The following is an 86538-nucleotide window of genomic DNA, read 5'->3' as shown; positions in this document are numbered from 1 at the left end:
CTCGCTTGATTAAAGCTTGGTTATACGAGGACCAATTGGTTGTACGATAGATTTTAGGTGTAGGCTTCTTCATCTGGAAATTATATTACTGAAGAAGCCTTCAAGAATAGCTTTGTGCAACAAAGCCATTGCAAAGTTAAACTCATATGAAAAAAGTATTATTGAAAAATATATTCGTAGAGAAATACCTTATCTCGTTCTTGAAGGACTCAATATTAAAAAGTTAGATCGTAGTAAAATTGATATTACTCAATCAACACAATTACCGTCACTTGAATTACTTGAAACAGATATAGATATATTAACACTCGCTTCTTCTGAACAAATCATATTGGCAATTCTCGAGGAAGATGCTTTCGCATTTGATATAGATAATTTAGGCAAAATCGTTAGAGTTGTCGCAAACTTAAAAGGTGGTGGAGTCACAAAAATTGAAAATGAAAATCCTGACAAGAGTTCACATTCAGGTATAGCACTAACTGCGCACACCGAAGCTCCTTATCATACAGTGACTAAAGTTGTTAATAATCACTCACCAGCTCCCTCTTCTTTAATTTTAACAGCAAGATGGAATCCCCTGAACGAACCTACTAGTTTAATTCCAATCTCAAGAATATTAAGTCAATTAACTCTTGAAGAGACAATGGCTTTAACAACAGAAAGTTTTAACTTTACTAGAAGTGAAACTTTTAATGAGGGCCAAGGATCTGGTGGAGAAAACGTTTCTATTTTAGAAGTAGATAAGCATGGTTATATAGCCATGAAATATAATTCCTATAGATTCACTCCAAACGAAAATGCTTCTTTAAAAATTAAAAATGCTTTTTATAAATTTGAATCAATTGTTCGACAAGCTCATATTGTTGATTCAATTAATTTAAATCCTAATACAGTTTTAATTATTAATAATAGTTTATGCTTACATTGCCGAGATATTATTAAAGATAACCGTAGAACATTAGTTCGATTACTTGGTTATAGAAAAAACCTTGATTATATTGTGCTGCAAAAAAATCCACTTATTGTGAAAGGCTAATAAATTGAATTTTGAACTCCTCCTTATCTTAGGCTTAGTAGCTATGGTAGCTGGATTTATTGACGCTATTGCAGGTGGAGGAGGTTTAATCACTCTACCTGCATTGCTTTTATCAGGTGTCCCTCCCGTATCTGCAATAGCAACCAATAAATTACAAGCAGCCTCTGCAACACTTTCAGCAACTATTAGTTTTGCAAGAAAAGGGCTCATCGAATGGCGTAAAGCAATCCCTATCGCTTGTATGTCTTTTTTAGGGGGAACATTAGGGGCTCTTTCAGTTACCCTCATGCCTAAAAATGTTCTTTTAACTATCGTACCAATACTTTTAATTTTGGTTGCTTTATATTTTATTTTTTCACCAAAGCTCAGTGATGTAGATAAAAAACCTCTTATTCCTTATTTTTTATTTGCACTTCTAGTGGCGCCGTTACTAGGGTTCTATGATGGCGTTTTTGGTCCCGGGGTTGGTTCATTTTTCATCGTTGCATTTGTACTGTTATTAGGATTTAAGTTAGTAAGCGCTTTATCTTATACCAAGTTAGCAAATGTGGCTTGTAACCTAGGTTCGTTATCTATATTTATCATTAAAGGATACGTCATTTTTCCAATAGCTTTTGTGATGGCTGGTGGAGCTTTTATTGGTGCCTCGATAGGCGCAAAATTTGCAGTAAGATTTGGCTCAAGAGTGATCAAGCCCTTACTCATAATCATCAGCTTATGTATGGCTTTAAAGTTACTTTTAGACCCTAAAAACCCAATTTTTATATATTTAAGCCATTTCTTTTAAGTTGTTCCTTCAATATTTGCAGATCAATAGTATGTTTCCTTGAGGTTCTTAAATCTGGTAAGAACCTCTTACTACAGGACACAACAAATAATTTCACACTGCTACATTTAGAAAAACTTGATTTCTTTTTATTTTTTTAATAATAAAGTTTAATAATTGAACTATAAAATAGAACTAAATATGGAAAAAAAAGATGATGCTACAATCATTGTAGAAGAAAAATCAGATCAACAAAAATACGAAGTACTAAAAGAAAAGCTGAGATATAAACAGGCACTTAGAGCCAACACACAAAAAATTGATCACAAAAATGTTCGCTTAAATATTCAAGCCGATGCTTTACCTAGTAAGACTTTTTTTATAATGAATGCACTTGCTGCGATCATAGCTGGATATGGTCTTCTTGCAGATTCATCCGCTGTAGTCATTGGTGCAATGTTGGTAGCAATGATGCTTGGCCCTATTTCAGGAATAGCTCTTTCATTTATTGATAATAGATGGATTTTATTTAGAACGTCATTCATCACCCTTATCTTGGGCTTAGTAATGATTTATTCGATTGGTATTATTCTGGGACTCATTAATATAAATATACCAATCACTGGTGAAATTTTAGCTCGAACACAACCTACAATAATGGATCTTATGATTGCACTCGCTGGTGGAGCAGCAGGTGCTTTCGCCGCTATATCACCTCGACTCTCTGTTGCTGTTGTAGGTGTGGCTGTAGCGACTGCTTTAGTTCCACCATTAGTTGCAAGTGGTATCTTAATTGCTCATTTAGAATGGAGAAGTGCTGCAAATGCTTTGATTTTAGCTATAACGAATATTATAGCGATTCAAGTCAGTTCCTCATTAGTTCTTTGGATTGCAGGTTTTAGACGAGGTTCTGATACTGAAGTAAAAAGTAATGTCTTTGAATTTATAAAAAGAAATATCATTAGTTTATTGTTTTTAGTGGGTTTAGCGATTTACTTAACTCTAAATTTTATACACATGCTAAATAAACAAATTTATGAGAACGAAGTAAAATCAGATGTTAATCAATATTTTAATATTAACAATAATATTGTCGATACAATCCAATTCGATAAACGAGATGCTTTTACGCTCGTTCGTATTGTAGTGCGTGGAGACACCACTCCAACAGCATTAGATATTCAAAAGCTTAATCAACTATTACCAAAAGATTCAAATGAGAAATCCACTATTGCTCAAATTAGATTTATTCCAGTAGAGATAATTGAAGCACCAAACAGTCCAAGTAATACAGTGATTCAGCATAAAGAAGCAGAACGTTTAGTTAAATAAATATTAAAAAAAGCTAAGCCCCGATTAGCGGGGCTTAGCTTTTATAAAGTAGTTCTAATTAAAAAATTACTTATTTGATGTCTGCAAATTCAGAAACAGGTTTGTTCACTTCAACTTTTGTGCCACCGAATTTTTCACTTACGAATTTTTGCACTTTCGGTAAGTGGTAAAGTTCACCAAGTTTCGTATAGATCGGGTCATTTTTGTTTGCTTCAGCTACGCCCAATAAATTGACATAAAGCTTAGTAGACTGGTCAACAGGCTCACGGAAGATAGCGTCTTTCATTACATTAAGACCACCCTCAAGTGCCAATGTATTACCAAGTACAATTGCATCTACATCGTTTTTAACACGAACTGCTGTAGTCATTTGAATTGGTTTTAATTGTAAATTTTTAGGGTTTTCAGCAATGTCGTTCGTAGTCCCTTTTATAGGATCAAAGTTTGGTTTAAGTTTAATCAGTTTAGCAGATTGTAATAATGTTAATGCACGAGCTTCGTTAGCAGTGTCGTTTGGAATTGCAATCGTCGCGCCTTGTGGGAACTCTTCAACAGTTTTAATTTTATCTGCATAAATACCCATTGGTTCCAAGTAAGTTGTCGCAATAGCTGCAACTTTCGCTGTATTTGAAGCATTGTAAGCTGCCAAATAGTTAAATGACTGGAACGCATTTACATCTTGCTCACCATTTGCGACAGATGTATTGAGCACAACATAGTCAGTCAAATTGGTAACTTGAAGTTTAATACCCGCTTCTTTAGTCTCAGGAAGCGTTGCAACATATTTCCATACATCCGTATCTGAACCTGTTGAAACCAGTTTAATTGTTCGAACAGACTCAGTTTTGTCTTTGGTCGTTGCAGTATTTTCAGTTTGTGCAGGTTGTTTATTACATGCAGTCAGTGTTAGTACAGATGCGCTGAACAATACACTAAATAATTTTTTCATAGGTACATCCTAAAATAGGAAACGCCTACCCTACAAAAGAGTGAGACATTTCCAACCATTGGGTCGAAATGCAATATTTGGCCGGAAATAATTTCCAGATATAGGGTTTAGAAGCCTGAATTCAGCACTATTCATTCCTTGAACTTGCTCGCTAAACAATAGAATTATGTTTTGAAACAGCCTCTAAATATGGGATCATCATATATCAACAAGTGAATATTCTACAAATAACTTGTTCAATTCTGATATATAGTCATGCTCACAGCAACATATTGAAAACATAAACATTTTTTCAAATATCACATACATATTTGATTTATATGAAATTTCCAGGATTTGTTATCACCTTTTTAGCTAAATACGGGTGAAATTTATATTTTTTGCATATAAAAGCCTTTCCTTCTACAGGTCTTTCGAATTTGAGGAAGCGATGAAAGTCACATTAAAAACATAAGCTATTTATGTAAATTATTTTTTATTATTTAAGTTTTTACTAACAATAAATTTTATCAAGATAACTTGTATTAATTCTAAGTAAAGTGAATAACAGGAAATGAATGATGCAGAAAAATTTCAGTTCAAATTAGAATTACTACTAAATTTACAATCACAATAAGTCACCAATGCCTTTAAACCCATTATTTATACTTCTCGTGATAAGCTTTCTGTCTCGAATAATTCAACAGAAAAGTGCTAATAAATTGTTGCTCGCTTTTCATTCTATTTATTTCAATTCATAAAAAATATATAATAATCTCAATAGCTTTCTAATTATCTATTACCTTCATTCATGATCATATATTTTCAATAAAGAGAATAAAATGCAAGACCAAGCTTTAACCTCACTTCCTCAAGATTTAAATGAGGATCAAAATATTACAACTCCACCAATTTCACACTCAGGAATTTATCATTTTAAGTTTCATGGTAATGCCTCAGAATATTTTGGAATCTGGATCGTTAATATTCTTTTGACTATTATTACTTTAAGCTTATATGCGCCTTGGGCTAAAGTTCGTCGCTTACGCTATTTCTATGGTAATACAGAATTTTTTGAACGCCGCTTTGATTTTACTGGTATTCCAACCAAGATTTTGATTGGACGTTTAATTGCATTAGGAATTTACGTAGTATTTGCAATTTCATCACAGTATTCAATGATTGCGACTGTGGTTGGACTAGTTGCATTATATACAGCAGTCCCTTGGCTAATTCGCGCTACTTTGCGTTTTACTGCAAGAAATAGTAAGTTCGGCAACGCACGTTTTTATTTTGGTGGAACCATAAAAGAATCTTATAAAGTCTTTCTTTTGAGTATATTGGTATATATTTTCACATTAGGAATTTTTACACCTGTAGCTATTTGGCTATATAAAAAATATTATCTAAACAACTTATATGCTGGACAATTAAATTTTAAATTAAACGCGAAATGGTCTGCATATATGGCTGCAGTTTATATACCAGTTTTTATTGCAATTGGTATAATTGCTATTTTTTCAATTATTTACTTTGCTATGGCAGGAACAATTGCTGGGTTCTCACCGAGAGTTGCAGTCTTCGGAATAGTTATGGTATATGCATTTCTTGGATTATTTATTTATCCATTAATTGCTGCACGTATTTTTATTACGACATGGAACAATACGACAGTTGGAAACAGTCAATTTAAAACAGACTGTAATCAATGGCGTTTTGCATGGATTGTAGCTTCAAACTGGATAGTAAAAATCTTAACCATAGGTTTAATGTCTGCTTGGGCTGCGGTTCGTATTCACAAATATCAGATTGAATCGATGAGTTTAATTTTATTAGATGATCCAGATCAAATGATGAATCTAGCTCAGCAAGAACAAAGTGCTTTAGATGAAGAAATCAGTGATATTTTTGATATTGACATCTCTTTATAATAATCTGAGTTTACTTATTTATGTCCCAAGCAGTAGATATCATTTTCTATGATGGCATAGTGTCTAAACCTCACCATGCTCAGATTTCAGCTCAATCTAAATCTGAAGTTCTCATTCGGTATGGTGAGCAATTAGAACAACAACGTCATTATCAATATACTGATATGAAATTGATTGGTGCATTGGGACAGTTACATCCAGTGATTGAATTATCTGATGATGCACGGATTGAATTTCATAGTGCATTACCTGAATGGTTTAATTACACAACTAAAAAGGTTCAACATTCGATCTGGAAACTTGAACGCTCTCCGAGTCTTATTCTTTTTAGTGTAATTTTTGTGATTACTTTCGCGATCAGTCTAGTGAAATGGGGTGTTCCAGCCACATCCCATTATCTTGCTTTTCAATTACCTGAGAATACTTTAAAGAAATTAGGCGATGAAGCCGAGAATTATGTATTAAATAATTGGACTGCCCCCAGCCAATTAGCACAAACTCAAAAAGACCAAATTACTAAGCAATATTTGAATACTGTTGCTGAAAACAGACCAGCCAAATTAGTCTTCCGTAAAGGCGATCATTTAGGGGCAAATGCTGTAGCGCTACCCAATAATACAATTATCGTCACAGATGAACTGATCAAAATGGCACATACTAATCAGGAAATCTTAGGCGTATTAGCCCATGAACAAGGGCATTTAGTTTATCGCCATAGTTTGCAACAAGGGTTAACTAGTTTAGGCCTAAGTATATTATACATTGCAATGACAGGAGATAATTCAGACTTATTTACGTCATTACCTGCCGCTATGATTGGTGCAAATTACTCACGTAAATTTGAGTCCGAAGCCGATCTATATGCTTTACAGCTGATGGATAGAAAGCATATCGAAGTCTCACACTTTGCAAATTTCTTACAACGTTTAAGCGATACAACAGAAGAAGGTATCGATAAAAAAAATCAGTCCAACCCACCAACTTCTCAAGAAGAATCTTCAGCTAATAAATTATCTACAGCTGTTCTTGATACTTTATCCTCTCATCCTGCAACTGAAGAGCGTATTCGAATGGTTCATGATTTTGAGAAAAAACAAAGGCTAAATATTAAATAGTAGAAAATGAGGATTCATTCCCAAGACACTATGAAATATAAAATTAAACTGAAATCTAATTCTGCCCCACTCAATCCAAATTTTTATATAGGTTTCTAAGCATTAAAAAATTCACATAAAAAAAGCCCCTGCTTTTAACAGAGGCTTTTCGAATTTGGTGAAGCAGTGAAATACTAATTCAAACTAAGTATTGATGACATTGCTTTGTGCAATTCATCTTCTGCATTTTCAATTTGATTGCTTGTCCAAGCAATATAGCCATCTGGTCTAATCAGCATGCATTCATTTTCATCATTAGTCCAACACCGTGAAAGCTCTCCATAAGAGTCTTCAACATCTCTTTTTGGCCCTACCTGTATAACTTTAATATCCAAGTTAAGCTGTCTATTAATGTTATCTACAGCAAGCTTCCATTTATCACCTTGCAACCAACAGAAAAGCGTAAATTTTCCATTGCCAATTAAATCCAAAGTTGAGATTTTTCTATGATTTTTGACTAACCATGTATGAGGGATTTTATGGCCAGCATTAAATGAGGGATAATAATAAAGATCTTCATCTCTATAAGAATCTAATTCATTTTCAATATTATGTTTTGCTCCAATAATTGCAGATGAATGATATCGCACATTAGTTTCTACACCTAAAGCAGCAAACTCATAAGCTTTATATTCAATTACAGACCTTAAATCACGGCGTTTAACAGCACCTTTTTCATGACTCTCACTTAAAGCATTAATGCTTTTTTGCATTGTTTCTATACTGTACTTTCCATCTAACTCTAAAGCAGAAAATATAGTAGAGAACTCTCTAACACTTTGATTTGCACGCTTAACAATTCGTTCACCAACAGATGCTCTTTCATCATTAAAACTGTCTAATAAACCACTACCCGCTTTGCCATTTAATACAAATGCTAATTTCCAACATAAGTTATAAGCATCTTGTATAGATGAGTTTGAACCGAGTCCATTAGAAGGTGGATGGCGATGGACAGCATCACCAATACAGAAAACTCGACCTTTCGAATATTGCTCCGCATACATTTCATTGACTGTCCATAACGACTTACTACTTATATTTATTTCAATGTCGTTATCGCCAATAAGCTGTTTGCAAATCGCAATCGCCTCATTATCGGTAAGAAATGGCTCTTCCTTTTCAATGTCGTAACCCCAAACAATCTGCCATTCATTCCAAGGTCTGACCATTCGCAGTAAGCCTAACCCAATCCCTCCAATGTTTGCTCCGGGTTGTATAATCCACCAGAGGTATCCAGGTCGATGCGAAACATATTTTGTTAAATCGGCTTTAAAAATAATGCTGATACTGCCACTTTTCCCCATTTTACCAGCCATAGGTAAATCTAAATCTTTTACGACTTGGCTGCTTGCACCATCAGCTCCGATTAAATACTTACATCTGATTAAGTATGTTTGTTTAGTTAATCTATCTAAAACAGTGACTGTTACACCATCTTTATCTTGCACATGAAATAGGTATTCCGTATCAAATCTTGGATGGCTACCTCGTGATGCAGCATTTGAAAGCAAAATAGGTTCAAATAGGTGTTGAGGAAGATCGCACTGTTCACAAGGGCTCGCTTTAGCATACTCAGACATTCTTTCTGGATGATTCATTCCATAAGGAAAACGTCCAATTTCATCACCTGTTAAAGATGTGCAATAAACCACATCTCCCATAACTTCTTTTGGTGCAGCTTTTGCGATTACTTCATCTGAGATGCCTAAATCTCGGACAACTTCCATTGTTCTTTGACTGATATAATGGGCACGCGGACTGTTTGCTAGCCATCTATATTTAGTTATTATGATATTTCTAATTCCATAAGTACTTAACATAAGTGCAGCCGAAGAACCAGCTGGACCACTCCCAACAATTAAAACATCAGTTTCTAACATTTTTATCCTATTACTTACATATTTTTAGCATCTAAATAGTTATTGCATATATTTAAAGCAAATAACTATATTAAAGATAACATTGCTTCAAAAACTCTTTAAGACCAATTGGAGATAAAGGCTTCTCTATATTGATTTTCAAATAGATCTATAAAATAGATAAAATAAATTTCCATATATTTATAGATCTATTATTTCCACAAATATAACATTTGAGGTTTATTGGTTACATTGGCAAATCCCTACACAATATATCTTTTAGATACATCTAACTCTCCGATTAAATTTATATTTTTTAAGCAGATTTTTTTATTTATTAAAATTATTTTAGCCATACCTTTAAAAATAAAATTACAAAACAATCATTATTTCAATTATATTTTATAAAAAATATTTTGATACCACCAATAGAAATATAAGCCACAAGAAAGAAAACAATATTGTTGATTATAGATAGATATTTTTTAATACTATTTCCAATCAAAAAATTTCCAAAGGTATAAGCTAAAAATAATAAATCTATTGAAAATTAAAATTATTTTTTACACATAACTTTGGTACTTATGAATTAAATTAGCAAAGTAAAAAACAACTATTTTATTTTAAAAAGACCTATCAATTATACAGTATAAAATAAAGCCCCTTAAACTTTCTAGATTAAGAGGCTTTTGAAATTGATTTAAATAAGAAATACTTTTAATTTATAGGAACTAATTCAAAATCTGGAACAATACTGCAAAAAGTAGAATATTTGCGATCACTATGGCCCAACCACCATATAGCATGTATTTAAGTTGACTTGAACGTGCTAAGCCCATTTGACCAAACATATCAGAAGATGGAAAAGGGCCAAACCAGTCTACTTGGGAACTTGATAATAGAACTGCTGTAACCGCAACAGGTGGAACGCCATTTGCCAGTAAAATTGGTCCAAAAATTTTATTGGTAAAGGTCATTTGTGCAACAGCTGCCCCTGGAATATGCCCCACAATATTAAATAAGAAAATACCAAAACAGAGCATCGCAGGACTTAAGTCAACCAAATACGGTGTCGCATTATCTAACAGTGTTTGATAAGCATTGAGTTTTTCAACAAGAACTAAAATAGGATTGTATAACCAGTAAAGAATAAACATCCAGACTAATTTACCGCATCCCTCGTAGAGTGCTTCCAAAATCTGCTTAGGGCTAAAACCTGCAACTAACCCAGTCAAAGTGGCAACAGTAAGCATCACAATAATTGCAAAACTAAAACCTGCTTTAAAAATAATTCCAAGAATTGCCATCACGATAATTGTGCCAATGAATACAATCGCCGCACGTTTACTTCTTTTCAATTCGGAGGCACTTTCTATTTTTTCAGAAGGTTCTAAGAAGTTTTCATTATAGGTATATTTTCCAAAAGTCCACTTTTGTATATAGCCAGACATGAACCAACCTGTAAGAAGTGTGACAACACTCATAGGAATGGCACAAGCACTTAAGTATTGCGGGTAGGTCAAGCCACCCAACTCTAAAATAGTTACTGTACTTGGTGTAAAAGGTCCTATAAAAAGACCGACCGAACCGGCTGTCATCAACAGTAATGCAACGGTGGGTGGCGTTAAACCAACAGCTGCTGCAATGGGAATAATGACAGCAACAATAATGGCATTACCACCTGCCATAGTCCCCAATGAACCACAAATAACAACTGATGAAATCATGATGCCAAGTTTTACGCGAGGAATACTTGAAAGCCCAACTTTATTGACAATAAATTTGACCAACTCTTTCGCTGCACCTGTTCGGTTGGCGACTTCACCAACCCCTGCACCCAACATAATAATAAGACCGACAGTCGCAATAAATGAGCCTGTAGACTTTGCAAGTATTCCACCCAATTCAAATACACTGGTGGATGTCATTATCACACTGATAATAATCGCAATAATCACCGCAAGCACAATATCTAGACCGATAACAGTTAAGAGTGCTAAGGCAAAAATAGGCAATAACCCAATTAAACCGACCTCCTCTATGGGTAAGCCTTTTGCATAAAATGCTAAAACAAAGCTAAGAATAATAATTGCAATAAGGGCAATATTTTTAGGTGTCCTGATATTAGGTATTGTTATAGAAGATTGCTCAACTGACATATGTATCACTCCTTGATCATTGGCATTGAATTTCACACCAATTTACAAGGGTTTATTGACATTAAATAATGAATTCTAATAGATTACCTATAACTATTAGTTATGTGCTCATTTATGAATCTTCGACACCTAGAAATATTCTATTTAGTCATGCTTTTTGGTTCACTCACAGAGGCAGCATCATCGTTATGTATTTCACAGCCTGCGGCAAGTAAATTACTCAAACATGCGGAACAACGACTCGGTTTTTCTCTATTTAAGCGAGTCAAAGGTAAATTACAGCCAACAAAAGAGGCCTATATCTTATATGATGAAATTAAGCCAATTTATGAAAAAATAAATGAATTAAATAAATTAACGGATAACTTAGCAAGAAGTACCCAAGGTCAAATCACACTCGGGTGTTTGCCAAGTTTAGGTTTAAGTCTCATCCCCAAGTTAACTGCAAAATTTCTAAAAAAATATCCTGATGTTTTTGTCAATATTGGTACAGATCATACTCAAGCATTAGAGCAGAAATTATTAAGACGTGAAATTGATATTGCGGTGACATTCCAGCCTCATACTCAACATGGAATTATTGCTACGCCTGTTCTTGATATTCCTTTGGTTTACATCGACTCTCAGCCTATTGATGCAAAGCAAGATATTCACTCAATTGATGAAAATAGATGGATTCAACCCTACTCAGACTCCCTCATGCAAGTTGTAAAAAAGTACAGAACATTTAATAAAAGTATTGTGAATGTACAAACCTATTATATGGCGAGTGAACTTGTGCGCGAAGGTTTGGGATGTAGCATTACCGATATTTATACTGCTGCACACTCCTTACCAAATCATATGATTCACGAAATAAAACCAAGTTTATCTACCACAATTTATATTTTAGAAAATGCCAATGTGAGCACGACCAAAGCGACTGAAGATTTTATTGAATTAATTAAAAGAGAAGTGGCTTTCATGACACCATCGATTAACCAAAAGTTATGAGTAGTATCTAAAAACTCATTTGTTTAACGTTTTATCTTCTTCTTTAATGCAAATGTGTGTTGCAGATATATCATGGAAGAATGAAAAAACATGTCGTTGTCATTGGTGGTGGAGTCATTGGTTTAAGTACAGCCTATGCACTTATTCAAGCAGGCCATAAAGTTACAATAGTGGAAGAAAAAGACCAGATTGGCTGCCAAACAAGTTTTGCAAATGGTGGTCAACTCAGTTATCGCTATGTTGCACCTTTAGCGGATGCAGGCGTTCCATTTCAGGCACTGCAATGGTTAGGAAAAGCCCACTCGCCTTTAAACTTTAAATTGAACTTTTCACCTCTTCAATGGTCTTGGTTATTCCAATTCCTCATGGCATGTAATCGCAAAGATAACATTGTGAATGGAAATCATATTTTACGGTTGTCCCTATATAGTCAAAGTATTATGTCTAAATGGCGTGATGAAATTGATAATTTTGACTGGGTAAAATCGGGAAAAATGATTATTCATCGCAATGAAAAAGCATTTAAAAAAGCAGCATTAGCGATAGATCCAACTGTACAAAAAGTGCTGTCACCAGAAGAAACCGTTCAACTTGAACCCGCATTAAGAGGTATTGAATCTACATTAGTGGGTTCAATTTATACACCTGATGATGAAACAGCAGATTGCTACAAATTTTGTTTAGCACTGTATAAAGCACTAAAAGAGAGTAAAAACTTCAGATGTTTATATGCACATGAAGTGACAGATTTTTTTGCGGAAAATAATCAAATTACTGCAATTGAAACAAATCAAGGGCGTATAGAAGCAGATGAATTTGTCGTTGCTGCGGGCAATGGTAGTACTGCAATTTTTAAAATGGTGGGTATTTCAGTCCTAGTTTATCCATTAAAAGGATATAGCCTGACTTTACCATTCCCAGAAAAAGCCAATATTGTACCCAATATGAGCGTAACCGATTATGCGAATAAAATTGTATATGCAAAATTAGGGAATCAGCTTCGTATTGCCGCAATGGTCGATATTGGCTATCAAGATACCTACATTAGAAAAGAGCGTATAAATGCATTGAAAGATACGGTACGGAAAACATTTCCTGATTTATTGGGGGTAAATACAGCACAAGAATGGAGCGGTTTACGTCCATCTACCCCTACAGGTTTACCCATTCTGGGTCGTACGAAATATTTAAATTTATGGGCAAATATTGGCCAAGGTAGTTTAGGTTTCACATTGGCCGCTGGTTGTGCCATGGTCATTAGTCAATTAATTAGCCAAGCAACCTCACCAATTACATTAGATGGTTTATCTCTGGAGAAATAAAATGAGTCATGATATTCAACGTATTGATACAAATGCACGTTTATCAGGTTGTGTCCTTCATAACGGTTTAGTATATGTTTCGGGTCAAGTTCCAACAACTTTAGATGCTGACGCTAAGCAGCAAACTTTAGAAGTTCTGGCAAAAATTGATGCTTTACTGCAACAAGCTGGTAGTGATAAAAGCCGTATTTTAACTGCACAAATTTGGATTAAAAATATTGCCGAAGATTTTGCAGTGTTCAATGAATGTTGGGAAGCATGGTTACCAGATGGAGCAGCACCAGCACGTGCGGCTATTCAAGCAGATTTGGCACGCCCGCAAGTATTAGTAGAAGTGATGGTTACGGCGAGTATTAAGTAAGATTTGCCTTAAATAAAGCCAGTGAATTTACTGGTTTCATTAATTTCATGTTCAAATATAATCAGTCGTCAACTTGATGTTGCATATATTTATAGTTAACGCTGATCACCTTATCCTTACTAAATACTTTACGAATTGATTTTAATCTGACCAGTTAGTTAGGTTGAGACAAAATAAATTTTCAAAAGATATTTTTAAAATAAAAAAAAACATTCCAAAAAACTTGAAATGGCTCTAGTGAAAAACACTGAGCCTGAAATAGTAAAAAATTAGAGCCTAACAATATCTACTGTAATAATTTGATGAGAAAATATAATATATTCAAATACTTTTTTAGATGAAATTTACTAAAAATTAAATTATATTAATTAACAAAATGTATTTCCTTTACTTCTTCATTTAAAATTTTTAATGCAGTTAGACAAACATCTAAATATTGCTCATCTTTAATATTTCTATGGTAAGAGTCATAAATTCTTATGAGCACACCATTCCATTTAAATTTCCCTACATAAGGTTTTGGTTGACAGGATGTATTATTATAAATTTTTCGCCCCCAATAATCTGTCGTACGATTATAATATTGAGGTGAATACATAAATACATTAAATGCATAATCCCTATAAAAATCATTTTTCCAGTCTTTTGCCAATAATTTATTAACATCTGTAGGCCATCTGATTTTAAATCCACTATCTCCTTGATACTCTCTTGGTATTAACCAAAACCGACCACTACGCTTTATTAAAAAATATTTACGAGAGTCAAATTTTGGTAGTCGTGCGAAGTCTTCTTGTGTATAAGAGTCAAACTCTTCAGCTAGCCTAATCCTTTCCCGTTCCATATTTGAATGAATAAGAGCATCTTGATCTTTCTCTGTTAAAGGAACACACTTATATACAACCCAAGCTATAAAAAATACTAAAAGCAAAGTCCATATAAAACCTTTAGATGGTGTGTAGTTTTTTATTTTCATTTTTCCACCTTTAATAAACTAAGAATTAATGCACCTAGATTTTGATGTGGGGTATTTTGAGGGATAAAAGCATAGATAAAAAAAGCCCCTGCTATTAACAGGGGCTTTTCGAATTTGGCGGAAGCGGTGTCCGTCTAACACTTGTCTCATGCCGTCCAACCCAATATTATAAAAATATATTTTTCAATAACTTAATAAAATAACAATCTAACCACGTCTTGTCTAATCTATCCATTTCCAGTATTTTAAGTGGGGTAAGTTGTGGGGTAAATGAAAGATCATGCCAAAGAAAGCTAAAGAACTATCTGCTCTCAGTGTAGCAAAAATCAAAGAGACTGGTCGCCATTCTGTAGGGGGTGTTGATGGCCTTTGCTTAAATGTCGAAGGCAATTCACGTGTCTGGATTTTGCGTGCAGTAGTTGGTAAACGTCTTGATAAGGATGGTAAGCAAAAACCGCATCGCCGTGATATTGGTCTTGGTCCCTATCCTGAAGTTTCTTTAGCTGAAGCTCGTGCCAAAGCCACTGAACTAAGATTACAAATACGAAGTGGTATTGATCCAATTGCTCATAAACAGGAACAACTCGAAAAGCTCCGCATCCAACAGTTAAAGAATAAAACTTTTCGTGAATGTGCCAAAGTTGTGATTGCCAATAAAACTCGTGAACTTAAAAATGAAAAACATATTGGGCAATGGTCATCAACCTTGGAAACCTACATTAACCCAACGCTGGGTGATCTCACTATTAGCAGCATTACCAAAGTTGATATTGCTGAAGTACTTAAGCCTATCTGGATTGAGAAAAATGAAACCGCTAAACGTATCCGTGGTCGTCTAGAAACCATTTTTGATTATGCCAAGGCTATGGGATATTTTGAAGGTGATAACCCTGCTGAATGGAAAGGCAATCTTGAACCAATCTTAGGAAATTTAAAGCAGGATTCACGCCCTCACCCTTCATTGCCTTATGAACAGGTTAACAACTTTATTCAGCACTTGAGGCAAAAAAAAGGAATTTCCCCTAAAGCTCTGGAATTTACGATTTTAACGGCTTGTCGGTCTGGCGAGGTTTTTGGGGCTACGTGGCAGGAAATCGATTTTAAAAATAAGGTCTGGATCATTCCTAAAGAACGGATGAAAGCAGACAAAGAACACCGTGTTCCGTTGTCTCAAGAGGCAATCGCTTTGCTTGAATCAATTCAACAATATACCCGACCACAAGACTTTATCTTTCCTGCCCCTCGTGGTGGCATGCTTTCTGACATGTCATTAACCACATTAATTAAACGTATGCATGAACAAAAACTTAAAGAAAATGGCTTAGGCTATATTGATCCTAAGCAAAATCGAGTGATCACGACACATGGTTTCCGTTCAACTTTCCGTGATTGGTCAGCAGATAAAACAGATTATTCTCGTGAGGTATGTGAGCATGTCTTAGCACATAAGCTACCTGACGAAGTTGAAGCTGCATATTTACGTGGAGCTTATCTCGAAAAACGTAAAGCATTAATGGCGGACTGGGCTGAATTTTGCTATGAAAAAACTATCTAATGATGAATACAGCATAAATATTTTTATATAACACGAACCTTGTTTAAGCGACTGATTCCATAATTTGAATTGTTGGTTTATTTCGATGGGTTAATTGATATGCACTTAACGATGAGTAAATCCCACTTAAATCATGGGCCTATCTCGCTGTGGTTCTTGATTTATATGCACGCAGGGTGATTGGTTGGTCTATGTCAGCACAAGTAAATCAGCATTAAGGCATTAGATGAAGCATGACATCGCAGAGGCAAACCCATTGGAGTTATATTTCACTCCCTTACGAAGCAATGCTTCTCAGGCAGCCAATATAAAAGCCATCTGGTTCTGCAGATATTGGGGCGTTACGCCACGCAACAAAGCATGAGTCGTAAAAGCAACTGTTGGGATAATGCTGTTGCTGAATCCTTTTTTAGCAGCTTAAAGAAGGAAAGAGTTAAGAAAAGGATTTATAAAACACGAGAAATGGCTCGTGCGGATGTGTTTGATTATATCGAGATGTTTTACAATCGGGTCAGAAGGCATTCCGCAAACGGCTGGTTAAGCCCAGAAGCCTTTGAACAGAAATATTTTAAGAATTTAGAGGGATTTGTTGTCCACGATACTGTCTAGGATCAATGGACATAATCTGACGTCAGTAAATTTCGATGTTTTCATGCAGAATCTCCTGCTTGTATCTTAAGAGAAAATTCTACTTTTAGATCCTTTTATTTTTTGGGAGATTACCATCTAAATCATTTCGATCAATTCTTTGCTAAGTTCTCTACTCGGCTGCAGCATATCATCTGCCAGAGCCCGCTTACTTGATAAAAGTTCATCCAACTTGACTTCAAAAGTTTTTAATTCCTCCCCATCAGGTGCAGAGATCGTTGGGTAATACACATAAACTTCTTTCTGCTGTCCGATACGATAAGCGCGGTCAGTTGCTTGATCTTCTTTAGCAGGATTCCAGCTACGTGTATAATGAATAACATGATTAGCTTTTTGAATATTGACGCCAAAACCTACAGCAGTGGTTGATAAAATAATCACATTAAAACCACTAGTGGCTTGGAATCTATCAATAAAGTTTTGCCGGGTTAAACCTTTTTTACTGCTTGTATTTGAATCCCCATTAACGGTTGTAACATTTAAGCCGAACCGTTCTAGAAGAATCCGTTTCAGGAATACTTGAATATCTCTAAATTCAGTAAAAATAATAACCTTTTCATTCTTTGCCTTAATTACTTCTAAGGTTTTGATCAGCCAATCTACCTTAGGGGATTCATGAATTGAAGCATTCGGTTGCAATTGTAAAGGATGTGCACAAATCATGCGCATACTGTGCAACGCACCTAACATTGCCCCCTGGTTACCCTCAGCTGATAATTTTCTAAAATGATTGGCTGTATCAATATACAATTGTCTTTGCAATGTTGAAATTGGAATATTTTTACAATGTTGGACTTCGTGTTTTTCAGGTAAATCAGCGACCTCTTTTTTCATCCGTCTTAAAACTTGGGGGGCTATCAATTTACGGAGTTGCTCTAAGATTTGCTTATCTACATCTTCCGACATTTCAATTGGACGTCGATATATTTTATTAAACTCACTTAAAGAACCGAGTAAATTTTCTTGTATAAAATCAAATAAGCACCATAAGTCAGTGAGTGAATTTTCCACTGGAGTACCAGTACATGCTATTTTAAAGTCTGCCTTTTGAGCTTTAGCCGCTTTTGTCACCATAGCCGTAGGTACTTTAATTTTTTGTGCTTCATCGCAAACCATAATCCCCCAATCAACTCGCGCTAAAGAAAACTCTAGATCACGCATCGTTTCATAGGTTGTGAGGACAATATCCGCATCACCTAGCCACTCTTCTTCAAGCAAATGCGTAATACCGTGATCGTCTCTCAATTGAGCAGAAATTAAATGCTTGGGAATTTTTCGATCTTTTAAATTCTCACCATATAGACTTAGGATCTTAGCAAATTTAGCACTGAAGAACCGATTTGCTTCTGCCTCCCAGTTTTCTAACAATGAAACTGGAGCAACCACTAAAACTGGTTTTTTATCTTTCGCATTTTCTAAATATTCACCAATAAAGCACAACAATTGCAGGGTCTTCCCCAATCCCATATCGTCTGCTAAAAGGCAGCCACTTACCTGTTTTGGTGCATATTGATGTAGATTCTGCAACCATGCAATCCCATACTCCTGATGTGGTTTTAAACTAAATTCCTGACTTCTGAAACTTGAAGGCAATCTAGCTGGAAGATGGTTCTTCTCATCAAAAACTAATTGATCTGCTCGTTGTTTAGTAAACTCAGCTTTATCAATGTTATTCGCAATGAGTAAGGTATCTTTCTTTTTTTTCTGTAAATTAACCGTAGGTTCTTCTAATGTTTCAATAGACTCTTTTCTATTTGAATCACTCAGACTATTAAATAATTTTTTAGCGTCATCTAATGAGACTTCAGTGTTCGCATTAGGAATTAGAACCTGATCTTTACCTTCTTGCTCAGCCTGTTTGATACGCTGTTCAAGCACCTCTATTGCTTCATTAGACAAGCGATCTTGTAGTTGTTCTTCCAACTCCATGAGATGCTGTGGTAACCACTCTGATTCACCACTGTCTCTTTGAATAAACTCAGAGTTAAGTTTTTGTGCCTCACCAATACCAATGACCCGATCACTGTAATTAGATAGATCTAAAACTTGTTGTGCTTGTAGCTCATCTTCATATTTTTGGATTTCTGTTAGATCACTTTTTAACTCTTGAACCTGATGATCTAAATAACTTGTTTTATCAATTGTATAACCCGCCCACATGAAAATTGGTGATGGCTTTTCATAAGCAGAGATAAAATATTTTGTTTGCTCTAGAGTGGAGAGTTCCAACAGAATCGATTGTTGTTCACGGCCAGAATTTTCGTTGAGAGTTAATTGAGCAGAAACATAATGTCCTAACTCATTATAAAATTTATCTATCTGTAATCTGTAACTAAAGATTTCTGCATCTTGCTTTGATTTTTCAAAACCTTCAGGAGAGATGACCTCTGTGGCATCATCTCCTAATTGCGCGAAGGGGTTATGCAAAAATATTTGAGCGCGCTCACCAGATACACGTCTATTCGGCATCTTTTTAATTTCACTCAGTACATTTTTGACTTGAGGATCAATGACTACATGAGCGACTCCACCATCTGGTAGGCTAATGCTATATTGATCTTGTACCTGATTATAGCGATCAAAAGTTTGCAACCAATTTGACGGTGCCTCATCAAAGTCGGGCTGTACTTCTACAACTGATTCCTGACTAATCAAGTTTTTACGTAGATTCAATTGTAATTTTTCAGGTGCAAGTACCACGGTCTTACGAAGAAACTCATCTAAATTTGCTTGACTTCGATTGGCTAAACTTCGTATTTGAGCCCAATACTTTTGATTGAGCTTATTATCTTTATTTGAAATACGAGCAAATTCTTTAACTTTTTCTACAAGTTTCCAAGTCGTTTCATTCAGTAAATATTCTTGACCATCAACATTCAGTACCGCACCTATTCGTTTAATTAGGCCTTTAGACTTAATCCTATTTTGATCACACCATCCATCTAGAATGATTTTAAAATCAGGATCACTTAATCCTCCCTCACTACGAATCACTGGATGTAAATTCGTTGGACTGGGTAAGTTGAGTAAATTAAGTACGTTACTATGTTCTGGATCTTGCTGAAGCTGAAACAACTCCTCCCATGGCAATATATAGTGATCATCCAAGAGATAGGCGAGATCTTCTTCTTCTAGGCTTTCCCAATAAAAATCAGCGTCATTTTGAGCATTCTGTTGATAAGGATAAATCAATCCTACTTCATCATATTGTAAAGACTTTATACTCGCCACCAAGTTATCTTCAACAAAAGTTTCAGTATTTTTTTTCTTTTTCCAGAATGCTAATCTCATAATTATCTCAATATCGTCTTTTATATAAGGAATTAGAATTATTGGCTTGACTAGAGAAGATACCTAATTCAGCTAGTTTCTCATCAAACTTTCTTTGCCATCCTGATGTGTGGCTTAATTTAAGAATGTGTACCCATGGCTTAAGTGTATCAATATCCACTTTTTTACGCTCTTGGTTATAAGGAATCTTATTTAAGATATAGCATGCATTACCAATATCAGAAAAATCAAATACATAAATATTCTCAATTTTTAACATAAAGGCATTATTTGTTCGTGTCGACCCTGTAAGTAGTTTCAAACGTCCTCTATTTTCCTCCCGAAATTTACGATGTTCCACTTGATTAGATTCAGAAGCTGCTGGACCAAGAAATATCTGAGAAACAGCGATCTTATCAATAAATTTAATCCAATAGTTAAATCTATCAACATCAGCTGTGCGGCTAAATAATCTAAAGAAAGCTTCTAAGTCCGCTCTCACAAACCACTGAATCACCATTTTTTTGGTATCAACATTTACGTTATTCCATCCCGCTGAAGATTCATACTGAGGATTACCCCATTGATCCAATGCTAGATGTTTTAATACCTCATGTACTTTCTCTCTCTGAGAGGTACTAGCATACCGTTCTAGAAGCGCAGCTAAAATATCCGTCGCATATATTTTATTTTTTTCAAGCAATACTAAAAAACGTGGGATAATTTGAAAATACTCATCTTCTTTCATTGTCTTGATCGACTTAATTGCAGATCGAATCAAATCATCCCAAAACCAACTAACCGAAGCTATTCTTAAACTTTCTAATTGATTAGCAACTCTGTTTTCATCATTATCTTGTAAAAATTCACGTACAAATTTTTTTGTAGGTTCTGTGGTTAAAACCTCTGAATTATCTATAAGAGTCGTCATCCATTTTTTAGGCCGAGTTGAAGCTTTAAATATCGAAGATTTATTTTCATCTAGTATTTTTCTTAACTGAATCCAATTACTAGCTAAGTTTTCTAGTTCATGTTGCTCAAAAGCAAAATAACTATACAACAGTGGAAAATAAACAAACTGGAGTTGGTCAATTCCCAATTGGTTGAAATAATCAATTAATCTTACACCTACAGGTGTGAATAAAATTTTTTCTTCATAATTGGGCAGTTTTTTACTGAGAGACCAAGCCAAATTTTTCCTATCTCGTTTAGTCATCCCATCAAACCCGTGCTGTTCAAGTTTTAGAACTGATTTGATAATTTTTTCTTCTAATGGTTGTACATTTTCAAGATCACCAAATTTATGCTCAAGAATGGACAATCTTTTCATTAAACGCTGAGGCTTAACAAATTTGGTCTGTATATGAGTTGAGTCAGAAAATACACTTATTTTTTCGTCAAGACGACGTTTCAGATTCGCAATACTCATCACTATCACCGTGTCAATTGGCATGTTTCAACAGGTGCTGAAACAAAATGAGGTTGCGGTTCAGCGTTCTCTTTTTCTTTTAAACCATAGAATTGCATCCGTAGCTCAACACGACGTGAGGCTTCTTTACTATCCTTAGCTGAATTAAAAGAAACGCCACCGGCCAAAAACAGTTGTTTAACTTGGTTCTTTTGTGCCTCACTCAGACTTAACCCATGACTAAATTTTGGATCAAGTAAACTGCACATGACCCATTCTGAACGACGTAAACTTAAGTTTAAGTTATAGAGATATGAACCATCCGTATCTGTGAACCCTTCAATCACAATTTGTTTAAACCATTTTTTCCCGTTTTCAGTATTGGCAGCATTTAAAACAATCGGCACTAACGTATTTAATGCCTCTACCCCTGCAGCATTTAACCGGTAATCATTGTGGCCAAACCGACCAGCTTCTCCAAAGTTGATACGATTGTCCTTACAATCAACATTAATGATCTTATTTTTCAAAGCTGCATCATTTTGAATACTAGTACAAATATCCAAAATCTCTGAACTGCGTTGATTTTCAGCTTGAGTTGCTTCATTGATTTTTTTCGTTACGACCATTAATGACACAGCCATTACGACTAAAAACAAGGTCATTAATGCTGTCATTAAATCAGCAAATGAAATCCAAAAAGGTTTTTCACCTTCATCTTTAGAACGTGGTTTCTTAGAGTACCTATTACCTAACATTAATCATGTACCCCAAAATTAGTTTTTCTTTTGTTGTACGAGATCTTCCAGATCTTCCACAAAACCATTTAGCCCGTCTATACCGCTTTCAAGACGTTTTACAGCTTGATCAAGCGTATTATCAAAAGCTCCTAAAGAATGATTTAAGCTGGTTTCTACAGAAAAACCAAAACTCTCAAAACTTTTTACCAGCACATCACTAACTTGCTCGAGATAATCCTGCATTTCTTTCTTCACTTGATTCAATGCATTGGTCATGTGATTCATATCTTCAAGCATTTTAGTACTCATACCAGCTTCGGCTTGGGCTTGTTTAATTAAACCGTCTAAAGTACTGATTGCCTGTTTGACACTCTCTTGTGAGTCTTTATAGTCTTTTAATAGAGAGATTAAATTGCTGCTTGCGCTGGTCAAATGCGTAGAGGTGGTACTTACTTCTGCAATCAACTGTGATGTCTTATCAGTCACTGTAATCAAAGAACTGCCCGCAGTATTAAACTGTTCAGAAGCTAAGCGCATTTTTTCAGCACCGTTATTCATACCCGTAATACTATCCGTTGTCACTTGAGATAATTTCTGAATATTTTCTTTATATACTTGGACCGCATTTTGACTGTGTGCAATCAAATCTTTAATTTCAGTTCCTAAATTATCAATTAATGTAGATGATTGTTCGTGCAATTTTTGCTGATTTTCTAGAATTACACGATCTTGTTCCATACGCTGTTTCGTGACATCTGACATTAACTCAGACATCGTTCCGCCTAGATTCCCCATCAACTCCGAGACTTTGCCATTTAACTGCTCAATCGCATGTTGACCTTGTTCTCCAATTTTTGCGGCACCTTGAGATAAATGATCCACCATTAAATTCATTTGATCAGACATCTCATTTTGTTTTTGTTGAATATCTTCAATCATTTTCGACATCTGTATTTCTAATGTTTTCGTCGAAGTTTCACTATTAATTTTCATATCTGTCAGTAATTGAGAGAAACCTAATTGCATTTCCTTCATAGCAGATACTGATTGAGTCATCATCTCATTCATGCCCGTCATTTGACTACCAAACGTAGACTCCAATTTACTCATAAAGGCTGTAAGCACATCAGTCATGAGTTCTTGGACGGCTGAACCTTGGTCACCACTCACTTGTTGTACGCTAGACGCAATTTTATCTAGAGGTGCTTGCAAGGTATCAGTAATCGATTGACCAATCTGAGTCGCCATATCCTGACTTGATTTCGCATAGCTTTCACTTAACTGTGCAGCAAAAGCAATCTGATTCTTTTTATTTTCCTCAACCAAATTCGTCATCATGACTTTTAAGTCATTAACAAGGCTATCTTTTAATTGACGAGCATTGGTTTCGTTTGCTTGAGAGGATTTTAATAATTTAGCTAGATATTCCTCTCCGGTGGAATCAGTTTCAAAAAGCTTATCAATTTCTGTCGTTAAAGTTTCTAACTGTTCATAACACTGACGCAACCACGATTTTTCGCGCCAAGTGATAATCATTGCAGTCCCTATCGCAAGTGCAGAAGCCATGAATGCTTCACTTACCCCACCTAATAACAAGCCTAAACTGTCTTGAACTTTTGCTGGATCGCCTGCGGGATCAAAAGCTAATAATCCAAATAGAAGGCCAGCAAATGTAGCAATAATACCTACACCAGTGATAATACCTGGCAAGTGCTTATAAAACTCAACTCTTAAAGGGGTATCCACAATGACAGCCTGAGAAAAAAATACGTCACTTGATACTGTTGCACGTGAGGAAACTAGTACATCTTCTCCATCTACAGTTTCATAGATGTCATGAAAAGAATTTTTGTAATTCAACCAAGCATGTTTTAAAGGCGTATCATTTTCGAATTTTGCATCTAATGAATGCTTATTTAGACTAGAGTTTTTATCCATTCCTTTTAAGGCATTAATTAGTACTGATAATTGCTCACTAAGGTTTTTAGCAGGTTTGATATATTTAGAATAGAATTTAAACCCAATCCATAATACAAAAATCAGCATTCCCACAGGAATAATAAAATAATTCTGCAGAAATTCAGCAAAAGCTAACATATCAATACACCCCTATACTCAAAAATTTAATTCTAAAATGTTTAAAAATTATCGACTGCTCAACATATCAAAGATCACCCGTGCAAAGATGCTGGCCTTCGCCGGATCAGAAAGTAACTGCATCATCTGTTCCTGATGTGCGGCACTGCTACCAAGAATGGCATCATCCATCGCTTTCGGGAAATCACCCAGCATGGCTTGTTCACGGGTATTGTTGGCGATCTGCTTCATCACAATCTCATTTTCCGCCAGCTTGTCACGTACCGTATAGGCATAGTTCAGCATGTCTTTATCGGTTAGGTTATCAGTGATAAAGACATCATTCAGACGCTCTATAATCTGTGACAGGAACTCTTCTTTCTTGTCACGTGGCTTGGCCGCTCCTAGGTCATTGCCCGGTTCTAGCTTAAAATCTTCGGCATCTTCTTTCAGCTTGATGTCTTGCTGACGGATCTTGGACAAGCGGTAATGGCTCATACTGACATTACTTAAGTCCACCTCATCATCTTTCGTTGAGGTTTCACGCAGCAATGGACGCAGGTTACGCGCATACAGACTAAGTTTTTCCAGTTCTTTGTCATCGTAGTCCACGATCTGCGACATAAACTCGTAAAAACGGGTAAAGCTGCCCAAGTCTTTTTTAAAGATTTCCAGCTTGTCTTTTTCCAGCTTGGCATCTTTAAAGGCATTGTCGGCATTAGCAATCAGCACCGCATCATTGGTTTTCTTGCAGCGTTCCAGCATATCGCGACTGGTGTTATAGGCTTCGATGGCTTGGCTATAGCGTTTCTGCCAGCGTTCAACCGCAGGCTTGCAAATGTTACTGATCGCGGCATTGGATTTGTTCTTGGTAAAGAACGCTTCGACAAACTGTTCAACTTCCGTCCACAGAAAAATCTTGGTAGCTTTCAGCTTTTCAAACAGGTCAAAGATCTGATCCGGATTCGATACATCAGCCAGTTCTGCGGTTTGATAGTAAGGCTGGAAGGCCCCAAGAATGTCTTCAGGATCGTTAAAGAAGTCCAAGACAAAGGTGCCAGATTCCGCTTTACCCGGATAGGTACGGTTCAAGCGTGACAAGGTTTGTACGCACTCAACACCACCCAGCTTTTTGTCTACGTACATGGCACACAGTTTCGGTTGGTCAAAGCCAGTCTGGAACTTGTTGGCCACCAGCATCACCTGATAATCATCACTGTCAAAGGCCTTGCGCATTTCCCGACCTTTCAGTCCCGGGTTCATGTTGCGTTCATTAAAGGTCTGACCGACTAAACCACTGCTGTCGGTATCCTTGTCATTAAACTCAACCTCACCCGAGAATGCGACCATAGCCTGAATGGACTTATAGCCCTGATCCGTCACATATTTGTCAAAGGCCAGCTTGTAACGCACCGCTTCTTTACGTGAACTGGTCACCACCATGGCTTTAGCCTGCCCACCCAATAAGCCCATCACGTTATTTTTAAAATGCTCGACAATGACTTTCACTTTCTGAGAAATGTTGTGGTCATGCAGGCGCACCCACTGATTCAGTCTGATCTTGGCTTTTTTGGCATCGACCTGTTTGTCGGCTTCTTCAATTTTCTGTTTGAGCTTATACACCACTTTATAGTTGGTATAGTTTTTCAGCACATCCAGAATAAAGCCTTCTTCAATGGCTTGGCGCATGGAGTAAACATGGAAGGCTTCCGGCTTGTTTTGCTTGGATGGCGGTAGCTCAGGATTGGGTACACGGCCAAACAGTTGCAGGGTTTTGTCTTTCGGTGTCGCGGTAAAGGCATAGTAGCTGAGGTTATTACTGCCCTTACGTGCAGCCACCACCGCATCCAGAATATCTTCCGAAGACAATTCAGCATCCTCTTCGCGCTCTTCCAGCATCAACACTTCTTTGAGTTGTCGTGCCGTAGAGCCGCTTTGTGAAGAATGCGCTTCATCGGCAATCACCGCATAACGTCGCTGCTTCAGATTGGTACTGTTTTCAATCGCACGCAGCACAAAGGGGAAAGTCTGGATGGTCACAATGATAATCGGCTGTGAGGTTTCGAGTGCTTTGGCCAGTTTTTCCGACTTGGAGCCATCACCCTCTTTGTTATTGATGCGTCCGACCACGCCATCGGCATGTTCAAACTGGTAGATGGTGTCCTGTAGCTGGGCATCCAGAATGGTACGGTCAGTGACCACAATCACCGAATCAAACAGTTTCTGATTATGTTGATCGTACAGGGTCGACAACTGATGTGCTGTCCAGGCAATCGAGTTGGACTTACCTGAACCTGCACTGTGCTGAATCAGATATTTCTGTCCAGTGCCCTCCTCTAAGGCGGCATTGATCAGTTTGGTGACCACATTCCACTGGTGGTAACGTGGGAAGATCAGCAGTTCTTTTTTGTACTTGCGGCCTTCCCAGTCTTCTTTTTCTTCAATTTGCAGATGGACAAAACGTCCAATGATATTCAGCAAATTATCCGGTGTGAGGACTTCATTCCACAGATAGGCGGTGGCGTACTGATTCTGGTCTTCTGGCACATCATTGCCTGCACCACCTTCCGCTGTACCCTTGTTGAACGGCAGGAAGAAGGTATCTTCTCCGGCCAATTGGGTCGCCATATAGACTTCGTATTGACTCACGGCAAAGTGTACCAATGCGCCACGCTTAAAGATCAGCAAGGGTTCAGGCTTGTTGGTTTCTGGATCTTTCGGCAAGCGGGTGCGTTTGTACTGCAACATGGCATTCTGCACCGCCTGTTTAAACTCGGACTTGAGTTCCAGTGTCGCCACCGGAAAGCCGTTGATAAACAATACCAAGTCAATACGCCATTTCTTGGCCTGTTTGCCCATGTCCTGTAACTCGGCAGCGGTAGCATACGGGCTATAGACCAACTCTGGCACAATGCGGCAGATGTTCTTTTTGTAATTGGCTAAGGTATCCGGATTAAGTGCATGTTCTGGTTTAAACTGACACAGGAAAAAACGGGCACTGCGGGTTTTAACTCCGTGACGCAGCACACCTAAAGTACCATAGCTACGTGACTGTTCATCAGTGGCATTGATGTCGGCTTTCTTCAGCTGGGCAACCACGGCTTCAAGAAAATGCCGTTCGGTATCATTGGGAAAGATGCGCTGAAACTTCTGCCAGTCTTGTGCTTGGGTTTGTTGCACAAAATCCAGTACGTCCTGCTCATACAAGGCAGTTTCACGGTTGTAGCCTTGTGGTGTACCCAATTGCCAGCCCTGAGCCAGCATCTGTTGAATGATGTCGTTCTGGAAAATGCTTTCGCGGGTGGCGTCTAGACTCATGCGCTTAACTCCGTGTCTGCCTCAGTAACATTTGGCGCTTGCCAGTGGCGCACATCAATTTTTCCGGTGACAGCGGCTGAGATGAGGGCGGTTCTGCGTTCTTGCATGAGTTGAATAGCTGATTCTGCTTTTTTAATTAAGTCATCAATACGCTCAACCTTTTCTGCAATAAATTCTACAATTTTAATTTGCTCTTCTATTGGAGCTACGGAAATCTCTAAATTCCCTATAGCGACTGTAGAAATATTAGGTTGTTGCCCCGTTTTATCAATTTGGTTATTAAATTCCTGAACAAAGTTTTGATTCAAGATCATGTAATATAACCATTTTTGAATACATAGACCATTAGGTCGCAAAATAGCATTACGTTGATTCAAAAGAATTTTTTCATCCAAGTCCATTAATGTAGCTTTAATTCCTGTTGAAATAATAGGACGAGTGAGTGCAAATACCAAATCGCCCTTTTTAACAAGAAATTGTTCTAATTTTTTTGCTTGGTTTTCATTTACAAATGATAAATCAGTCCAATCCAAATACATTGTTTGAATATTCGAAATTTTTAATACTTTGATTCCTTCCTCTGTAAAACCATCACTAGGAAAGGCATAACCATTTAGAATGGAGCCTAAATATTTAATTTTTTTAATATCCCAATGCTCCGGCACTTCCCCTAACCATGCCACACCCGAATCTTTCATCGGCACATTTGGGTTAAGTCCTTTGGTCACGGCATGGCTAATCACCGCCTGGCGTTTTTCTTTGAGAAGTTCAATCAGTTGTTGTTGTTTTTCAATCAGGTGATCGATTTTGATGGTTTCGTGATCTAAAAAATTAGAAATCTTTATCTGATCTTCTAATACTGGAGAAGCATATTCAAAATTTACAAAGGTATCTTGATACAAATGAACAATCGTTGAACCTGTTTTATTAAAGTCCACAAATTCTTTAAATACTTTCGATTGAAGCAACCAAAAATAAAACTTTGTGGAGAAATTATTTCGCAATGGTCGCACAACGAAAATTCCACTATTCAAAGTAGCTTTTTCGTCATCTTTTAAATTACTAACTAATGCAACCTTACCGATCGTACCATCTTTAGTAATTAACAAGTCTCCATCTTTCAATTGAATATATGGGTCTTGCTCATAACGTGGTAAATCGCAATGATAACATTGAGACCAATCAATATTAGTTCCTTTAAAATCACTACCTGTAACTAAATAAGGACCTTCGTCTGTAAAATCATCTGATTTAAGTCCATGCCAACCTACACGAGCTTTTACATAAGCTTCATATTTAACCTTAGTGTTAATCCAATCATTTGGAATTTCCCCCAACCATTCAACCCCTGAATCTTTATACTCCGCGTATTTCTGATACTTCGCCATTATGAATGCACCTCTTGTAGCAGCTGCATAATCTCGGCACTCACCGCATCCAAATCCGCATCAATCTCGCTTAGGTCACGTGGTGGCTGGTACACGTAGAAATGACGGTTAAACGGAATTTCATAACCGACAATGCCAATCTCACCATCCTTTTCATCACGCTTGTCGGCATTGATCCAGGCATCCGGCACGTGTGGCTTTACTTCACGTTTGAAGTAATCTTCAATCAGCTCTGTAGTGCTGACTTTTGGATTCAGTGCAATGTTCTCCGCATCACGCAAGTCACCATCCTGTACAAACTCCACCACTTTGCCTTGATAGCTAAACTGGCCATACAGTGGGTTTTCCGGCTGTTTCAGCACCTTGTTAATCACCGGTTCCGCTTCAGGATTCTTCCAGGTAATGGCATCTAACAGCTGTTTCTTCTCTTTGGCATCCAGCTTGATGTCGGTTTGCTTCAGGGCTTTTTTTAGCACTTCATCAAACTGGTTAAAGTCATCAAACTGCTCAGTACCAATCACGGCCTGTAACGCTTGGGCTTTTTCCATCAAGGCTTTCTGGAACAGCCAGATTTTGCTGTCCAGTACCTCTTTGATGTCTTTTTCTTTTAGCTCAGGGAATTCCGCTTTAATCAGGGCACGGACCTCAAGCGCCACGTCCTGCAACTGACCATAAGTTTCTGCTGTCCACGCTGTACCAAAGGCTGTGCCCAATTGCGCATCGATACTTTGCATCACGGCATTAAACGGTTTTGGCGCAAAACGTAATGCAGCAATCGCGCTATCCGTGATCTGTGCCGATAAACGCAATGGACGTTCAATGGTCACGCGACGGTAGCCAAATTCATGGCTGTCAAAAATCTTGCTGGCGAATGGTTTTTGCTGTTCGGTTTCGCCATCCTGCGCCAAGGTGTCTACCGCCACAAAGTCACCGTAATTTTGGGTAATGGTGGCAATTTCAGTTTCAGTGAGATAGTTACGTTTTGAACCCAGCGACTTACGCATTTTGGTACTAAGGTTTGAGGCATTGATCAGCTGTACCTTGCCTTTACGTTCAGCGGCTTTTTTATTGCTGAGTACCCAGATATAGGTGGCAATCCCGGTGTTGTAGAACATATCGTTCGGTAAGGCAATAATGGCTTCCAGCAAGTCGGCCTCTAAAATATAGCGACGGATCTCGCTTTCGCCACTGCCTGCACTACCGGTAAATAAAGGTGAACCATTCAGGATAATCCCGATGCGGCTGCCGCTCTCGCTACTACTGGCATCACGCATCTTGCTGATCAGGTGCATCAGGAATAATAGTGAACCATCCGATACCCGTGGCAAGCCTGCACCGAAACGGCCATTAAAGCCTTTGTGCTCATGCTCATCTTTAATGTCTTGTTCGATCTTTTTCCAGTCCACACCAAAAGGTGGGTTAGATAACATATAGTCAAATTTATCTAATGCGAGTTGATCATTCGACAAGGTATTACCAAGTTTGATTCGGCTTACATCCTGACCTTTAATGAGCATGTCGGCTTTACAGATAGCGTAGGATTCTGGATTGAGTTCCTGACCAAACGCACGCATCACCGCATTCGGGTTCAGCTCATGCAGATATTCCATACCGGAAGAGAGGAAGCCGCCTGTTCCGGCAGTCGGGTCATAAATGGTGCGGATAATGCCATCTTTGGTCAGTACATCATCATCTTCCATAAAGACCAATGCTGTAGTCAAACGCACGATGTCACGCGGGGTAAAGTGTTCCCCTGCGGTTTCATTCGAGCCTTCGGCAAAACGACGGATCAGTTCTTCAAACACCAAGCCCATGTCATGATTGGAAATGCTTTTAGGGCTAAGATCGGTTGTTGCAAATTTCTGTACCACTTTATACAGCAGGTTTGCATCATCCAATAAACCGACAAATTCGATAAAATTAAAGTATTCAAAAATCTCGCGGGCATCTTTGGAAAAGCTTTGCACATAAGTGCTCAGGTTCGCTTTAATATCGCTCTGCCCCATTTTACTCAAATCCATGGGCGAGCTATTAAAGAAAGCCAAACCTTGGGTGGCACTCAACAAAAACTTTTCTTGTGCTTCTTCGGGTAGGTTCATCTTGGCGACTTCTTCATGTTTCGCCAACACAGATGCTTTACTGCTTTCTAGCACACACTCCAAACGACGTAATAGCGTGAATGGCAAAATGATGCGGCCATATTGCGATTGTTTGAAGTCACCACGCAGCAGGTCGGCAACCGACCAGATGAAAGAAGCGATTTGTGAAAAGTTATTGTTGGTCATAGTGGTGAATCAATTCCTGAATTCTTATCTGTGATCAGTATCTGGCGACACTTCGGTTGCTAGAGATAATACTGATAATTTTTTAACTGTTGGATAATATTATATTATTTAAAAAGCAGATTGTTGATTATTCATTTATTGCATGACAGTTAAGCGACAAATTTTGTCGTCTGGTTTCAGATTTTTCTCATAGAAGGTTCATCCACCATAACGCTACAACCCTGCTTTTGAAAGTCGTGCCTATTTATAAGCCCATCTGCTAAACTAGGCTTACATTACCTTTGTTCAAGGAAATTCCGAAATGCTAAACACTCACGAAAAGAAAAAAAAATATATCCAAGCTACGCGCTTGCAGAATTATCAAGCCAGTTTAAAGCTGGAAGGCATTAACCCGTCCTCAACCGCACCGGCATTAAGTAAAGCTCAGATTCTACAGAAATATAAGAAATTCTCACAGACCTCGGAATCGTGATCAGGCTTCCTTATGGATAAATATGGTGAAATGGGTGACAGCATTTACTGTTACCCCGACTCGGACGTCCTCAAAAACAAACTGAACATTCAGGATGCTGAAATTCTGCAACAGGCAGAACTGGAGTTGACTGAGTATGCCAGCACACGAATTGAGTATGCGGAGCCACCTTACGATCTCAAATACCTGCAATCCATTCACTTTCAGCTCTTTTCAGACCTGTATGCCTGGGCAGGTGAACTAAGACAGTGGATATTGCCAAAGGCGATACCCGCTTTTGTACCTTCCCGCGTATTGAAATTGAAGCCAATAAGCTCTTCAAGCAACTTGAGCAGCAGAACTATTTTCAAGGTTTAGCCAAACCAGTACTTATCCAAAAAATTGCCGATTTTTATTGTGAAGTCAACGTGATTCACCCATTTCGTGAAGGCAATGGACGCACCCAGCGTATCTTCTTTGAACACCTACTTGCTCACTGCGGCTATGGGGTACAGTGGAGTAAAATTAACAATAAGGAAGTCTGGATTCAGGCCAATATTGATGGATTCAACTGCCGGTTAGATGGACTGATCGCTATTTTTGAAGCCTGCATTATCACTCCTGAATAACAAAAAAATTAAGGGAGCCGAAGCTCCCTTCAATTAGTGACTAGCCAACTTGTTCAGAGTCCATTAATTGACTTACCAAGCTGACTAGATAATTCAACTGTGCTCAATTCACAGCTCTAACACTCTGCTGCAACCCCTGCTGAATCTCCTGCACATAGCTCAATTGCACTGAATGCTCCGTATCTACAGCACTGTCACTGTGTGGATAAAATTCCTCCAGCAATTCCATCCCCTCCTCTGCATGCACCTCAAACTTGGCATTCGCAAAACCCTGCCGTGCAATCTGATCTAATGCCGCCTGATCAAACCCTGCCTGTTTTCCCTGTTGGTCAATCTCCTTGGCTGTCTGAATCGCGGTTTGTAAATCCACGCCTTCCCGTAACGTTAAATCCACGTAATACACGGGCTGACGATAGCTTTGAGTTGTGCTTTTCCCACGCAAGGTGAGCTGCAATGGTAAACACGACAACAAACCACCTGATGCTGCATGGTAGTAATTCAAACGTGCAGCCAAAGTGCGAATGCTGTTAAAGCCTGTAGTTCTGAAAATAAAAGTCCCAAACTCATCGGCTTCACCTAAATTGACATGCAGGCGTGCATAAGGCTTGCAATGTCCGCCTTGTCCAAGTGGGCATAAATCGGGGGATGGACAAGGATGTTGCTCTACACCTTGTGATGTCATACGTTGGCAGGTTTGACCATTCCCCACACAAATCGGGCGACCTGTCTGTCGGTCAAACAAGCTGTACTCGGCACGTAAGTTCAATTCAGGGTCATTGAAGATCATACGTACAGGGATGCTACGCAGCTTTTGATTCGGTGCTTGACTACGCAATTGCTCATCCAAGGGGTGTTTAATCCAACCGTCCTTACCCTGTATTTGACTTGTAATAGTGAACTGATCGTCTTTCTCAGGGATGCGTTTCCCGTTCTTTTCGACAACTTTGCCGATACTGATTCGCCCTAAAATAGGCGGTGTAATGGCTAGACCTTTAATCATGTTGAAATTCCTCTGTCGTTGATATGTTTAGAAGTGTTGCACTGTTTGCTTAAATTAAAATCGGCATAAAAAAATCCCATGCAGGGCTGCACGGGATTTCAGATTGCTTCTTGCAGAGTGATTGGCTCTAAGCTTTGAGCTAATCTTGATAAATGTTGAAACGACGACTGCCTGCTTTCTGTAGTGGATACTGTTGGATGAGTTCAGGTTGGTGCTGTAGTAAGGATTTGGTGTCTAGGCTGATACTGTCCTTGCTCTTCTTCCATGTCACTGAACCTTGCTGAAATACAGCACGTTCATGTTCCTGCATCAGTGCCTGAACTCGGTGTTTGAGTAGGTCATACTTGCTTTGGTGTTGTTCAATCTGCTTCTTTTCATCAATCAGCTGATCAAACAGTTCATTGGCAAGTTCGACCTCCGTTAGATCAACACAACTGAGCGGGGTATGTTCAGGATAGAGCTGCTGTAAAGCTTTGGCTGCCGATTCGCTGGCATCCACTACTGGTGGAACGTTATTTTCAACACACTCCCAAAACAGCCGTTCTGCCTGAATGATTTGTTCAATCAGGGCTTCGTTACGACTGACTTTGTAGATTTTAGTTTCCTGTCCACATAGCAACACACAAATATGTGCCGCTTGCTTACCTGTTACCGCCAGTTGATGTTGTACCTGACACAACACGTATAACGGCACACCATCTCGCCACAGTTTGGCACCATGTTCCCCAGCGGTTTTACATTCTAGGATTTGCACGTCTTCATTGCCCACTACGGCATAATCCAAGTTCGCCAACATAAAGGCTTTATCAGGATCAGGATGCTGTAACACCGCATTAACCCGACGGACTTTATGGTTGGTGTGCATGCTGTAGTATTCTGCGACTAAGGGTTCTAACTGCTTGCCCCAATATAAAGGTGCATGTCCTGAGCTTTCATCATCAATGTTTTGCTGTACCCGTCCTGTTTTGATCATCCACAGTTCCAGTATCGACATATAAGGATTCAAGCCACAGGCGGCTGCGGCGTCACTACTGCCTATTCCCTGTTTACGCACTTCCAGCCATGCTTGATACTCCAGTTGTTTGGTGTTGATCAGACGTTTGGCATTAAAACTACGTTTTGAAGGGCTTGGTGGTGGATGTAGCCGTCCTGAATCAACGACAGCAGTTGAATTGGTTGTAGTTAAAGTGCTGTGATGCACTGTTGGTGTTGTGGTCATGTTTGGGTTCATGTGATGTTCCTCATCTCAATACGTTCTAAAAAACGGCATAAAAAAAGCCACATCCGAAGATGTGGCAAAGAGGGATACAAGATAAAATTTAGGCTGCAAGATATAATGCTTGCTCTAATCCACGTTGCTTTAATGCTGCCCCTGCACCAAACCAAGCAGAGTCAAGGCGGTGATCAGTACTCATCGCACGACGTTCATGGTCGACAAACTCGGTGATCGAACAGAGTAATCCATAGGCAGTATCTTTAGCTGAAGAGAGGCTTGCTCCACGCCCTTGTCCATTAAACATCTCCATAGCTTTACTCATGGATTTAGCATTCGGTTCAGGTTTTTCTTTGCTATTGGCTTGAGCTTGGGTAGCAACATCACGGTAAAACTGAATGATATTGTCATCCTGTTCGGCAATACTCATCGCTGTGTTATTAAACACTGCATCGAAGTAAGCAGCAGCTTCACTCTGGGTTACTTTACGCTGGCTGAGTTGCTTCATTTCATACATGTGTTCATCCCATGCACGCACTGAAATACCAAGTTGTTGCTTAATCTTCTCAGCATCGAACTTGGTACTATGTGGAACTTTCACGACTCCCGCATTGGAGTTCTGTCCTTTCAATGCAATCGCCAAAGTGTTGTTACATACCACACGTATAGATGTAAATTGCGCCGTTGTTGCGAGTGTGCCATCACATGCCGTTGCCAACAAAATATAGCCATTACTGACATCCTTGCCCTTCAGTGCTGCCGATTGCCCAGTACGAGCCAATGCCCAGAACTTACGTCCACCTTTCAGTACACCCGCTGTTTCCAGCTCAAAACCTGATTGCTCCGTCAAATCACGGTAAAACTCTAAAATCTCTTGAGGTTGTACTTCCTGAAAACGTTGACTTACAACGGATAGCGGTGCATGGGTATCTGAACGATATAAAACACGCTGCTCTTCATAAGGCATTAAAATATTTTGCCCACGCTCATTCTTTGCCATATAGCTGACATTAGATGATTCAATACGCCAGTCCATGCCTGCTTGTTGTGCCCATACTTCTATCGGCTGATTTGGACTGAGTGGATTGCCTAATCCATGCCACGGGGTATCGCCAACAAATGCCATTGTTTCTACTAAATGTGCCATAAAGTAACCTCTCTATTCACGATAACTAAAATGTAAAAATTGAATTGCTGCATAAAAAAAGGCCTGCGGGGAGCAGGCCAAAACGGGAAGTTTTCTGAAAATGGATTCAATCAGAATGAGTTCATTTAGATGGTATATATCTGAAAGTTTTTTAAATTATTTTTTAGACACATGATGCAACTTTACCGCACAGTAAATTGACGGGATCATTTTCAGAGATTATGATGACGTTGCTGGCCTACATTGCCAGCCGGCTTTGACAGGCTGATCCTTAAGTCACCAAAAAACTCGTTTTTTGGTGTTGTGTACCCGTCCCTCTTTTTTGTTGCGGTAGGACGGAAGAGGGACGCCTCGCGCGTGCTGGGTTCTTAAGGCCAGTCTGTCAACCCTCTTTCGTTCTGCCACCATTAATCTTTCATGTCTGGTAGAACTTCTTATCTATATAGGAGTGGTTACTATGGCGCACATTATTCTTCAACGCCCTTCTCTGTTTTTATTGGTTTATTCTCAGTTAAGCGATTATTCAAATAAGCTCGTTGCTTTCAGCTAGCCTCCAATACCGTTTGTATTGAGCGCTTAGACTTCTGCTCGCCTATTATTTGACTCAGCAGAACCAACTAGCAACTAAAGCATCAATCCATAACTTCGATAACAACGTATATCAAAACAATTAAATAGGAAGAATTTATGAAGACTGCATCATGCCTTTTTATCATCAGCATTACCGTACTTGGCCTGACTGCCTGTGCCAGCAAAGCTGAACGTGAATTCGTGAATGGCTGTAAAACAGGGGGACTCGAACATAGCACCTGTGAATGTATCTATGACAAGTTAGAAAATAAATATGGTGAAGATGGTTTTAAAAATAATCTCTATACCTTAAGCCAATCCGAAAGCTTTCAGCATGACATGGTTCAGGCAAGCTTCCAATGTGCACGGGAGTAAGGTTATGCGAAATCTGGCTGGTCTAACTTGCATCATTGCAGCCATCTGCTTTCTCGGTTTACCCGTTATTCTTGCCATGCTGGTGTTATGGGTTTTTATCAGTTTAGCAAACTATGCTCTTGGGGGAGATCAATAAATGGATAAGAACCTCAAACAGATCACCATTGTTGTTTATTTGGTCATTGGTTTCTTTTATGCCATCTATCAACATTTCTGGGGACTCTATAGCTATAAAGGTTTTGCCTTTAACTTAGGTCAAGGGCTGGCCTGGCCTTTTATCATGTTTCCAACCCTGGGAAAGATTGTAGGCGGTATTCTGATCTTGCTGTTCATTATTTTTATTGTATTAAAACCCAAATAAAAGTTGCTACGTCAAATGCGACTGTATGTTGAAAATGTATCTCTAGGTGAACCTACAGTGGCTTTACATCTCCTGGTGTAGATGAGCGACACAGCGCCATCTTATATAAATCACAGAAATAATAGCATTGGATATCATCAACCATGAAAATGATAAACCTATCAAAAATATTACTGATCACTTCATTGATGGGATTTTCATTCCATCTGTCAGCAAGCCCGGTACCTGTGTACAAAGGTGTTCCTAAAACCGACAGCCAGTTTCCGCAGTTTCTTAAGAAAAACCATAATCAGATTGTTCAGCTTGATCTCACGATTCGAAATCCGGCTGAGTTTGACGATATCACCTATGGCTATCGGGGTGTAAGCCCAACCTTTTACGTGGCACCACTGGGTAAACTTAATTATGAAGTTTATATCGATTGCGACAAAATCAAACATCCAAATGCAACCACCACCATTGGTCAATGTGCACCCTATGTCAAATGGAATCCTCAAACAGGCCATTTAACAGGAAAGTTTAAAGTAGTTAGCCAAGGTAAAAATGGGATGGGGAGTATGCTGTATAACCTGATTGCCACTCCATAACCACGGACTGCTTTTTATATTCAACTCAAAGTATGTTAAAGAAGCAAAGAAGAAATCTATGAAAAAAACAATCATTGCCTTAGTTACATTCCTTACCTTATTTACAACAATGTTTGCCGAAGCAAAAACTGACCCAGACCTAAAACTGGTCAAGCAAAAAGCTGGTCAGATCGTGTCAGCAAATCGCCAACCTGACAATGGAAATGCCTTCAATATTGGAGTCAATAAAGATGAACATCCACATGAATATACCATTGCATATGATCTAGGTATCTCAGGCGATATCATCAGTTGTGAAATTCGGGTTAAGGTTGAGAATAAAATGGTTATTCAAACCACAGGTGTTATCTGTAGTTAACCACTCTCTAGAACTAAAATTTCAATCTTATTCTAACTCCATATGAAAATCAGGGAGGTTCACCCTCCCCAACTTTATGCCCATCCATCAATAAAACAGTTGACCACAGCTTTGGCATTGAAAGCAGCAACTTGGGGTGACAGACACACGATCAAACAAACTATTGAAAATACCACCGACTACGGCTCCTGCAATTCCCCCTATTAAAGGTGAAATTGGCAGACTCTTTGATAATGCTGCACCCATCGTGGCAAATGATGCTGACGATGCCAGGCTTTGGTTGCCTGTGTGGGAATGAGGGTTGACCACTCGAATAACATGTTCTGAATGGCAATTTGGGCAAGTGATGTTCATAATATATACCTCTGAAATGGAAAAGCTTTAGAAAACAATATGCTTTCATTCAGATAGTACATATTTGAAATAAGTTAATTCCTTGAATCCTCCCTTTCTTCATAATACTCTTCAAAACGCAATTTCATTAAGTAGGAGAACTTTGTCTCAACCACCGCATCAAACATATAAAAGAGCATCCCCTTTGCTATTTCAAGATGATCCGGTTCACCCCGTAAATTATGCAAATAATAAGGCTCGAAACCGTCGACCCCCAGATGGAAAATCATTTCATAGAAAAACACCGCACAATCAACCAAAAAGGCCATCCGATCGAAAAACTCGTCCTCATCCATCTCATGCCTAAGCTTTGCAAAGTCAGTAGGGCAAGTTTCTGATTGCTGTATAAATCGGGTGAGTTGATCAAACTTATTCTCTATAAAAAAGAGCTGTTCCAGGGTATTGCTATCTAACATTTTATCGCTCCTATGTTTAACTCATGAGGGGTTACATAAGAGACGGGTTTTAGGTATAAAAATACAGAAGCAATAGAATGAAAAAAAGATAAGGGGGTTAAACTTGTTTGATCTCAGTCATTTTCAACCAGATGTACCAACAAGTATTTCTCAACCCAGACGGGTAACTCTCCATCAAAATCCGGGTTAAAAGTCAGGGTATCTCCACCTGTGATTTCTCCAATATAAGATGCGTTCTGGTGAGTTGCATCACTTGAGTTATCAAATAGAAATGCTCGATCTGCAACTTCGACCGCATCAATCAGCATTTCCATAGTTCGGTAATAACGCTCTCTAATTTTTTGTTCTTCAACAGGATGACCACCCTGGCTTACCCGTTGCCGAACTCTGTCCACATTAATATCTGGGTCTTCTGTGGTTACAAAATATAAATAGGTCCGATATCCCAATGCTTTTGCATCGCGTAAAAATTCTATTTTACTTTTATGAGACATCACCGTCTCAAAAGTGAAACTCACCTTCAACGCCAATAGCTCTTTGCGAATATAATCCAGAGTTCGGGCAGCAAGATAAGAATCAATCAGATTACCCGACAGATCTATTTTGTTCCCATCAATTTGCGGAGTCTTCAAAAGACAAGGAGTAATGATTTCTTGACCATCATTCTCTCGACGCTTTATTTGCAACCCCATCAAGAAGTGAACTAATCGGGTAGCATCAATTCGTTTATCAAATTGTTCCAGATCAAGAATAGGGTTAGTTTTAAGCTCACGCTCAAGATTATCGGCATTTAAAAAAAGTTTAGATAATCGTTGATCCAACCCATGAATCATCGTGCTTTTACCTGATCCATTTGGTCCAGCAAACATTCTAATCCGTGGAGTACGATTGGACATCAAGTTATTCAGCTTCCTCAACTTTACGCTTTTTAAGCTTTACAGTTCCTTGACTAAGCACGCGTTGAGCTAACTCATGATCGCGTTTAGGTAACTGTTTAATCGTCACTGTTCGCCCATTTGGTGTTTGTTTTAAGACAGCACCATCTTTTGCATAAAGTACGCTTGCATAACGAGATACCTCAAGAAAACTCGCCCGAAGCACCTGCCCTGCCATTGAAGGAATTTCACTTTCATCGCGTGATTTTTTAATAGTTGACATCTTTAAAAACCTCGGCGTGTTTAAGCTTCATTGTAGTTTACGCATAGCAATGAAAACTAATTATGTCTTCATACAATATAGTGCCATTTTGTTTAGAATCCAAGCTATCATTCTATGCATGATCTTAAATTCAAGGGTAACCCTAATGTGTATTTACCCTGATATCATTTCATGGCCTGGAGTTATAGTTTTTAGCTATAAGAATATAGAGTTTAAGGTATTCATTGTTCCTGAAGTGATAGCCGAAACTAGTAAAGTCCAGCTATCACCTATTGAAGAGAAGATGTTTCTCATCTAGATGGTACATATCTGTGTGTGATTTCAATTAACGCTGTGACATGCCAAAGGTACGCATCTTACTTGTTGTTTTTACTCGGAGGTATTGCTCTTTCTCAGGTCGTGCTAAATAGGACAAGGTTGAACGCATTCTTCGTACTTGATAATCAACCTCGCTATAGATGATGCCAATACCCACCGTATCTAACTCTTCATATTTCCTTAGGTACTTACGATTATGGCAATTAAAATAACTTCCATCATCCCCTGTAACATCTTTCCATAATTCCCCCACAGCCTTAGCAATACTCCATGCACTCGTGCGCTTACGCTCATTAAAGATCAATGCAATATGGCAATGGTAGCCTTTCTTTTCTCCCTGCTCTAAAGCCCATACCAGTAGCAATACATCTCCATATTCAGATCGCTTGATCTTTCTTCTAAGCATTTCTAAATCATTATCCACCTGTTCAATATCTGGACTAACCACATAGGCTAAATCAACCCTTACCACCAGCACAGCAGAATAGCTTTTCAATATTCCTTCAAGGCGTTTATCAAGCTTGGCAGCATTTAATCTTTCGTTATAACGATGCTGACGTAATTCATTCAGATGATCAGCTCTAGCTCGATTGAAATAAGCTTGCCAGTCTTTAAAGGTTCTTCGTTTCAAGCGATTGCAAAGTGATGATGAGGTTTCATATCGCAGGTCATAGTCATGGAGCAAACTACAAAAGAGATCGATTAAGCAGGTATAACTAAAGTCAGGGTTATAGACTTGATCAAAGTCTAAGAGAAGGTCTGTGAAGGTTTCATAAAATGATCTTGGCTGTCTTGTAGCATCAAGAGTGGTTAGGATGAATCTTTCAATTTCGATCAGTAATGATGCTTCGTTGATTTCATTTTGGTTTAGGCTTACGTTCATGTTCACTTACCTGTAGTTATTTAGGACTACATGAAGTGGCTATGATGTTATTAATTACCTAAAGGTTTTAAGATCATGGTGAAGTGATATGGTTATTTAATAAGGTGAGAGGTTAATAGGTTTTAAGTAGATAGATAATAGGGTTATGGATATAGGCTATGATTTAGAGATTGGATATTGAATATGTTGGTATGTATTAACTAGAATGTATTGGTGGTATTAACTAAGTCATTACACCTAATCCATACCTGATATATGCAATATGATTTTCCCAATCTGATCGATATGTTCATATACCCATAAATGATGTAGTGGTAGTTTTTCCTCTATGATGAGTTGCTTACTTTATGTCAAGTTATCCGATGCTAAAATATACGTTGTATGAATATGAGAGACGAAACAAGCTTATTAAATATAGCTTGAAGAGCATAAAAATTAAGGGAGCCTAAGCTCCCATATCTTCAGCGATTGTTCAACTTGCTTTCAATCCACTGATGGACTTCTAAAGCAGACCAACCAACCCGACCAGTTGTTAAATGTACTGGCTTTGGAAACGTAGGGTCATAACAGTTCATTTTAGAGTTTATAAGTTTGTAAATAGTGGCTCGGCTAATACCTGTAAAGAACACAACTTGCTTTAAACTGATAATTTGATGCATGGTAAAGGTTTCACCAACAAATGTATTCATTCTGAACTCTCCTCAATGATTAGACTGAGCTGATTTCGCTCGAATAATCAGGGAGTTCTGTAAATTAATATCAAGATTTCAGTTTCAGGCTCAATACTATTTTCCCTCTTCATTTCTTTCTAGATGTCATACTTAGTGTTCTCTAACGTATCAAGAACCTGTTGAGTGAATTTAGATCTCAATTCCTCCATGGAAACAACTTGTTCCTTGTTATCAACCTGTTCTTCATCAATACTCGTAGCTTCTTCAATCTTTGACTGAGCTAAAGTAGTTGCCTGTTTAGGTTTTAAAGGCTTACTTTTTGTAGAAGTCACATGCCCTTTCAAAAACTGATCCATGCTTCTACTACTATGGCCTTCGCCACTCGAGGTAAGATTTTCTAGTATGTCTGATTTCCATTTGCACAATAGTCCATGCCCCGAATAAAAATCAGCAAGCTCAGATTTGAAAGATCTTAATGTTGTACTGTCATGATGCTTGATGTGTATCAAATCTACCGATCTAGGTAATGATGTAATCATATCCCTTTGACTAACTCTGAGATTCTCATCTTTAAACACTATAAGATATAATTGTTGTACCGTTGATGCTTTTTTTCTTTCATCTATCTTCAACTCTTTTACTGTTGATGCCTTTTTTCTTTCATCTATCTTCAACTCTTTTACTGTTGATGCTTTTTTTCTTTCATCGATCTTCAACTCTTTTATGGAAAGGTACTTCCGCCAGTATTCAATTACTTTTGCTCTAGTTTGCTTAATGCATTCTTTATTTTTTTGTTCATCATAATCGGATAAGGTCTGGGCACTAAAAATCAATGTAATATCAGCATTCAACACTTTGTCTATAAATATGCGTGTACCAATATAAGCAACTAGACTCTCGCCACTTATTTTTCTGGTACGCTTCAGATTTTTTAAAAAATCCGTGAGCAACGTATTAAATGCAGTAATGTTGTCCTCTGCGGTAAATGCTTTATTCGGTTGATAGGAAAACACCAACCGAAAAGCAAACACATCTTGGATGATTGCTTTGTTTAAATAGTCCTTTGCTTTAGCTTGATTGCGTTTGACACTGATAGCTTCCTCTTTCTCAATTTCAAAAAAGGATGACCTTTCTTTTACATCACCAACTCGGTAATGCTCTAAATCTTTGAAACGGTCTAGGCAAGATTTCAAATCAGCCATTCCATCCCTATTGATTTGAAAACCCCATGGATTCTTTATAAACAGTTGTAGAAAAAGTCTTACTCGCCATCCAACAAAAGCTAGGTCTGCTATTTGTTCTTTTAAGCTAAGACCAAGTTGCTTTAACTGCTGTCCAATATGCAAATACTGTTTTGCTTGCTGTGATAAACATTTCAATGGAGATTTTTCAATCTGACTTTGTGGCAAATATTCTTCAATCAATGCCTGAACTGGGTTGTGCTGGATCAACCGCATGAAATGTTCAATAGACACTAATAACTGTACAAAGTTCTCTTTCTCTCTCCACTCTATAGGCATCTTCTTTTTATATTGTGAATAAAGTAATGCTAACAACTTTAAGTCGTCCTTGGCATGTTTCGGTAAGTTATTGTTTTTCCAAATCTGCTTACTTTCAGCACTGAAGTCCAAATCAATAAAATCATAAATTCCTTCAATGTCCGTTTTGGTCTGATGTCTCCGATGATTGACACTCTGATTATTAACAGAAGGTCCTTCTCTAAAAAAAACAGAATATTCATAATGCCTATCCACATAAGGGCTATCAGCTATGCATAAGAGATTAGGCTTAAGGAAATAATCAACACAATATAAGTAGCCAAGTACCCAATATTCAAATGCCTTTCTTTCTGACTTAGAACGCGCCTTAATGACATCTTTGTATCCAGAATCCAATGAATGAAACAAACACCCCAAATCTTGTACACCAACTTTAAATGGCTGAGTATTCCAATAAGAATGACCAGCCATCTGTAATTCTAATTCTTGTTGAATACTAGCTCGCACCCTTCCTGTATCCAAAGGATCATGGCCTTTAAACAATAGTACCCACTGCAAAACAAGGCTTGAATTGATTCCCATCTCAATACGCGAATACTTAGCAAGCAACCCATACCTTTCTATCAATAGGTTAAAACAGCCTGATAATTCGATTCGCTTCCTATCCAAAGCACGCCGCTTTTCCCCAATTGTAGCCTCTTGTGGCGTCAAGGTGATCTCAAAACACATCACACGTAAAGACTTGTGTCTTGCTAGAAACTCGTTAAATTGTCTTAGCCCTTCATCAAATTGCTTATAAACATCCTGAGTTAACCTTTCGGTAAGAGGTGCTACTGCTACGCGATCAGTCTTTTCAATATTTTCCGATTCAGCAAGTTTTTGTTGTTGGCTTATTTCATCTGACTCAGACGGATTTTCTATTACCAGCCCCATAGTCGAAGTTGTTGGCTCAGTCTGCCCTACATGTAATCTACCCAAATATATCTCGAAGAAATCAAAAATAGCTTCATGGGGAAATGTTTTAACTTGCCACTCATCCCCCTTTTTCCAAAAAAGAGAATCAGGATACCTCTTAAGGTACGCAATATAGGCTTGTACATTCTTACTAAAAAAGTGCGTTTGCTGCGCATATTTAATTAGGCCACGCTCAACACGCAACTCTTCATAGAACTTTATGATCTGATTTAATCTTTGTTGATCACCATGTTCTAGCGCAATCAAAAAATCATCCCGTGTAGGATAGGCTCTGTTGTAAACCAAACCAAGCTGACGTTCCAGATTTTCCAATAGACATATTGTTTCGTAAAAGATGCCCTCATAAATCTCGTTGCCACAACCTTTATAGTTTGCCCATCTGTGGTCATGTCTTTTTTTCAAGAGACGGAAAATATCTTCGTTGCTAATCAAATTCACACCTGAATCGTAACTCACAGGTTGATTATCAGCGTGTTTTGGCCTGTCAGTATGCACATCACCCACCTATTCATTCAATACAATTAACTCATCTGTAAAATAAAACATGCTAGTCTTTAAAAAGTACATGCATAAACACCTACTATAATAGTAAAAGCAACGTATTTAAAAGCGATAAGACCTAAACAAACAAAAAATAATGATTAAAATTCCAATAAATTTGCAAGTCTAATCCAATGAAATTGCAAATCAAATCCAATAAGTTAAAGCTATTATTCCAAATAATAAATTATGGTTTCATGGAAATAGATTTTTAATGACAGGTCTGATGCACTGACACAGCTTCTCCCACCTATGAGACGCGACAATAACTTCTATAGATGGTGTAATTTCTTAGAATGAGCAGAAAAATGAATGTGTGATTCAACAACGTGACTTTTGAAATTCCCTCAGCATTAGAGGAATTTAGATCCGTGATATAAATTTTATACAAACATTGATTTAAAGGTACTATCCAACCTACTTAAAAAGAGCATTACGAAGAGAGTTTGACGTAGGGGTAAGAGTTTAAGACCTCACTCTGAAGAGCATACTCATTTCTATATCAGTCTAATAACGTATCAACAAGGATTAATGCATCTACATTTTGATGTGGGGTATTTTGAGGGGTAAAAGCATAGATAAAAAATAAGCCCTTGTAAAAACAAGGGCTTTTTAAGAATTTTGGCGGAAGCGGTGAGATTCGAACTCACGGAGGACTCACACCCTCGTCGGTTTTCAAGACCGGTGCATTAAACCGCTCTGCCACGCTTCCATGTGCGTAAGAATACAAAGCTTATTCATTTTATTCAAGAAAAATATCATCGCTTTGTGTTCAAGTGCATATTGTTTCATCAATTTTACAGTTGAGCAGCTAATTCTGCTCCTTCTTTGATCGCACGCTTCGCATCTAGCTCTGCTGCAAGCTTTGCACCACCAATAATATAGTAGTTTGCTATAGTCGACTCGCCTTCTTTTGGCATCAAGTCTTTTACCGATTCTTGACCTGCACACACCACAACAGTGTCTACGCGTAAAAGCTGGTCTTGACCATTATGCTCAATCCACAGTCCTTCATCGGTAACAGCTTTATATTGCACACCACGCAACATGCGTACACCATGCTTTTTAAGCTGAGCGCGATGTACCCACCCCGAAGTCTTACCAAGACCAATACCGAGCGGTGTTGTTTTACGTTGCAGTAAATAAATCTCGCGGATTGCTGGTTCAACTACTGGTGGTTGCATACCACCTTCAGAAATATAGTTCGGATCTGGATCTACACCCCATTCACGTTGCCATTCAGCCAAAGGTTGAGGCTGTGGCTGATGTGGTGGTTTAAGTAAGAACTCTGATACATCAAAACCAATACCACCTGCCCCAATCACTGCAACTTTTTGTCCCACTTCTGCACCTTGCAAAACTTGAGCATAGGAAAGAACTTGTGGAGCATTACTTCCTTCAATTTTTAAAGCACGTGGCACTACACCAGTCGCAACAATAACTTCATCAAAACCTTCACGTTCAAGTTGCTCACGATTTACACGAGTGTTTAAACGTACGTCTACACCTGTTTTTTGAAGCTGTACTTTAAAGTAGCGAATCGTCTCGTGGAATTCCTCTTTACCCGGTACAACCTTGGCAAAGTTAAACTGACCACCCACATCTTTATTGGCTTCAAACAAAGTCACTGCATGGCCACGGCTTGCCGCCACAGTTGCAGCAGACATACCTGCAACACCACCACCTACAACGGCAATACGTTTTGGCTGTTTAGTCTTTAAATAGACCAGTTCTGTTTCATGGCCTGCACGTGGGTTCACTAAACAAGACACACGTTTATTTTTAAATGCATGATCTAAACACGCTTGGTTACAAGCAATACACGTATTAATTTCATCTACACGGTTGGTCGCAGTTTTATTTACCTAAAAAGCATCGGCTAATAAAGGGCGAGCCATTTGAATCATGTCTGCCTTGCCTTTCGCCAAAATCTCTTCGGCAGTTTCAGGCATATTAATACGGTTAGATGCAATGACTGGAATTGAAATATGTTGTTTTACATGAGCTGTATAATCGACAAACGCTGCACGAGGTACAGAGGTTACAATAGTTGGTACACGTGCTTCATGCCAACCAATACCCGTATTTAGTAACGTAACACCCGCTTTTTCTAAAGCTTTAGCAACAGTCACCACTTCTTGCATGGTATTACCGTCATGCACAAGGTCGAGTAGCGATAAACGGAAGCAAATAATAAATTTTTCGCCTACTTTTGCACGAATTGCTTTGACTATTTCAACCGGAAAGCGCATACGGTTTTCGATTTCACCGCCCCAACGGTCAGTACGCTGGTTTACATGGCGACTTAAAAACTGGTTAATCAGATATCCTTCTGACCCCATGATTTCGACGCCATCATAACCTGCTTTTTTGGCAATGTCAGCGCACTGTGCATAGTCTTCAATGGTGCTGAGAATATTTTTTTCAGAAAGTTGACGCGGTTTAAAGGGTGAAATTGGCGATTTAATTGCTGTTGAAGACACAACAAATGGCTGATAACCATAACGTCCTGCATGCAAAATTTGCATTAAAATTTTTGAACCATGTTTATGGACAGCGTGAGTCACTAAGCGATGCTGAGGAATATCAAATAAGCTATTCATAGTACCGCCAGCTGGAGCCAACCAGCCTTGACGGTTCGGAGAAATACCTCCTGTTACAATCAGACCAACCCCACCTTTGGCACGTTCTTCAAAATAAGCGGCCAGTTTTGGGTAGTTAAAAAAACGATCTTCAAGTCCCGTATGCATAGAACCCATGACTACACGGTTTTTAATGGTAGTGAAGCCCAAATGTAATGGTTTTAATAAATTGGCGTAACTTGTCATGCTGCGTCCCAATATTTTTTTGCAACTTGTTGCATAGTACTTTAATACTTTTTTAACGATTTTGGATGACCAAGAATTATTTTTTATCCGAGATTATGGTCAATCTATATATAAAGGAGACAATCCTATGTTTTCTTCAAATAATAAATACCAATCATAACAAGTGAATTAATGCTTTTTTTGCCAAAAAAGCACCATGAATAGTGCTACAATAGCCGCCATTCAGAATTCTCGAGACCACCTCAACGGGGTCTTTTTCATAAATGTTAGGATTAGCAATGACTGATAATGCAACTATCTTGCAGCATGTACCAGTAGGCAAAAAAGTTGGGATTGCCTTCTCCGGTGGTCTAGACACTTCAGCTGCTTTATTGTGGATGAAACAAAAAGGCGCTGAGCCTTATGCATACACTGCAAACTTAGGCCAGCCAGATGAAGATGACTACGATGCAATTCCAAAGAAAGCAGAACAATATGGCGCTGTAAAAGCTCGCTTAATTGACTGCCGCTTACAATTGGCGCTTGAAGGTATTGCTGCAATTCAGTGTGGTGCATTCCATATCAGTACAGGTGGCGTTCCTTATTTCAATACGACTCCACTCGGTCGCGCAGTAACAGGTACTATGCTCGTTACTGCAATGAAAGAAGATGACGTAAACATCTGGGGTGACGGTTCAACTTATAAAGGTAACGATATTGAACGTTTCTATCGTTATGGTTTGTTGACTAACCCAAATCTTAAAATTTATAAGCCTTGGTTAGATCAAAACTTTATTGATGAGCTTGGTGGTCGTGCAGAAATGTCACAGTTCCTCATCGATAACGGTTTTGACTACAAAATGTCAAAAGAAAAAGCGTATTCAACTGACTCAAACATGTTGGGCGCGACTCACGAAGCAAAAGATCTTGAATACCTAAATGCTGGTATCAAAATCGTTGACCCAATTATGGGCGTTGCTTTCTGGAAAGAAGAAGTTGAAATCAAACCAGAAGAAGTCACTGTACGTTTTGAAGAAGGTGTACCTGTTGCGTTAAACGGTCAAACTTTTAACAATCCAGTTGAACTTATTCTTGAAGCAAACCGTATTGGTGGTCGCCATGGTTTAGGTATGTCTGACCAAATCGAAAACCGTATTATCGAAGCGAAATCTCGTGGTATTTATGAAGCACCGGGTATGGCCCTTCTTCATATTGCTTACGAGCGTTTGGTTACTGGTATTCATAACGAAGATACGATCGAACAATACCGTATTAATGGTTTACGTTTAGGTCGTTTACTTTACCAAGGTCGTTGGTTCGACTCTCAAGCACTTATGTTGCGTGAAACTGCACAACGTTGGGTTGCTAAAGCGATTACTGGTGAAGTGACGCTTGAACTTCGTCGTGGTAATGACTACACCATCATGAACACTGAATCTCCAAACTTAACGTACGAAGCTGAACGTTTAACAATGGAAAAAGGCGATTCAATGTTTACGCCAATGGACCGTATTGGTCAGTTGACTATGCGTAATCTCGATATTACCGATACACGTGCAAAACTTGGTATCTATACAGATGCTGGTTTACTTTCAATCGGTCAAGGTTCTGCTATTCCTCAATTAGACAGTAAGAAAAAATAATTTTCTTATGACGTCAAAAAAGCCACCTCTATAGGTGGCTTTTCTATATTTAAAATTAAGTCAGATAGTTTCTACGATTTGTAAAGGTTGATAATAAATTTGGTTACGACCAAGCTGCTTTGCTCGATATAAAGCCTGATCTGCGGCATGAATTAATTCATCTTGCCCCATTTTTAGCCCACCTGTATATACAGTAAAACCTAGACTAATGGTGACATATTTCGAGACTAAGGAAGCAGCATGCGGAATAGCTTGGCGTTCTATCGCTTTATAAATATTTGCTGCCACTGAATAAGCACCCTGTGCTGGTGTTTCAGGTAAAAGTACGACAAACTCTTCACCTCCATAGCGTGCAACAAAGTCGACATGGCGAATTGAATTTTTGATTGCAGAAGCAATAGATGAAATAACTTTATCCCCCATCTGATGCCCATAAAAATCGTTATAGTTTTTAAAAAAATCAATATCAATAAATAAGACAGCTAAAGGACGCTTTTCTTGATTCGCACGGTAATAGTAAAAATCAAACATTTCGTCAAAAGTACGACGGTTTGAAATTTGAGTCAGCGCATCTTGCTGGCTCAATTGAAGCAATTCAGATGCTTCAATACGTAAAATTTGTTCATTAATTTCAGCAAGCTGATTACTTAAAAAAAGACTGCGCTCTCTTGAGATAAGCATGGTACTTATAGAAAAACCCAAAATACAACTACCAAACAAAGCACGCCCAAGTGCAATATAGTCACAGTTCACATTTAATAAAATGAGTAACACAAAAACCAATATTGCCGCCGATAAGCCAACATAAAGCATATGCAAAGGTTTTATGCCGCTCAAAATAAACCCAAGCATATATAAAAATGAAAGAAGCAACATCGACTGATTTTTAAGAGCCATATTTCCAACACTAAGCAACAGCATGGCACTTGTAATAATTGATAAAAAAACAATGCTACAGGCAGCAAAATAAAAATGCTTAGAGAGTTTTTTAAACCTAGCAAATACCCAAAATACTAAAAGTGCAAATGCAATATTCATTGCACTTAACAAACAGTAGACGAAATCTAAAGTTATATAAGGCACCCCGATTACAAAGTAGTCTGTGGGCAACACCAGTAAAATAAAAATGATATAAGTGAGTACACCACTTGCTAAAAATTTTGAGATGTTTTGCCGAGTTCGATCGAGATTTAAAAGCCAGAATTTTTTTTCAAGTTGTTTTGGCAAAGGCATATTGGCATAACGATGGGTATGTAGAGTAACCAAATACTCGATTTCTTCTTTAGATTTGAGTAATTGATGTACATTCCCCCTATTTGCCACTAGTCGATTCCCACATATTCCGCGTTAACAAAATATAACATTATTTTTTAAAGCTCCCTGTGCTTTATTTTGCCATTTGTCCGTAATTCTCGTTACCATTTTCACACTTTATCGATTATCATTTGTTTTATTTCGAAGTTTGAACTGCCTTGAACTCTATTACCCTGCTCCAGCCAGATGATTGGCATGCACATTTACGTGATGGTTTAGCATTAAAACGTACTGTTCCAGATTTGGCTAAACAGTTCGCTCGCGCGATTTGTATGCCTAACCTTGTACCGCCTGTAAAAACAGTAGATGAAGCTTTAGCTTATCGCGAACGTATTCTTGCGCATGTTCCAGAAGGCAATAATTTTGACCCTCGCATGGTGCTTTATTTTACTGATCACACTTCACCAGATGAAGTTCGTAAAATTAAAGAATCAGAACATGTAAATGCAATTAAACTTTACCCTGCTGGTGCGACAACAAACTCAGACAATGGTGTGAGTGATATTCGCAAAGTTTATGCAGTCATTGAGCAATTAGAAGAGCATCAAGTGCCGTTATTGCTTCATGGTGAAGTGACTCACAATCATGTAGATATTTTTGATCGTGAAAAACGCTTTCTAGATGAGGTATTATCACCATTATTGAAACAGTTCCCGAAACTTAAAGTTGTGCTTGAACACATTACGACAAGTGATGCAGCACATTTTGTTTTAGAACAAGACCGTAATGTTGCAGCAACAATTACTCCTCAGCATTTATTATTTAACCGTAATGATATGTTGGTTGGTGGTGTTAAACCGCACTTTTACTGCTTACCAATTTTAAAACGTCAAACACATCAAACGACTTTACTTGAAGTTGCGACAAGCGGTAATCCTAAGTTTTTCTTAGGTACAGACAGTGCCCCTCATGCACAAAATGCAAAAGAGAATGCTTGTGGCTGTGCAGGCTGCTATAGTGCTCCTAATGCAATTGAGCTTTATGCACAAGCTTTTGATCAAGTGGGTAAATTAGAGCGTTTAGAAGGTTTTGCAAGCCACTTTGGTGCAGACTTCTACGGTCTACCACGTAATACTTCTACCATTACTTTGGTTAAAGAAGACAACCTCGTTCCCGAATCTTTTGATTATTTAGATGATCAGAAAATTATCCCGCTGCATGCCGGGAAAACGCTGCAATGGAGAAAAGTGTGACACAAGAAAATTCTGTCCCGGTCATTGGCCAACGTTTTCGTGGCTTCTTACCTGTTGTTGTCGATGTTGAAACGGCAGGTTTTAATGCCCAGACAGATGCATTGCTAGAAATCGCGTGCATTCCAATTGTGTATGATGCTCAGGGACAATTTGTCCCTGGTCCTGCATTTCATGCACATATTAACCCGTTTGAAGGTGCAAACCTCGATCGCCGTTCGCTCGACTTTATTGGTATTGATCCATTCAACCCAATGCGTATAGCAATGGCTGAAGACGAGAGAACTGCGCTACGTCGTATTTTTAAATCAGTCAATGAAGTTCGTAAACAGCAACATTGTACTCATGCAGTACTTGTAGGTCATAACGCGCATTTTGACCTTGGTTTTTTACAAGCAGCAATTGCACGTACAAGCACGAAAAACCAAAACCCATTTCATAGTTTTTCAGTCATGGATACGGTTACTTTAAGTGCAGTTATGTTTGGACAAACCGTGCTTGCTAAAGCATGTATTCAAGCTGGAATTGAGTTCGATGGTAAAGAAGCACACTCTGCTTTATACGATACTCAGAAGACTGCTGAACTGTTTTGCTATATTTTGAACAAACTGTCTCCTTACCTACTTGACAGTTTAGTGGCGGCTTCTTAAGATACCGCCATCCTCAACGTCCCTATCGTCTAGAGGCCTAGGACATCGCCCTTTCACGGCGGTAACCGGGGTTCGAATCCCCGTAGGGACGCCATATTCTTTCTATAAAGAATCATCGCTTCAAATTATTTTATCTCACTTCAAATTTCATCCATGAGATAAATTTCTTATTTTCAAAATCAAGACTTCAACTTTACTTCATCAATGTGTTGTGCAGGTTGCATAGTTGGATCATCTTTCTCAATAATTATTGCATCAGCTACTAACTTTGTTTTTGTTAAATCTGGTTCTATTGAAACTTGAGCTAATGAACTTGATGTAATATTAAAATCACGATGTATTTGTGCCAGTTCTGGTGTTCGTTTATAACGTATGACTTTAAAACCTGCTTCTTGAATTAAAGTATCTCGCTCTGCATCGAACTTTTCTTTCCCTTTGTGGCTAGAATCATCTAGTTCAACAATAGCAACGATATTAAATGCTTTATCCAACACAACAAAATCAGCAACTTTTCGATTAAATAAATTACGCGTCGCGTATCCTTGCGCTGTCATAAAAGCACTGAAAGCGACTTGCGCCAAAATAGTATATTCAGGCAAAGCTTCCTTTAGTTTCATAAAAGTAGGTTGTTCATTCATAGTAATGATACGCTTTCCCTTGATTGGGTTACGTTTTGCATTTCTATTTTTGCTTTCCCCTTTCTTTAAAACACTTAAAATCGCTAATACCATTATGGCTATTAAAAATATGCCAACTATCGCAAACATCGAATTTCCCCTAAATAAGTATAAAAACTATTTTGATTTTAAAATACAATTAAAAACGGCCAACTATCAATTATTTATATGATTTTAAAAGCTATTGTTCTTTGTATTTAATACTCAATTTTAGACTTTAATTTATAATTTTTTAAATCTATATTTTTAATTTTTGTCATTTATATTAAAAAAAATACACTTGTGCAAATTTATCACTGATTCCATATTCCTTTTACATACAGTTACATTATAATAATTCTTATTTTTATACTGATATTTATTATCAACAAGGTTTTAAATGGATCTTAAGCTTCGCATCCTCTCCCTGAGTATTGCTCAACTATGCTGTATCTCATCTGCTTTTGCAGATACTGACACTTCTTCAACCACTCTTGCCACTATCAAAATTAAAGCCCAACAGGCATCAGATCAAACTTATAAAGTTGATAGCTCGAGTAGCGCAACACGTAGTGAAGTCGCATTAAAAGATACGCCACAATCTGTCAGTGTAGTAACTCAAAAAGTAATTGAAGATATTGGCGCGACACGTTTGATTGAAGCGCTTGATTTAGCTGGTGGTGTTACTCGTGCTAATAACTTTGGCGGTCAAGGTTTAACAGGCTTTAATCTTCGTGGATTCACTAGCGGTGAGTTTTATCGCAATGGATTCCCTATCAACCGTGGCTATCCAAATGCTCCAGATAGCAATACTATTGAACGTGTAGACGTTTTACGTGGACCCTCTTCTAGCTTATATGGTCGTGGTGACCCAGGTGGTACGTTTAACTTAATTTCTAAAACACCAAAGTCTGAACAACAAACCACTTTAGGTGCTCAGCTTAACAGTGAAGGTTTATACCGCACCACGATAGACACGACAGGTGCTGTACCAAATGCAGAAAACATTGGTTATCGTCTAAATGTGATTGCAGAAGGCGGTGATAGTTATCGCGATCATGTCGAATCAAAACGTTACGGAATTGCTCCAGTCATTCAATGGCAAGCTTCTGACGCGACCAAAGTTACTTTTGAAGCAGATATTTTACGAAATCAGCATCCACTTGATCGTGGCCAAACACGCTATGCAGGTCAGAAGTCTTTTATTAGTTCACCAGACACTTATTTATGGGAAACGGGTAAAGACAATAACCGACTATATAATGACAACAATATGACTCAATTACGAGTCGAACACGACCTTGGTAATGACTGGAAGCTCAATGCTGGTGTGCAATATTTAAATGGCAAGTTACATGGCTATGCGGTAGAGGCAAATGGCATTCAAGATGACGGCGAAACTTTAAACCGAAATTACAACTATCGCGAATTAAAATGGCAAGATACCGATGCCCAAATTAATCTAACAGGTAATTTCCAAGTTTTAGGTCTAGCTCATACTTTAGTGACAGGGCTTGAATATGAAAATTATGATTATAAGTCATATATTATTCGTTCAGATGCTAAGTCAAATAACTACCCGATCAATATTTATGATCCAGTTTTAGGCCAACCTCTCCCTGAGCTTAAAAATATTACGACCCATGACCGTGAAAACTTAAAAACCACTGCCCTTTTTGTACAAGACCAAGTCGATTTAAATGAGCGTTTAAGCGCGCTATTAGGTTTACGTTTTGAACATTACGAACATGATTACAAAAACCTATTACCGAATACCGCGAATTGGAATACCAGTCATAACGCGTTTATTCCACGTTTAGGTTTAGTTTATAAAGCCAGTGACGACCTTTCAATCTATAGCAATGCTGCGAAATCTTTTAAACCTAACACTGGTGTTAACCGTAATGGAGAAGGCTTTGACCCAGAAGAAGGCTTAGCTTACGAGTTAGGCTTTAAATGGCAAGCACTTGATAATATGTTATCAATTGATTCCGCTATTTTTTACGCCAATAAAGAAAATGTCTTAACACTAGATCCTGTAGATTCAACCTACAAAGTTACTGCTGGTAAAGTTCGTAGCCAAGGTATTGAGTTAAATATTGCTGGTCAACTTACACCTGCTTGGAAAATTATTGGTGGCTATGCCTATACAGATGCAGAAGTAACTAAGGACAATAGCCTGCAAAAAGGAACAACTCTAGCCAACATTCCAAAAAATAGTTTTAATCTTTTAAATATCTATGAATTTCAGGATGGGCCTTTACAAGGGTTGGGTTTAGGCATCAATCAAAAATATATTGATAAGCGTGCAGGTCAAACGGCCAATAGTACCTACACCATGAAAGGTTATGCAGTTACAGATTTGGTTTCTTATTATCAAGCATCACCAAAACTTCGTATTAACTTAGATCTGAAAAATCTTTTTGACAAAGTTTATGATGAAAGCGCTTTCAATCTATATGCATATCCGGGTGAATCACGTACTGTTCAATTAGGTATGAGCTATACGTTCTAAACTAAGAATATAACGAACCAAAGCATCAGCCTTTTACCGTATAAGATCTCACTAAGGAGATTAGTCATTAAAGAAGCCACTGTCTAAAAATACAGTGGCTTTTATTTTCTCATATAAAACATTATAAATTTATGATTTATAAATATTTTATTATACTTAAATTCTTTTCTACCCTATACTAAAATTAAATCAAAAGTATAATTTGAACATGACATGCAAATTCGATTATTTCATTTACAAAATTCACGCTCTCAACGCATTATTTGGTTTTTAGAAGAATTAGGACTCAACTATGAACTCATCACTAAATATCATTCGGACGAAGACAAAAATAATAACTCGCCGCATCAGTTATCAAAATTTCCAACCCTCGAAATTATTGAACACGAGCAATCTTCAATTTTGGCCGAAACTTCAGCAATCCTAGATTATTTCTCTCATTTACATCCACAATTGGGACAGAATAATTTAGGAAACCAACAACTACAAAATTTTTATTATTGGAAAAATTACTGTGAGGCAACATTCATTCCCGATCTGGTACTCAAACAAATCTTTCAACAAATTGCTGAGCGTACGCCTTTTCCAGTACGTTTCATTCCAAAACTTTTAAAATATGGATTCGATCAAGGTTATCTCAATCAATCATTACAACAACACATGAGCATGATCGATAAACATTTAAAGCACCACTTATGGTTTGCTGGAGATCAGTTTACTACTGCTGATATTTTGATGTGGTTTCCGTTATTGGCTTGCTCACCAAATTACAGCCAGTTTAAACATATACAGCGTTATCTGACTCAAATAGAAAACAGACCGGCCTTTAAAAATGCTCTAATTAAAGGTCAATGGTCTGCTTCTACGTTTCAGACTTACTGGGCTATTGCTTGGTAATTTATTTATGCAGATTTACGTGAATTCACGCGCCCTTGAACAACGGCCTTAATATTGCCCTTCGCGTAATTTAAAAACACAATTAAAGGCGATAGTTTTGGATTTGGTTTTTTGCCCTGCCCAATAGCTTTGAATTGTGCTGCGTACCAAATAATTTCCATAATCGCCATTTTGTCAACAAAAGATAAACCTGTTTTAATTGGCTTTACGGCATAGCGAACATCTTGGCCTGCGATTAAACGGTCAGTCAAATCTGTTTCAACAGCAAGTGGACGAGCAATACCAATAAAGTCGCATGCCCCACTTGCCAGAGCAGCATTCATGCCTTCTACAGTACGGAAGCCACCTGTCACCATAAGTTTACATTTTACATGCTGACGGATTTTTTCAGCGAAGTCTAAGAAGTATGCTTCACGTGCAATGGTACTTGCTTTACGTTTATCGGCTTTAGCACCAGCCATTGCAGGTGCTTCATAAGTACCACCTGAAATTTCAATTAAGTCAATTCCTGCTTCATCAACTGCTTTAAATACCGAAATCACATCTTCTTCGCTAATACCACCGCGCTGGAAGTCGGCAGAGTTGAGCTTAACTGAAATAATAAAATTCTCTGAAGTTGCTTCACGTACCGCTTTATAAACTTCTAGTAAAAAGCGAGTACGGTTTTCAACTGAACCACCCCACTGATCTGTACGTTTATTGGTTAATGGCGATAAAAACTGGCTAATTAAATAGCCGTGTGCACCATGTAACTGTACCCCTTCAAAACCAGCTTTCTCACAAATGCTGGCAGCTGTTGCAAAGCGTTTAATAATATCCAAAATTTCTTCATGTGTAAGCGCACGTGGAGTGCCAAACATCGTCGCTAAAGCTGGACTAAAAGGAACTGCCGAAGGTGCGACTGTTTCTTTATTTAAGCCTTTAGGGCACTGACGACCTGGGTGAGATAGTTGAATGAGCTGTACCATTCCATATTGTTTACCGACCGCTGCCCATTCTTTTAAACGCTCTAGGTCACGCTCAGTTTCAATCACCACCACGCCTGGTTCGTTTTTGGCTTCGAAATTAACCATCACATTACCAGTAATCGCACAGCCTAAACCACCTTTAGCCCATGCACCGTACAGGCCTAGATGTAAGTCATTTGGCTGTCCCTCATAGTTTGCAAGTGCCTCACTCATTGCACCTTTAATAATCCGGTTTTTAAATGTGGTATTTCGAATTGTGATTGGTTGTGCAATCTGGCTCATGGTTAACCTCTTTTAATACTTTAGAGTAATTACTCTAATTTAGATGAGTTATAGGTCATGTCAAGGAAAAATCGATAACTGACAATAGCACATGTCAAATTTAAAAAGTATAGAGAAATGCAACTTTTTGCATTAAAAATTTAAATAATATTTATGCTTATAAAACAAAATCTTATTTAAATAAATTAAAGACTCGCCCTAATTAATTGCTTGGTATATTCAGTTTGAGGATCATTAAATAACTGTTCAGTCGGCTGATATTCCACAACTTTTGCATGTCGCAATACCATCACTTTATGACACAGTGCTTTGACCACATTTAAATCATGACTAATAAAAATATAGCTTAGGTGCTCTGTTTGTTGTAAACGTCGCAATAATTGAATCATCGCTTTTTGCGTGGTTCGGTCTAAGGCAGATGTTGGCTCATCTAAAATTAAAAGTTTAGGTTGAACCACTAAAGCTCTCGCTAAAGCAACGCGCTGACGTTGTCCACCCGAAAGCTCGTGTGGATAGCGATGTTGAAAGTCTTGAGCCAATTCAACTTTTATCAAAGCAGATTCAACTTGCTGTTTAATCTCGTGATCAGCTATCGCTTTGACTTTTAACCCTTCAGCAATAATCTGCCCTACTGTCATACGCGGGTTTAAGCTACCAAATGGGTCTTGGAAAACAATTTGTACGTCTGACCTAATCTTACGCAAAGCTTTTTGTTCTAAGCGGTTTATGTCTTGCCCTAAAAAGATAATTTGCCCATCACTTTTGAGTAATCGAACCAGCGCTAAAGCCAATGAGGTTTTACCTGAACCACTTTCACCTACAACACCTAACGCTTCGCCTTGAGTAAGCTCAAAAGTTATATTTGCAATAGCATTGGTATAACTTTGAATTCGGTTAAAGATACCACTCCGAATTGGGTATTTAACATTGAGTTGTTGAACAGATAAAATTTTATGACTGGAGGAAAGTGGCTGAGCAAAACCAAGATCAAGATCTAACAATTGCTCAGTATAAATTGACCTTGGATTTTCAAAAATCTGTTCAAGCTGACCTTGCTCTACAACTTGCCCCTTGTGTAATACAATGAGTTCATTGGCATAACGGCGCACCAAATTCAAATTATGACTAATTAAAATCAGTGCCATGCCATATTTGGTTTGCAAAGACTTTAATAACTCTAAAATTTGCGTCTGTAAAATGACATCAAGCGCGGTAGTTGGTTCATCTGCAATTAAAAGTTTAGGTTGAAGTGCAAGCGCAGCCGCAATCATGACCCTTTGCTTTTGACCACCAGAAAGCTCATGCGGATAACGCTTTAAAATGTGCTCAGGATTAGCGATTCCTACATCTTTTAATAATTGAATCACTTGCGACTGAGCTTTCGATTTTGACCAACCTTGTAAAATAAAATGTTCACCAACAATTTTCTCAACCTGATGCAATGGGTTTAAAGCCGTAGAAGGCTCCTGAAAAATCATGGCAATATGATGGCCACGTAAATAAGTTCTTGTCTTTTCGTCTGCGTCTAAAATATTTTTTGAATCAATAATAATACGACCAGATGTTTTTAATTTTTCTGGTAATAACCCCATCATCGCCAAACAGCTTATTGTTTTACCTGAACCACTTTCACCTACAATTGCAAGCGTATCACCAGCTCGTAAGTGTAAATTGAGGCCCTCCAATAAAGTCTGATCTTGCGTAGAGATTGAAAGGTTTTCTATTTTTAGCAAGGTAGCATCTTCACTTAAGTTATTTTCTTGGGTCAAATGCATCGCGTGCAGCCTCCCCAATATAAATTAATAATGACAACACAAAAGCAAGGCTAAAAAATCCTGATAAAGCCAACCAAGGTGCATCCAAGTTATTTTTACCTTGCAACAACAATTCACCTAAAGAGGCCGCATCTGGCGGTAAGCCATAGCCCAAGAAATCGAGTGCGGTTAAAGCAATAATATTGGTGGTCAAAATAAAAGGTAATTGCGATAGGCTAGAGCTTATGGCATTTGGCAAAATGTGCTTAAAAATAATTCCGCGATCATTTACACCCAAAGCCTGAGCTGCATGCACATAGTCAAGTTGACGCGCTTTTAGAAATTCAGCACGGACAATTCCCACAAGCACAGTCCAGCTAAAGAAGAGCATAATAAAAAATAGCCAATATACATTTGGGGTAAACATGCTGACCAAAATCATGACCATAAACAGCATGGGTAAACCATTCCAGACTTCTACTAGTCGTTGTCCTAGCAAATCGACCCAGCCACCATAGTAGCCTTGTATAGCCCCCACAAAAATGCCAAGTAACGCTGCACAAGCTGTTAAAGCCAAACCAAAAAATAATGAAACTCTAAGTCCATAAAGAATACGTGCCAGTACGTCTCGCCCTTGGTCATCTGTTCCTAACCAATTCTGTTTGGAAGGTGGCGACGGTACAGGTACAGCTAAATCTAAATTAGGTGTCTGATAAGAAAACTGAATGAGCGGCCAAATTGCCCAACCTTTATGATTAATAAGCTCTTGTACAGCGGGGTCTTTATAATCTGCTTCTGTTTCAAACACACCACCAAAAGTGGTTTCGGGATATGCCTTAAAAACAGGCAAATAATAAGCATCCCCATATTTCACTAGCAATGGTTTATCGTTAGCAATGAGTTCAGCAGCCAAGGACATCATCAAAATAAGGCTAAACAAGATAAAGCTTATCCAACCAAGTCTATGTTTCCTAAACTTTTGCAGTCGTGACCGCACAATCAAAGACATTATTTGCCTCCTTGTGCATCAAAGTGAATACGCGGATCAATCCATTGATACAGCACATCGCAAATAAGTCGTAAAAGCAGACTAAAAAGCGTGAAAAAAAATAATACGCCAAAAATAACCGGATAGTCCCGCTGAACAATGGCTTCAAAGCCTAATAAACCGACACCATCTAGGTGAAAAATAATTTCAATAAAAAGATTTCCCACAAAGAAAATACCAGCCAAAACCTCTGGTAATCCAGTGAGCACCACTAAAATGGCATTACGAAATACATGTTTATATAAAACTTGCTGGCTATTTAAACCTTTTGCGTAGGCCGACAAAACATAAGGCTTATTAAGCTCTTCTAAAAATGAATATTTGGTTAAATAGGTTAGACTCGCAAAACCACCTAACACCATGGTAATAAGCGGCAAAGTCATGTGCCATAAGTAGTCTGTAATTTTTTCAAAAAAACTTAATTGATGAAAATTATCCGACACAAGGTTTTGCAATGGAAACCAGTGAAAATATGACCCACCTGCAAAGAAAACAATAAGTAATATAGCAAAGACAAAACTTGGCACCGCATAACCTACTACAAGTAATAGAGAAGTAGAACGATCAAACCAAGAACCTTGTTGTTTGGCTTTTTTAATACCAAGCGGAATTGAAATAAGATAAATCAGCAAAGTGCTCCATAGCCCAAGCGAAATCGACACAGGCATTTTTTCCCAAAGCAACTCAACTACTGGTTTATCTTTAAAAAAGCTTTGTCCAAAGTCTAGAGTTAAATAACCTTTTAACATCAACAAGAAACGTTCTACTGGAGGATGGTCAAAACCGTATTGTGCTTTAATTTGCTCTACCATTTCGGGGCTTAATCCTTTAGCACCTTGATAGTACATTTCAGTACCTAATATCCGCCCTGCTCCTACGCCACTTTCTACCTCATGGATTGCTTGTTCTACAGGTCCACCCGGCGCAATTTGCACGACCACAAAGTTGATCAATAAAATAATGAACAACGTTGGAATGATTAAAAGAAGTCGCTTCAGAATATATGAACCCATATAACAGGATTTCCTTTAGGTACGTGCTTTTATTGTTGATGTAAATATTGAGCAACTTTTTTGGCTTGGTTTGCATTACTCCACCAATACTCTATACCGGCTGAGAGCACAGGTTTCACTTTAGGCTGCTGATACATATTCCAGTATGCATACCAATATTCCCCTTTTCCATAAGTCGGAATTTGGTAATAGCCTGCGCGAAGTAATCGATCAAGAACATGAGTATAGATAATTTGCTGTTCACGGTCTTTAGCAGTGACCAGTTTTGAAATGACTTCATCAATGACAGAATTACGAATACCAGCGTAATTATAGTTGCCATCTTGAACTGCCGCGGCACTTCCCCAGAACTGAGCCTGTTCATTTCCCGGATTTAAAGATTGTGGTAAGTTCATGGTCGTCATGTCAAAGTCATAGCGGCGTGTACGCTCTAAATATTGCGGTGCATCGACTTGTCGTAATTGAATATTAATTCCTAATTTTTTTAAATTTCTTACAAATAGCATGAGTGTTCTTTGTTTGCCATCTTGCTGAATAAGAAACTCAATTTGTACAGGCTTGCCTTCGGGCGTATATAACTGCCCTTCTTTAATTTTATAGCCTGCCTGAATGAGTAATTGTCTTGCGATTAATAAATTTTGACGGTTAAAACCACTAGCGTCCGAAACTGGATATTTCCAGTCTGCCAAGACAGCTTTTTGCATGACTGGAGAAAGCTTTGGCAAAAAAGGCTTTAATATGGCCAGTTCATTGTTTGAAGGACGACCTGTTGCTGCCAACTCACTATTTTCAAAATAACTTTGTAGTCTTTGATACTGTCCATAAAACAAAGCTTTGTTCTGCCATTCAAAATCATAGGCATAAGTTAAAGCTTGTCTAAAGCGAATATCGTTTAAAGGTTTTCGTCGTGTATTAAACACATAACTTTCAGTTGCAATCGGGTTATGGTGTCTAAATTTATATAGAGTGACTAAACCTGCTTTTACCGCTGGAAACTTGTAATCAGTGACCCATTTTTTAGGATTAGTTTCTTCATGCAAGGTATATTGCCCAGATTTAAAACCTTCGAATGCAATATCCCAATTGCGGTAATAAACATATTTTAAATGGTCGAAGTTATAGCGCCCTCTATTAATAGGCAAATCTTTTGCCCAATAATTCGGATTTCGTTTATAGCTAATACTACGTCCAGCATCAATTTTTTCAACAACATACGGCCCTGAACCTACTATGGGTTGCAAGGTAATACGGGTAAAATCACGGTTCTGCCAATCTGCTTTTGAGTAAATCGGTAAGCTCGCCACAACAAAAGGCATTTTGGGATTATGACTAGACTTAAAAGTGAATTTAACTTGATGTGGGTTGATCACTTCTGTTTTTGCCAAGTCAGCAAGATACATTTGTAGGCCAAAATTAGATTTGGTCTGATACGTATCAAAACTAAATTTTACGTCTGCTGCTGTTAAGGGCTGACCATTACTAAAACGAGCTTTGGGATTTAAATAGAAAGTAACGGATTGGGTTCTTTCTGGATCATACGAAACTTTCTCGGCTAAAAGTGGATATAAAACCCCAACTTCATCGAGTGACTGAGTCATTAAAGTATCAAAAAGATAATTTACCCCTTCTGTCGCGTTCCCCTTCCCATTCATGCTATTTAAATTATCAAATGTCCCTTGCGCGGCTTGACTCAACGCTCCACCCTTAGGTGCGTTTGGGTTGGCATAAGGCATAGCAGCGATTGCAAGGTATTTAGGCTTAGAATGAATTGCAATATACGGCGTGGTTTGCTGTGCAGAGAATACAACTTGTGAAAAGACACTGAGCCCGACTAGCAGGCTCAGTTGACAATATAACTTTTGCATAAAGTTCTAATTATTCTATAAATTAGGCACTTTTATGATATCGCCAATACGCAATTGCGTCGACGGTGTTAGGTTATTGAGTTCCGCCAGTAAACTGGTTTCTAGACCATATTTACTTGCAAGACCAATTAAAGTGTCGCCACGTTTAACTTTGTATTCCACTACAGTTTTTGGAATCACAATATTTTGACCGCGCTGTAGACTAGCATTTGCTTTTAATGCATTCATTTCAGCAAGTTCACGAACTGAAATACCTGCACGACTCGCAATCACATTTAACGACTCACCCGCTTTAACCGTATACTTTTCAGTATTTTTACCTGCTGCAACAGGTTTAGCAGATGATTTTGCGGTATCAGCTTTCGCTGTTTCTAAAGGCACATCACCTGTTAGTTTTAAATGCTGACCAACACGTACAGTGCTGTTACGAGACAAGCCATTTAATGCAGTTAGATAATCTAACTGTAAATGATAACGGCTAGCGATGCTTCGTAAGTTATCACCAGACTTAACGGTGTAAGTATCTGGTGTTTCATCTTTAGCATTTTTAGTAGCAGCTTTGCTCGGTGTTTCAACCTCACCTGTCAATTTTAAACGCTGACCAGCACGAACACCTGCTGTACGTGATAATCCGTTTAAATCGGCCAAATAACTGGTTTGTAAGTTATATTTAGCTGCAATCGCATTTAAGCTATCACCAGACTGCACAACATAGTGTTCAGGAACACTTACACCCGCAGGTACTTTCAAGTTTTGGCCAAGCTGGACATGGCTACTCGCTTTTAAGTTATTCAGTTCTGCAAGTTCAGCTAAGCTAATTTTAGACTTGGTCGCAATGCTTGATAATGTATCACCACGTTGCACCTTATAGCTTTCAGTCTTATACGACGGCCCTGCTGCAAGTTTTTCATACTTGCCAGAAGCTTTATTGTCATCAGACTCATCAACAGTAACTTCTTTTGCAGGTACATTAATTTTCTGACCAGCCATTAAATTACTACCAGCTGATAACCCTGGTGTTAACTCCGCCAATTCCTGATTAGATAATGCATAACGATCTGCAATTAACTTCAAATACTCGCCACGTTTAACCGTATAGCTCTTTGTTGCAATACGACGTGTACTTGCCTGAACAGCTTTAGGCTCTGCCTTAGCAGAATTACGGTTACCTTTAGGCTCTTTCAAATGCAACTTCTGACCAACAAATAGACCATCACTTACAGATAAATCGTTATATTCAGCAAGCTGTTTCACAGACAAATTAAATTGATTTGCCACGCCTGTTAAACTGTCATTTGCTTGAACAACGTAAACATCAGGTTTAACTGTTGATTTAGCCGTAGACTCAACCTCTTGTGGTTTAGCATCGTATAAATACAGGCTAGTTCCTACAAACAGCGTCTTTTCTGGATCAATCTGGTTCCACTTGGCAACATCACGCCAGTTGACTCCATTTTTCATTGCAATAATTGCTAATGTATCGCCCGGCTGTACGGTATAGGTACTACGCTTGCCTTTAGGTTGTACAACAACAACATCAGTATCGGTTTTAATGTAAGGCTTATCTTTATTACGCTGCGCTTCTTCAGAATTTGCAACACTTGCATCTTCAGTTAACGTTTTTGGATAAGCAAAGCCCTTACTTAACTCTTTACCTTGCTGTTCAGCAACGGATTGACTTGTCTGAATCGCAGTTAACTTAATTTTGCCATCATAAGGGTCAACAATTTCGGTACCTTGCGGTGCAATTGCCTTTAACTCAGCAACCACTTGGTCTTTTTCAGCTTGAGTGGCTTGTGGTTGTAAAGCTTGCTCAACTGTTTCTTTCTCACCTTCAGCACGAACAGCAGCTAAAATTTTCTCACGCTCAACAGCTGAAATTGGCGGTTCTGTTCTTACTGGCTTAACATTGGTCGCAGGTGTCACTGCAACTGGAATACGAGGTGCACTTGGCACATCAGCTGAGGCCGCAAAAGCAGCTAAAGCATCAGAACCACGAGGTGTTGAGGTTTTTACCGATACAGAACTACCCGTTGTTCTTGTAGGAGTCGTAGGTCTTACAGGCTGAACTTGGGTCGCTGGTGATGTTTTAACAGTGACTGAGGTTGAAGTCGTTGTAGTTGGCTTAGATGGTGATGTGACATTTGCCCACCAACCTGAACCACCACCAGATTTCATTCCTTTTAATTTATTATCCACTGAAGGGCTAATATCAGCAGGAATTAAAATACGCATTGGGCTTGCAGGGTCTACTGTTTCACCACGATAGCCCGGGTTTAATGCATATAACTCGGCACGGCTAAGACCACTAACTGATGCAATTTCATTTAAAGACAACGGCGCAGACAATGTAACTTCACGGAAGTGCGGTCTGTTCGCAATTGGTGGTAATGAAACCCCGTAAGCACGAGGATTTTTAATAATTTGAGCAACTGCCAAGAAACGAGGAACATAGTTCATGGTTTCTTGTGGAAGTTTTAATGACCAATAGTCTGTTGGCAAACCAGCAGCTTGGTTACGGTTAATCGCCTGTTGGATACGGCCTGGGCCAGCGTTATAAGCTGCCAAAGCCAATTCCCATGAACCAAACTGGTTATATAAGCTACCTAAAAACTCATATGCAGCACGTGTAGATTCAACAACATCACGACGACCATCGTACATACCCGTTTGTTGTAAACCATAAATACGGCCGGTACTTGGAATAAATTGCCATAAACCTGCTGCTGCTGCACTACTTGTTGCAGCCGGGTCATACGAGCTTTCAATTACTGGTAATAACGCAAGTTCAGTTGGAAGACCACGGCGTTCTGCTTCTTTCACAGTATGATATAAATAACGACTTGCGCGAGCACTTAAACGGTCAAGGTAGGGCTGACGTGAAATAAACCAACTACGCTGCGCTTCAATACGCGGATCCCAGTGATCGAGATCCATTTTAAAGCCGACAGCCATACGTTTCCAAACGTCACCGTGTTTTAAAATAAGTAGACGGTCACCCTCTACAGCACGCATATCTGTTGCTGAAAGTAAATCTTCTAACGAGTCTAGACTGCTTGCATCAAGATAGCCTGCTCCACTGACCTGTTTTGTTTTCGAGGTTTTTGCAGATTGCGGAGTCGAAGAACAGCCTGCTGTCATACCCAACGCAGCTAAAGCAGAGCTAAGGACTGTAATTTTGAATAATGATGCTGCAGATGGCTGCCACACAAATGTGGTTGGTTTATACATAAAAACTTCCAAACAACTCGCGTAATATTTCTTGGGGTCTGCCCACAAACCCTAGGTCTTCGATGCCATTGTAGTAAAGCATGCAAGATAGACAAGGCAATAATTTAATGTCATTTGCATGGAAATGTTACAAGAAATTAAAAAAAGCTTGCTTTGTAACGATGGAACCGAACTTTTTGCGTATACAATACACCATATTCAGCTCTTTTTCTTTCAGTTTAGGTTTCGATTTATGTCTCAAACAATCACACTGTATGTTGATGGTGCATGTCGTGGCAATCCCGGTTTAGGCGGTTGGGGTGCATATGTCATTACCGAACAGGGTGAACATAAATTATTTGGCGGCGAACCCGATACAACCAATAACCGTATGGAACTTACTGCGGCGATTGAAGGTGTTTCTTTTTGCCCACCCGACGCACAATTAATTATCTGGACCGACTCAAACTATGTAAAGCAAGGTATTACAGAGTGGATTCATGGCTGGAAAAAGAAAAATTGGAAAGATGTTAAAAACCCTGACCTATGGCAAAAACTTGATGCTGTTTGCGCAGGTAGAAATATTGAGTGGAATTGGATTAAAGGCCATGCAGGACATCCTGGCAATGAAATGGCAGACCAACTTGCAAATTTAGGTGCAGATAAGACTGCTCAAGAACTCAAGCAACCACAACCTGTTGCTGCACCGCAAGATATAAAAAAGCCTGAACAGGACTGGTTGCTAGACGACCCTTTTGGATTTGATCTGGTTGAAACAACCGATGATGAAGATATCGCTCTTGAACCATCACAAGAAGTTGAGATGATTACTGTAGACGAGCAAGTAAATGAAGTTGAAGCTGTAGAGCAAGAAACTAAGCAGCAAAGTAGCAACATTCATCCTCAAATTGTTGTTACCGAAGCAAAGCTTAAATTGCAAGGCCCTCGTCAGCTCATTCTCGATACTGAAACGACTGGTTTCTATTTCCAAGATGGTGACCGCATTATTGAAGTCGGTGCAATTGAAATGATTAACCGTAAGCTTACGGGTAGTTCAATTCACATTTATATTAACCCTGAAAAGCCAGTGGGCGATTCAGAAAACATTCACGGTATCAGTGATGATTTCTTAAAAGATAAACCCCTCTATGCAGACATTGCGGATACTTTATTTGAGTATCTAAAGGGTGCAGAAATTATCGCTCATAACGCGACCTTCGATATGAACTTCTTGGATATGGAGTTTAGACGTGTTGGGTTACCTGCTCTTTCAGAAGTTTGTGAAGTTACTGATACTTTAGCACTTGCAAAAAACAAGCATCCGGGACAGAAAAACTCACTCGATGCCCTAGTCAGACGTTATGAAATTCCAGCTCGTGACCGTACCTTCCATGGTGCATTACTCGATGCTGAAATTCTGTCTGATGTTTACTTGGCTATGACTGGTGGTCAAGTATCGTTTGATATGGATGCACTATCGCAGAGTGAAAAAGATCAGCAAAATACAACAAGAACTAGAGTTCAAATTGATTTACCCGTCATTTACCCTTCAGATGAAGAGTTAAGCACACATGAGACTTGGGTCAAAGAATTTGAGAAAAAACATGGAGAACCTTGCCTTTTTGCAAAATAAATTTTTGATTCTCTAGTGTTTTTTTGGTTTCCCCTTTTGCAAGTTAAGTTATATTAGTCGTATAGATTTTTAGCTCAAAATATTGAGCCATGACGAATATAACAATTGATTTTTTTTGCAAAGGGGAATTTTTATGTCTGAGCATAATTCGATTCAATTTGATCCGACAGCGTTGCTTATCATCAAGAATGAAATTGATAACTCAATAAAACTTGTGGAAGGCGCTGTAAGTACATTAATTGAAGAACAGGCTCTCCCTTTTGGTATTGATGATGCATTAGAACAATTTAAACAATGCACTCAGGTATTACGCCTCATTGATATCCCTTATTTGGCAAAGATCACACAGTATTCGACAGAATTAATGCAAAAGATTATGGCTAAGCCAGAGCACATCAATACCGATGAGGTGGTTGCTCTAAGTGAAGGCACGACCATGGTTAAACGCTATATCGAATTTATCTGTTTACGCGAAGTTGAAGTACCACAGTTTCTTTTGGACACTCTAAACAATTTAGAAAAAGCTTTAAACAAGCCATTAACATCATCTGGACAACAGATTTCTGCAAATCTTACAGTAGCTTCAATTGAGTTACCTTTATCCGAGGTCGTTATTAATGAAAAGACTCAGTTTATTCATCAGCTTTATAAGTTGTCTTTGCTCAAATTTTTAAATAAAACTGAAACTACTCAAGATTTCCAAGCATTCAAACTGATTGGTAGTTATTTAGTCAGCATGGCTCATGGTCAACTAAGCCAACAATATTGGCAATTGGTTAACTCTGCCTTTAATCACATTGATGAACTTGTTTTAAATGATGCTCGCTTACGTGTATTGATTAATCTTGAAAATTCTATAAGTCTATTTTTAGCAGCACCTGAAAGCTTTGAAGCAGATTCAAATGCCCTAGCAGATATAATTAGTATTGTGATTGGACAAGAAGATCAACTTGCAAAGCAAATTCGTAAGCAACTGAATATTGGTTATGAATTTCTCACCGATGCTCAGCTTAAAACCTTAAGTCAGCATTTGTATGGTCCAGACTTTGATACCATGGAAACGGTAAGCCAATTGATCTTAAACGAAATGAATAAAGTTCGTAATGATATTGAATACAACTATCAAAACATGTCACCAGAAAAGGCACAGCAATTACAAAACAGCCTTATGCAGCTCGCACATACATTTAAATTACTTAATTTAAATGAAGCGGCAGCCGAGCTTTCTCATCAAGCAAGCAGCTTAAGTCAAATCAATATATTGAGTAATGAAAATTACGCTCAGCAACTGATGAAGAGTATTTTGTCAGCGATGAATGCAATTGGTATTTTGGTACGAAATTATTCTTCTAGCCGTCTACAAATTCGTGTAAACAACACCAATATCTCTTTAGATCGTTTGGATGAAGCACATCAAACCTTATTAAATGAGACAAAAAATTTAATCGATTTTGTATGCCAAAGTTTGACTTTATATGCCAACGATCAAACTCAGAATATTGAAGCAATTGCAGGCTCTTTAAAAGAGTTGGCTGGTGCAGCTGAATTTTTAGGCAGTACGGTTCAACAAAATGCTTTGCTTGAAACTGCTAAGTTTGTACAGAATCAAATCGATCAGAACCAACCTTTTAGTCATGATCAGATTCATTGTATTTTTAACGTATTAGCTGGACTAGATATGTTAGTTGACAATTTAAAAAATAAACAGCCTGTTCTACAATCCATGTTTGATGTAGCATTGCTAAGTAGTCAACAACTTCAAAAAAAGGCAGCTTAATGTCTGAATTATCACTTGCTTATATTTTTCATCATCAACAATTATTGGTTGACCAAAACCTTCAATTACCCAAAGTCGAAAAGTTAGCAAGTGATCTGCTTTTCACTCATAACGAACAGGTCATTGCACGTGACCTACTGAGTGAAGAGGCTATACCAGAAGGTCTGCAACTCGTTCCCATACGTCAGCTTATTTCCAACTGGTCAAAAGAGCAATTTTTACAGGCAAGTCGTGCTGTACAATTGCTCGAATGGCGGCGTAACCACAAGTTTTGTAGCCATTGTGGACATGCCACCGAAGTCCACTCCAGTGAATATGCAATGGTGTGCCCTTCTTGTGGGTATCATCAGTATCCTCGTGTCAATCCATGCATTATTACTATCATTACTAAAGGTGATGATGAAGTGTTATTGGCGAAATCAATTCACAATAAAACCAATATGTATGGCTTAATTGCAGGATTTGTCGAAGTTGGCGAAACTCTCGAAGAAGCGGTACAACGTGAAGCTTTAGAAGAAGTGGGTATTAAACTCAAAAATATTCAATATATGTCAAGCCAGCCTTGGCCTTTTCCAAGTAATCTCATGATTGCTTTTAGAGCTGAATATGAGTCAGGCGAGATTTCTTTGCAGGAAGATGAAATTGCCGATGCACAATTCTTTAAATTTGATCAGCTTCCTGAAATTCCATTTAAAGGCAGTATTGCACACGCAATGATTACGCAGGTTACTCAAGCAAAGTAATCTGCGCTTTCTAAAACTCAATGGTTCTAAAATACTTCATCAAGAAAATGCAAAATGGTTCGTTTTGTTTTGAAGTAGTGACTTACAAAACTCGATAGACTGGCCAAAATCGTAATATGGCCAGTTTTAGGGATAATAGCAATATGGCTATGATTCCCCTTCTCTCTAAGAGCTTGATCCATATCTAAAGTATTATGTTGCTTTACGATCTGATCATTTTCAGCCATGAGTAGATAATGCTTAATATTATTTTGATTTACAAAATAATAAGGCATCACTTCTTTATAAGAAATGTCCTGATCAAATGCATCTTCTGCAAGCGGATCACCTTTATAATCAAAATGATATGGTCCAGCTAATCCAACTATTGCCTTAATTTTCCCTAAACATTCAATTTTAGTAGAATCAGGGTGATAAACAGCAGACATTACATTAAATGCACCTGCCGAATGTCCCATAAGCACAGTATTCTCTGTCGAGATTTCTAATTTTTCCTGATTTTGATGCAAATAATTTAATGCTTGCGTTAAGTCCTCTACATAACTTGGAAAAATATTCTTTGGTGCAAGCTGATAGTTAATGACAGCAACGTCATAACCTTCTTTTGCAAAAGCTTCACCAACAAATAAATAGTCTCGTTTATTACCATGTTGCCAAGCACCACCATGTACAAAAACAATGAGTGGTCGATGTGCTAAACGCTTAGTAGAACGATAAATATCTAGACGATGGCGAGGCTTTAAGCCATAACGCACATTTAAAACCTGCTCGAAACCATCTTTTGGTGTAAAACGGTTTAAGGCAAAGCTCCCCAAATCATAGAGGCGGAACTCTTTATAAAGAGTTCTCGCCTGCTCAATTTTGCTTTGTAATTGTTCAATTAAGTTCATATTTTATTGTGCAGTAGATGATGCTGGATCTGCTTGGTCCGGATCAATTGCAACAGGAGTTTGAACTGTTGGTTGAGCAAGAACATTATTAATTACTGGTGTAGTCGTTGCGTTGCCAGTCGATGCTGCTGGAGCAGGCGCTAAATCAATGTTATCAATAAGCGTCACAATTTTGGTCACGTTACCCACATTTTGAAGCACACTGTTTAAATCATTAATTTCAGCAGTATTTAAACGGCCCATCACGTATAAAACACCATCTTCAGTATGAACGAGTACTTTACTGTCCGATACAACTGGTGCTTTCATTAATAGAGCACGTGTATTTGCAGTTACACCAGCATCTTGCATGATCGTGTTATAGCTTACTTTATTACCTACCGTAATATAGTTATGTACGGCTTTCACATCGCTCATCGCTTTAACATTATCTTCTGCTAGCTGTTTCAAGTAAGGGTCTGGCACCTGACCAGTTAACAATACTGTGCTATGAAAGCTTTCGATGTTAATACGAGATTGTTTAAAACGCTGATCAAGCTTATAGAGGTTAATATTCGCTGTACGTTTAATTGAAGAGTCAATGAATACCTGACCTAAGCTACGTACACCACTATCTGTTCCAACTGGAGCTGTACCTGTTCCACCAGAAATAAAACTTGCGCAACCTGACAAACTTGCGACACAAAGCGCTGTTACAGCAATACGTTTCAACACTCCACCAGACTCCTATCAATCTCTTCTTGGCTTGATCATAAACATCGGTTTTAATTTGCTCAAAAGAGTAATGAACTCTTAATCCAAAGTAAATGCATTTTCGATCCATTGCAGATCATAATGGAATTTCGAAAAGTCTTGCTGTACTGTTTTTGCAATTTTCTGTGGAAAATCAAAACAAATCACATCAAAACGACAATAAAAATCCTGATAAGATGGGTAGCGCTGTAAAAAACTCATCGCCGTTTTAATTATTTTTTTCTGTTTGCTCACAGTGACCATTTCACAAGCTTGTCCATAATTTCCCTGTCCACGCGCTTTTACCTCAACAAAAATCAATTCGTTACCGCGTTTTACAATCAGATCAACCTCTCCACGGCGTGAATGATAATTACTGGCGACCCATTCATAATTTTGTTCTTTTAAAATTTTTAATGCCGTTTGTTCAGCCCATTGCCCGAGCTGCTGCGCGACTAACATAATTTTCCCCATTAAAAATGTAAATACTCTCAAAGCTTGCTCTATACATTTTTAATTTTTTTCAATTGAGCAAATCAAAAGCAGATGTCTTAAAAAGTAAAAAAGCCCAATGACATTGTTCACGCCAAAAAGATAATTTCGGGTACACTAACCGATTAAAATTGTTTATCTGTACGGAGTAGAAACCAAATGAGTGCTCAGTTATTTGTTGTAGCCACCCCTATCGGGCACTTAGATGATATGACTTTCCGTGCAATTGATATCTTAAAATCAGTCTCTATTGTGGCTGCCGAAGATACACGCCAGTCGGCTCAATTATTTAAGCACTATAATATATCTACCCCACTTACAGCATGCCATGACCACAACGAAAGCAATAAAATTGAACAGTTAGTTCAAAAGTTACTTGCTGGTGAAAATATTGCTTTGATTAGCGATGCAGGTACGCCGCTTATTAGCGACCCTGGTTTTAAACTGGTTCGAGCTGCACAAGAACATGGTATTAGAGTTGTACCTGTACCCGGTGCATGTGCTGCAATTGCTGCGTTAAGTGCGGTGGGCTTACCAAGTGACCGTTTTAGTTTTGAAGGCTTTTTACCATCAAAAGCTTCTCAACGTATTACCCAACTTGAAAAGCTTAAAAATGAAACTCAAACGTTAATTTTTTATGAAGCACCTCACCGTATTTTAGAATGCGTAAAAAATATGGCTGAAGTATTTGGTGAAAACCGCCCTGTCGGTTTCGCACGTGAAATTACCAAAACTTTTGAAACCATCAAAAAAATGACTTTAAAAGATTTGGTTAGTTTTATAGAAAATGATCACAATCAAGAAAAAGGTGAAATTGTTCTGGTAGTTGGCGGTGCACCAGAAAAGACAGATCTGGAACAAGAAAAACTAGATGAGCTCTTAAAGCGCTTACTTCAAGATTTATCTGTTAAAGCGGCATCTCAACTTGCTGCCGATTTAACAGGTATTAAGAAAAAAGTTGCTTATCAACGTGCACTTGAGCTGACACAATCTTAATTTTTTAACTAAGTGTGGTGATGGCAAATACTTTATGCCATCCCGCGCATGAATTTTGCATAATAATATTAATCATAAAAACAAGAGCATTGATATGGCTGAACAGCTTGGAAAACTTGGCCCCCATGAAGGGCAAGAACTAGAATTATTATTGTCTGGTAAGAAACCAATTGCTTTATTTTATGACTTATTACCTACTGAATTTGTAAAGCACCTTGAGCAAGGTACTTTAAGTATGCTCAGTAAAGATATTGAAACATCTTTACCTGTACCTTTTTCAATTATGCTGATCTATAAAGATGTCTCTTTAGCAGATTTGAATGAACTCGTGTTATGTATTGAAAAATCAATAAAGGAAACTCAACTTGAAGACCGCTTAGCACTAGACCGTAGAATCGGACAACTTTTAGGTTATTCAGCGCAAGACATAGAGTTTTATATTCAACACGTTTCAAACTTTTATGCACGTTCTCGTTCTTGAGTTTATCTCAAGATATGTCTTGCTGATTGAACAATTGTTTCGGTCAGTACATCAAGTTGTTTCGACTGTCTTTTCCAGTGGTGCCAATACAAAGGAATATCAAGTTGAGCTTCAGGCATAATATCAATAAGTGTTCCGTTTTCGAGTAATGGTTGAACTTGAAGCTCTGGCACCATTCCATAACCTAAACCCAGCTGAATTGCTTTGACGAAAGCATCTGTTGCCGGAATAAAACTATAAGGATAACTCTGCATCGGTAAACCGTATCCTTTTAATAAAACTTCCGAATGCATTAAATCTTTATGATTAAAAATAACTGCTGGTGTTTTTCTTAAATTTTCTCGGTTAATTCCACCACTAAACCACTGGTTTACAAATTCGGCCGATGCCAGCATTTTATAGCGCATTTTACCAAGAGGCTGAGCTAAGCAACCCGCCATAACCTGCTCTTCTGCTGTGATACATGCATTAACCTGCCCCGTTTCTAGCAAAGTATGCGTGTGTGATTGATCATCAATTTTTAGCTCTAACACTATTTTTTCTTTAAACAATGTCTGCTGAATAGTGGGTAAAAGCCAAGTCGCTAATGAGTCTGCATTTGAAGCTAAAGCAATTTTATAAAATTCCGATTCAGAAGATTTTCCCATTAAACCTTGTAAAAGATTTTGCTCCATTAACCTCGTATGACGTAAATGCTGGAGCAAGGTTTGTCCTGCTTGTGTGAGTACACAAGGGCGGCCCCGTATAATTAAAATCTGACCCAAATATTTTTCTAGTGCTTGTACGCGTAGTGATACAGCAGAGGGAGTTATACATAAATGCTCTCCTGCTGCATCAAAACTCCCGACTTCTGCAACTGCGAGAAAAGCTTCACATTGCTTACTATCTAACATATACAAACCTAAATTATTTTTAGCCAAACCTAAATATTCTTAATTTTACTTATTTCCCAATAAAAAGTCAGATAATTCCCGCATCTGATTTTTTCTGCTTAATGGTTATGCTTTCTCTGAGTGTGTTTTTTAAAGGTTTAGGTATTGGTAGCGGCCTAATTGTAGCGATTGGTGCCCAAAACGCTTTTGTTCTAAAGCAAGGACTTAAACAGCAATATGTATTTTGGCTATGTTTAATCTGTGCATTGTCTGACTCGATTTTAATTGCTTGTGGTGTATTGGGTTTTGCCGAAATTATGACTGCATCACCTATCTTAATATCGGTCGCTAAATATTTAGGGGCAACGTTCTTATTCGTCTACGGTGCAAAAGCATTCTATGCAGCGTTTAAAACGAACCAAGGCATGGAGCTTCAAGGCAGCCCAAAACAAACTTTAACCCAAGCACTAGTGACCTGCCTTGCCTTTACTTGGTTAAATCCACATGTCTATTTAGACACCATTGTACTGATGGGTTCGGTTGCAACTCAGCTAGAAGACAAACTTAGTTTTGCTTTGGGCAGTATTCTTGCTTCTTGGATTTTCTTTTTCAGTTTAGGTTATGGAGCAAGATTACTAAAACCATTATTTACCAATCCAAAGGCTTGGAAAATTTTAGACTTTCTTATTGGTTGCGTTATGTGGAGTATTGCGATTTCTCTTCTCATCTAATGCATTCAACCATTAAAAAGTACCATGGTTGAATGGTACTTTTTATTTATGCAATCAAAATTAAGCTTCTGAACCTAACATCACTTTTGACTGTTTTCTTTCCTGTAATGATTGCTTAATCACAGCATAGCCGGAAGATACACCTAAGTATGCAATCACAAATGCTACCAATAAATCCGGAAATACGGTGCCTGTTCCAAACACACCTACAGCAGCAAAAATAACAGCAATGTTCGCAATAGAGTCATTTCGACTACACAGCCAAACAGAGCGCATATTGGCATCACCATCCCTAAATGCATAAAGCATAAGCGCAACAGAAACATTCGCAATTAAAGCCATTACCCCAATTGCCCCCATGACCATCGGTTCAGGTGAAACGCCATGAAAGAATGACCACACCACTTTTGCAATGACGAAGAAACCAAAGGCCGCCATGGTTAATCCTTTAACCAGTGCTGCGGTTGCGCGCCAGTAAAGGCTCATCGAAAGTACAACTAAAGACAAAGCATAATTTGCTGAATCTCCTGCAAAATCGAGTGCATCTGCCCACAATGAAACAGATTGGGCTTTGTAACCGCCTACTATTTCAACCACAAACATGAGTGCATTAATCACAAGTGCAATCCACAACGCCTTTCTAAAACGTGGGCTGACTTTCTTTGTAGGGGAACATGTTGAAGCACATCCACATCCGGCCATTTTATTTCCTCAAAAACTCTTTTATAGTGATTAAAAACCCTTGAGTAGCTCCAGAGTCAAGTCTTATGAGTCTTTCTATTGGCCAATTATCAAAAAAATCCGATGTTCCTATCGATACTATTCGCTATTACGAAAAAGTAGGTGTGCTAGACCGTATTCAGCGCTCAGAAAATAATTATCGTATTTACACAGATCAAACGCTCGCAGACCTATTATTTATTAAACATTGCCGCGAATTAGATATTTCTCTTAACGACATTAAAACGCTAAAACAGATGAAAGCTCAGCCGAAACAGGCTTGTACGGAAGTTGATAATTTGGTGAATAAATATTTGATTGAAGTATCGGAAAAAATTGAACGACTTTTGCTTTTAAAAGAAACACTCATCGATTTAAAACAGCACTGCTCTACAGACCGTACAGTAGACGAATGCGGCATTTTAAAAGAACTGCAAAATAACCTTTAACTCAATTTAGAAGCCAATAAAAAAGCATCACTCATGTGATGCTTTTTTAATATTAATGGTCGCTATGTTCGTCTGGCGGAACTTCAGTAATTCTCCCACCGCGAGCTAAAAACGCAGCAACCTCATCTTCCAATGCTTGGCGCTGTTTTTGTTTCGCAGTTACGGTAAGCGTTTCTGCTTCTGCAAGATCGGCATCCGTTAAGTTGCCTGCTTCTTCATCAGCCGCGCCGCTCTCAGCCGCTTTGGCTTCATCTTCATCTACAGCAGAATCTTCTGCATCTTCATAATCATTGATATCTGTCATATTTACACTCCCCACAATGATTTGTATTGCATCATCGCTATGGCCTTTGAGACCTCAGAAATTTAGCAATCTCTTTGCATTTAGCAAAGAGCCAAATTGGTCAAATCCGTATCTTTTCTGACCGAATTGGTAATGATATATAAATGATTGTTTAAAAAATATCTACTGATATTTATTTAGACCAGTAGAGCATAAACTTCGTAATTATTTTAACGACTATACAGGGTGTTTTGTAAAGCCCCTAAACCGTTCGCTTGTTGCATAAAACGCTCTTTTAAGAACGAAATTTGTTCAACCTGCTTAAGTCCTACATTTCGAGCCAAAATAAATGGGAACAACTCAGAACTTTCTAACCAACCAATCGCAGACATGCTATGCATCATCGCATCGTTTTGTCCTTTACGACGGTGTTCATAACGTCTTAATGTTTGTTCATGCGCCCACACGCCACGGCCTAAATCATGCAGTAGTGCATCACAGAGTACAGCGGCATCTAAACAGCCAATATTTACCCCTTGTCCAGCAAGCGGATGGATAACATGAGCGGCATCACCGATTAGGGCTAAACCAGCCTTCACATATTGTTTTGCAGCACGAGCCTTAAGTGGGAACTGTGCTCTTGAACGAACATCGAGCACTTCACCCAACATATGCTGGCTTTCACGAGTTAGAAGCTGCATAAATTCAACATCACTTAAAGCCGAATATTCATCGGCATAATCATCTGGCAGTGTCCAGACAATTGACTGCCAGTAACCATTTTCACTTGCATCCAGACTCGCCATTGGCAAATATGCCAAAGGTCCAGTAGGTAAGAAAATTTGACGAGCAACATGCTGATGCGGCTTAGACGTTTTAATTGCACAGCTGATGGCTGCTTGTTTGTAATCTAGGACATCTAGGTCAATAAAAGCTTGTTCACGTACAAATGAATTGGCACCATCTGCACCAATAAGCAATTTAGTTTTAAGTGTAGATCCATCAGCCAATTGGATATGCCAACACCCAACACCTTGCTCAATGCGCGTAACACGAACTTCAGTACGATAATCGGTTAATTGCTCTAGCATTTTTTGCTGAATGGCAACATTCAATACGCTCGGCTCAACCATAGAACCTAAGGCTTGCTCTGGCATTGGTCTTTGTACAGACTCATGGCCAAAATTAATTTCACCATAGCCATTTAGATTCCACACCTGCATGCCGGTATAAGGCATTTGACGTGCTAAATCATCCCAAACATTCACTGTTTTAAGTAAATGAATGGTCGCTTGGCTAAGTGCTAAAACACGTGGGTTCATCACACTTAATGTTTTTTCAACATCAAGTACAGGAGCAGCATCCAGCACCGTAGGCTGTACACCACCTTGAGCAAGTAATAAAGCAGTTAAGCCACCGACCAGTCCACCACCAACAATAACGACATCTAACACTTCACTCATGCTTTTAACCCCATTGCATAGTTCGCTACCAGGGGCTTAACACCCGGAATCACATCAAATGCAATTAATCCCGTATTACGAATTAATTTTAATAATGGATTTTGGTTACTAAAACCACGAACGACAGTATCGCAGAACTTAATTACTCGCTGTTGGTCAGATAAACGGGCTTGTTCATAGGCAAGCAAATTATCTGGGTTACCAATATCATCAGATGTGCTTAACTGATTTACTAAATAACGTAGCAACACATCTGCATCACGTAGGCATAAATTAAAACCTTGCCCTGCAACTGGATGAATGGTGTGCGCTGCATTGCCCATTAAAATAACGCGCCCAACCGCTTGTTTATGCGCAAGCACTTGTGAAAGCGGATAGCTAAAACGTTTGCCTGTTTTTTCAAATTTACCTGCTCTGTCACCATAGGTTTGTTGCAAGGCACTTAAAAAATGCTGGTCGTTTTCTTCACCTAACCACTCATATTCAGTGCCCTTTTTAACAGGCCATACCACTGAGCGACGATATTCACCCGGTAACGGCAATAAAGCTAAAGGTCCTAATGCACTAAAACGCTCAAACCCTACCTGCTCATGCGGTTTTGAAGTCTGAACAGTCGTAACGATCGCAACCTGATCATAGTCGTGAACATCAACACCCACACCAATTGCTTGACGACAGAAAGAATCACGCCCATCTGCTGCAATTAATAATTTTGACTCAAGCTTTAAGACTTCATCACCACGCTGAGCTTCGATATGTACCTGTTCAGCGTCTTGAGTTAGAGCAGTGACTTTTACGCCATCAATTAGCTCAATCAAAGGTTGTTGGCGTACTTGAGTTAATAAAACTCGACCGAGCCACGCATTCTCAATGACTTGTCCAAAGCTTTCGACTTTTTCTTGTTCTGCAACTAAACGTGCTTTACCAAAACTGCCTTGCTCAGTAATGTGAACTTGCAAAATTGGAGTGGCATGTTGTTGTAATGCATCCCATAACCCTAGCTTCTGATAAATCTGTACGCTACGACGTGATAAAGCCGTATTACGTGCATCGAAACTGGAATGGTAAGGGGCAACATTTTGATCATCATAGTTTGGGTATTTCACAGCTTCTAATAGTTTGACTGCGATATTAGCCTTCGCCAGCATCAGGGAAAGGCTCAAACCCACCATACCCCCACCTACAATAATCACTTGTTGTTGCATCGAATTTGCTCCTTTGGCGAATACGTTTAATTATGCTTTAGCTTGCGCCATTAAATGTTCAATATCTGCAATATCTTTAACTACATCAGCAGTTAAAACTCGTGGGCCTTTTGAGGTTGCGACCACATCATCTTCAATACGAATACCAATACCACGCCATTTTTTATCTACAGTTTCGTCATCTGGTGCAATATATAAACCTGGTTCAACAGTAACAACCATACCTTCTTCATATTGGCGCCACTCGTCATCTTTTTTATAAGAACCGACATCATGTACATCCATACCCAACCAGTGGCCTGTACCATGCATATAAAACTGACGATATGCTTCAGTTTCAATCAGCTCACTCACATCACCTTTGAGCAAACCTAACTCAACTAAGCCTTCAGTTAAAATTTTAACCGCAACCTCATGAGGCTCGCGGTACGCATTACCAATACGTACTGCATCAATCGCCGCATATTGAGAGGCCAATACCACCTCATATAATGCTTTTTGTTCTGGACTAAATTTTCCGTTTACTGGAAAAGTACGAGTAATGTCCGATGCATAAAACTCATATTCACATGCAGCATCAATTAAAACTAAATCGCCGTCTTTAAGAGGTTGGTTATTTTCAACATAGTGCAAAATGCAAGCGTTAGCACCACCACCGACAATACTGTTGTAAGAAGGCACACAGCCATTTTGCCCAAATATATAATTAAGCTCGGCTTCAAGAGCATATTCCATCATGCCGGGGCGAACTGTTTGCATCGCACGGGTATGTGCCTTAGCACTAATTTTTGAGGCAATTTGCATTAGCTCAATTTCTTGTGGTGACTTGATTAAACGCATTTCATCAATAATGCGATCAAGTTGAACCAACTGAGCTGGAGCAGCTTCATGACGATGCTCAGTATTCGCTTTTTTAATCCATTGGCTTACTCTGGCGTCAAATGCAGCATTGTGCCCAATTCGATAATAAAGGTGTTCTTTGTTTAATAATTTTTCAATAATTTCTTCATCAAGCAGATCAATTGCATAAGCTTCATCTGCCTCATACTCTTCAATTGCGCCATCAATTCCCGCACGGTAACCATTCCAGATTTCCATCTCACGGTTACGTTCACGACAAAACAAGCTATAGCTATAGTCAGTAACATCATCAAAGGTTTCTATAACAGCTACTGCCTCAGGCTCTGCAAAACCAGTCAAATAGAAAAAACTACTATCGGCACGGAATTTATAATCCGCATCACGATTACGGTACATTTCCTCACGCGTTGCAATAATCGCAATGCTGTTTGGACCCATTTTTTCTGCTAGACGATTTCTGCGATGTTGAAAATCAGCTTGAGGCAATTTCATAATGATCTACTTGATTTAGAATTTTAAAGTCAAAAAATTAAACACAGCCAATAACACATCGCCTCAATTAACTTGGGCGATGTGGTGTAAACATTTCTACAATATTTTGATCTGTAGTGCCTACAGCAGAAGTTTTACTTTTTGCATAAAAGTTTTTCAATAATGAACTTTCAGCAACTGTTACTTTCTTTCTGCCAATAGATAAACTCACAGGAATAAGGCGTACAAACTCGTACAATTCTTCGTAACTGCTTTCGCCTTCTTCGTCGTTATCAGAGTCTTCAAACTCTACTGCTGCGACATCTTGCAAATGTTCAATTAATTCGCGCTCATCAGCACGGACATGACCCGATGCCAAACCAAAGCCAAGAACAACACCCGCACACCAGTCTGATAATGCTTGTACGCGATCTTGTAGGGTGTGTTCATCATCTGGAAGCATTGGCAAATAGTCCAATTCGTCTTCCGATAAAGCATGCGCTACATCTTCTGTTTCATCAGTTAAAAGCGCTAAAGCTTCTTCATTTAAATCAGGTACATTAAGAGTTGTTAAAATTTGTGTCCATTCTTCACGCGTTGGCGCTTCTGTCACACAAACAATACCTGTTAGTAAACCATGTAACTCACTAGGGCTTGAAATTTCTTCAATTCCTTCAAAATGAGCGTTCCATTCTGTCCAGCCTGAAATATCGTCTTGCATTCGTTTATCCAATCTCTATACTTCGTATATATTACCTTTGATTGCAATTCTGTGCGACCTCGTTATGTTAGAACAATTACAGCGGCTACAAGCGCATATTGGCGTTTTAAAAACACGCTTACATCATCTAGAGAGTGAAAATTCTACTCTCTCGGAAGCTAAAGAACTGGCTGAAACAGAGCATCACGCACAAGTTGTGCAAAAAAATAGCATCATTACTAAAAAACAAGAGGAAATTGAGACATTAACTGAGCAATTGACTCAGTTACAAGGCCAATTTCAACAATTGAATCAAGATGCTAATACACTTGCTGAACGTTATAGCCGTCTAGAAAAAAGTACCACTGATTTAAAAAATCGTTTTCAAGAAATTTTGGCAGAGCGTAATGAGTTACGTGTAACCAAAGAAAAACTTCAGTCACATCAACGACAGACTCAACAAGAGTTGCATGATTTACAGCAAGATCGTGACCGTTTGTTACAAAAAAATGAACTTGCCAAAGCCAAAGTTGAAGCGATTATTCAACGTTTAGCAATTTTAGGTACAGCTCAAGATCAAAATGCACAAGAAATTCAGCAACTTGCTCACCCAAATGTTGAAACTGGCGAGGAGACGCAATCATGAGTGAACAAGTCATGGTAGAGCTTCGGCTTATTGAGCAAACTTTTAGACTTGCGACTACTTCTGATAAAAGAGAAGAACTTGAGCGTGCAGCTGAACTTCTCAATGAGAAATTTAACGAAATGCGTCGCAGTGCTCCCCGTGTTGAGCACAACAAACTGGTCATTATGGTTGCCCTACAGCTCACCCAAGAAGTATTAAGCTTGAATAAATCTTTGCAAGAATATACACACTGTGAACGTCTACTACAGGCGATTTTGGAAGATGTTGAACAAACTGTTTAATTAACATCTTTCAACAAAAATGCCTTGCGCTATAAGTTAATAGAGCAAGGCATTTTTTTTATTGAAGTTATCTCGTGTGTCTTATGATTACTATATATACTTTTAGTGTACAAAGCTTCATCAAATGAAGACTAACTTTACAGTTCAATAAACTCAGACGATTGCCAACTGAATAAGATCGTTTATAATTAAGCTATCTCTGGGATGTTCGCCAGCGGGTCTATTCCCCTGCCGATACTTAAACTTATGGATTGCGTTCTGTATATTTAGAGTGTATGCCTACCTTCGAGTAGGAAACCCAGCAAGTGTACGTCGCGGCCACCTTGAACTCATCGGGTTCAGGGTAACGACACATGCAGCGGCATCTTCGGAGTATTTATTTTCTAGCAAATCAGTATAAATATAATTTTTATTTCAAATTAAAGTCTCTATACAGACCTGTCAGTCTAGTATTCATTTATTAGTTAAACTTAAAAATTAATGAATTATCATTTATTAATTATTGTGCATTTCTTTTCAAACATTCTTGATACCAACCTGTTTGAAAATCTTCGATAGCTTTCCGTTTAAAAAAACTCGTTTTGAATACTTTTGCAGCATAAGCTGAGTTAATTAAGTCTTGATAAAACTGCTTTGCTTTTTGATCTGTAAGACTATCAGCAATTTGTTGCAATTCCTGTACTGGTACTTTTTTCTGCCGAGCTTCCATGACATTGTAAGCAACTTTTTTCACGATATTACAAATATTTGGATCATCTGTATTGTCATTAGCATAGCAACCCGTTGCAAGAAAACTTATTAATAATATTTTAAATTTCATATCCCTACCTTGTATTAATTATTCAACTTCCATTTAAGATAACCAATAGATAAAAACGATTTTTCTTTAAATGTTCATGCAGGATTGATGACATAAAAGTAAATCATCATGACCACTAACAAGATAGAAGCAAGTATTAAATAGGTACCAATCGTATTAAAACTCTGCAAAAATTTTATGATTTGCATTTCAAGTCCAATGAAAAATTTAAATAATGAACATCAATAAATTTAGCATATCTAAATAATGCCAATCAATTCACAATTATCAATTTTTACGTGACACTATACAATTTTTAATTATCGCATTTTATTCCTAAACTTCCTTTATAGTAATCCGTTGCACTTTTCAAATCTGAAAGTAGTTTCTCTTCAGTATAGGGCTTTGGTGAAATTTTGATTAAGGCGGGCATGTACAGTTTTTTGTACAGATCAGGATAGTCGTGACATAAAATTTTAACCTTAACTTCCTGCGGTGTTTTAGGATTATCCAATTGATCTAAATACTCACCAATTTTTCGGTCAGATTCTTCAAATTGAGCTTTATAGTCAACTTGAGGAGCTTCTGAGTCTGCCTGTTTGGTACAGGCACTCAGTAAAGCAGTACACATCATCATCGTTAAAATTTTTAACTTCATAGCCTTCACGGTTTCATATTCATCTTTAAATATACTTATCCTGATTACATGTAAATAAATACTGTAGATACGTAAAAAAGCTAAAAAACTTATATAGATGCCTTTTCTAGAGAAAAGTAATTTTTATGTTATCGATTAAACTATGTTGTTTTTTATAGTACTTAAATTTCGGTAAAACTATAGAAAAATAGGTATAATTTTGGACGACTGATTTCAAATCTTTATTAGATTTACCCATGAATGAACTAAGTTTTATTAGAAAAAATTTAAGATCTAAAAGACGTTCTTTAACCCAATTTGAGCAAAAACAGGCTCAACTTAACGTTTTACATTACCTAAATAGACTTCCTATTTTTCACTCCTCAAAAAAAATTGGCTTATATCTACATGCTTTCGGTGAAATTCATACTGATCTTATTATCAAACTCTGCTTTAAAAATAACAAAAAAGTCTATTTACCTATGATTTGTTCAATGAATCAACGTTTAGTATGGATAAAGATCAATAAAAACCAATATTTAAGTCGACGTTTTTCTCATCATCCACTCGGTATGAAAGAACCTATGGCAACGCGAGGAAAACATGTCTCAGAGCTTGATTTACTGCTTATGCCTCTTTTAGCTTGTGATCACTATGGGACACGTATTGGTATGGGTGGTGGTTATTATGATCGTACATTGGCAAGTGCTAATCATAAACCTTACCGTTTAGGACTGGCCCATCAATTTCAATTTATTGAACATACTTTAGAACGTCAAAGCTGGGATCAGCCCTTAGATGGTTTACTCACACCACAGCACTTTTATTATTTTAAAAGATGATCTTTATATAAAATTTATAAAAAATAATATTTTAAAATACCCGAATCGCGGATAAGAAATTGACTTGAAAAATAAGAGGACTAGAGCCATCAGTTGAGTTACCACACCAAACTCACAACTCTAGTCCTGATGTTCAATAGTACCGAATTATTCTGCGTAATTGATGATTTTTTTTCTTAAATTTGAATCAACTTATTGGGAGTTTCTCAAACAAAACCGTGGTTCCTTAAGAATCAGAACTGCTCAACTTAAAATTTCAGAAATCTGCTTTATTGGCATTTGGTACAAATGCTCTCATTTCAATAATTTCAAAGCCTTTTTCACTTGGTTAAAAGAAGATAAAAGCCATTTATTTAAGTACTTGCCTTGCTATCAAAGGATGATTCATCTGATCAAAAGGCATGAATTGGCACTGCATGCCCTACATGTGGCACTGATGAAAGGCCAAGGTACACAATATTTATGGATCGATTCAACAACTCTGCCAGTTTGTAAAAATCAACGTATTCAGCGTCATAAATCATTAGTCCAAATTGCATCACGTGGTAGAAGCTCAATGGGCTGGTTTTATGGCTGTAAATTACATATTGCGATGGATCAATTTGGTGAAATTGCCTGTTCTGCTTTATCGAATGGACATGTTGCTGACATAAAAATGGTTGAGCAATTGGTTGCTGGCCTAAACGGAAAACTTTACGGGGATCGAGGTTACATCAGCCAAGAATTAAAAATTAGATTGAAAGATCAAGGTATTGATTTAATTACTTATCATCGGAGGAATATGCAGGCTATTCAACTCTATGTATCAGATGAATATCACCTAAGGCAACGCAATAAGATAGATGATCCTAGACAGTATCGTGGACAACAAATCCCTCTAAATTCTTAAAATATTTCTTCTCAAAGGCTTCAGGGCTTAACCAGCCATTTGCAGAATGTCTTCTGACCCGATTGTAATAAATCTCAATAT

Annotated in this window: 72 protein-coding genes, 2 tRNA genes, 1 other RNA gene and 5 pseudogenes; 35 read left to right on the top strand and 45 right to left on the bottom strand. The window is 38.2% G+C overall.

The genetic code is table 11. The annotated features are described in order from the left end of the window. Positions 1–112: 112 nt before the first annotated feature. The 3 genes from MSG95_RS10625 (at position 113) to MSG95_RS10615 (ending at position 3134) form a co-directional block, all read left to right on the top strand. Positions 113–1036, top strand: coding sequence for a hypothetical protein (locus MSG95_RS10625; RefSeq protein WP_324645060.1), 924 nt, complete (start codon positions 113–115; stop codon positions 1034–1036). Between the two features lie 43 nt (positions 1037–1079). Continuing rightward, entirely contained in the window at positions 1080–1823 is a 744-nt protein-coding gene (locus tag MSG95_RS10620; protein ID WP_019458230.1) for a TSUP family transporter, read from the top strand. A 180-nt stretch (positions 1824–2003) separates the two neighbouring features. After that, on the top strand, positions 2004–3134 hold the full coding sequence (locus MSG95_RS10615) for a DUF389 domain-containing protein (protein WP_077166095.1): 1131 nt from the start codon (positions 2004–2006) through the stop codon (positions 3132–3134). 70 nt (positions 3135–3204) lie between these two features. Here the strand turns inward: MSG95_RS10615 and MSG95_RS10610 are convergent, their stop codons facing one another. Beyond that, entirely contained in the window at positions 3205–4083 is an 879-nt protein-coding gene (locus MSG95_RS10610) for a MetQ/NlpA family ABC transporter substrate-binding protein (protein WP_004702956.1), read from the bottom strand. 821 nt (positions 4084–4904) lie between these two features. Between MSG95_RS10610 and MSG95_RS10605 the strand changes: the two genes are divergently transcribed. Both MSG95_RS10605 and MSG95_RS10600 read left to right on the top strand, forming a co-directional pair. Further along, positions 4905–5993, top strand: a complete 1089-nt coding sequence (locus tag MSG95_RS10605; protein ID WP_324645058.1) for a YjgN family protein — start codon at positions 4905–4907, stop codon at positions 5991–5993. A gap of 20 nt (positions 5994–6013) precedes the next feature. Next, positions 6014–7108, top strand: coding sequence for a M48 family metallopeptidase (locus tag MSG95_RS10600; protein ID WP_190977919.1), 1095 nt, complete (start codon positions 6014–6016; stop codon positions 7106–7108). A gap of 173 nt (positions 7109–7281) precedes the next feature. Here the strand turns inward: MSG95_RS10600 and MSG95_RS10595 are convergent, their stop codons facing one another. Then, positions 7282–9030, bottom strand: a complete 1749-nt coding sequence (locus MSG95_RS10595; protein WP_151819651.1) for an FAD-dependent oxidoreductase — start codon at positions 9028–9030, stop codon at positions 7282–7284. A gap of 710 nt (positions 9031–9740) precedes the next feature. Beyond that, a complete protein-coding gene (locus tag MSG95_RS10590) occupies positions 9741–11168 on the bottom strand; it encodes a Na+/H+ antiporter NhaC family protein (RefSeq protein ID WP_077166337.1) in 1428 nt (475 codons plus the stop codon). Between the two features lie 114 nt (positions 11169–11282). Between MSG95_RS10590 and MSG95_RS10585 the strand changes: the two genes are divergently transcribed. The 3 genes from MSG95_RS10585 to MSG95_RS10575 all read left to right on the top strand — a co-directional run bounded on the left by MSG95_RS10585 (position 11283) and on the right by MSG95_RS10575 (position 13844). Continuing rightward, positions 11283–12161 (top strand): LysR family transcriptional regulator, encoded by an 879-nt coding sequence (locus MSG95_RS10585; RefSeq protein ID WP_077166338.1) that lies wholly within the window; start codon positions 11283–11285, stop codon positions 12159–12161. A gap of 80 nt (positions 12162–12241) precedes the next feature. Beyond that, the gene (locus tag MSG95_RS10580; RefSeq protein ID WP_077166339.1) at positions 12242–13483 is read left to right on the top strand and encodes a D-amino acid dehydrogenase; all 1242 of its coding nucleotides are present in this window, start codon (positions 12242–12244) and stop codon (positions 13481–13483) included. 1 nt (position 13484) lies between these two features. Further along, entirely contained in the window at positions 13485–13844 is a 360-nt protein-coding gene (locus MSG95_RS10575) for a RidA family protein (protein ID WP_077166340.1), read from the top strand. A 364-nt stretch (positions 13845–14208) separates the two neighbouring features. On the opposite strand, the gene MSG95_RS10570 is transcribed toward MSG95_RS10575, so the two are convergent. Further along, positions 14209–14820, bottom strand: coding sequence for a hypothetical protein (locus MSG95_RS10570; RefSeq protein ID WP_077165567.1), 612 nt, complete (start codon positions 14818–14820; stop codon positions 14209–14211). Positions 14821–15100: 280 nt separating this feature from the next. Here MSG95_RS10570 and MSG95_RS10565 point away from each other — a divergent pair, with 280 nt between their 5' ends. Further along, a complete protein-coding gene (locus MSG95_RS10565) occupies positions 15101–16375 on the top strand; it encodes a tyrosine-type recombinase/integrase (protein WP_032025764.1) in 1275 nt (424 codons plus the stop codon). A 128-nt stretch (positions 16376–16503) separates the two neighbouring features. Then, positions 16504–16984: pseudogene (locus tag MSG95_RS10560) on the top strand (IS3 family transposase); the annotation flags it as partial. A 117-nt stretch (positions 16985–17101) separates the two neighbouring features. Here MSG95_RS10560 and MSG95_RS10555 read toward each other — a convergent pair. Genes MSG95_RS10555 through MSG95_RS10525 form a run of 7 tightly spaced genes read right to left on the bottom strand, consistent with a single transcriptional unit; the run spans position 17102 to position 31508 of the window. Beyond that, on the bottom strand, positions 17102–20314 hold the full coding sequence (locus MSG95_RS10555; RefSeq protein ID WP_106479658.1) for a DEAD/DEAH box helicase: 3213 nt from the start codon (positions 20312–20314) through the stop codon (positions 17102–17104). Positions 20315–20321: 7 nt separating this feature from the next. Continuing rightward, positions 20322–21722: an EH signature domain-containing protein gene (locus MSG95_RS10550; RefSeq protein ID WP_038346758.1), complete on the bottom strand. Its 1401-nt coding sequence runs from the start codon at positions 21720–21722 to the stop codon at positions 20322–20324. A gap of 5 nt (positions 21723–21727) precedes the next feature. Next, positions 21728–22459 (bottom strand): type I Zorya anti-phage system protein ZorB1, encoded by a 732-nt coding sequence (zorB1, locus tag MSG95_RS10545; RefSeq protein ID WP_038346757.1) that lies wholly within the window; start codon positions 22457–22459, stop codon positions 21728–21730. Between the two features lie 18 nt (positions 22460–22477). Further along, a complete protein-coding gene (zorA, locus tag MSG95_RS10540) occupies positions 22478–24538 on the bottom strand; it encodes an anti-phage ZorAB system protein ZorA (RefSeq protein WP_107680874.1) in 2061 nt (686 codons plus the stop codon). A 48-nt stretch (positions 24539–24586) separates the two neighbouring features. Then, positions 24587–27835 carry a type I restriction endonuclease subunit R gene (locus MSG95_RS10535; protein WP_107680875.1) on the bottom strand — a complete coding sequence of 1083 codons (3249 nt, stop codon included), beginning with the start codon at positions 27833–27835 and terminating at the stop codon, positions 24587–24589. After that, positions 27832–29223, bottom strand: coding sequence for a restriction endonuclease subunit S (locus tag MSG95_RS10530; RefSeq protein WP_107680876.1), 1392 nt, complete (start codon positions 29221–29223; stop codon positions 27832–27834). Before MSG95_RS10530 ends, MSG95_RS10535 begins: the two co-directional genes overlap by 4 nt. Beyond that, positions 29223–31508 carry a type I restriction-modification system subunit M gene (locus MSG95_RS10525; RefSeq protein ID WP_107680877.1) on the bottom strand — a complete coding sequence of 762 codons (2286 nt, stop codon included), beginning with the start codon at positions 31506–31508 and terminating at the stop codon, positions 29223–29225. The genes MSG95_RS10530 and MSG95_RS10525 overlap by 1 nt, the downstream gene beginning before the upstream one ends. A 301-nt stretch (positions 31509–31809) precedes the next feature. Between MSG95_RS10525 and MSG95_RS10520 the strand changes: the two genes are divergently transcribed. Together MSG95_RS10520 and MSG95_RS10515 are read left to right on the top strand one after the other, a co-directional pair. Then, complete coding sequence (locus tag MSG95_RS10520; protein WP_107680878.1) at positions 31810–31980, top strand: YhfG family protein; 171 nt, start codon at positions 31810–31812, stop codon at positions 31978–31980. Positions 31981–31992: 12 nt separating this feature from the next. After that, positions 31993–32588 (top strand): annotated as a pseudogene (locus MSG95_RS10515) (putative adenosine monophosphate-protein transferase Fic). Positions 32589–32691: 103 nt separating this feature from the next. Here the strand turns inward: MSG95_RS10515 and MSG95_RS10510 are convergent. The 3 genes from MSG95_RS10510 to MSG95_RS10500 all read right to left on the bottom strand — a co-directional run bounded on the left by MSG95_RS10510 (position 32692) and on the right by MSG95_RS10500 (position 35948). Further along, positions 32692–33588, bottom strand: a complete 897-nt coding sequence (locus MSG95_RS10510) for a hypothetical protein (RefSeq protein WP_032025901.1) — start codon at positions 33586–33588, stop codon at positions 32692–32694. A gap of 139 nt (positions 33589–33727) precedes the next feature. Next, the gene (locus MSG95_RS10505; RefSeq protein ID WP_031980570.1) at positions 33728–34819 is read right to left on the bottom strand and encodes a YqaJ viral recombinase family protein; all 1092 of its coding nucleotides are present in this window, start codon (positions 34817–34819) and stop codon (positions 33728–33730) included. 88 nt (positions 34820–34907) lie between these two features. After that, positions 34908–35948, bottom strand: a complete 1041-nt coding sequence (locus MSG95_RS10500) for a DUF932 domain-containing protein (RefSeq protein ID WP_031980571.1) — start codon at positions 35946–35948, stop codon at positions 34908–34910. A 687-nt stretch (positions 35949–36635) separates the two neighbouring features. Between MSG95_RS10500 and MSG95_RS10495 the strand changes: the two genes are divergently transcribed. The 5 genes from MSG95_RS10495 (at position 36636) to MSG95_RS10475 (ending at position 38199) form a co-directional block, all read left to right on the top strand. Further along, on the top strand, positions 36636–36893 hold the full coding sequence (locus tag MSG95_RS10495) for a hypothetical protein (RefSeq protein WP_000845021.1): 258 nt from the start codon (positions 36636–36638) through the stop codon (positions 36891–36893). Positions 36894–36897: 4 nt separating this feature from the next. Beyond that, positions 36898–37029, top strand: coding sequence for a hypothetical protein (locus MSG95_RS10490; protein WP_257935149.1), 132 nt, complete (start codon positions 36898–36900; stop codon positions 37027–37029). Continuing rightward, positions 37030–37254 carry a hypothetical protein gene (locus MSG95_RS10485; RefSeq protein ID WP_000360130.1) on the top strand — a complete coding sequence of 75 codons (225 nt, stop codon included), beginning with the start codon at positions 37030–37032 and terminating at the stop codon, positions 37252–37254. It abuts the gene before it with no gap. Between the two features lie 227 nt (positions 37255–37481). Beyond that, complete coding sequence (locus MSG95_RS10480) at positions 37482–37841, top strand: hypothetical protein (protein WP_227520627.1); 360 nt, start codon at positions 37482–37484, stop codon at positions 37839–37841. 58 nt (positions 37842–37899) lie between these two features. Further along, positions 37900–38199, top strand: a complete 300-nt coding sequence (locus MSG95_RS10475) for a hypothetical protein (RefSeq protein ID WP_000750961.1) — start codon at positions 37900–37902, stop codon at positions 38197–38199. A gap of 87 nt (positions 38200–38286) precedes the next feature. Here MSG95_RS10475 and MSG95_RS10470 read toward each other — a convergent pair whose 3' ends face one another. The 9 genes and pseudogenes from MSG95_RS10470 to MSG95_RS10430 form a co-directional block, all read right to left on the bottom strand. Further along, positions 38287–38553: a hypothetical protein gene (locus MSG95_RS10470; protein WP_079282228.1), complete on the bottom strand. Its 267-nt coding sequence runs from the start codon at positions 38551–38553 to the stop codon at positions 38287–38289. A gap of 74 nt (positions 38554–38627) precedes the next feature. After that, positions 38628–39008: a hypothetical protein gene (locus tag MSG95_RS10465; protein WP_000887398.1), complete on the bottom strand. Its 381-nt coding sequence runs from the start codon at positions 39006–39008 to the stop codon at positions 38628–38630. Between the two features lie 113 nt (positions 39009–39121). Further along, on the bottom strand, positions 39122–39877 hold the full coding sequence (locus tag MSG95_RS10460) for a zeta toxin family protein (RefSeq protein ID WP_000457345.1): 756 nt from the start codon (positions 39875–39877) through the stop codon (positions 39122–39124). Between the two features lie 31 nt (positions 39878–39908). After that, positions 39909–40166 carry a hypothetical protein gene (locus MSG95_RS10455; RefSeq protein ID WP_000104071.1) on the bottom strand — a complete coding sequence of 86 codons (258 nt, stop codon included), beginning with the start codon at positions 40164–40166 and terminating at the stop codon, positions 39909–39911. A 325-nt stretch (positions 40167–40491) separates the two neighbouring features. Then, a complete protein-coding gene (locus MSG95_RS10450) occupies positions 40492–41367 on the bottom strand; it encodes a YagK/YfjJ domain-containing protein (RefSeq protein ID WP_107680986.1) in 876 nt (291 codons plus the stop codon). 461 nt (positions 41368–41828) lie between these two features. Further along, the gene (locus MSG95_RS10445; protein WP_031980577.1) at positions 41829–42056 is read right to left on the bottom strand and encodes a helix-turn-helix transcriptional regulator; all 228 of its coding nucleotides are present in this window, start codon (positions 42054–42056) and stop codon (positions 41829–41831) included. A 119-nt stretch (positions 42057–42175) separates the two neighbouring features. Beyond that, on the bottom strand, positions 42176–45007 hold the full coding sequence (locus MSG95_RS10440; RefSeq protein WP_159064709.1) for a hypothetical protein: 2832 nt from the start codon (positions 45005–45007) through the stop codon (positions 42176–42178). A gap of 667 nt (positions 45008–45674) precedes the next feature. Continuing rightward, positions 45675–45764 (bottom strand) — tRNA-Ser (locus MSG95_RS10435). Between the two features lie 85 nt (positions 45765–45849). Continuing rightward, a pseudogene (locus MSG95_RS10430) lies at positions 45850–47880 on the bottom strand (FAD-dependent oxidoreductase). Between the two features lie 263 nt (positions 47881–48143). On the opposite strand from MSG95_RS10430, the gene argG reads away from it, so the two are divergent. Continuing rightward, complete coding sequence (gene argG, locus MSG95_RS10425; protein WP_086496291.1) at positions 48144–49502, top strand: argininosuccinate synthase; 1359 nt, start codon at positions 48144–48146, stop codon at positions 49500–49502. 60 nt (positions 49503–49562) lie between these two features. Here the strand turns inward: argG and MSG95_RS10420 are convergent, their stop codons facing one another. Beyond that, complete coding sequence (locus MSG95_RS10420) at positions 49563–50825, bottom strand: diguanylate cyclase (RefSeq protein WP_077164754.1); 1263 nt, start codon at positions 50823–50825, stop codon at positions 49563–49565. Positions 50826–50974: 149 nt separating this feature from the next. On the opposite strand from MSG95_RS10420, the gene pyrC reads away from it, so the two are divergent. The 3 genes from pyrC (at position 50975) to MSG95_RS10405 (ending at position 52750) form a co-directional block, all read left to right on the top strand. Continuing rightward, the gene (gene pyrC / locus MSG95_RS10415; protein ID WP_039250233.1) at positions 50975–52009 is read left to right on the top strand and encodes a dihydroorotase; all 1035 of its coding nucleotides are present in this window, start codon (positions 50975–50977) and stop codon (positions 52007–52009) included. Next, complete coding sequence (gene rnt / locus MSG95_RS10410) at positions 51994–52656, top strand: ribonuclease T (protein WP_004702976.1); 663 nt, start codon at positions 51994–51996, stop codon at positions 52654–52656. Before pyrC ends, rnt begins: the two co-directional genes overlap by 16 nt. A gap of 18 nt (positions 52657–52674) precedes the next feature. Continuing rightward, positions 52675–52750, top strand: a tRNA-Glu gene (locus MSG95_RS10405). A gap of 85 nt (positions 52751–52835) precedes the next feature. On the opposite strand, the gene MSG95_RS10400 is transcribed toward MSG95_RS10405, so the two are convergent. Beyond that, complete coding sequence (locus MSG95_RS10400; protein ID WP_077162654.1) at positions 52836–53423, bottom strand: DUF2726 domain-containing protein; 588 nt, start codon at positions 53421–53423, stop codon at positions 52836–52838. A gap of 289 nt (positions 53424–53712) precedes the next feature. Here MSG95_RS10400 and MSG95_RS10395 point away from each other — a divergent pair, with 289 nt between their 5' ends. Together MSG95_RS10395 and MSG95_RS10390 are read left to right on the top strand one after the other, a co-directional pair. Beyond that, positions 53713–55827, top strand: coding sequence for a TonB-dependent siderophore receptor (locus tag MSG95_RS10395; protein ID WP_077162655.1), 2115 nt, complete (start codon positions 53713–53715; stop codon positions 55825–55827). A 213-nt stretch (positions 55828–56040) separates the two neighbouring features. Further along, positions 56041–56724: a glutathione S-transferase N-terminal domain-containing protein gene (locus MSG95_RS10390; protein ID WP_077164756.1), complete on the top strand. Its 684-nt coding sequence runs from the start codon at positions 56041–56043 to the stop codon at positions 56722–56724. A gap of 5 nt (positions 56725–56729) precedes the next feature. Here the strand turns inward: MSG95_RS10390 and MSG95_RS10385 are convergent, their stop codons facing one another. The 6 genes from MSG95_RS10385 to MSG95_RS10360 all read right to left on the bottom strand — a co-directional run bounded on the left by MSG95_RS10385 (position 56730) and on the right by MSG95_RS10360 (position 66885). After that, entirely contained in the window at positions 56730–57974 is a 1245-nt protein-coding gene (locus MSG95_RS10385) for an NADH:flavin oxidoreductase/NADH oxidase family protein (RefSeq protein ID WP_077164757.1), read from the bottom strand. Between the two features lie 185 nt (positions 57975–58159). Next, positions 58160–59749: an ABC transporter ATP-binding protein gene (locus MSG95_RS10380; RefSeq protein ID WP_077164758.1), complete on the bottom strand. Its 1590-nt coding sequence runs from the start codon at positions 59747–59749 to the stop codon at positions 58160–58162. Then, on the bottom strand, positions 59727–60737 hold the full coding sequence (locus MSG95_RS10375; protein ID WP_077164759.1) for an ABC transporter permease: 1011 nt from the start codon (positions 60735–60737) through the stop codon (positions 59727–59729). The genes MSG95_RS10380 and MSG95_RS10375 overlap by 23 nt, the downstream gene beginning before the upstream one ends. Further along, a complete protein-coding gene (yejB, locus tag MSG95_RS10370; protein ID WP_077164760.1) occupies positions 60737–61789 on the bottom strand; it encodes a microcin C ABC transporter permease YejB in 1053 nt (350 codons plus the stop codon). Before yejB ends, MSG95_RS10375 begins: the two co-directional genes overlap by 1 nt. Before the next feature lie 29 nt (positions 61790–61818). Beyond that, a complete protein-coding gene (locus tag MSG95_RS10365; RefSeq protein WP_213033539.1) occupies positions 61819–63654 on the bottom strand; it encodes an extracellular solute-binding protein in 1836 nt (611 codons plus the stop codon). 15 nt (positions 63655–63669) lie between these two features. Beyond that, positions 63670–66885 (bottom strand): lytic transglycosylase, encoded by a 3216-nt coding sequence (locus MSG95_RS10360; RefSeq protein ID WP_151819526.1) that lies wholly within the window; start codon positions 66883–66885, stop codon positions 63670–63672. 232 nt (positions 66886–67117) lie between these two features. Here MSG95_RS10360 and dnaQ point away from each other — a divergent pair, with 232 nt between their 5' ends. From dnaQ to nudC, 3 genes are all read left to right on the top strand, one after another. Then, a complete protein-coding gene (gene dnaQ / locus MSG95_RS10355; protein WP_077164801.1) occupies positions 67118–68497 on the top strand; it encodes a DNA polymerase III subunit epsilon in 1380 nt (459 codons plus the stop codon). A gap of 133 nt (positions 68498–68630) precedes the next feature. Next, on the top strand, positions 68631–70274 hold the full coding sequence (locus tag MSG95_RS10350) for a chemotaxis protein (protein WP_077164762.1): 1644 nt from the start codon (positions 68631–68633) through the stop codon (positions 70272–70274). Next, positions 70274–71017: an NAD(+) diphosphatase gene (gene nudC, locus MSG95_RS10345; protein ID WP_077164763.1), complete on the top strand. Its 744-nt coding sequence runs from the start codon at positions 70274–70276 to the stop codon at positions 71015–71017. Before MSG95_RS10350 ends, nudC begins: the two co-directional genes overlap by 1 nt. Positions 71018–71043: 26 nt before the next feature. Here the strand turns inward: nudC and MSG95_RS10340 are convergent, their stop codons facing one another. The 3 genes from MSG95_RS10340 to MSG95_RS10330 all read right to left on the bottom strand — a co-directional run bounded on the left by MSG95_RS10340 (position 71044) and on the right by MSG95_RS10330 (position 73101). Next, the gene (locus MSG95_RS10340) at positions 71044–71907 is read right to left on the bottom strand and encodes an alpha/beta hydrolase (protein WP_004702996.1); all 864 of its coding nucleotides are present in this window, start codon (positions 71905–71907) and stop codon (positions 71044–71046) included. A 3-nt stretch (positions 71908–71910) separates the two neighbouring features. Continuing rightward, positions 71911–72621, bottom strand: a complete 711-nt coding sequence (locus tag MSG95_RS10335) for a BON domain-containing protein (protein WP_004702998.1) — start codon at positions 72619–72621, stop codon at positions 71911–71913. Between the two features lie 78 nt (positions 72622–72699). After that, positions 72700–73101 (bottom strand): YraN family protein, encoded by a 402-nt coding sequence (locus MSG95_RS10330; protein WP_068934911.1) that lies wholly within the window; start codon positions 73099–73101, stop codon positions 72700–72702. A 189-nt stretch (positions 73102–73290) separates the two neighbouring features. Between MSG95_RS10330 and rsmI the strand changes: the two genes are divergently transcribed. Both rsmI and MSG95_RS10320 read left to right on the top strand, forming a co-directional pair. Beyond that, on the top strand, positions 73291–74127 hold the full coding sequence (gene rsmI, locus MSG95_RS10325) for a 16S rRNA (cytidine(1402)-2'-O)-methyltransferase (RefSeq protein WP_068934914.1): 837 nt from the start codon (positions 73291–73293) through the stop codon (positions 74125–74127). A 94-nt stretch (positions 74128–74221) separates the two neighbouring features. Then, positions 74222–74608, top strand: coding sequence for a hemin receptor (locus tag MSG95_RS10320; protein WP_077164764.1), 387 nt, complete (start codon positions 74222–74224; stop codon positions 74606–74608). Between the two features lie 2 nt (positions 74609–74610). Here MSG95_RS10320 and MSG95_RS10315 read toward each other — a convergent pair whose 3' ends face one another. Beyond that, entirely contained in the window at positions 74611–75501 is an 891-nt protein-coding gene (locus tag MSG95_RS10315; RefSeq protein WP_077164765.1) for a LysR family transcriptional regulator ArgP, read from the bottom strand. 107 nt (positions 75502–75608) lie between these two features. Here MSG95_RS10315 and MSG95_RS10310 point away from each other — a divergent pair, with 107 nt between their 5' ends. Then, positions 75609–76211 (top strand): LysE/ArgO family amino acid transporter, encoded by a 603-nt coding sequence (locus MSG95_RS10310; protein WP_031944947.1) that lies wholly within the window; start codon positions 75609–75611, stop codon positions 76209–76211. Positions 76212–76271: 60 nt separating this feature from the next. On the opposite strand, the gene MSG95_RS10305 is transcribed toward MSG95_RS10310, so the two are convergent. Further along, positions 76272–76913 carry a cation transporter gene (locus MSG95_RS10305; RefSeq protein ID WP_077164766.1) on the bottom strand — a complete coding sequence of 214 codons (642 nt, stop codon included), beginning with the start codon at positions 76911–76913 and terminating at the stop codon, positions 76272–76274. Between the two features lie 65 nt (positions 76914–76978). Between MSG95_RS10305 and MSG95_RS10300 the strand changes: the two genes are divergently transcribed. Beyond that, entirely contained in the window at positions 76979–77380 is a 402-nt protein-coding gene (locus MSG95_RS10300; protein ID WP_077164767.1) for a MerR family transcriptional regulator, read from the top strand. Positions 77381–77432: 52 nt separating this feature from the next. Here MSG95_RS10300 and MSG95_RS10295 read toward each other — a convergent pair whose 3' ends face one another. The 5 genes from MSG95_RS10295 to MSG95_RS10275 form a co-directional block, all read right to left on the bottom strand. Then, positions 77433–77684 (bottom strand): hypothetical protein, encoded by a 252-nt coding sequence (locus MSG95_RS10295; protein WP_004703010.1) that lies wholly within the window; start codon positions 77682–77684, stop codon positions 77433–77435. A 209-nt stretch (positions 77685–77893) separates the two neighbouring features. After that, a complete protein-coding gene (locus MSG95_RS10290) occupies positions 77894–79126 on the bottom strand; it encodes an FAD-dependent monooxygenase (protein WP_077164768.1) in 1233 nt (410 codons plus the stop codon). Next, positions 79123–80331: a 2-octaprenyl-6-methoxyphenyl hydroxylase gene (ubiH, locus tag MSG95_RS10285; protein ID WP_077164769.1), complete on the bottom strand. Its 1209-nt coding sequence runs from the start codon at positions 80329–80331 to the stop codon at positions 79123–79125. The genes MSG95_RS10290 and ubiH overlap by 4 nt, the downstream gene beginning before the upstream one ends. Positions 80332–80361: 30 nt before the next feature. Next, entirely contained in the window at positions 80362–81684 is a 1323-nt protein-coding gene (gene pepP, locus MSG95_RS10280) for a Xaa-Pro aminopeptidase (RefSeq protein WP_077164770.1), read from the bottom strand. Positions 81685–81751: 67 nt separating this feature from the next. Next, positions 81752–82384 carry a UPF0149 family protein gene (locus MSG95_RS10275; RefSeq protein WP_004703017.1) on the bottom strand — a complete coding sequence of 211 codons (633 nt, stop codon included), beginning with the start codon at positions 82382–82384 and terminating at the stop codon, positions 81752–81754. 64 nt (positions 82385–82448) lie between these two features. Between MSG95_RS10275 and MSG95_RS10270 the strand changes: the two genes are divergently transcribed. The 3 genes from MSG95_RS10270 (at position 82449) to ssrS (ending at position 83667) form a co-directional block, all read left to right on the top strand. Beyond that, on the top strand, positions 82449–83009 hold the full coding sequence (locus MSG95_RS10270) for a hypothetical protein (RefSeq protein ID WP_077162673.1): 561 nt from the start codon (positions 82449–82451) through the stop codon (positions 83007–83009). Further along, the gene (locus tag MSG95_RS10265; protein WP_004703022.1) at positions 83006–83290 is read left to right on the top strand and encodes a cell division protein ZapA; all 285 of its coding nucleotides are present in this window, start codon (positions 83006–83008) and stop codon (positions 83288–83290) included. The genes MSG95_RS10270 and MSG95_RS10265 overlap by 4 nt, the downstream gene beginning before the upstream one ends. Positions 83291–83483: 193 nt before the next feature. After that, a non-coding RNA gene (ssrS, locus tag MSG95_RS10260) (6S RNA) lies at positions 83484–83667 on the top strand. 122 nt (positions 83668–83789) lie between these two features. On the opposite strand, the gene MSG95_RS10255 is transcribed toward ssrS, so the two are convergent. From MSG95_RS10255 to MSG95_RS10245, 3 genes are all read right to left on the bottom strand, one after another. Then, the gene (locus MSG95_RS10255) at positions 83790–84110 is read right to left on the bottom strand and encodes a hypothetical protein (protein WP_139344715.1); all 321 of its coding nucleotides are present in this window, start codon (positions 84108–84110) and stop codon (positions 83790–83792) included. Between the two features lie 74 nt (positions 84111–84184). Next, the gene (locus MSG95_RS10250; protein WP_077164771.1) at positions 84185–84298 is read right to left on the bottom strand and encodes a hypothetical protein; all 114 of its coding nucleotides are present in this window, start codon (positions 84296–84298) and stop codon (positions 84185–84187) included. A gap of 107 nt (positions 84299–84405) precedes the next feature. Further along, positions 84406–84747, bottom strand: coding sequence for a hypothetical protein (locus MSG95_RS10245; RefSeq protein ID WP_077164772.1), 342 nt, complete (start codon positions 84745–84747; stop codon positions 84406–84408). 236 nt (positions 84748–84983) lie between these two features. Between MSG95_RS10245 and MSG95_RS10240 the strand changes: the two genes are divergently transcribed. Beyond that, positions 84984–85568: a 5-formyltetrahydrofolate cyclo-ligase gene (locus tag MSG95_RS10240; protein WP_004703027.1), complete on the top strand. Its 585-nt coding sequence runs from the start codon at positions 84984–84986 to the stop codon at positions 85566–85568. Positions 85569–85697: 129 nt separating this feature from the next. Further along, positions 85698–86412, top strand: a pseudogene (locus MSG95_RS10235) (IS982 family transposase); the annotation flags it as partial. Between the two features lie 4 nt (positions 86413–86416). Here the strand turns inward: MSG95_RS10235 and MSG95_RS10230 are convergent. Then, a pseudogene (locus MSG95_RS10230) lies at positions 86417–86538 on the bottom strand (IS3 family transposase); the annotation flags it as partial.

Source organism: Acinetobacter sp. IK23 (genome assembly GCF_035615275.1).
Taxonomy (GTDB): Bacteria; Pseudomonadota; Gammaproteobacteria; order Pseudomonadales; family Moraxellaceae; genus Acinetobacter; species Acinetobacter seifertii.
Note: the sequence above shows the minus strand (reverse complement) of the source record. Positions and strands in the feature narration are given on the sequence as shown.

Excerpts from the sequence above, each read along its gene's own strand:
- MSG95_RS10620 (WP_019458230.1), top strand. The coding sequence starts at position 1,080 with ATGGTAGCTGGATTTATTGACGCTATTGCAGGTGGAGGAGGTTTAATC.
- MSG95_RS10615 (WP_077166095.1), top strand. The coding sequence starts at position 2,004 with ATGGAAAAAAAAGATGATGCTACAATCATTGTAGAAGAAAAATCAGAT.
- MSG95_RS10610 (WP_004702956.1), bottom strand. The coding sequence starts at position 4,083 with ATGAAAAAATTATTTAGTGTATTGTTCAGCGCATCTGTACTAACACTG.
- MSG95_RS10605 (WP_324645058.1), top strand. The coding sequence starts at position 4,905 with ATGCAAGACCAAGCTTTAACCTCACTTCCTCAAGATTTAAATGAGGAT.
- MSG95_RS10600 (WP_190977919.1), top strand. The coding sequence starts at position 6,014 with ATGTCCCAAGCAGTAGATATCATTTTCTATGATGGCATAGTGTCTAAA.
- MSG95_RS10595 (WP_151819651.1), bottom strand. The coding sequence starts at position 9,030 with ATGTTAGAAACTGATGTTTTAATTGTTGGGAGTGGTCCAGCTGGTTCT.
- MSG95_RS10590 (WP_077166337.1), bottom strand. The coding sequence starts at position 11,168 with ATGTCAGTTGAGCAATCTTCTATAACAATACCTAATATCAGGACACCT.
- MSG95_RS10585 (WP_077166338.1), top strand. The coding sequence starts at position 11,283 with ATGAATCTTCGACACCTAGAAATATTCTATTTAGTCATGCTTTTTGGT.
- MSG95_RS10580 (WP_077166339.1), top strand. The coding sequence starts at position 12,242 with ATGAAAAAACATGTCGTTGTCATTGGTGGTGGAGTCATTGGTTTAAGT.
- MSG95_RS10575 (WP_077166340.1), top strand. The coding sequence starts at position 13,485 with ATGAGTCATGATATTCAACGTATTGATACAAATGCACGTTTATCAGGT.
- MSG95_RS10570 (WP_077165567.1), bottom strand. The coding sequence starts at position 14,820 with ATGAAAATAAAAAACTACACACCATCTAAAGGTTTTATATGGACTTTG.
- MSG95_RS10565 (WP_032025764.1), top strand. The coding sequence starts at position 15,101 with ATGCCAAAGAAAGCTAAAGAACTATCTGCTCTCAGTGTAGCAAAAATC.
- MSG95_RS10555 (WP_106479658.1), bottom strand. The coding sequence starts at position 20,314 with ATGAGATTAGCATTCTGGAAAAAGAAAAAAAATACTGAAACTTTTGTT.
- MSG95_RS10550 (WP_038346758.1), bottom strand. The coding sequence starts at position 21,722 with ATGAGTATTGCGAATCTGAAACGTCGTCTTGACGAAAAAATAAGTGTA.
- zorB1 (WP_038346757.1), bottom strand. The coding sequence starts at position 22,459 with ATGTTAGGTAATAGGTACTCTAAGAAACCACGTTCTAAAGATGAAGGT.
- zorA (WP_107680874.1), bottom strand. The coding sequence starts at position 24,538 with ATGTTAGCTTTTGCTGAATTTCTGCAGAATTATTTTATTATTCCTGTG.
- MSG95_RS10535 (WP_107680875.1), bottom strand. The coding sequence starts at position 27,835 with ATGAGTCTAGACGCCACCCGCGAAAGCATTTTCCAGAACGACATCATT.
- MSG95_RS10530 (WP_107680876.1), bottom strand. The coding sequence starts at position 29,223 with ATGGCGAAGTATCAGAAATACGCGGAGTATAAAGATTCAGGGGTTGAA.
- MSG95_RS10525 (WP_107680877.1), bottom strand. The coding sequence starts at position 31,508 with ATGACCAACAATAACTTTTCACAAATCGCTTCTTTCATCTGGTCGGTT.
- MSG95_RS10520 (WP_107680878.1), top strand. The coding sequence starts at position 31,810 with ATGCTAAACACTCACGAAAAGAAAAAAAAATATATCCAAGCTACGCGC.
- MSG95_RS10510 (WP_032025901.1), bottom strand. The coding sequence starts at position 33,588 with ATGATTAAAGGTCTAGCCATTACACCGCCTATTTTAGGGCGAATCAGT.
- MSG95_RS10505 (WP_031980570.1), bottom strand. The coding sequence starts at position 34,819 with ATGAACCCAAACATGACCACAACACCAACAGTGCATCACAGCACTTTA.
- MSG95_RS10500 (WP_031980571.1), bottom strand. The coding sequence starts at position 35,948 with ATGGCACATTTAGTAGAAACAATGGCATTTGTTGGCGATACCCCGTGG.
- MSG95_RS10495 (WP_000845021.1), top strand. The coding sequence starts at position 36,636 with ATGAAGACTGCATCATGCCTTTTTATCATCAGCATTACCGTACTTGGC.
- MSG95_RS10490 (WP_257935149.1), top strand. The coding sequence starts at position 36,898 with ATGCGAAATCTGGCTGGTCTAACTTGCATCATTGCAGCCATCTGCTTT.
- MSG95_RS10485 (WP_000360130.1), top strand. The coding sequence starts at position 37,030 with ATGGATAAGAACCTCAAACAGATCACCATTGTTGTTTATTTGGTCATT.
- MSG95_RS10475 (WP_000750961.1), top strand. The coding sequence starts at position 37,900 with ATGAAAAAAACAATCATTGCCTTAGTTACATTCCTTACCTTATTTACA.
- MSG95_RS10470 (WP_079282228.1), bottom strand. The coding sequence starts at position 38,553 with ATGAACATCACTTGCCCAAATTGCCATTCAGAACATGTTATTCGAGTG.
- MSG95_RS10465 (WP_000887398.1), bottom strand. The coding sequence starts at position 39,008 with ATGTTAGATAGCAATACCCTGGAACAGCTCTTTTTTATAGAGAATAAG.
- MSG95_RS10460 (WP_000457345.1), bottom strand. The coding sequence starts at position 39,877 with ATGTTTGCTGGACCAAATGGATCAGGTAAAAGCACGATGATTCATGGG.
- MSG95_RS10455 (WP_000104071.1), bottom strand. The coding sequence starts at position 40,166 with ATGTCAACTATTAAAAAATCACGCGATGAAAGTGAAATTCCTTCAATG.
- MSG95_RS10450 (WP_107680986.1), bottom strand. The coding sequence starts at position 41,367 with ATGAACGTAAGCCTAAACCAAAATGAAATCAACGAAGCATCATTACTG.
- MSG95_RS10445 (WP_031980577.1), bottom strand. The coding sequence starts at position 42,056 with ATGAATACATTTGTTGGTGAAACCTTTACCATGCATCAAATTATCAGT.
- argG (WP_086496291.1), top strand. The coding sequence starts at position 48,144 with ATGTTAGGATTAGCAATGACTGATAATGCAACTATCTTGCAGCATGTA.
- rnt (WP_004702976.1), top strand. The coding sequence starts at position 51,994 with ATGGAGAAAAGTGTGACACAAGAAAATTCTGTCCCGGTCATTGGCCAA.
- MSG95_RS10400 (WP_077162654.1), bottom strand. The coding sequence starts at position 53,423 with ATGTTTGCGATAGTTGGCATATTTTTAATAGCCATAATGGTATTAGCG.
- MSG95_RS10395 (WP_077162655.1), top strand. The coding sequence starts at position 53,713 with ATGGATCTTAAGCTTCGCATCCTCTCCCTGAGTATTGCTCAACTATGC.
- MSG95_RS10390 (WP_077164756.1), top strand. The coding sequence starts at position 56,041 with ATGCAAATTCGATTATTTCATTTACAAAATTCACGCTCTCAACGCATT.
- MSG95_RS10385 (WP_077164757.1), bottom strand. The coding sequence starts at position 57,974 with ATGAGCCAGATTGCACAACCAATCACAATTCGAAATACCACATTTAAA.
- MSG95_RS10380 (WP_077164758.1), bottom strand. The coding sequence starts at position 59,749 with ATGCATTTGACCCAAGAAAATAACTTAAGTGAAGATGCTACCTTGCTA.
- MSG95_RS10375 (WP_077164759.1), bottom strand. The coding sequence starts at position 60,737 with ATGTCTTTGATTGTGCGGTCACGACTGCAAAAGTTTAGGAAACATAGA.
- yejB (WP_077164760.1), bottom strand. The coding sequence starts at position 61,789 with ATGGGTTCATATATTCTGAAGCGACTTCTTTTAATCATTCCAACGTTG.
- MSG95_RS10365 (WP_213033539.1), bottom strand. The coding sequence starts at position 63,654 with ATGCAAAAGTTATATTGTCAACTGAGCCTGCTAGTCGGGCTCAGTGTC.
- MSG95_RS10360 (WP_151819526.1), bottom strand. The coding sequence starts at position 66,885 with ATGTATAAACCAACCACATTTGTGTGGCAGCCATCTGCAGCATCATTA.
- dnaQ (WP_077164801.1), top strand. The coding sequence starts at position 67,118 with ATGTCTCAAACAATCACACTGTATGTTGATGGTGCATGTCGTGGCAAT.
- MSG95_RS10350 (WP_077164762.1), top strand. The coding sequence starts at position 68,631 with ATGTCTGAGCATAATTCGATTCAATTTGATCCGACAGCGTTGCTTATC.
- nudC (WP_077164763.1), top strand. The coding sequence starts at position 70,274 with ATGTCTGAATTATCACTTGCTTATATTTTTCATCATCAACAATTATTG.
- MSG95_RS10340 (WP_004702996.1), bottom strand. The coding sequence starts at position 71,907 with ATGAACTTAATTGAACAATTACAAAGCAAAATTGAGCAGGCGAGAACT.
- MSG95_RS10330 (WP_068934911.1), bottom strand. The coding sequence starts at position 73,101 with ATGTTAGTCGCGCAGCAGCTCGGGCAATGGGCTGAACAAACGGCATTA.
- rsmI (WP_068934914.1), top strand. The coding sequence starts at position 73,291 with ATGAGTGCTCAGTTATTTGTTGTAGCCACCCCTATCGGGCACTTAGAT.
- MSG95_RS10320 (WP_077164764.1), top strand. The coding sequence starts at position 74,222 with ATGGCTGAACAGCTTGGAAAACTTGGCCCCCATGAAGGGCAAGAACTA.
- MSG95_RS10315 (WP_077164765.1), bottom strand. The coding sequence starts at position 75,501 with ATGTTAGATAGTAAGCAATGTGAAGCTTTTCTCGCAGTTGCAGAAGTC.
- MSG95_RS10310 (WP_031944947.1), top strand. The coding sequence starts at position 75,609 with ATGCTTTCTCTGAGTGTGTTTTTTAAAGGTTTAGGTATTGGTAGCGGC.
- MSG95_RS10305 (WP_077164766.1), bottom strand. The coding sequence starts at position 76,913 with ATGGCCGGATGTGGATGTGCTTCAACATGTTCCCCTACAAAGAAAGTC.
- MSG95_RS10300 (WP_077164767.1), top strand. The coding sequence starts at position 76,979 with ATGAGTCTTTCTATTGGCCAATTATCAAAAAAATCCGATGTTCCTATC.
- MSG95_RS10295 (WP_004703010.1), bottom strand. The coding sequence starts at position 77,684 with ATGACAGATATCAATGATTATGAAGATGCAGAAGATTCTGCTGTAGAT.
- MSG95_RS10290 (WP_077164768.1), bottom strand. The coding sequence starts at position 79,126 with ATGAGTGAAGTGTTAGATGTCGTTATTGTTGGTGGTGGACTGGTCGGT.
- ubiH (WP_077164769.1), bottom strand. The coding sequence starts at position 80,331 with ATGCAACAACAAGTGATTATTGTAGGTGGGGGTATGGTGGGTTTGAGC.
- pepP (WP_077164770.1), bottom strand. The coding sequence starts at position 81,684 with ATGAAATTGCCTCAAGCTGATTTTCAACATCGCAGAAATCGTCTAGCA.
- MSG95_RS10275 (WP_004703017.1), bottom strand. The coding sequence starts at position 82,384 with ATGCAAGACGATATTTCAGGCTGGACAGAATGGAACGCTCATTTTGAA.
- MSG95_RS10270 (WP_077162673.1), top strand. The coding sequence starts at position 82,449 with ATGTTAGAACAATTACAGCGGCTACAAGCGCATATTGGCGTTTTAAAA.
- MSG95_RS10265 (WP_004703022.1), top strand. The coding sequence starts at position 83,006 with ATGAGTGAACAAGTCATGGTAGAGCTTCGGCTTATTGAGCAAACTTTT.
- MSG95_RS10255 (WP_139344715.1), bottom strand. The coding sequence starts at position 84,110 with ATGAAATTTAAAATATTATTAATAAGTTTTCTTGCAACGGGTTGCTAT.
- MSG95_RS10250 (WP_077164771.1), bottom strand. The coding sequence starts at position 84,298 with ATGCAAATCATAAAATTTTTGCAGAGTTTTAATACGATTGGTACCTAT.
- MSG95_RS10245 (WP_077164772.1), bottom strand. The coding sequence starts at position 84,747 with ATGAAGTTAAAAATTTTAACGATGATGATGTGTACTGCTTTACTGAGT.
- MSG95_RS10240 (WP_004703027.1), top strand. The coding sequence starts at position 84,984 with ATGAATGAACTAAGTTTTATTAGAAAAAATTTAAGATCTAAAAGACGT.